Below are 115343 nucleotides of genomic sequence, written 5' to 3' on the forward strand. Positions count from 1 at the left end.
CGAAGATCACAAGCGGCAAACATCCAGGTCAGACACTTGATCGCTTGAAAAACAGCTTCTGAGCTTGGCGTTTAACGTCGCAGGTCACTCGACCTGCTGAGATCCCCGGGAACCGGCGGCACATGACGCGGCCGTTCTTCACGCTTCGAGATGTCGAGTAACGAAGCACGAGAGAACGGCCGCTGCGTATGAGTCTGCCCGTCGAGGCGCCCGCAGGCGAGGCATTGGGCGTGTTGTCCCGCTTTCGGGTCGAGTTCTACGACTGCCTCTACTCCCGCGCGGACGCACTCTTCGAGCTCACCGACGCGGTGCTGTGCGCGGACGGGCCGGTGAAAACCCTGGTCGAACTGTCGCTGGCGGTCGAGCACCGGCGCGGGCACGGTGCCCTGTACTCCGCCCTGGACCGGGGCTGGCTGGAGCCGACACGGTTGCGCCGCACGCTGGCCGGGCTGCCGCTGCCGAGGGCGGCCGACGGGCGCATCGTGCTCGCCGTGGACGTCAGCAACTGGCTGCGGCCCGACGCTCCCACCAGCGACGACCGACTCTTCTGCCACGTCTACGGACGCGGCGACCGCAGCTCGGACCAGCTGGTGCCCGGCTGGCCCTACTCCTTCGTCGCCGCCCTGGAGTCCGGCCGCACCTCCTGGGTCGCCCTGCTGGACGCCGTACGGCTCGGGCCGGCGGACGACGCGACCACTGTCACGGCCACCCAACTCCGCGATGTCATCGAGCGGTTGACGAGCGCAGGCCACTGGGCACCGGGCGATCCGGACATTGTGATCGTGATGGACTCCGGCTACGACGTCGCCTACCTGACCCACGCTCTCACCGACCTTCCCGTCGCGCTGGTCGGACGGCTGCGCTCGGACCGGGTCATGCTCCGTGACCCCGGCCCCGCCCGGTCGGGCCCCAGGGGCGGGCGTCCCCGACGGCATGGCGGCGTCCTCACGTTCAAGAAGCCCGACAGCTGGCACGAGCCGGATGTCACGACCGCCACGGACACCACCCGTTACGGCACGGCCACCGCGACGGCCTGGGACCGGATGCACCCCCGACTCACCCACCGCGGCCCCTGGCTGAACCATGCCAAGGAAGAACTCCCCATCCTGCACGGCACGTTGATCCGCCTTAAGGTCGAGCGCCTGCCCGGCGACCGCGACCCGAAACCGGTCTGGCTGTGGTGCTCGGCCACCGCCGCCGCACCGGCGGACGTGGACCGCTGGTGGCAGGTGTTCCTGCGCAGATTCGACCTGGAGCACACCTTCCGGCTGATGAAACAGACCCTCGGCTGGACCGCCCCGAAGGTCCGCCACGCGGACACCGCCGACCTGTGGACCTGGCTGATCATCGCCGCCCACACCCAGCTCCGTCTGGCCCGGCCGCTCGCCGAGGACCTGCGCCGCCCCTGGGAACGGCCTGCCGCACCGCGTCACCTCACCCCGGCCCGGGTGCGGCGGGGGTTTCGCAACGTCCGCGCGGCCACGGCCCGTCCGGCGGCCGCACCGAAACCGTCCCGGCCGGGGCCAGGACGGCCTGCAGGCTCGAAGAACAAACACCGGGCCAGGCACCACGACGTCGGCAAGACCGTCAAACGCGCCGAATCGATCAAGGAACACCAAGCCCAGCGACGTTAAACGCCAAGCTGAGATCTCGCCTCCGTTCGTGCGGCGCTGGCGTGCGGACAAGCTCGCCTCTGGTACCGGCCCGACGACGATCGCGAAGGCGTACGCCCTACTGCGGGCGATCCTGGGCACGGCCGTTGCCGACCAGATGATCCGGCGCAACCCTTGCACGATCAAGGGTGCCAGCACGGTGCACACTCCGGAGCGGCCCACTGCCACGGTGCAAGAGGTCTACGACTTGGCCGACGCGATCCAGCCGCGCTATCGGGCGCTCGTGCTCATGGCCGGGTTCCTCGGCCTGCGTTGGGGCGAGCTGATCGGGCTGCACCGCCGGGACATCGACCTGGAGGCCGGCGCTCTGCGGGTCCGCCGGGCGGTCACCGAACTGAACAACGGCGAGCGTGAGATCAAGGCACCCAAGAGCGCTGCGGGTAAGCGCACGGTGTCGATTCCGGCCGTCATCGTGCCGGACATCCGTGACCACCTGGAGCGCTACGCCGAACCTGGGGCGGACGGCCGGGTCTTCATCGGCGGCAAGGGGGCGACCCCGCGTCGGAACCACTTCAACCGGCTGTGGCACAAGGCGTGCGAAGCCGCGGGAATCAAGGGCCTGCACTTCCATGACCTTCGGCACACGGGCAACACCTTGGCCGCGTCCACGGGGGCCAGCACGCGGGAGCTGATGTCCCGGATGGGTCACAGCACTGCCCGCGCCGCGCTGATCTATCAGCACGCGAGCGCCGACCGCGACCGGCTGATCGCTGACGCGCTGAGCGGCCTGGTCGACAGAGGTCGGAAGCCGAAGGGGCACGCAGGGGACACGGCGGACTGAACACCGCTTCGGGAAACGATCAGGGCCAGGCTGAGGAATGATCCTCCGACCTGGCCCTGAGCCGTACAGAGCGGGCGACGGGAATCGAACCCGCGTAGCTAGTTTGGAAGACTAGGGCTCTACCATTGAGCTACGCCCGCACATCGCGTACCGCACGCTCTGGGGGCGCGGCACTGACAGGCATCGTAGCGGGTGGTGCGCCCTCGCCGCACACCGCGTGCCCGTTTCGGCCCCGGCGTCGCACCACGCCCGGTGGAATGCGGCGGCCCGACCGGGCGGCGGCATGTACCCTACGTGTCGCACCAGACGGGGTGTGGCGCAGCTTGGTAGCGCGTCCGCTTTGGGAGCGGAAGGCCGTGGGTTCAAATCCCGCCACCCCGACCAGTCATCCGATCACCGCCAGTGATCGACTTTGGGACGCTGTAGTCGCTGCCGTTACTATGCAAGCTGCACGCCCGTGTGTCTCATCGTCTGAAGTCTCCGGGCTGCGAAACGGCCGGACCGTTCTGGTCCCGGTGGAAATCCAGAAGTCAGCCACAAGGAGACCGAACCGTGAAGAGCGCCGTGGAGACCCTGAACCCGACTCGGGTTCGGCTCACTGTCGAGGTGCCCTTCGAGGAGCTCAAGGACAGCCTCGACGCGGCGTACAAGAAGATCAACCAGCAGGTCACGGTGAAGGGCTTCCGTAAGGGCAAGGTCCCGGCCCGGGTCATCGACCAGCGGTTCGGCCGCGGTGCGGTGCTGGAGGAGGCGGTCAACGACGCGCTCCCGAAGTTCTACACCGGCGCGGTCAACGAGGCCGAGCTGAACCCGCTGGGCCAGCCCGAGATCGACATCACGGAGCTGAAGGACGGCGAGACGCTGAACTTCACCGCCGAGGTCGACATCCGCCCGACCATCGAGATCCCGGACTACTCCGGCATCGAGGTCGAGGTCGACGCCGTCGAGGTCACCGAGGAGGACATCGACAAGGCCGTCGAGGAGCTGCGTGAGCGCTTCGCCTCCACCTCCCCGGTCGAGCGCGCCGCCGAGGACGGCGACGTCGTCACGATCGACCTCGAGGCCAAGGTCGACGGCGAGGTCCTCGAGGACGGCATCGCCAACGGCGTCTCCTACACCATCGGCTCCGGCGAGCTGCTGGACGGCGTCGACGCCGCGGTGACGGGCCTGTCGGCCGACCAGGAGGCCACCTTCGCCTCCGAGCTGAAGGGCGGCTCCGCAGTCGGCAAGGAGGCCGAGGTCACCGTCAAGGTCACCCAGGTCGCCAAGCGCGAGCTGCCCGAGCTGGACGACGAGTTCGCGCAGCTCGCCTCCGAGTTCGACACCCTCGAGGAGCTGCGCGCGGACAGCCGCAAGCGCCTGGAGAACATGAAGCAGTACGACCAGGCCACGCAGGCCCAGGAGCGCGTCCTGGACAAGCTGCTCGAGCTGGTCGAGGTTCCCGTCCCCGAGAAGCTGCTCGAGGACGAGATCAACACCCGTAAGCACAACCTCGAGCACCACCAGCTCGGCCAGATGGGCCTCGACCTCGAGAAGTACCTCGAGATCCAGGGCAAGACCGCCGAGGAGTTCGACACCGAGACCCGCGAGGCCGCGGTCAAGGGCATCAAGACCCAGTTCGTGCTCGACGAGCTGGTCAACCAGGAGAAGCTGAACGTCAACCAGGAGGAGCTCACCGAGCACCTCATGCGGCGCGCGGCCTCCTCCGGCATGTCCCCCGACCAGTTCGCGCAGGCGGTCGTCGAGGGCGGTCAGGTTCCGCTCCTGGTCGGCGAGGTCGCCCGCGGCAAGGCCCTGGCCGCCGTGGTCGAGAAGGCCGTGGTCAAGGACACCAACGGCGAGATCATCGACCTCGACGACGAGGACGAGGACGAGACCGCCGAGGCCCCCGCCGCGGACGCCGAAGAGGCCCCTGCCGAGGCCAAGGCCGCCGACGCCGACGCCAAGGCCGACGATGCCAAGGCCGAGGAGAAGACCGAGGGCTGACCCTCGCGTCGCCGCTGACGGACGTATGACGGGCCCCGGACCTTCACGCCGGGGCCCGTCTGCCGTACGGCAGGGCAGCACGCCCAGGGGGCGCGCGGGGCTGTACCGACGTGAGGCTCCGCCGCGTGGGCGCGACCAGCCACTCACGACCCGCAGACCCGCACCGGCGGATCCGCCCACGGCGCGAGGACCCGGCGCACCCGGCGGAGCAACCTGCGCTCACAGCGAACACCCCCCGCTGCGGGATTCCCTGAAGGGGCCCGCGCGTTAGGGTCCATGAATACGAGGGCAGGGGAGTCCGCGAGCACGGCCGGACGGCCCCACGCCCCGGCAGAACACGTGAGACGGCCCGGCGCCGTCGTAAGACGAGCAGGTGGATACGTGACGAATCTGATGCCTTCAGCCGCCGGCGAGCCTTCCATCGGTGGTGGCCTCGGCGACCAGGTCTACAACCGGCTGCTCAACGAGCGGATCATCTTCCTCGGCCAGCAGGTCGACGACGACATCGCCAACAAGATCACCGCACAGCTGCTGCTCCTTGCCGCCGATCCGGACAAGGACATCTACCTCTACATCAACAGCCCCGGCGGCTCGATCACCGCCGGCATGGCGATCTACGACACCATGCAGTTCATCAAGAACGACGTGGTGACCATCGCCATGGGCCTCGCGGCCTCGATGGGTCAGTTCCTGCTCAGCGCGGGCACGCCCGGCAAGCGCTTCGCGCTGCCGAACGCGGAGATCCTGATCCACCAGCCCTCCGCCGGCCTGGCCGGCTCGGCCTCGGACATCAAGATCCACGCCGAGCGACTGCTGCACACCAAGAGGCGCATGGCCGAGCTCACCTCGCAGCACACCGGCCAGTCGGTCGAGCAGGTCACCCGCGACTCGGACCGCGACCGCTGGTTCGACGCCTTCGAGGCCAAGGAGTACGGCCTCATCGACGACGTCATCCCCACGGCCGCGGGCATGCCGGGCGGCGGCGGCACCGGGGCGGCCTGAGCGGCCCACGGGAGCCACACGGCCCCGTAGGACCCCCCACCGGACCCCTCCAGGGTCCGGTGGCAGCCCCAGCAGCCCCGGCGACCGCCTCAGCCCCTTTCCAGGAGACACCGTGAACGACTTCCCCGGCAGCGGCCTGTACGACCGCACCCGTGCCGAGTACACCGGCCCCGCGGCCGAGTCCCGCTACGTCATCCCGCGCTTCGTCGAGCGCACCTCCCAGGGCATCCGCGAGTACGACCCGTACGCGAAGCTCTTCGAGGAGCGCGTGATCTTCCTCGGCGTCCAGATCGACGACGCCTCCGCCAACGACGTCATGGCGCAGCTGCTGTGCCTGGAGTCGATGGACCCCGACCGGGACATTTCCGTCTACATCAACAGCCCCGGCGGCTCCTTCACCGCCCTCACGGCGATCTACGACACCATGCAGTACGTGAAGCCCGACGTGCAGACGGTCTGCATGGGCCAGGCGGCCTCCGCCGCCGCCGTGCTGCTCGCCGCCGGTACGCCCGGCAAGCGCATGGCGCTGCCGAACGCGCGCGTGCTGATCCACCAGCCGTACAGCGAGACCGGCCGCGGCCAGGTCTCCGACCTGGAGATCGCCGCCAACGAGATCCTCCGCATGCGTGCGCAGCTCGAGGACATGCTGGCCAAGCACTCCACCACGCCGGTCGAGAAGATCCGCGAGGACATCGAGCGCGACAAGATCCTCACGGCCGAGGACGCGCTGAGCTACGGCCTGATCGACCAGATCATCACCACCCGGAAGATGGACAACTCCAGCCTGCGCTGACGCGTGGGGCCCGAGAGGCTGTATCGTCTGCCGCCCCTTGGCATGGTTCATGACGCTCCACGTCGAAGCGAACCGTGCCGAGGGGGGCCCGAACGGGGGGCCCGGCAAGGTACCGTCGGACATAAGGCAGCACCAGGAGTCGCTGGACGTTGACGTCCAGGCGGCTCCCAGGCGAAGGGGAAGCACACCGTGGCACGCATCGGTGACGGCGGCGATCTGCTCAAGTGCTCGTTCTGCGGCAAGAGCCAGAAGCAGGTCAAGAAGCTCATCGCAGGGCCCGGTGTGTACATCTGCGACGAGTGCATCGACCTCTGCAACGAGATCATCGAGGAAGAGCTCGCCGAGACCAGTGAGGTCCGCTGGGAGGAACTTCCCAAGCCCCGCGAGATCTACGAGTTCCTCGAGGGATACGTGGTCGGCCAGGAACCGGCCAAGAAAGCCCTCTCCGTCGCGGTGTACAACCACTACAAGCGAGTCCAGGCCGGGGAGAACGGCGGCGCCCAAGGCCGCGAGGACGCCATCGAGTTGGCGAAGTCCAACATCCTGCTGCTGGGCCCCACCGGCTCCGGCAAGACCCTTCTCGCCCAGACCCTCGCCCGCATGCTGAACGTCCCGTTCGCGATCGCGGACGCCACCGCCCTCACCGAGGCCGGGTACGTCGGCGAGGACGTCGAGAACATTCTGCTGAAGCTGATCCAGGCCGCCGACTACGACGTCAAGAAGGCCGAGACCGGCATCATCTACATCGACGAGATCGACAAGGTCGCGCGCAAGAGCGAGAACCCGTCGATCACGCGCGACGTGAGCGGCGAGGGCGTCCAGCAGGCCCTGCTGAAGATCCTCGAGGGCACCACCGCGTCCGTCCCGCCGCAGGGCGGCCGCAAGCACCCGCACCAGGAGTTCATCCAGATCGACACGACGAACGTCCTGTTCATCGTGGGCGGTGCCTTCGCGGGCCTGGAGAAGATCATCGAAGGCCGGGCCGGCGCCAAGGGCATCGGTTTCGGCGCGACGATCCGCTCCAAGCGGGAGATCGAGTCCAAGGACCAGTTCGAGCAGGTCATGCCGGAGGACCTGGTCAAGTTCGGCATGATCCCCGAGTTCATCGGCCGGCTCCCGGTCATCACCTCGGTCCACAACCTCGACCGCGAGGCCCTGCTCCAGATCCTGGTCGAGCCGCGCAACGCGCTCGTCAAGCAGTACCAGCGCCTCTTCGAACTCGACGGCGTGGAGCTGGACTTCGAGCGCGAGGCCCTCGAAGCCATCGCCGACCAGGCCATCCTCCGTCAGACCGGCGCCCGCGGCCTGCGCGCCATCATGGAGGAAGTCCTCCAAGGCGTCATGTACGAGGTCCCGTCCCGCAAGGACGTCGCCCGCGTGGTCATCACCGCGGACGTGGTCCTCTCCAACGTCAACCCGACCCTGATCCCGCGCGACGCCCGCGGCCGCGGACCGGGCGAGCAGAAGACGGCGTAGCGGCCGGCGGCAGCAGCCGTTCCCCGCACAGGTGAAGGGCCCCGGTCGAGTGACCGGGGCCCTTCACGCTTCACGTACCACGCCGGGACACGCGCGACGTACTACGCCGGGACGCGCACGTCGTTGCGGAGCTTCGTGGTGATGTCCGCGGCGGTGTCCTTCGTGATGTCCTTGGTGTTGTCACCGGGGGAGACGACGGCGACCGTGCTGTAGTCGGCCCAGATGCAGAACCAGTTGGTGGTCGGCTTCTTGGTGAGGTTGTTGTTGCCCTTGCCGGCCTGGCACTTCATGACCGCACCGTCGAGGTCGACCGCCTCGGGCTCGCCCACCAGCTCGGTCAGGAGCTCGTTGGACGAGTTCTCCTTGGTCTCCTTCTTGATGTTGGCGAAGAGCTTGTCCACGGCCGCCTCGGGGTCCTCGACCTTGCCGTAGGCGCCGATGAACGTCACGCCCCTCGCCGTGAGCAGCTCTTCCTTGCCGGGGATGTCGGCCGGGTCGGGGTCCGTGGGGTCGTACCTGCTGAAGTCGGCCGTCGAGTAGGAGGCACCCACCGACTTGCCGTTCTTCACACCGCCCTTGGCCAGGTCCTTCGTGGTGCTGGAGCTCGAGTCCTCGCCGCCTTCACCGACACGCGTGTACTCGCCCATCACCTTCTCCGGCGCCGAGAGCTTGTGCGGGCCGTCGTCCTCCAGGCCACCGCCGCCCCCGCCGATCACGAAGTACACGCCGACACCAATCGCCGCCACGACCGCCACCGTGCCGATGATCCAGCCGGCCTTCTTGGCGCTGCCGCCCGGCGGCGGGGGCTGGGGCGCGCCGTACGGGGCCTGGCCGTACGGGGGCTGCTGCGGCGGGACACCCTGGCCGGGCTGGGGCGGGTAGCCGTACCCGGGCTGGCCGGGCGGCGGGCCCTGCTGGGGGTAACCGTAGCCGGGCTGCGGAGCCTGCGGCTGCTGGCCGTAGGGACCCGGCTGACCGTACGGTCCGGGCTGCTGGGGCTGCCCGCCGTACGGGCCCGGCTGGTTGTAGCTCATCGTCTGGGTTCCCCTCCAGATGCTTATGTGTCGTTGACATCCTGTCTCAGCTGCGGCGTGATCAGGCCATCGGGGGGTGCACCGTTACAAAGGAATCGCGTTTCGGGACTGGGCCGTGACACCTCTAAACTGAGGCGCGTGACCGAGAACTCTCAGCAGCCGCAGCCGCCCACCTCCGAACTGCCGACCCAGTACGCGCCGGCCGATGTAGAGAGGCCGCTGTACGAGCGCTGGGTGGAGCGGGGCTATTTCGAGGCGGACGCGAAGAGCGAGAAGCCCCCGTACACCGTCGTCATCCCCCCGCCGAACGTCACGGGCAGCCTGCACCTCGGGCACGCCTTCGAGCACACCCTCATCGACGCCCTGACCCGTCGCAAGCGCATGCAGGGGTACGAGACGCTGTGGCAGCCCGGCATGGACCACGCCGGCATCGCCACGCAGAACGTCGTCGAGCGGGAACTCGGCAAGGAGGGCAAGTCCCGGCACGACCTGGGCCGGGAGGCATTCGTCGAGCGGGTCTGGCAGTGGAAGGGCGAGTCCGGCGGCCAGATCTCCGGGCAGATGCGCCGCCTCGGCGACGGCGTCGCCTGGTCCCGCGAGCGCTTCACCATGGACGAGGGGCTGTCCCAGGCCGTCCAGACCATCTTCAAGCGGCTCTACGACGACGAGCTGATCTACCGTGCCGAGCGCATCATCAACTGGTGCCCGCGCTGTCTGACCGCCATCTCGGACATCGAGGTCGCGTACCAGGACGACGACGGCGAACTCGTCTCCATGAAGTACGGCGACGGGGACGACACCATCGTCGTCGCCACCACCCGCGCCGAGACGATGCTCGGCGACACGGCCGTCGCCGTCCACCCCGAGGACGAGCGGTACCGGCACCTGATCGGCAAGCTCATCAAGCTGCCGCTGACCGACCGCTCCATCCCGGTCGTCGCCGATGAGCACGTCGACCCCGAGTTCGGCACCGGCGCCGTCAAGGTGACCCCGGCCCACGACCCGAACGACTTCGAGATCGGCCGCCGCCACGACCTGCCGGCCCTCACCGTGATGGACGAGCACGCCGTCATCACCGTCCACGGCCCCTTCCAGGGCCTGGACCGGCTCGAGGCCCGCTCCGCCATCGTCGCCGCGCTGCGCGCCGAGGGCCGGATCGTCGCCGAGAAGCGGCCGTACTCCCACAGCGTCGGCCACTGCTCGCGCTGCAAGACCACCGTCGAGCCGCGGCTGTCCCTGCAGTGGTGGGTCAAGGTCGGCCCGCTGGCGAAGGCCGCCGGTGACGCCGTCCGCGACGGCCGCGTCAAGATCCACCCGCAGGAGATGGAGAAGCGGTACTTCGACTGGGTCGACAACCTCCACGACTGGTGCATCTCCCGGCAGCTGTGGTGGGGCCACCGGATTCCCGTCTGGTACGGGCCGGACGGCGAGGTCGTCTGCGTCGGACCCGACGACGAGGCGCCCAGCGGCGAGGGCTGGCACCAGGACACCGATGTCCTCGACACCTGGTTCTCCTCCGGCCTGTGGCCCTTCTCGACGCTGGGCTGGCCCGAACAGACGGAATCGCTCGCGAAGTTCTACCCGAACTCCGTCCTGGTCACCGGCTACGACATCCTCTTCTTCTGGGTCGCCCGGATGATGATGTTCGGCCTGTACGCGATGGACGGCACCCCGCCGTTCCACACCATCGCCCTGCACGGCATGGTCCGCGACCAGTTCGGCAAGAAGATGTCGAAGTCCTTCGGCAACGCGGTCAACCCGCTGGACTGGATGGACAAGTACGGCAGCGACGCGCTGCGCTTCACCCTCGCGCGCGGCGCCAACCCCGGTGTCGACGTGCCGATCGGCGAGGACTGGGTCCAGGGCTCCCGCAACTTCGCCAACAAGATCTGGAACGCGACCCGCTTCGCCCTGATGAACGGCGCGACGGTGGACGGCCCGCTGCCGGACGCGTCGACGATGTCGTCCACCGACCGCTGGATCCTCTCCCGGCTGAACTCGGTCGTCGCCGAAGTCGACGCGTACTACGACGACTTCCAGTTCGCCAAGCTGTCCGACGCCTTGTTCCACTTCGCGTGGGACGAGGTCTTCGACTGGTACGTCGAGCTGTCCAAGACGACGTTCCAAGCGGGCGGCGAGCCGGCCGAGGTCAGCAAGCGGGTCCTCGGCGAGGTCCTGGACGTCACGCTGCGGCTGCTGCACCCGGTGGTCCCGTTCGTCACCGAGACGCTGTGGACGACGCTGACCGGCGGCGAGTCGGTCGTCATCGCCGACTGGCCCAAGGACAGCGCCTTCCGGGACGCCGGCGCGGAGCGGGAGATCGAGACCCTCCAGTCCGTCATCACCGAGGTCCGCCGCTTCCGCGCCGACCAGGGCCTGCAGCCCGGCCAGCGGGTCCCGGCCCGGCTGTCCCTCGACGGTTCGGCGCTCGCCCCGCACGAGGCGGCGATCCGGCAGCTGCTGCGCCTCCAGCCGGAGGGCGACGCGTTCACCGCGACGGCGACCCTGCCGGTGGCGGGCGTCGAGGTCGCCCTGGACCTGTCCGGAGTGATCGACTTCGAGGCGGAGCGCAAACGCCTCACCAAGGACCTCGAGGCCGCGCGGAAGGAGCGCCGGCAGGCGGAGGCCAAGCTGGGCAACGAGGCGTTCCTGGCCAAGGCGCCCGACCACGTGGTCGACAAGATCCGTACGCGGCTGGCCAAGGCGGACGAGGACATCGCCCGCATCGGGACCCAGCTGGAGCGGCTCCCGAAGGCGTAGCCCCCGGCCGTCCCACCTCCTCGAAAGCCCCCGGAGCCCGAGCGGTTCCGGGGGCTTTCGGCTGCCGTGAGGCGGATGCGGGCGGATACGTAGACTGGCCCCGTGAGCGACCTCCCCCCGAACGGCAACCACGACGACCACGACGATCACGACGACCGGCCGGATCCTCTCTACCCTCTCGACTCCTTCGAGGAGATGATCGAGGCGGAGACCCACCGGGACCCCGACCTCGCGGTGATCGAAGCAGGCAGCCGCACCCTGCGCACCCAGGGCGGCCCGCCCGAGTCCGACGTGCCCGCGCGGCCGGAGGACCCCGAGGTCGCCCAGGCGCTGCGGGAGGTCGAGGGGGAACTGGCGACCCGCTGGGGCGAGACCAAGCTGGAGCCGTCCCTGAGCCGGGTCGCCGCGCTGATGGACGTACTGGGCGAGCCGCAGCGCGCCTACCCGTCGATCCACATCACCGGCACCAACGGCAAGACGTCCACCGCCCGCATGATCGAGGCCCTCCTCGGCGCCTTCGAACTGCGCACCGGGCGCTACACCTCGCCGCACGTCCAGTCGGTCACCGAGCGGATCAGCCTCGACGGCGCGCCGGTCTCCGCCGAGCGGTTCGTGGAGACGTACCGGGACATCGCGCCGTACATCGAGATGGTCGACGCGCAGCAGGAGCACCGGCTGTCCTTCTTCGAGGTGCTCACCGGCATGGCGTACGCGGCCTTCGCCGACGCGCCGGTGGACGTCGCCGTGGTCGAGGTCGGCATGGGCGGCAGCTGGGACGCCACCAATGTGATCGACGGCAGCGTCGCCGTGGTGATGCCGATCGACCTCGACCACACCGACCGGCTCGGCACCACGCCCGCCGAGATCGCCACCGAGAAGGCCGGCATCATCAAGCCGGACGCGACGGTGATCATGGCCCAGCAGCCGGTCGACGCGGCCCAGGTGCTGCTGAGGAAGGCCGTCGAGGCCGACGCGACCGTGGCCCGGGAAGGGCTGGAGTTCGGCGTCGTCGCCCGGCAGGTAGCCGTCGGCGGCCAGCAGGTGACCCTGCGCGGCCTCGGCGGCGAGTACCCCGAGGTGTATCTGCCGCTGCACGGCGCCCACCAGGCGCACAACGCCGCCGTGGCGCTCGCCGCCGTGGAGGCGTTCTTCGGCGTCGGCGCCCAGCGCGCCGAGCCGCTGGACATCGACACCGTCCGCAAGGCCTTCGCCGCCGTCGCCTCACCGGGCCGGCTGGAGGTCGTACGCCGGTCGCCCACCGTCGTGCTGGACGCCGCCCACAACCCGGCGGGCGCGCGGGCCGCGGCCGGGGCGATCGGGGAGGCGTTCCAGTTCAGCCGGCTCATCGGCGTGGTCGGCGCGAGCGGCGACAAGAACGTGCGCGGGCTGCTGGAGGCCTTCGAGCCGGTCTTCGCCGAGGTCGTCGTCACGCAGAACTCCAGCCACCGCGCGATGGACGCCGACGAACTGGCGGGGATCGCCGTCGAGGTGTTCGGCGAGGACCGCGTCCAGGTCGAACCCCGGCTGCCCGACGCGCTGGAGGCGGCGATCACGCTCGCCGAGGAGGAGGGCGAGTTCACCGGCGCCGGTGTGCTCGTCACCGGTTCCGTCATCACCGTCGGCGAGGCCCGACTGCTTCTGGGGAAGGGCTGAGACACCGTGCGTACACTCTGCGCGTCGACCCTGATCGGCGAGTTCTTCGTCATCGGTTTCGCCGGACTGGTCGCGATGAAGGACCCGGACCTGGCGACGGGAACCGTGTGGACGGTCTGCGGCATCGCCATGTTCCTGTCCGTGGCCCTGTGCGGGGTGATCACCCGGCCCGGCGGCATCGCCCTCGGCTGGGCCCTGCAGATCGTCCTGATCGTCTCCGGCGTCGTCGTCCCGATGATGTTCATCCTGGGCGCGCTGTTCGCGGTGCTGTGGTGGGCCTCGGTGCACTACGGACGCAAGATCGACGAGGCGAAGGCCCGGTTCGCCGCCCGAGCCGAGCAGCCTGACGCTGCGTGACAGGCCCGGAGCCCTGCCCGGTAACCTTCACACCACCCCGCACCACCCTTGAAACATAAGGAGCTCCGCCGTGACCCAGCGCACCCTCGTCCTTCTCAAGCCCGACGCCGTCCGTCGAGGCCTGACCGGCGAGATCATCAGCCGCATCGAGCGCAAGGCCGGCTGGCAGCTCACCGCCCTGGAGCAGCGGACCCTGGACCGTGCCATTCTGGAGCAGCACTACGCGGAGCACATCGGCCGCCCGTTCTACGAGCCGCTGATGGAGTTCATGGCCTCCGGCCCGGTCGTGGTGATGATCGTCGAGGGCGAGCGGGTCATCGAGGGTGTGCGTCAACTGGCCGGTCCGACCGACCCGGTCGCCGCGGCCCCGGGGTCGATCCGCGGGGACTTCGGTGTCATCGTCCGGGAGAACCTGATCCACGCCTCCGACTCCGAGGAGTCCGCCGAGCGCGAGGTGAAGATCTTCTTCCCGGGCCGCGCCTGACGGTCGCGGGCAACACCGTTCGTATCGGCCGCGTGTGACGGCCACGCGGGTATCGGCCGTGCCTGTCGATCGCCGGCGTGCGTGACGGCCGTGCGTATCGATCGCCCGCGTAGGTCCATGTGGCGTAACCGCCGGGCATAACGAATGCGTACGACGGTTGTGTACGACACGCGTACAACACGTGGTGCGAAGGCCACGCGCAACGATCACCCGCCGGGGCCGTGCATAACAATCGCATAGCGGCCGTGGGCTGCGGTTTTGGCCGCCTGGCGACGGTCTGGGGGCTTTGCCCCCAGACCTTTTTGACATACGAGCGGCGTTCGGGGGAACGAGTGCCCCCGATGGCCCGTCTCCACAAGCAACGGCACCCGCCATCTGATGACAATGGCGAAGACCCTCGCGCCGTGTTCGCGAAGGCGCGTCTACGATGGAAGCCTTCGCGTCACCGCACCCACCTCGCCTACCTGAAAAGCCCTCAAAAGCCAGTGGGAAGGCCAGACGAATCCTCATGGGGAACTCTATGTCGTTCATCGGCCGTGACATGGCTGTCGACCTCGGGACCGCCAACACGCTGGTGTACGTCAGGGGTCGCGGAATCGTACTCAATGAGCCGTCCGTCGTCGCGATCAACACCAATACCGGTGGCATCCTCGCGGTCGGGTCCGAGGCGAAGAAGATGATCGGGCGCACCCCCGGCAACATCGTTGCCGTCCGTCCGCTGAAGGACGGCGTCATCGCCGACTTCGAGATCACCGAACGGATGCTCCGCTACTTCATTCTGAAGATCCACAAGCGGCGCCATCTGGCCCGCCCACGGGTCGTCGTCTGTGTCCCCTCCGGCATCACGGGTGTGGAGCGCCGTGCCGTCATCGAGGCCTCGTCCCAGGCCGGCGCCCGCCAGGTGCACATCATCGAGGAGCCCATGGCCGCGGCCATCGGCTCCGGCCTGCCGGTCCACGAGGCCACGGGCAACATGGTGGTGGACATCGGCGGCGGCACCACGGAGGTCGCGGTCATCTCCCTCGGCGGCATCGTCACCGCCCAGTCCATCCGGGTCGCGGGCGACGAACTGGACAACGCGATCATCCAGCACATCAAGAAGGAGTACTCCCTTCTGCTGGGTGAGCGCTCGGCCGAGCAGATCAAGATCACCATCGGTTCGGCGTACGACCTCGACTCCGACGAACACACCGAGATCCGCGGCCGGGACCTTGTCTCCGGGCTGCCCAAAACCGTGGTCATCTCCGCCGGCGAAGTCCGCAAGGCGATCGAGGATCCCGTCAACTCGATCGTGGACGCCGTCAAGACCACTCTCGACAAGTGCCCGCCGGAACTGTCCGGCGACATCATGGACCGGGGCATCGTGCTGACCGGCGGTGGCGCTCTGCTGCGCGGTCTGGACGAGCGGCTGCGCCGGGAGACGGGCATGCCCATCCACATCGCCGAGGACCCGCTGGACAGCGTGGCGCTCGGTTCCGGAAAGTGCGTCGAGGAGTTCGAGGCGCTCCAGAAGGTGCTGGACGCCCAGCCGCGCAGATGACACAGCTCTTCGATTCCGCCGTACGGGACGAACTCCTCTCGTACGGCGGATCGTTGATATAGAGACATGAGCTCCACTCATACTTTCCGACAGTTCCCCAAGACTCTCGAACATTCCTGACCACTCCTGCTCCTGACAACTTCTGACGACTCCCGTTCTCGCTACCCGTTTCGACGAGGAAGGCACGGCCGCCGCACGTGAGGGACACACGAGAGAGCCGGCTGCTCCTGGTGCTGCTGATCACCACCGCTTTCGCACTGATCACGGTGGACATCCGCGGCGGAGAGGATTCACCGGTCGACGGTGCCCGGCAGGCCGCGGCCACGGTCTTCGGCCCGATCGAGAACGGAGTGTCCGGCGCGGTCGACCCGATCGGCAACGCGGTCGCCGCGGTCCGTGACTCCGGTGACCGGCACGACCGGCTCGCCGCACTCGAGCGGGAGAACGCCGCGCTCAAGGCCGAACTCGGCAGTGACGACCGCAACCGCAGCAGAACCAAGCAGCTCGACGAGGTGCTGAAGGTCGCCGGCCAGGGCCAGTACGGCATCAAGGGCGCCCAGATCATCGCCATAGGAGCGGCCCAGGGCTTCTCCTGGACCATCACCATCGACGTCGGCGCCAACGACGGCATCGAGCGCGACATGACCGTCCTCAACGGCGACGGACTCGTCGGCCGGGTCACCACCGTCGGCCCGCACACCGCCACCGTGCTGCTCGCCAACGACCCCGACTTCACCGTGGGCACCCGCATGGAGGCCGGCGACGAACTCGGCTTCGCCTCCGGCCAGGGCGACCAACTCCTGCGCGTCGAACTCCTCAACGGCAAGGCCGAGATCAAGAAGGGCGACCGGCTGGTCACCTTCGGCTCCCAGGCCGACAAGCCGTTCGTGCCCGGCGTCCCCGTCGGCACCGTCTCCCGCGTCGACCCCTCCGGCGGTGATCTCACCCGCACCCTCTACGTCACGCCGTTCGTCAGCTTCACCAAGCTCGACATCGTCGGCGTCGTCGTCCAGGCCCCGAAGCAGGACCCGCGCGACACGGTGCTGCCCAAGAAGCCGAAGCCGACGCCCACGCCGACCGTCACGGTGACCGTCACACCGTCCGCCCCTGCCGGCGGCCAGGACCAGCAAGAGCAGTAGGAGCTGTCACCCCATGCGCGTCAACCGGATCCTGCTCTCCAGCTCGCTGATCGTCGTCGCCCTGGTGATCCAGGTGAGCGTCCTCGCCCGCCTCCACCTCCCGGGCGCCGTTCCCGACCTGCTCCTTCTCACCGTCCTCGGCCTCGCCCTGGTCTACGGTCATGTCGGCGGCTCCCTCATCGGCTTCGGCGCCGGGCTCCTCGCCGACCTCGCACCGCCCGCCGACCACGCCGTCGGCCGCTACGCCCTCGTGCTGTGTGTCATCGGCTACCTCGCCGGGCTGGTCAAGCCCGAGTCCGGCCAGGTGAGATCGGCGACCGGCCCCATGGCCGTGGTGGTCGCCGCCGCGGTCGGTTCCACCCTGCTCTACGCCGGCGTCGGTGCCCTCGTCGGTGACACCGCCGCCCGCCATGTCGGCCTCGGCGGACTGCTCTTCAGCGCAGCCCTGTACGACCTGCTGCTCGCCCCGTTCGTCGTCCCCGGTGTCATGGCCCTGGCCCGCCGCGCGGAGAACGATCCGCTCGCCGAGAGCAACTCCGCCAAGTCCGCAGACCTCGCCTCCGGCTGGAACTCCGGCGGCACCGGGCTGCGCATCGGCGCCCAGCGAGGCCTTCGCGCGAAGGCGGCGCGGGCACGGGTGGCCCGCGCGGGCCGCATCAAAGGGGTGAAGCGCCTGTGACCTCGCGGGACTTCAGCGAACAGGACTTCACCGGGGACTCCGGGGGCTCCGGGGGCTCCGGACCGGACTTCACCGGAAAGGGTGAACGGCGGCGGAACCCCGCCGGGCGGCCCCGCCGTTCATCACTCGTACACGTGGCACTCGCACGCACGGCAGTCGCACGCACAGCAGTCGCACGCACAGCAGTCGCACGCACAGCAGTCGCACGCACAGCAGTCGCACGCACAGCAGTCGCACGCACAGCAGTCGCACGCACAGCAGTCGTACACGCACCGTCGTACGCGCACGGAGAGGGGGAGGAAGCCGCGTGACCAACATTCCCGAGACCGGGCGCAGCACACGGGTCCAGATCCGGCTCGTCGTCATCCAGGTTCTCGTTCTCTCCCTCCTCGGCACCCTCGGCGGGCGCCTGTGGTACCTCCAGATCCGCGAGGGCGCCGAGTACGCCAAGAAGGCCTCCGGCAACCACGTCCAGCAGGTCGTCCGGCCCGCGGTCCGCGGCTCCATCCTGGACGCCCGCGGAGTGGCCCTCGCCGACAACGAGACCCGGCTGGTCGTCTCCGCCTCCCGCACCGAGCTCATGAAGATGCGGGACGACGGCAAGGCGGTTCTCACCAATCTCGCCGATGTCCTCGGCATGCCCGCCAAGGACGTCATCGAGAAGGTCCGGCTGTGCGACGCCGAGACCCCCCAGCCCTGCTGGAACGGCTCGCCGTACCAGCCCATCCCCATCACCGACGAGGCCACCGCCAAGCAGGCCCTGCAGATCCGCGAGCGCGCCGAGGACTTCCCCGGCATCACCGCGGAGCCCCAGGCCGTACGCCGGTACGCGGCCCCCGGGCAGGCCAACACCGCCCAGGTCCTCGGCTACCTCTCGCCCGTCACCGACGACGAACTCCAGAAGGCGCAGGACACCGACTCGCCGTACCTGCGCTCCGACCAGGTCGGCCGCTCCGGCCTGGAGCGCGAGTACGACAAGGAGCTGCGCGGCAAGGCCGGCGTCACCCGCTACGAGGTCGACAACCTCGGCCGGGTCATCGGCGAGGCCGAGGCCGACGCCGCCGAACCCGGCGCCAACCTCGTCACCAGCATCGACGCCCGTGTCCAGCGGGTCGCCGAGTACGAGCTGAACGAGGCGATGAAGCAGGCCCGCAAGGAGATGGACCGCAACACCAACCGCCTCTACGAGGCCGACTCCGGGGCCGTCGTCGTCATGGAGGCCAAGACCGGCCGGGTCGTCGCGATGGCCTCCAACCCGAGCTACGACCCCAACGCCTGGGTCGGCGGCATCTCCGGCAAGGACTACGCCAACCTCACCGGCAAGGACTCCAACTACCCGCTGCTGAACCGCGCCATCCAGGGCCAGTCGGCACCCGGCTCCATCTTCAAGGTCATCCCGACCGCCGCCGCGGTCAACGCCGGGTACTCCTTCGACGGGCCCTACGAGTGCTCCAGCTCGTACTCCATCGGCGGCCAGGTCTTCAAGAACTTCGAGTCCCAGAGCCACGGCGCCATCAGCCTCGGCCGTGCCCTCGAGGTCTCCTGCGACACCGTCTTCTACCGCCTCGCCCACGAGGAGTGGAAGCGCGACGGCGGCAACAAGCCGAAGAAGAACGCCAAGGACTGGTTCTACAAGACCTCCCACCAGTTCGGCCTCGGCGAGCTGACCGGCATCGACCTGCCCAACGAGGTCACCGGCCGGGTTCCCGACCGGCAGTGGAAGCTCGACTACTGGGAGGCCAACAAGGACGCCTGGTGCAAGTCCGGCAAGAAGGGCGGCAGTTACGTCGAGCAGATCGCCTACGAGAACTGCCTCGAAGGCAACCGCCTGCGCGCCGGTGACTCCGTCAACTACTCCATCGGCCAGGGCGACACCCTCGTCACCCCCATCCAGATGGCCTCCGTCTACGCGGCCCTCGCCAACGGCGGCACGCTTTACCAGCCCACCGTCGGCAAGGCCGTCATCAGCCCCGACGGCAAGCAGGTCACGGAGATCGAGCCCGAGGCGCAGAGCAAGCTGCCGGTGACCAAGAAGACCCTCGCGGAAATGGACGGAGCCCTCGAGGGCGTCGCCACCCGCGGTACGGCCGCCTGGCGGTTCGGCGGCTGGCCGCAGGACGAGATCCCGATGCACGCCAAGACCGGCACCGCGGAGGTCTACGGAAAGCAGACCACTTCCTGGTTCGCCACCTACACCAAGGACTACGCGGTCGTCATGACGATCTCCCAGGGTGGTACCGGCTCCGGCGCCTCGGGCCCCGCCGTGCGCAACATCTACAACGCGCTGTACGGCGTCTCCCCGGACGGCGCCATCGACAAGAAGAGGGCACTGCTGCCCACCCCGCAGAAGACGCTGCCCAAGGTCAGGACGGACGGCACCATCGTCTCCCCGAAGATCTCCAAGGACCCGGCCAAGGACCAGAGGGCCGCCGCGGAGAGCGAGCAGGCACCCGACGGCCAGGAGCAGGGCGCGACCACGACCACGCCCCCGCCCGTCAACCGCGACACCCGCCGCCGCGACGCACGGCGGGGCGGCGCACGGCGGGGCGGCGGCAGACAGGGTGACCGGCCGTCAGGCGACGGACGGACGGGCGACGGACCACAGGGCGACGGACATCGGCGCGGCGCCCTCCGGGCGCGCCGCGCGGCAGGCCGGAGGGCGGCGACATGACCGGCGGAGTCAACAGCTTCCACATCTCCGGATACGGACCCGAGCGAGCCGGCTGGACGCGGCTCTTCGCCCGCGACTCCCTGGCCCGGCGCCTCGACTGGCCGATACTGCTGGCCGCGATCGCCCTGTCGCTGCTCGGCTCCCTCCTGGTCTTCTCGGCGACCCGCAACCGCACCGAGATCAACCAGGGCGACCCGTACTACTTCCTGATCCGGCACTGGCTGAACACCGGCATCGGCCTGGCCCTGATGATCGCCATGCTCTGGCTCGGCCACCGCGCCCTGCGCACCGCCGTGCCGGTCCTCTACGGCTTCTCGATCCTGCTGATCCTGCTGGTGCTCACCCCGCTGGGCTCCACCATCAACGGCGCCCACTCCTGGATCAAGCTCGGCGGCGGCTTCTCGATCCAGCCCTCCGAGTTCGTGAAGCTCACGATCATCCTGGGCATGGCGATGCTGCTCGCCGCCCGTGTCGACGCGGGCGACAAGCCCCATCCCGACCACCGCACGGTCCTCCAGGCACTGGGACTGGCAGCCGTCCCCATGCTGGTCGTGATGCTGATGCCCGACCTCGGTTCGGTCATGGTCATGGTCGTCATCGTGCTCGGCATCCTGCTCGCCTCCGGCGCCTCCAACCGGTGGATCTTCGGCCTGATCGGCACCGGCGCGATCGGCGCGATCACCGTCTGGCAGCTCGGGGTGCTCGACGAGTACCAGATCAACCGCTTCGCCGCCTTCGCCAACCCCGAGCTCGACCCCGCCGGCGTCGGCTACAACACCAACCAGGCCCGCATCGCCATCGGCTCCGGCGGTCTCACCGGCTCCGGACTCTTCGAGGGCTCGCAGACCACCGGCCAGTTCGTGCCCGAGCAGCAGACCGACTTCGTCTTCACCGTCGCCGGAGAGGAACTCGGCTTCGTCGGCGGCGGGCTCATCATCGTCCTGCTCGGCATCATCCTGTGGCGCGCCTGCCGCATCGCCCGCGACACCACCGACCTGTACGGCACCATCGTCGCCGCCGGCATCGTCGCCTGGTTCGCCTTCCAGTCCTTCGAGAACATCGGCATGACCCTCGGCATCATGCCGGTCACCGGTCTGCCCCTGCCGTTCGTGTCCTACGGCGGCTCGTCGATGTTCGCGGTGTGGCTGGCCGTGGGCCTCCTGCAGTCGATCAGACTGCAACGCCCGCTGTCCGCTTAACCCGATCCGGCCGATCCGGCCCACAGGCCTCCTCGTCCCACCGATCGGTTTCCCCGGCACCGACCGGGGAAACCGATCGGTGGGACCACCGGCGACGAGTAGATTCGGGTCATGACGGACACAAAGCGAGAAGTCGAGCGAAAGTACGAGTCAGGCGACAGTGGACTTCCCGACCTGACCGGCGTTCCCGGTGTCGAGTCCATCATCGACCGGGGTGTGGCCCACCTCGACGCCACCTACTACGACACCGCCGACGAGCGCCTCGCCGCCGCCTCCCTCACCCTCCGCAGGCGCACCGGCGGCTCCGACGCCGGCTGGCACCTGAAGTTCCCCGTGGCCCCCGGCGTGCGCGACGAGATCCACGCCCCGCTCTCCGACACCCTCCCGGAGAGCCTCGCCCGGCTCGTCCGCTCCCGTGTCCGCGACACCGAACTGAGCCCCGTGGTCCGGCTGCGCTCCGACCGGGACCTGCGCCACCTCCTCGACGCCGCCGGCCGGCTCCTCGCCGAGATCAGCGTCGACGCCGTGCGCGCCGAACGTCTCACCGGCAACGGCGGCACCGCCCGGTGGACCGAGATCGAGGTCGAACTCGCCCACGACGGCGACCCCGCCTTCCTCGACAAGGTCGACAAACGGCTCCGCAAGGCGGGCATCCGCCCGTCGAAGGCGCCCTCCAAACTGGCGCGAGCCCTTGCCGAGACCGCACCGACCGGCCTTTCCGAGGAAGTCGCCCCCGTTCCCGCACCCGCCCCGGCCGCGGCACCGAAGCAGAAGCACCGCAGCCGCCCGGTCGGGAAACCCGTCACCGCCGGTGACCACGTCCTCGCCTACGTCCGCGCCCAGCGGGACGCGCTCGTCGAACTCGACCCCGCGGTACGCCAGGACGTACCCGACTCCGTGCACCGCATGAGGGTCGCCACCCGCCGCCTGCGCAGCACCTTCCGTTCCTTCCGGTCCGTCCTGGACCGGGAGACCACCGACCCGATCGGCGTCGACCTGAAGTGGCTGGCCGCCGAACTCGGCCTGGACCGCGACCAGGAAGTACTCGCCGAGCGCCTGCTGTCGGCCCTGGACGAACTGCCCGACGCCCTTGTCTCCGGCCCCGTCCGCGAGCGGCTGACCGCCTGGTCCGAGACCGGCCACAGAGGAGCCCACGGCAAGGTCACCGCCGTCCTCGACTCCCGCCGCTACCTCACCCTGCTCGACACCCTCGATGCCCTGCTGGCCGACCCGCCCCTGCGGAAGAAGGCCGCGGGCGACCCGGGCAAGGTCCTCGCCAAGGACGTGAGCAAGGACCTCGCCAAGGTGTCCGGCCTAGTCACCCAGGCCCTGGACCTCCCACCCGGCCACGACCGCGACGTCGCCGTCCACGAGGCCCGCAAGAAGACCAAGCGCACCCGTTACGCCGCCGAGGCAGCCGGCCCGGCCCTCAAGGCTCCCGCCAAGGACCTGGTCAAGAACATGAAGGCGCTCCAGGGCCTGCTCGGCGACCACCAGGACAGCGTCATGGCCCGCCGGACCCTGCGCGAACTGTCCGCCGTCGCCCACGCGGCGGGGGAGAGCGCCTTCACCCACGGCCTGCTCTACGGACACGAGGAACGCCGCGCGGAGATCGCCGAGGCGGCGCTCCCGGAAACCTGGACATCCATCAGGAACAGCACCGACTTCTGACGCCGTCCACCGCCTCCGGCCGGCGTGCGGGGGGACCTCCCCAACCGGGTTAGGCTGGGTGGTCACCCGCCCCCAGCCCCGGCCGGGGGAACCCCGGCCCGCACACAAAGGTTCCCGAGATGCCTGCCGAAGCCGCCGAGTCTGTGTTCCCACAGCTCGAAGCTCTGCTCCCGCATGTGCAGAAGCCGATCCAGTACGTCGGCGGAGAGCTCAACTCCACGGTCAAGCCTTGGGACAGCTGCGACGTCCGCTGGGCACTCATGTATCCCGACGCGTACGAGGTCGGACTGCCCAACCAGGGCGTCATGATCCTCTACGAGGTGCTCAACGAGCAGGACGGCGTCCTCGCCGAACGCACCTACAGCGTCTGGCCGGACCTGGAGGAGCTGATGCGCGAGCACCGCGTCCCCCAGTTCACGGTCGACGGCCACCGCCCGGTCAAGGCCTTCGACGTGTTCGGCCTGAGCTTCTCCACCGAACTCGGCTACACCAACATGCTCACCGCCCTGGACCTGTCCGGCATCCCGCTCGAGGCCAAGGACCGCGGCCTGGACGACCCGATCGTCATGGCCGGCGGCCACGCCGCGTTCAACCCCGAGCCGATCGCCGACTTCATCGACTGCGCCGTCCTCGGCGACGGCGAGCAGGCCGTCCTCGAGGTCACCCGGATCGTCCGGGCCTGGAAGGAGGAGGGCCGCCCCGGCGGCCGCGAGGAACTCCTCTTCCGCCTGGCCAGGACCGGCGGCGTGTACGTCCCCGGCTTCTACGACGTCGAGTACCTTCCCGACGGCCGCATCGCCCGCGTCGTACCGAACAGGTCGGGCGTCCCGTGGCGCGTCTCCAAGCACACGGTCATGGACCTCGACGAGTGGCCCTACCCCAAGCAGCCCCTCGTCCCGCTCGCCGAGACGGTCCACGAACGCATGTCGGTGGAGATCTTCCGCGGCTGCACCCGCGGCTGCCGCTTCTGCCAGGCCGGCATGATCACCCGCCCGGTGCGCGAGCGCTCCATCACGGGCATCGGCGACATGGTCGAAAAGGGCCTCAAGGCCACCGGCTTCGAGGAGGTCGGCCTCCTCTCCCTCTCCTCCGCCGACCACTCGGAGATCGGCGACATCGCCAAGGGCCTCGCCGACCGCTACGAAGAGGACAAGGTCGGCCTCTCGCTGCCCTCCACCCGTGTGGACGCCTTCAACGTGGACCTGGCCAACGAGCTGACCCGCAACGGCCGCCGTTCCGGCCTCACCTTCGCCCCCGAGGGCGGCTCGGAGCGCCTGCGCAAGGTCATCAACAAGATGGTCTCCGAGGACGACCTGATCAGGACCGTCGCCACGGCCTACGGCAACGGCTGGCGGCAGGTGAAGCTGTACTTCATGTGCGGCCTGCCCACCGAGACCGACGACGACGTCCTCCAGATCGCCGACATGGCGATGAACGTCATCCAGAAGGGCCGTGAGGTCTCCGGCTCGGGCGACATCCGCTGCACGGTCTCCATCGGCGGCTTCGTCCCCAAGCCGCACACCCCCTTCCAGTGGGCCCCGCAGCTCTCGGCCGAGGAGACGGACGCCCGCCTGACCAAGCTGCGCGACAAGATCCGCGGAGACAAGAAGTACGGCCGCTCCATCGGCTTCCGCTACCACGACGGCAAGCCCGGCATCATCGAGGGCCTGCTCTCCCGCGGCGACCGCCGCGTCGGCGCGGTCATCCGCGCGGTCTACGAGGACGGCGGCCGCTTCGACGGCTGGCGCGAGCACTTCTCCTACGACCGCTGGATGCGCTGCGCCGACAAGTCCCTGGCCCAGTTCGGCGTGGACCTCGACTGGTACACCACCCGCGAACGCGCCTACGAGGAGGTCCTCCCCTGGGACCACCTCGACTCCGGACTCGACAAGGACTGGCTCTGGGAGGACTGGCAGGACGCCCTCGACGAGACAGAGGTCGAGGACTGCCGCTGGACCCCGTGTTTTGACTGCGGCGTGTGCCCTCAGCTCGACACAAGTATTCAAATCGGACCGACGGGCAAGAAGTTGCTCCCGCTGACGGTGAAGAACGCGGCGCCCGCTCCCAGCGGTGCGACGTCCTGAGCCGTCGTCCTGAGACGTCCAGTGGGCCCACTCCGGAACATCGGAGTGGCCCCACTGGCGTTCGCGGCCCGCGACGGGGGCGCGGTGTTACGGACGTGCCGGGTCGGGTGCGAGGGCCGGCTCGGGTGGCTGGGTGGCGAGGCGGGGCGGGAGGACGGCTTCCAGATCGTCCAAGGCCCTTCTGGCGATGGCGATGCGGGTACGCAGGTCCACGGCAGGATCCGGGGCCGGGGCCGGGGCCGGGGCCGGAATCGGGGCCGGAATCGTGGTGCGGATCGGGGCAGGGGCCGATGGGGAGTCAGGGGCGGGGGACTGTTCGCGTTCCAGTTCGCGGGCCTCGTCCAGGGAGTTGATGACGACTCCGATGAGGACGTTGACCAGGACGAACGAGGCGATCAGTACGTAGGAGGCGTAGTAGACGATGCTCCAGCGGGAGACCTCCAGGCCCGCGTGGACGGCGTCCCCGAGGCCGTCCAGGGTCATCAGCAGGAAGAGGGTGAGGGCGGCGCGGCCGAGTGAGCCGTACTGGCCCGGGTTCGCCTCGCTGAAGAAGACCCAGCCGACCATGGCATAGACGTACAGCAGGAGCGTGCCCACCAGCAGGAAACTGACGGTGCCGGGCAGGCTGCGGGCCACCGCCACGATGACGATGCGCAGTTGGGGCAGGAAGCGGGCGGTGCGCAGGACGCGGGCGAGCCGCAGGAGCCGCAGGACGGTGGTGTTCTCGCGGACGAGGGGCAGGAACGCGCAGGCGATGACGGCCAGGTCGAAGAGGTTCCAGGGATCGCGGAAGAAGTCGCGGGGGCGGTCGGCGTGGGCGCAGGCGCGCACGGCTATCTCGACGGTGAAGGCGGCGAGGCAGAGGTGTTCGGCGAGAGGTAACCAGCGGTGCCAGTCGCGGGCGAGTCCGCTGTAGGTCTCGGCTCCGAGCAGGACCGCGTTGGCGATGATCAGGGTGAAGACGGACAGGGCGAACCAGCGGGCTTCGGTGAGGGCGCGGGCTCGCTGCGCCAGGACGTGACGCAGGGGCTGGGGCCGGGGCGTGGCGCCCGTGGGGGCAGGGTGGTCGTTCATCGTGCTGTATCTGCTCCTTTGTGCCGCGCGCCATGCCCATGGTGCGGACGGGCCGGCGGGTTCGCGCAGCGGTGACACTCCAGAGCCGAGTTCTACAGCATTGTAGATTTGTGAGTGCTCGGTGTGTGGGGGTGGTGCCGGTGCATCCGAATGGCGTGCCGGGGCGTCCTCACTTCCATGGACCTGAAGAAGCTGGACGCCGAGAGGCCGGCACCGCCCGTACACCGGCATCCGCCGCAGCAGCCGGCGGCGGCGGGCGAGGGATGTCTGGTCGTGGCGATCCGCCTGCCGGTGCGCGTCGTCGTGTTCCTCGTGGTCCTGCCGGTGCGGCTGGTGTGGGACGCGTGTGCCGGCGCCGCGCGGTGGCTGGGCCGCGCCGTGTTCCGCCCGCTCGGGCGGGCGCTGCTGTGGGCCGGGCGCGCGGTCTTCGTGTGGCCGCTGGTGGGGCTGTGGCGGTATGTCCTCGTGCCGCTCGGCAGAGCGCTCGCGTGGCTCGGGAACCTGGTGGTCGTCGTGCCTGCCGGGTGGCTGTACCGGTACGTGCTCGTGCCGGTCGGGCGCGCGCTGGTGTGGCTGTACGCGCGCGTGCTGACGCCCCTCGGGCACGGGGTGATGTGGGTGCTGCGCGGGATCGGGTCCGTGTCGGCCGTGATCGGACTCGGGGTGTTCGCGGCCCTCTCCTGGCTCACGCGGTACCTCGTCGTCGTGCCCGGTGTGTGGCTGTACACGTGGGTGCTCACGCCCGTCGGGCATGCCGTCGCCCGGTGCGCGAAGGGGCTGGCGTGGCTGGTGGTCATGCTTGTCACCGGCATCGGTACGGGGCTGTACTGGATCACCCGGATCCTGTTCGTGCTGCCCCTGCTCGCCGTGTGGCGCTGGGTTCTGGTGCCGGTCGGGCGGGTGCTCGCCGTCGTCGCGCGGGAGATCTGGAACGCCCTCGGGCATGCCTGGCGGGTCGCCGGGTACGTCTCGCTCGCGGTGGGGCGGTTCCTGAGAGCCCTCTTCCGGTGGGTCGTCGTGGAACCGGTGCGCTGGGTGTACACGCGTGTGCTGACGCCGGTGGGACATGTGGTGCGGGACATGGTGCTGCGGCCCGCCGCCACGGCGGCGCGTGCCGTGGGGCGGGCCGTACGGCAGTCCCTCGCCTCCGCGCGCCTGACACTGCGGCAGGCGCGCGCCGACCTCCGCCGGATGCTGGTCGGGGAATAGCGGCCGGCACGGGGCGAGGACCGACGGGAACCTATCGGCGGTGACACGCGTACTCTTGGTAGCAGTACGACCGCACTCACGAAGGACTGAACGACACTGGGCAAGCGACAGCCCGAAGGCCCGCCGCCCGCACCCGCGGTGCAGCGCATCCGACTGCGCTACACCAAGCGCGGCCGCCTCCGGTTCACCAGCCACCGTGACTTCCAGCGTGCCTTCGAGCGCGCGCTGCGCCGTGCCGAGGTGCCGATGGCGTACTCGGCGGGGTTCACGCCGCACCCGAAGGTGTCGTACGCCAATGCCGCACCCACCGGCACGGGCAGTGAGGCGGAGTACCTCGAGATCGCGCTCACTCAGGAGCGCGATCCGGAACTGCTCAGAACGCTCCTCGACGAGTCGCTGCCCACCGGCCTCGACATCGTGGAGGCGGCCGAGGCCCGCACCTCGGGGCTCGCCGACCGGCTCACGGCCTCGGTGTGGGAGCTGCGGCTGGACGGCGTCGACGCCGAGGAGGCCCGCCGAGCGGTGGACGCCTTCAAGGCGGCGGAGACCGTCGAGGTGCAGCGCCGGACGAAGAGCGGCGTCCGTACGTTCGACGCCCGTTCCGCGGTCGTGGAACTGGAGAGCGTGGAAACGCCCTCTTCACCGGCTGATAGGCCGACCGGCCGGCCCTGTGCGATACTGCGGCTGGTTGTTCGGCACGTGACGCCTGCCGTTCGACCCGACGACGTCCTGTCCGGCCTCCGCGCCGTGGCCGATCTGGCGCCGCCGGTCCCCGCAGCGGTGACCAGGCTGGCGCAGGGGCTGCTCGATGAAGAGACCGGCACGGTGACCGACCCGCTCGCGCCCGACCGCGAGGCAGCAGCGACCGAGCCACATCCGGCCGGTGCCACTGCCACCGCGACGGTGCCGGCGTAAGGAAGGTTCCGCGTAGGGACGGACGTCGTAGCGTCGCCCTCGTACCTCGGGAGCCACCTGGGTCGGGCAGCGCATCCACCACAAGACTTTCGCCAGGCCGTGCGCATTCGGTGTACGGAACCGGTGAGACAGGACACAGAGAGTTCCCGTGCGGCGCCCGCGCCCCGGACGGCGGTACACGCGCTTCGCGCGAACCGCGGACGTCACCGGCATCGCCGGACCAGGTGCGGCGCCCGGGAGCCTGACGGGAGAAACCCCCGCATGCTCGAACCGACCGAGCCCACAGAGGGCTCCGAACCGAACAGCCCCAGCGACACCCTGCCGCCGCGCCGCCGGCGCCGGGCCGCGTCCCGGCCGGCCGGCCCGCCCGCGGCGGGCACCGGCACGGAGGCCGAGACCGTCACGCCGGCCATACCGGCCGCCGAGTCGCTGGCCGAGATCGACGAGAACGACGAGCTCGCGGCCAAGGAAGGCGTCGAGGCCGAGGCCGCCGCGGAGCCGACGGCAGCCACCGAAGAGGCGCCGGCCGCCACGGATACCGCCGCTCCGCCCCGGCGTCGGCGTGTGGTGCGCCGCCCGGTCTCATCCGCCGGGGCACCGGCGTCGACGGAGGCCGCCGAGGCCGCCGAGACCGTCGTACCGACGACCGAGACCCCCGCCGCTCCGGCCGCCGGGGACGCGACGCCGTCGACGGATGCCGCCCCGCCGCGTGCGCGCCGTCGTGCGACGCGCCGCGTGACCTCGCCGACGGCCACCGCCACCGGGACCGCCGAACCGGCGGAGAGCGCCGTGACCGCGAGCACCGCAGACGCCGCGAGCACTGCAAGCGCCGCTGCCGACGCCACGAACGCCGCTGACACCACCGACACCGACACCGCCGAGGACGCGGCCCCCCGCCGCACCCGGCGTCGTGCCTCGCGTCGCGTCTCCGCGCCCGCGACCGCCGAGACGGCACAGGACGCTGCCGTCATCGACGCGGGTGAGTCCGCGCAGGCCGCCCCGACCGCTTCGCCCGCCGAGGCCGCGGCCTCCCCCGCCGAGGAGGCGAAGGCTCCCGTGACCGAGTCCACCGGAGAGACCGCAACCTCCGAGACGCCCGCCGCGGACGACGCCGCTCCGCGCCGCCGTCGCCGTGCGGTCCGCAAGGCCGCCGCCGGATTCGCCGAGCCCGCCCGGCCCGCCACCGGATCCGCCGCGACCGGGGCCGCCGAGGCCGAGACGTCGAAGCGTCCCGTGCGTCCCCCGGTCGCCGTCTTCCAGGCTCCCGTGTTCACCGAGCCCCAGTTCCAGACCCCGGAGCGGGCCGCCGCCGAAGCGGCCGCCGAGGCCGCCGGTACGCCGGAGCCCGACCAGCCGGAGGAGACCGAGGAGCTCCCGGAGGAGCAGCCCACCGCCTCGCGCCGCCGTCGTCGCCGCCGGGGCGCGGCGGACGAGACCGACGCGGCCCCGGCCGCCCCCGCCGCCCGTACCGAGCCCGCTCCCGACGCCCGCACCGAGGACGACGAGGACGAGGACGCGGAGACCGACGAGTCGGCCGAGGACCACACCGACGACGACCACGACGAGGGCGAAGGGGCCGGTTCCCGCCGTCGCCGCCGCCGGGGTGGCCGTCGCCGCAGGCGCGGCGAGTCCGCCGACGCCGAGGGCGGCGAGCCCGGGGACGACGCCGAGCAGGACACCGAGGACACCGACGACGGGTTCGCCGACGACGCGGAGGACACCGACGAGTCGGCCGAGGACCGTGACGACACGGGCGTCGCGGGCGGCTCCAGCAGCAGCCGGCGCCGTCGTCGCCGGCGCCGCCGGGCCGGGGACAGTGGTGGCGAGGCCGAGGCCTTCGGCGACGACCCCGAGCGCACCGTCGTCAAGGTCCGCGAGCCGCGCAAGGCCTCCGAGCCGTCGGACGAGGTGCAGTCCATCAAGGGCTCCACGCGTCTGGAGGCGAAGAAGCAGCGCCGCCGGGAAGGCCGTGAGCAGGGCCGCCGGCGCGTCCCGATCATCACCGAGGCAGAGTTCCTGGCCCGCCGCGAGGCCGTCGAGCGCGTCATGGTGGTCCGGCAGTACGGCGACCGTACGCAGATCGGCGTCCTGGAGGACGGCGTGCTCGTCGAGCACTACGTCAACAAGGAGCAGGCCACCTCGTACGTCGGCAACGTGTACCTCGGCAAGGTGCAGAACGTGCTGCCGTCGATGGAGGCCGCCTTCCTCGACATCGGCAAGGGCCGCAACGCCGTGCTCTACGCCGGTGAGGTCAACTTCGGGGCGCTGGGCATGGCCAACGGTCCGCGCCGGATCGAGGCCGCGCTCAAGTCCGGCCAGTCGGTCCTCGCCCAGGTGACCAAGGACCCGATCGGCCACAAGGGCGCCCGTCTGACCAGCCAGGTCTCCCTCCCGGGCCGCTACCTCGTGTACGTCCCCGAGGGCTCGATGACCGGCATCAGCCGCAAGCTGCCCGACACCGAGCGGGCCCGGCTGAAGACCATTCTCAAGAAGATCGTCCCCGAGGACGCGGGCGTCATCGTGCGCACCGCCGCGGAGGGCGCGAGCGAGGACGAGCTGCGCCGGGACGTCGAGCGGCTGCAGGCGCAGTGGGAGGAGATCCGCAAGAAGTCCAGGAGCGGAGGCAGCTCGAACGCGCCGACGCTGCTGTACGGCGAGCCGGACATGACCGTCCGGGTCGTGCGGGACATCTTCAACGAGGACTTCTCCAAGGTCATCGTCAGCGGTGACGAGGCGTGGGAGACCGTCCACGGGTACGTCGCGCATGTCGCGCCCGACCTGGCCGACCGGCTGCAGAGGTGGACCAGCGAGGTCGACGTCTTCGCCACGTACCGGATCGACGAGCAGCTCGCCAAGGCGCTCGACCGGAAGGTCTGGCTGCCCAGCGGAGGTTCGCTGGTGATCGACCGGACCGAGGCGATGGTCGTCATCGACGTCAACACCGGCAAGTTCACCGGTCAGGGCGGCAACCTCGAGGAGACGGTCACCAGGAACAACCTGGAGGCGGCCGAGGAGATCGTGCGTCAGCTGAGGCTGCGCGACCTCGGCGGCATCATCGTCATCGACTTCATCGACATGGTCCTCGAGTCCAACCGGGACCTCGTGCTGCGGCGTCTGCTGGAGTGCCTGGGCCGGGACCGTACGAAGCACCAGGTCGCCGAGGTGACTTCGCTGGGCCTGGTGCAGATGACCCGTAAGCGGGTCGGCCAGGGTCTGCTGGAGTCGTTCTCGGAGACCTGCGTCCACTGCAACGGGCGCGGTGTCATCGTCCACCTGGACCAGCCCACCTCCCTCGGGGGCGGCGGCAGGCGCAGGAAGCGGGCGCGGGCCGGTGCCGAGGAGCACGCCCACGAGTACGAGACCGATCTCGTCCCGACGGCGGAGCAGGAGGCGGACGCGGAGACGGAGGCCGAGGTCGCGGCCGAGGCCGCCGAACCGGTCGCGCTTCCGGCGCCTGAGTACACCCCCGACGAGGAGCTGTACAGCAGCGCCGCCGAGGCGGAGGCCGCGGCCACCCGCGGACGCACCCGCCGCCGGGCGAGCCGCAGGGTCTCGGCCCCGGCGGGCGCGCCGAGGCGCGAGGAGCGCCGTCGCGAGCCGGCCGCCGCCGAGAGCAGGGGCGGGTCCGCCGCGGAGGAGCCGACGGCTGAGGCGCCGACGGTTCAGGACACGACGGCCGTACAGGAAGCCGCGCGTCCGGTGCAGCCGGAGCCGGCCGCCGAGGCGTACGCCGTACCGGCCACCGCCGAGGCCCCGGTCGTCGAGGCCCCCGCCGAAGTCCCCGCCGAGGTGGCCGCTCCCCAGGGCCGTACGCGTCGCCGGGCCACCCGCAAGGTGTCCGCTCCGGCCGGTTCCCCGGCGAGTGCGGAGGCCACGGTGGTGACGGTCGCGGAGGCCGCGCCCACGGCCGCTCCGTCGACGCCCGAGCCGGTGGCCGAGCAGCCCTCGGCCGCCGCGCCCGAGGCGACTGCCGAGGCCGCCGCGCCGCCGCGCCCGCGCCGCCGCGCGGTGCGAAAGTCCACCGCGTCCACCGCGTCCGAGGAGGCGGCCGTCGTGGTCGTCCCGTCGGCCACCGCGGACGAGGCGCCGGTCACCGCCGAGGCGGCGCCCGCCGAGGAAGTCGCGGACGAGACGGCTCCGGCCAAGAAGACCGCCCGCACGGCGGCCAAGAAGGCCACGGCGAAGAAGGCCGCCACGAAGAAGGTGACGGCCAAGAAGACGGCGGTCAAGAAGACCGCCGCCAAGAAGACGACGGCCAAGAAGGCAGCCGCCAAGACCACCAAGGCGGTCGCCAAGAAGACGACGGCGAAGAAGACCGCGGCAGCGGCCCAGCAGCCGTCGCCCTCGGTCACGGCGTCGACGGAGGACTGATCAGGACCCGCCCGACAGGGCGGCACGTGGAGAGGCGCGGACACCGGTGACACCCGGTTTCCGCGCCTCTCCACGTTCCCCTCGGGCCGGACCTCGAACGCCGGCCCGCCCCGTAGGACACCGTGGCCGGGACGGGTGTCCCGGGCCCTGGCGCGCCGGCCGCCGCCTTCGGCCGCGCCCCGGCCCCGGCATCACGCCGTGCAGTTCGGACAGATGCCGCGGTACGTCAGCTCGACGTCGGAGACCGTGTATCCGAAGCGTTCCGGCTCCGGAAGGGCCGAGAGGGCGTTGCCCGTCGGGTGCACGTCGCGGATCGTTCCGCAGCGGTCGCAGAGCAGGTGGTGATGGGGACGGTGCGCGTTCGGGTCGTAGCGCGTGGCGCGGTGGTCGGTCGAGACCTCGAGGAGCTCGCCCAGGGACACCAGTTCGCCCAGGGTGTTGTAGACCGTAGCCCGGGAGATCTCGGGCAGCCGCTCCGTGGCCCGCGCGTGCACCTCGTCGGCGGTCAGGTGGATGTGGTCTCCGGCGAGGACCTCGGCGACGACACGCCGCTGTGCGGTCAGGCGCCAGCCACGTTCCCGAAGCCTCTTCAAGAGATCACTCATGCATGTCACCCTAACCAGCGATGGAACCCAGCTCAAGAACAGGTATGGTTCTGAAAGTCGCCTTGACTTAGACCTTGTCCAACGTAGGGTATGCGATGCGGGCCGCGGAGCGGCTTGCGCGGATACTCGGACGGCCAGGACCGCAGGCCTTCATTCCAAGCGAAGAACCACTCACCGAGGAGCGAGCTTTGACCGAGAACAACCAGAAGCCGTTGACGACGGCTGCCGGCGCGCCGGTTGCCGACAACCAGAACTCCCTGACGGCCGGTCCGCGCGGTCCGATGCTCCTGCAGGACGTGTGGTTCCTGGAGAAGCTCGCGCACTTCGACCGCGAGGTCATCCCGGAGCGCCGGATGCACGCCAAGGGCTCGGGCGCGTTCGGCACTCTCACGGTGACCCACGACATCACGCGCTACACGAGCGCGAAGATCTTCTCCGAGGTCGGCAAGAAGACCGAGATGTTCGCCCGGTTCTCCACCGTCGCGGGTGAGCGCGGCGCGGCCGACGCCGAGCGCGACATCCGCGGCTTCGCCCTGAAGTTCTACACGGACGAGGGCAACTGGGACCTGGTCGGAAACAACACCCCGGTCTTCTTCTTCCGCGACCCGCTGAAGTTCCCGGACCTCAACCGCGCGGTGAAGCGCGACCCGCGCACCAACCTCCGCGACGCCGAGAACAACTGGGACTTCTGGACCAACCTCCCCGAGGCCCTGCACCAGGTCACGATCGTGATGTCCGACCGCGGCATCCCCGCCTCGTACCGGCACATGCACGGCTTCGGCTCGCACACCTACAGCCTGGTCAACGCCGAGGGCGAGCGGTTCTGGGTCAAGTTCCACCACCGCACCCAGCAGGGCATCAAGAACCTCACCGACGCCGAGGCCGAGGCCCTCGTCGGCAAGGACCGCGAGTCCCACCAGCGCGACCTCTTCGACGCGATCGAGGACGGCGACTTCCCGAAGTGGAAGCTGTTCATCCAGGTCATGCCGGAGGCCGACGCGGAGAACTACCGTTTCCACCCCTTCGACCTCACCAAGGTCTGGTCGAAGAAGGACTACCCGCTGATCGAGGTCGGCGAGTGGGAGCTCAACCGCAACCCCGTGAACTACTTCGCGGACGTCGAGCAGGCCGCCTTCACCCCGGCGAACGTGGTTCCGGGCATCAGCTACTCGCCCGACAAGATGCTGCAGGGCCGGCTCTTCTCCTACGGCGACGCCCAGCGCTACCGCCTCGGCGTGAACCACCACCAGATCCCCGTCAACGCCGCGAAGAACCCGGTGAACACCTACCACCGCGACGGCGCCATGCGGGTCGACGGCAACCAGGGGGCCACCCCGGGCATCGAGCCCAACTCGTACGGCCGCTGGCAGGAGCAGCCGGCCTACCGCGAGCCGAGCCAGGCCGTGGGTGCCGTCGCCGACCGGTTCAACTTCCGTGAGGACGACGCCAACTACTTCGAGCAGCCCGGGAACCTGTTCCGCCTGATGAACCCCGAGCAGCAGCAGGTTCTCTTCGAGAACACGGCGCGCGCCATCAATGGCGCGTCGGAGCAGACCGTGGAACGGCACATCGGCAACTGCACCCAGGCCGACCCGGCCTACGGCGAAGGAGTCCGCAAGGCGATCGAGGCCCTGGCAGCCGGCAACCTCTGAGCCCGGTAGCTCAAGGGGACAGGCGGTACGCCCCGCACCGTGCCCGGCGTGGACCACACAGTGGCCCGCGCCGGGCACGGCGCAGTCACCGCCCGATGCCCTCATGGGCACGACCGGCACAACCGCTTGACCAGCACTACCGCTTGATCAGGAGAGATGCGCATGAGCAGGGATGGTCTGACACCTGAGCAGACGGAGCGCGTCGTGGCCCTCGCCATGGATCTGGCCCGCGAGGGCAGCACCGAGCAGGTGGTGGAGTTCGTGGAGCACGGGCTGCCGGTGGACGTGACCGATGCGGCCGGCAACACCCTGCTGATGCTCGCCGCCTATCACGGCCACGCCGACACCGTGCGGGCCCTGATCCGGCTCGGCGCCGACCCGGATCTGCGGAACGCCCGGGACCAGACCCCCATCGCCGGCGCCCTGTTCAAGGGCGCGGACGAAGTGGTCGAGGTACTGCGGGAGGCCGGTGCGGACCTGGACTCCGGCACGCCGACCGCACGGGTCGCGGCGACCATGTTCGGGCGCGCCCACCTGCTCGGCAACTGACCCGCCGGGCGGGGCCCCGTCCACCGGCGCCCGTCACCGTCATCGGTGGTCCGGGCCCGGTTTGACCCCTTGGGGCCACGCACCGTAACCTGGACCGTCGGCTTGTCCATCAGGACTGCCACATCCCCGTAAACCTTTTCCTCCCGGGTGCATGGACTGGCTCGGGAGAGGTTGCCCGTGTGTCTGTCGGGTGGCTGGCCTGCGGGGTGCCGTTCTTCGAGTGAGAGTGAGATCCGCGTGTACGCCATCGTGCGCAGCGGTGGTCGCCAGCACAAGGTTGCTGTCGGCGACATCGTTGAGGTTGACAAGATTTCCACCGCCAAGGTCGGCGACACGGTCGAGCTCTCGACCCTGCTCCTCGTCGATGGCGAGTCCGTGACCAGCGACCCGTGGGTGCTGGGTGGCATCAAGGTCCAGGCCGAGGTCGTGGACCACCACAAGGGCCAGAAGATCGACATTCTGCGCTACAAGAACAAGACCGGCTACCGCCGTCGTCAGGGCCACCGCCAGCAGTACACGGCGATCAAGGTCACTGAGATCCCCACGGCTGCGAAGTAAGGGACTGAGGAGAGATGGCACACAAGAAGGGCGCATCGTCCACCCGGAACGGTCGCGACTCGAATGCCCAGCGGCTCGGTGTGAAGCGCTTCGGCGGTCAGGTCGTCAACGCGGGTGAGATCCTCGTCCGCCAGCGTGGCACCCACTTCCACCCGGGCGCCGGCGTCGGCCGCGGTGGCGACGACACGCTGTTCGCGCTGGAGGCCGGTTCGGTGCAGTTCGGCACCCACCGTGGCCGCAAGGTCGTGAACATCGTTCCGGTCGCCTGATCGGAAGCTTTCGCGAGGCGGACCTCACTTCCCTGGCGGGAAGGTGGGTCCGCCTTTCGCGTGTTAACCAGGAAATACGTACGTACACCTCACTGTCTCTGGAGGCACCCCACATGACCACCTTCGTGGACCGCGTCGAGCTGCATGTCGCCGCGGGTAGCGGAGGTCACGGCTGTGCCTCCGTCCACCGTGAGAAGTTCAAGCCGCTGGGCGGACCGGACGGCGGGAACGGCGGGCGGGGCGGCGATGTGATCCTCGTCGTCGACCAGTCCGTGACCACCCTGCTCGACTACCACCACTCCCCGCACCGCAAGGCCACCAGCGGCAAGCCCGGCGAGGGCGGCAACCGCAGCGGCAAGGACGGCCAGGACCTGGTCCTGCCGGTGCCGGACGGGACCGTCGTCCAGGACAAGGCGGGCAATGTGCTCGCCGACCTGGTGGGGCACGGGACCTCGTACGTCGCCGCACAGGGCGGCCGGGGCGGGCTCGGGAACGCCGCCCTCGCCTCCGCGCGGCGCAAGGCACCCGGGTTCGCGCTGCTCGGTGAGCCGGGAGATCTGCGGGACATCGGCCTGGAGCTGAAGACCGTCGCCGACGTGGCGCTGGTCGGCTACCCGAGTGCGGGCAAGTCCTCGCTGATCTCCGTGCTCTCCGCCGCCAAGCCCAAGATCGCCGACTACCCGTTCACCACCCTGGTGCCCAACCTGGGGGTCGTCACCGCCGGCTCGACCGTCTACACCATCGCCGACGTGCCGGGGCTCATCCCGGGTGCCAGCCAGGGCAAGGGGCTCGGGCTCGAGTTCCTGCGGCACGTGGAGCGGTGCAGTGTGCTCGTGCACGTGCTGGACACGGCGACGCTGGAGTCCGACCGCGACCCCGTCTCCGACCTCGACATCATCGAGGAGGAGCTGCGGCAGTACGGCGGTCTCGACAACCGTCCCCGCGTCGTCGCCCTCAACAAGACCGACGTGCCGGACGGCAGGGACCTCGCCGAGATGGTGCGGCCGGACCTGGAGGCACGCGGCTACCGCGTCTTCGCGGTGTCCGCCGTCGCCCACCTCGGGCTGCGGGAACTGTCGTTCGCGCTGGCCCAGTTGGTGGCCGAGGCACGGGCCGCCCGTCCGAAGGCGGAGTCGACGCGCATCGTCATCCGGCCCAAGGCCGTGGACGACGCCGGGTTCACCGTCACCCTTGAGGACGAAGGACTGTTCCGGGTACGTGGCGAGAAGCCCGAACGCTGGGTCCGCCAGACCGACTTCAGCAACGACGAGGCCGTCGGCTACCTCGCCGACCGGCTCAACCGGCTCGGTGTGGAAGCGGCGCTGATGAAGGCCGGAGCCCGCACCGGCGACGGTGTCGCCATCGGCCCCGAGGACAACGCCGTCGTCTTCGACTGGGAGCCGACGGTGACCGCCGGTGCGGAGATGCTCGGCCGGCGCGGCGAGGACCACCGCTTCGAGGAGCCCCGACCGGCCGCCCAGCGCCGCCGCGACCGGCAGGCCGAACGGGACGAGGCCAAGCAGGAGTACGACGACTTCGATCCGTTCCACGACAAGTCGTAGGGCCTGCGGAGGACCCCGGACGGTTCCGGCGGCGGGATTCCTGCCCGTCGCCCGCCGCTCACCTTCAGGACCCGCCCAGGCAACGGGACGTTCCCGTGCCGGGGCGGGTTTCCTCTTGTCTGTTTTCTTGCCATGTACGCGTCCCTCTGGGTTCAGCGTGCGGACTTTCCGGACCGAGAGCTTCCCAGTGTCCAAGTCACATGCGAGGCAGGGGAGTTCACCCATGTCCGGAGCATTGTCGCCCGACCGCCGCCGCGTTCTGACCGTCGGTGCCGCCGCGCTCGGCGCAGCGGCCTCCGCTCAGCTGTGGCTGCCGGCCACCGCTCGCGCGGCGGAGCGGAAACCGTTGCCCGACGGGGTGTTCAGCCTGGGAGTCGCCTCCGGCGACCCCCTGTCGGACGGGATCGTGCTGTGGACCCGGCTCGCCCCCGACCCCCTGAACGGCGGGGGCATGCCGGACCGCACGGTACCTGTCGAGTGGCAGCTCGCCGAGGACTCCCGCTTCAGGCGGATCGTCCGCCGGGGCACCGCCTGGGCCCGGCCCGCCTACGGCCACAGCGTCCACGTCGACGTACGCGGGCTGCGCCCGGACAAGCGGTACTGGTACCGCTTCCGCGCCGACGGACAGCTCTCGCGGGTCGGCCGCACCCGCACCGCGCCCCCCGCGCGGAGCGCGGGCGGCCACCTGAGGGTCGCGCTCGCCTCCTGCCAGAACTGGCAGCACGGCTACTTCACGCCGTACGCCGACATGCTGCAACAGGACCCGGACGTCGTCGTGTTCGTCGGCGACTACATCTACGAGTCCAGCCCGTCGGCGACCGGCGTACGCCGTCACGAGGGCAGCGGGGAGCCCTACAGCCTGGCCCAGTACCGCAACCGGTACGCCCAGTACCGCTTGGACCCGGACCTCGCGGCGATGCACGCCGGCGCCCCCTTCGTGGTCACCTTCGACGACCACGAGATCGACAACGACTTCGCCGGCGAGATCCCGCAGGACCCCGGCAAGCAGCCGCACGACGCGTTCGTGGACCGGCTGACCGCGGGCTACCGGGCGTACTACGAGCACATGCCGGTCCGTGCGAGCGCCGTCCCCGACGGCCCGCACATCCGGATGCACCGCCGGCTGGAGTTCGGCCGGCTCGTCCGGCTCAACGTGCTGGACACCCGGCAGTACCGCAGCGACCAGGCGACCAGCCAGGAGGGCGCCCAGGACCCGTCGCTGACCATGCTCGGCGCCGCGCAGAAGCGGTGGCTGGTCGACGGACTGCGCCACTCGCCCGCCCGCTGGAACCTGATCGCCTCCCAGATCATGATGGCCGAGACCGACCTCCAGGTCGGTGAGGGAAAGCTCTGGTTCTACGACGCCTGGGACGGCTACCAGGCCGAACGTAACGCGCTGCTCCAGGAGTTCCGGCGGGTGAGCAACCCCGTCGTGCTCACCGGCGACCGCCATCTGACGATGATCAGCGACCTCAAGGAGGACTTCGCCGACCCGTCCTCCGCGGTCGTGGGCGCCGAGTTCGTCGGTACGTCCATCTCCAGCAACGGCGACCAGGACCAGGCCGCCTTCCGTGAGCAGTGGGACCCGCGGCGCGCGGACAACCCGCACTGGAAGCTGCTCGACGCCCACCGCGGCTACCACCTGTTCGACATCCGCCGGGGCGGCATCGACGCGCGGGTGCGGGTGGTGGACACCGTGGTGAAGTCGCAGGCCACGCCCCGCACGCTGGCGCGGCTGCGGGTGGAGGCGGGCCGCCCCGGCGTCCACGTGGTGTGACGGCCGACCGACGGCCGTCCGGCAGCCGTCGGGCCGCCACTCGACGAGAGCGGAGCCCGGGACCGACACGGCCCGGGCTCCGCTCCGTTTTCCTCACCGAGACCGAAAAGCCGCCGAATCTTTATAGTGAATTCCTCGGGAAAGGGCGGGCGGACAAGATGAATTTCCTATTGTCGGGCGCTTCACCCTTTGCCGCACCCCGAATATGAAGAAAAGGTGCAGCCCCGCCTTTCGGGGCGTGAAGATCCGTACCTTCCGGAAGGGATCCGGGCCGCTGGGGCGACCGTCGGCGTACGCGCGGTCGCGGGCTTCCCGCCTGTGCGGTTACTCACAGCGACGATCCCGGTGGCCCGGGAACCGCCGTCCGGCCACCAGGGGTCTAAGGTGAATGAAAGGTTGCGCGCACATATGCGAGGAAGGGCGCTCACCTTGCATTGCGGTAACCACAAGTGGGACCATTTTGCAGTTCCCTGATGCCCCAAGGTAGGTCACCTGTGTTCCAGCACATAGCCAAGCCCCGTACCACCGCAGTGATCCTGGCCGGTGGCACCGGTCAGCGGGTGGGTCTGTCGATCCCCAAGCAGCTGCTGAAGATCGCCGGCAAGGCAGTCATCGAGCACACCCTGACCACCTTCGAGAACACCGACTCGATCGACGACATCATCGTGCTGATGGCGCCGGGCTATGTGCCCGACGTGGAGAAGATCGTCGCCAAGGCCGGGTTCAAGAAGGTCACCCGGGTCATCGAGGGAGGTGCGACGCGGAACGAGACCACCGAGCGGGCCATCTCGGCGCTCGGCGAGGGCCTGGCCGAGGGCGAGGATCGCAACGTCCTCTTCCACGACGCCGTCCGCCCCCTGCTGTCACAGCGCGTCATCGACGACTGTGTGAGCGCCCTGGAGCGCTACCAGGCCGTCGACGTGGCCATCCCGTCCGCCGACACCATCATCGTCACGCGCACCCACGGCGAGGACGGCGAGTTCATCACCGAGATCCCGGACCGCTCCCGGCTGCGCCGCGGACAGACCCCGCAGGCGTTCAAGCTGTCCACGATCCGCCGTGCCTACGAGGTCGCCGCCGGCGACCCCAACTTCCAGGCCACCGACGACTGCTCGGTCGTGCTCAAGTACCTGCCCGACGTGCCGATCCACGTCGTCGCGGGCGACGAGTACAACATGAAGGTCACCCAGCCGGTCGACGTCTTCATCGCCGACAAGCTGTTCCAGCTCGCCTCCACGGCCACCCCCGAGCAGATGGGGGAGGCCGCCTACCGCGAGCTGCTCACCGGCAGGACCGTCGTCGTCTTCGGCGGTTCGTACGGCATCGGCAAGGACATCTGCGAACTCGCCGGGTCCTACGGCGCCACGGTGTACGCGCTCGGCCGCTCCACCACCGGCACCCACGTGGAGAACCCGGAGGAGGTCGACGACGCGCTGTCCAAGGCGTACGCCGAGACGGGCCGCATCGACTACGTCGTCAACACGGCCGGTGTGCTGCGCATCGGGAAGCTGGCCGAGACCGACAACGCCACCATCGAGGAGGCGCTGAAGGTCAACTACCTGGCCCCCGTGCAGATCGCCCGGTCGGCGTACAAATACCTCGCTGAGAGCAAGGGGCAGTTGCTGCTCTACACCTCCAGCAGCTACACCCGGGGGCGCGCCGAGTACAGCCTCTACTCCTCGACCAAGGCCGCGATGGTGAACCTCACCCAGGCACTGGCCGACGAGTGGGCCGGCGAGGGCATCCGCGTCAACTGCGTCAACCCGGAGCGCACCGCCACGCCGATGCGGACCAAGGCTTTCGGCCAGGAGCCGGCGGGCAGCCTGCTGTCCTCCGAGGCGGTGGCCCGTACGTCCCTGGACGTGCTGCTCTCCGAGCTCACCGGTCATGTCATCGACGTACGGCAGCAGGACCCGACGGCGGGCGCGGCCCGTGCCAGCGGCTTCGAGCAGGCACTGGCGTCGGTGCTGGACCGTCAGGACGGCGTGTAATAATTGACGGCAAATAGACTCCGGTAATTCAGGCCTCTGCGGCTTCCCGTGTGCGCAGTTCGTGCGCGGGTGTTCGCGGGGGCCTGAATCCGTCGTCAATGAATTACGTACAGGCGCAAACCGGCACTCACCCCCAAGAGCAGGTTTCTCCGTTGATATCCACTGCTATTCGCGTCGCCCGGGTGGGCAGCGCGGCCGAGCTGGCCGCGGCGGTCCTCATGGTGCTGGGCTTCCCCTGCCTCATGCTGGCCGCGCTCGTCCCGAGCGTCCCCGCCTTCACGGCAGCGGCTGCCGTGACGTACCTGGCGGACCACTATCTGCACCGCAGGGGCAGCTACCTGGTCAACCGCCTCAGCAAGGTGCGGGCGGGCCTGTCGATCCGCTTCCTGATCCGGCAGCTGCTGCTGGTCCTGCTGCTGGCCCGGCTGTCCCTCGCGGACAACCTGATCTACTACGGGGCGATCGCCTGCTTCATCGCCTTCTACGGTCTTCAGGCCCCGCACGGCGCGCTGACCACGCTGATCCGCAACCGCCGGCGCATGCCGGTGGCCACCCGCAACGTGGACCTGGCGTCCCGTGTCCGGATCCCGGACGCGCCGCCGCGCGCGCTGACGCACCGCGCCGCGGAGAAGATGCTCCACCTCGACCTGGTGGCGGTCGGCGGCATACTCCTCGCCGTGGCCCTCGACTCGGCCGTCGTCGGTTTCGTCGGCATCGGCATCACGGTGGCCCTGGGCCTCGCGTACGTGCTGGTCCTGGTGCCCTACGTACGCGGCCGGCGGATACCGCCGAAGGCCGAGCAGGTTCTGGTGGCGGTCGACGACTGGCTGCGCGAGTACCGGCCCGAGACGGTGCTGTACTTCTCCGGCTCCAAGGACTCCGCGTACCAGGTCAACATGTGGCTGGAGACCATGGAGCAGATGGACACCCGGCCGCTGGTCATCCTGCGCGAGCGGGTCATACTGGCCAACCTGGCCCCCACCACGGTCCCGGTCGTCTGCGTGCCCGGAGGGGTGCACCTGATGAACCTGGACCTGTCCACGGTGCGGGTCGCGCTGTACGCGGCGAACGTCGGCAAGAACATCCACCTGCTGCGCGTACCGACCATGAAGCACGTCTTCATCGGGCACGGCGACAGCGACAAGCTCGCCAGCGTCAACCCGTTCAGCAAGGCCTACGACGAGGTGTGGACGGCCGGCCGCGCGGGCCGCGACCGTTATGCCATCGCCGACGTCGGCGTCCGTGACGAAGACATCGTCGAGGTCGGCCGCCCACAGCTGGCCCCCATCGAGACCTGGCAGGCCACGGCCGCGGACCCCGCCGGGGGACACCGCCCGACGGTGCTGTACGCCCCCACCTGGGAGGGCTGGGACGACAACCCGGGCAACACCTCGATCCTGCTGGCCGGCGAGAACATCGTGAAGCGGCTGATCGCGGCCGACCCCGCGGTCCGCGTTCTCTACAAGCCGCACCCTTTCACCGGCACCCGCAGCGCGCAGGCCGATGCCGCCCACCAGCGGATCACCGCACTGATCGAGCAGGCCGCGGCCGAGCGCGCCGCCGACCCCCGTTTCACCGTGGACACGGCGGCGCAGGACCGGGCGCGGGCCGAACTGGTTCGTATGGAGGCCCGGCAGGCCGACCTGACCGGCGGCACCGGCAAGGGCGACGAGGCCGAGGCCAGCCGCGACGGCGTGATCGACGTGGCGCTGCACGAGGAGACCGCCCGGCTGCGCGTCGAGTGGAACACCGCGTACTGGAACTCCTTCCCCGACTGGGAGCACCGCGTCATCACGGGGGCCGAGCCGCGCCTGTACGACTGCTTCAACGTGTCCGACGCGATGGTCTCCGACATCTCCAGCGTCGTCTCCGACTTCATCGCCAGCGGCAAGCCGTACGCGGTCACCGACTCCGCCGAGCTGGGGGCGGAGGAGTTCAAGCGGCAGAACACGGCGGTGCGCGCCGCGGTGATCCTGTCCAACGACGCGGCCGGGCTGGCCGAGCTGCTCGAGGCGGTCCGCGACCCGCAGGCCGATCCGCTGGCCGGGGAGCGGGGCGAGCTCAAGCGCTACCTGCTGGGTCCGGACGAGCCGACGTCCATCGACCAGTTCAACGCGGCGGTCGCGCAGCTCGCGCGGAAGGCCGAGACGCGCAACCTCGGCCAGGAGTCCCGGACCGCGGTCGGCGGCCCGGACGTGGAGCCGGCGGACGCGCTGCCCGCGCAGGCGGCGTCGGCGACCGGAGAGACGGACGGCACCGGAGCGAACTGAGCGGCTCCGGCCCCCGGACACATCACAGGGCTCGGTCCCCGAGGAGCAACTCCTCGGGGACCGAGCCCTGTTGCGCCGGTGACATTGGCCGCCCCCAACACCCTTGTGTCCTAGGAAACTTGAGCGATGGCTCGGAGCAACCTTCCGCCTCGAACACCCGTCTAACGGGTAGCGAATGAGGCGATGTAAAGGGAAATGTCCTGTAACAAGGGGGAAACGTGACCATGGCGCAGCCTGACGTCACCGTGGTCATCGGGGCGTACGAAGCGATGCCGTACCTGGTCGAGTGCCTCGCCTCCGTGGAGGCGCAGATCATCGACCCGGAGCGCGTCGAGGTCGTCGCCGTCGACGACGGCTCGACGGACGGCACGGGGGAGTATCTGGAGGAGTTCGCAGGCCGTGCATCCCTGCGCGTCACCCTGCTCCCGCAGTTCGGCCCCGGGTATCCGAAGGACAGCGACCGGGTGCGGCGGCGCGAACTGGAGCCGGCGGAGCTGCTGATGGACGCCCACCGGAGCGAGGGCGTCGCCCGGCACCTGAAGGTCGAGGAACGGCTGCGGCTGCGGCTGTACCTGGTGGCCGAACAGGGGATCGAACTCCGCACCGACGCAGTGAAGTTCACGACGCCGAAGAGGCAGGCGCCGGCCCTGCTGGAGCGGCGGGGCCGACGCGTCTACCTCGTGTACCCGCACTTCCGTGACCGGGCGGCGGGAATTCCCGACTCCGTCTACCTCGCCTCACCCCACGAGGCCCGCGCCTTCCCCGGCTACCGCGAGGGCGGCACGACCACCGTCCTGCGCCGTGCCGCCCGCAGGGCCCGCCGCCTGCTGGCCCCCGCAGAGAAGGTCACACCGGAGGCACCGACCGCGACGGCGGCGTGACGGGTGCTCCCGCATCGGCCCCGACCTCGACTCCAGCTCCCGCACCGGCGTCGGACTCCCGGCGCGGACCGGGCAGCAGATCCTCCGCGAGACGCCGCGGCTGCACCTGCCGTTCCCGCTGCGGCTGTTCCTGCGGCTGCGTCTCCGGCTGCATCTGCGTCTGTGCCATGCGCGCCCCGTGGTTCAGGGCCGCCGTGGACAGGTCGCGCAGCGCCATGTTGCAGCGCTGCTGGGACGTCGGCTCGTCGGGTCCCAGCAGCCTCAGCTTCAACACCCCACGAGCCTCGACCAGTTCGTCCTTCTCCGGGTGCCGGACCGCCTCCAGCAGCGCCGGTACCCCGCTCGCGTCGGGGGTCAGTACGGTTGCCGCCGCCACCGTCGGGAACGCGGCGCGGAACGCCTCCTCGGGCAGCCCGCTGGTGTTCGCCACCGCGTACGGCTTGCCGCTGGCCAGGAAGTCGCTGATGACACTGGACACATCGCTGATCAGCAGGTCGGCGACGTTGAAGCAGGCGTACAGGGCGGGCCGTACGTCCGTGACGATCTGGTGCTCGGCCTGGGGCAGGGACGCCCAGTACGCCTCTTCCCAGGCCGCCGTGGCCTGCGCCACCGCCTCGGCCCGGCCGGGCGGCGGGGCGCCCTGTGCCAGCATCCGCTCCATCTGGTCGGCGTCCGCCCGGGACCCGGTGGCCGTGAGCCGGTCCAGCTCCGCCGTGAGCCGGTCCAGCTCCGAGGCGGCTCGTGCCCGTTCCGCCGGGGACGGGGACGGGGACGAGGGCGAGGGCGCGGAGTGCGACCGGGACCGCTCCTGGTTCGCCGCCCGGATCAGGTCCCGGATGCGGAGGTCGGCGGCGCCCGCCGCGGGCACCACCGAACCGGTCAGCGGGTGCGGCTTGTACAGCAGCCGTACGTCCGGGTCTGCGAGCAGCGCTTGGACGAGGTTCTCCCCGGCCGCGATCACCGAGGTGTTGCCCGGGTTGCCATCCCAGCCCTCCCAGGTCGGCGCGTACAGCACGGTGGTGCGGGCGTCGGCGGCCGGCGGGCCCGACCGGGGGTGAACGGCGCCCAGTTGGGGACGGCCGATCTCCACCACGTCCTTGTCCTCGATCCCGACCTCTGCCCGCGCGTACCGCTCGCGTGCCTCCGGACCGGCCACCCAGACCTCGTCGTAGGCCTTTGCGTACGGGTTGCAGGACGACAGCTTGTCGCTCTCGCCGTGGTTGACGAAGGCATGCTTGATCGTGGGGATGCGCAGCACCTGCGAGGTCTTGCCGGAGTTCGACGGGTGGATGAGAACCTGCAGCGTGGAGTGCTCGAGCCGCATCAGCGTGGACACCTTGGGCAGGCACACGACGGGGATGTCGGTCGGCGCGATCCTGGCCACCATGAACCGCTCGCGCAGGATGACGACCGGCCGTTCGCCGAGCCTGCTCATCGTCTCCAGCCACATGTTGGCCTGGTAGGCGGAGGACACCCCGCCGGAGAAGTACAGGCCGACCGTGGGCCGGTAGTCGGCCAGCCACGCGTCGAACCAGTCGAGCACCTCCTGCTCCCCCGCCGGGCGCCTGGAGGGCAGCAGCCGCATCAGCAGCGCGCCCAGGCCCGCCGCCGCGAGCACCAGCGACAACGCGATCCCGGCCGCCGCGGGCAAGGGCTCCCGGGACATCGCCGTCGCGGCCAGGCCGACGGTCGTGGGCAGGCCGAGGACCAGCAGCCGGTAGCCGGGGCGGCGCAGCAGCGCGGCCGGGGCGGGGGACAGGCGTAGCGCCGAGGCGTCGATGTTCCGGGTCAGCACCGGCAGCGTGCGGGTACGGCGGACCAGTATGGACACCGCCTGGATCGCGCAGTGCAGCGCGTAGAAGAGGAGCAGACCGGCGACGAGCGGAGTGTACTGAGCCTCCCGGCCCTGCTCGGCGAGCCGCAGCAGGCCCACCACCAGCAGCAGGTCCCGCAGCACATGGCGGACGGTGATGTCCGCGTGCGCCTTGGCGAACAGCGACAGCATGCCGGGCTGCCACCGGTACAGGATGCCCTCGACGGCCAGTGCGGCCACAGTGGCGGCGATGAGCAGCGGGGCGTTCGGGAGCAGGGCTGCCGTGGCCTGGGTGGCGAAGACGCCGGCGAGCACGGCGGTGATCAGTGCCTTGAGGGCAGTGCCGCCGGGGCGGGCGGCGCGCAGTGCGAAGGACAGGAGCGGCAGCCGGCGTGAGCGTTCCGAGGACGGCAGGTCCGGGAGGCGCGCTTCGGGAGACCGCTTGGGGTCGTTGACGGCCTGTCGGTGTGGGTTTCTCGCTGGAAAGTACCGACGGAACAAGGATTCTGGCACTGCGGTCACTCCATGATCGTCAGCAAGACTGGCAGTGAGCTTAACGTTCGGCTGCCATTGGGCGACACGCGGGTGTACCAGACGTGTGGACCGATCGCAGGCTTACCCGGCGTGTCGCCGTCATTGCGGGCGTGCTGCCCGACTCGCCGAGCGAGGGATGGGACTGGGCCGGCCGGTACGGCATCGCCCCGGTGGGGTCGGGGCCTCGGCCGACGTGCCTACGCCGCATGTCCTGCTCGCCAGTGCGCGGCGGCTTCACCATCGCGAAGTAGCATCGGAGATTGCCCGTTCGCCCGCGGACGCGGCGACCGGGGCGATTCCCGGCCCCTCGCGGGGCCCGCTGTGCGCACGGACTCCCGGCGTCCGGCCGTGCGGCGGGAGCGAGTGGTCAGCGTCTGTGCACCTGCCGGCCGGGTGTTGTCCGTCTCTGGTCGCGCCTGCCGTCGGTGGCGGACCATGAGAAGTGCGTCCGTACGCACGGGGCGGCACGTTTCCCCGGCCCGTGCCGGATGGAGGCCGGGGCCGGCACCTGATTGATTCCCGGCGGTGTTCGCGACCGTGAATTCGTGGCGTTGGACTGCGCGGGCCGGATGATGGAGGCCGATTTACGGCTTGCCGCATGCGGGGAGTGTGAGTGTAAGTGTCCACGCTCGTTTTGTGTCATCCGGGCCTACTGGGCGTCATGAAAATGAGCTTGACCGGGCGTGTACATGTCACTAATATGTGCTAGTGGTAACGGAAAATTCCACACGCACTCCGCGTGGGCTCACGATCTTATTGCTGCTCATCATGTCACTGGTGGGGCGGTGATATCGGCACCTTCTGCAAGGGCTTTGGACGGCACCTGTTCGGAATCCGGAAACTATGAGGTCTGTTTCACTTACGGGGCCGGTGTCGAGGACCGCTTGATAGTGGCGAAGATCAAGGCCAAGATCGATGCGACGGCGAGTGCGTCGGCTGCCGGCGAGGCGGGAAACTATATCCGCGTCGCGATCTACAACTGGGGTACCGACGGGGGCGGCACGGCCTGCTCCGGTGACTCCGGCGGCCCGCAGTTCAAGCTCGTCGACGACCTGCGCTACCAGGTCGGTGTGACCTCCGGCGTCACCTACCGGCTGAGCGACAACGTCTGTATCGGTCCCATGTGGTCCGCCACCGTCCCCACCAGCCTCGACTGGATCAAGGGCGTCGCCGGCCTCTGACCTCGCTGGTGCAGCGGAGTCCGTCGACTTGCCGGCGGACTCCTTCTGCTTGTCCGCAACGGGGATCCGTATCCGCGGACAATCTGAACGTGGGGGAGCTCACGGCTGCGTCCCGGTTCCGGACGAGCGGGTCGCAGCCGTTCGCGAGCCGCCGCCAGGGGGCCGCGTGTACTGCCGGGCAGGACTCACGGCGCCGTCTGGAGTGTGGACAGGTGACGCGCCGCACGACCCGCTTCGCGTAGATTGCCTGGCGAGGCGACGGCGGGTGTGAGGGGACGGGCGGCAAGGTGGCAGGGGCAAGGCAGGCCGTGAGCGAGGCTCGCAGGATCGTCGTCAAGGTCGGATCCTCGTCGCTGACGACCGCGGCGGGCGGCCTGGACGCCGACCGGGTCGACGCACTCGTCGACGTGCTCGCGAAGGTCCGCAGTGGGGGAGAGCGCGAACTCGTCCTCGTCTCCTCCGGGGCCATCGCCGCCGGACTCGCTCCCCTGGGCCTCGCCCGTCGACCGCGCGACCTCGCCCGCCAACAGGCCGCCGCCAGCGTCGGCCAGGGTCTGCTGATGGCCCGCTACACCGCCTCCTTCGCCCGCTACGGCGTCCGCGTCGGCCAAGTACTGCTCACCTCCGACGACATGAGCCGCCGCGCCCACCACCGCAACGCCTCCCGCACCCTCGACAAGCTGCTCGCGATGGGCGCCTTCCCGGTCGTCAACGAGAACGACACCGTCGCCACCGACGAGATCCGCTTCGGCGACAACGACCGCCTCGCCGCCCTCGTCGCCCACCTGGTCCACGCCGACCTACTGGTCCTGCTGTCCGACGTGGACGGCGTGTACGACGGCGACCCCGCCCGGCCCGGCACCTCGCGGATCTCGCAGGTGCGGGGCCCTCAGGACCTCGCCCACGTCGAGATCGGCAGCGCCGGGAAGACCGGCGTCGGCACCGGGGGCATGGTCACCAAGGTCGAGGCCGCCAGGATCGCCGCCGCCGCGGGCGTCCCGGTCGTGCTGACCAGCACCGTCCACGCGGGCGACGCCCTCGCCGGCGCGGACACCGGCACCTACTTCCACCCCACCGGCCGGCGCTCCGCCGACCGGCTGCTGTGGCTCCAGCACGCGTCCACCCCCCAGGGCTCGCTCACCCTCGACGACGGCGCGGTGCGCGCGGTCGTCGAGCGCCGCAAGTCGCTGCTGCCGGCCGGGATCGCGGGCGTCGAGGGCGAGTTCAGCGCGGGTGACCCGGTCGAGCTGCGGGACCGTGAGGGGCGGCCGGTGGCCCGCGGCCTGGTCAACTTCGACGCCAGGGAGATCCCCCGGCTGATCGGCCGCTCCACCCACGACCTCGCCCGCGATCTAGGCCCCGAGTACGAACGCGAGGTCGTACACAGGGACGATCTGGTGGTCCTGCATCCGTAAATGTGCCGGATCGCGCGCCCCCCGTGGTGGACGTTCCGCAAAACCGCCCCACGACGCCCGGCGGCCTGCTCAACTTTGTCCCAGGGAACACATCTGCCCGGCCCCAGGGCCGGCCTGTGCGTGAAGGAGGCCGTCGTGAGACGAGTGCGCCCTGGGACGACGACGTCCCGCGGTGGTGCCGGCTCCCGCACGGCAGGCGAGGAACGCGCCCTGACCAGCGTCGCGGCGGGCGACCGGTTCCAGAGCGGCGAGCCCCGGGACCTCCCGCGCCTGTGGCACGTCACCCTCAGCGTCTCCGGCAGCCGGGCCCCGATCGCCGAGGTCCGCCGCGCCCTGAAACAGCTCGCCCACGACCATCCCTTCCTGCTGACCAGCCGGTACGCCGACGACCACGCGGAGATCCGCTACTGGGAGGAGGCCCGCGACCTGCACGACGCCGCCGCCGTGGCGCTGCGGCTGTGGGGCGAGCACCGGCAGACCGCGGGACTGCCGCCCTGGGAGATCGTCGGCCTGGAGGTCATCGACCGGGCCACCTACCACCAGCGGATCGCCGCGGGCTACGGCCCTGCGCCGGCGACGCCGGTGGGGGTACATCCGTTCTGAGCCGAGAGGTCGGTTCGGTCCTCTGCGGGGGACCGAGGCCCCCGGTGTCTCGAGGTTCGGGATACCGGTGGTCAGGCCCACCGGCCGCACTACCCTTCCTCCATGACCACGCTTTCGCCGTATGACTCGATGTCCCCGGTCAACCAGGCCGCCTACCGGGCCAAGGGGGCCGCCGCCACCCTCGCGCCGCTGCCACGCGCGGCGAAGGACGACGCGCTGCTCGCCGTCGCGGACGCGCTGGAGGTCCGGGCGAGCGAGATCGTCGAGGCCAACGCCCAGGACGTCGCCAAGGCACGCGAGGCGGGCATCAGTGAGGGCATGATCGACCGGCTCACCCTCACCCCGGAGCGGGTGCGCGCGATCGCCTCCGACGTACGGGACGTGGCCGCGCTGCCCGACCCGGTCGGCGAGGTCGTCCGTGGCTCCACTTTGCCCAACGGCATCGACCTGCGGCAGGTCCGGGTGCCGCTCGGCGTCGTCGGGATCATCTACGAGGGCCGCCCCAACGTCACGGTCGACGCCGCCGCCCTGTGCCTGAAGTCGGGCAACGCGGTCCTGCTGCGCGGCTCGTCCTCCGCGTACCGGTCGAACACCGCGCTGGTCCGGGTGGTGCGCGATGCCGTGGGCGGCGCCGGGCTGCCCGCCGACGCCGTGCAGTTGGTGCCCGGCGAGGGCAGGGAGAGCGTGCGCGAATTGATGCGCGCCCGAGGCCTGGTCGACGTCCTCATCCCGCGCGGCGGTGCCTCCCTGATCAACACGGTCGTCCAGGAGTCGATCGTCCCGGTCATCGAGACCGGCACCGGCAACTGCCACGTCTACGTCGACGCCGACGCCGATCTCGACACCGCCGTGGAGATCCTGATCAACTCCAAGGCCCAGCGGGTCGGCGTGTGCAACGCCGCCGAGACCCTTCTGGTCCACCAGGACATCGCCCCGGCGTTCCTGCCGCGGGCCCTGGACGCCCTGGCCGGGGCCGGGGTCACCGTGCACGCCGACGAGCGGGTGATGGCGTACGCCAAGGACTCCGCGGCGACGGTCGTGGAGGCCACCACGGAGGACTGGGAGACCGAGTACCTCTCCCACGACATCGCCGCGGCCGTCGTCGACTCGCTAGACCGGGCCGTGGAGCACATCCGGCTGTGGACCTCCGGCCACACCGAGGCCATCGTCACCACCTCGCAGCAGGCGGCCCGCCGGTTCACCCAACTGGTGGACTCCACCACCGTCGCTGTCAACGCCTCCACCCGGTTCACCGACGGAGGCCAGTTCGGCTTCGGCGCGGAGATCGGCATCTCCACGCAGAAACTGCACGCCCGGGGGCCGATGGGCCTGCCGGAGCTGACCAGCACCAAGTACATCGTGACCGGCGACGGACACGTCCGCCGCTGATCCACGCCGCGGGGGCAGACGGACGAATTTCCGTACCGTCTGCCCAAATTGACCCCTCCGGTCTACTCTGGAGACGTGCCGGAGGACGTGGGGGGCACGCCGTTCCCTGACGGCGGGGAGCCCGACGACGACCACGACCGCGGAGTGTCGGACGAAGAGTTCGACCCCGTGGTTTTCGACGAGGCCTTCATCGGCGCGGCCGTGGTCCACGAGCCGAGCGCCGTCGAACGTCTCCTTGCCGCCGCCCAGGCCAGAGCCGAGGCTTCCGAGGCCGAGGCCCACCGCACCCGTCCGACGAACGATCGATACGACGACGGTTACGGACGGTACGACCGCCGTCGCCGGGGCGACGACGGCGACGGTGACGACTTCGCCGACGGGGACGACGATCCCGCCGCCCCGAAGGACGACTACGGTCACACGGGGCCGTACGGCAGGCAGGTCCGCTGGCACCGCCCGGTCGCCTGGATGCTCGCCCTGGTGATGGGCGTCGGCATGGTCGCGCTCGCCTTCTCGGCCGTCTACCGGGGGTCCTCCGCCAACAATCGGCAGGACCAGGTGCCGCCGCCCGCCTCGACCGGCCTGGAGCAGGGCGGCGGCGCGGCTCCCTCCGCCTCCGCCTCCGCCGACTACTCCCAGCCGGACGTCCCGGTGATCCCGAGCAGCCCCTGAGGCTCGTCGTGCGGGTCGGCAGCGGGGCCGCCGGCCCGGTCAGGCGAACGGGCCCGGGAGCAGGTCCGGCGGCAGGCCCGCCAGGGAGCCCCGGCCCGGGTGGGAAGGCCGTCACAACTTGGCGTGCGCCACGGCGTTTACACGGGCCCCCCGCGACCTACTCTGAAGATATGGCAGGGCCTGCGGACCCACCCGGAGGGGCACCCGAGGGCGCCCCCGGAGGTGGCGAGGACGAGTACCGGTCCGTCGTCTTCGACGAGACCTTCGTCCGGGCTGCCCGCCTCCAGGAGTTCTCCGCCCAGGAGCGCATCACCGACCACGCCCCCGCCGTACGCCGTCGGCCGCCCCGGCACCGGGGCCTGTCCCGGCAGGTGCTGGTCCTCGTGGTGCTGATCGCCGTGGCCTTCGGCACCGCGATCTACATGGGCGTACGTCATCCCTCCCGGGCGCCCGGCGCCGGGGAGGCCGCCGAGCCACTGCGCATGACCATGATCCCGCTCGCCCCCGAGGGCAAGGTGCCCGGCACCCCCGATTCCGAACGACTGTACGACCACAGTCCGGCGGCGCAGTTCCGTATCGGGGCCCAGGGGGTGACGCTCCCGGCGTCCCGGCGTACCGCGCACTTCTCGGACGGACAGGTCGTGACGGCACTGATCACCGCGAAGGACTACATCGTCCGGTCCGCCCTCGACCCCGAGGTGCTCACCGGCGGGGAGACCCGCTCCGTACGCGTCCTGCTCGGCGTCGACCAGCAGGACCAGTTCGACCGGAGCTTCACGCGGCCGGCCCCGGACGGGCGGCACGCGCCCACCGGATGGCTCGTCCGCTTCGACCCCTCCCGCGCGGAGCTGGCCGACCGCAGGATCCGCGTCCAGGGCACCCTGCAGGCGTCCGAGGCCGACTCCGGCACCCTCGAGGTCACCGCGGACCACACCTCGGTGTACGCGCTGCGGCCGGTTGGCGCGGACCCGGGAGCCCGGGTGTCGCTGTTCACCGTCCGGCGCGAGCTGCACTTCCGCTTCGACCGCGAGGACCTGCGCCTGCACCAGGCGCAGCTCGTCGTCTCCTCCGTCCAGGCCGGCCCGCTGTCCTGCGCCGAGGACTCCACGGGCTATCTGCGCCCCCTGCTGGCGGGCGACACGGCCAAGGAGGGCGGCCCCGCCGGCACCGACCCGTACGCCACGGGCGGCACCCCGGCCCTGTGCGGCTCGCTGGCGGCGGAGGCACAGCCCAGGGTGTGACGCCCGTGCCTCAGGTGCCGTCGCGCGGCGGTCGGTCGTCCCCGGTGTCCGGGTCCGACGACGTACCCGGCTCCTGAGGGTCCTTCGGCCCCTGGGGCCCGTCCGGTCCCTGCGCGGGCCTCGGCCCCGAGGACGTGAAGCCGCCGAAGCCGCGGCGGACCCGGTCGCCCAGGTCCCCGGCGCCGCCCGCGAGGTCGCTGACCAGCTTCATCAGCGGATCCTTGGAGCTCTTCACATCGCCGGCGTAACTGCTCGCCGAGTCGCGCCAGGAGTCCCGTACCGAGGCGTCCTTGTCCTCGTCGCGTCGCGGGTAGTGGCCGTCCACGATCCGCTGGTACTCGCGGGTCTCCGCCCACTTCTTCAGCTCGGCGGCCCGGACGGTGGTGAACGGGTGGGAGCGGGGCAGCACGTTGAGAATCTTCAGTACGGAGTCGCGCAGGTCGCCCCCGGCGTCGTACTCCTCGGCCTGCTCCAGGAACGCGTCGACGTTCATCTCGTGCAGGTGGTTGCCACCGGCGATCTTCATCAGGCCGCGCATCGAGGCCTGCAAGTCCTGGCCCACCAGCAGTCCCGCACGGTCCGCGGACAGCTCCGACTTGCGGAACCACTCGCGCAGCGCCGTCACGATCGCCATGATCGCGACGCTGCCCAGCGGAATCCAGGCCACCCGCACCGCGAGGGACGTCAGGAACAGCAGGATGGTCCGGTACACCGAGTGCCCGGACAGCGCGTGCCCGACCTCGTGCCCGACGACGGCCCGCATCTCCTCCTCGTCGAGCAGCTCGACCAGCCCCGTGGTGACCACGATGATCGGCGCGTCCAGGCCGATGCACATCGCGTTCGGCGTCGGGTCCTGGTTCACGTACATCGGCGGGACCTTGTCGAGGTCCAGGATGTAGCAGGCGTCCCGCAGCATGCTGTTGAGGTGCGCGAACTGCCGTTCCGAGACGCGCACCGAGTCGGACAGGAAGAGCAGCCGCAGACTGCGCTCGGGCAGCAGACCGCTCAGGGCCTTGAAGACCGTGTCGAAACCGGTCAGCTTGCGCAGCGCCACCAGGGCGGAGCGGTCGGCGGGGTGTTCGTACGCACGCGAGGAGATTCCGGGGAAACGCCTGCGTTGCCTGCTCGGCACCTTCTCGTGCCCGTTGTGCTGATGGCCGTCGGACATGTGTCCCCCATGTGCGTCTGTGTGACCTTCGCGGTCCGTTGTGACCTTCGCGGTTCCCGGTACCCGTCCCTTGGCGGTCCCCTGTCCGGCCCTTCGACCGCCCCGGGGCGAAGCCCAGCCTAGGTGGAGAAGGCGCGGACCGGCAGACCGGTGGAGCGGAAGAGCAACGCGGCCGGGAGCGCGCGCGGAGCACCGTTCCGAGCCGCCCGGCTCCCCGAGAAGGACGATCAGGACCGCGGGATGGTTGCGTGACCCGGCCGTCCCCACTCGCTCGGGAAGACCGGCGGGAAGACGACCGGGGAGGCACCGGAGAGGCACCGGAGAGGCGGCCGGGCCCGCAACGGCGGAGTCGGAGTGATCGGCGCGAAGGTGCCCGCATACGATGAGCCGACGTCTTTATCCCGCCCACACGCGATAGGTACTGCCGAAGATGAGCTTCCACAGCGCCGCTGCCCAGTTGGTCACCCTCGCCGCCGAGGGCGGAGAACACAGCGGCAACCATCAGAGCCTCAACCCCTACCTGGTCGGCGGCTGCGTCCTGGCCGGCCTGCTGCTCCTGTTGTGGATCACGACCCGCTTCAACCGCGACCGGTAGATCCCCGGAGCCTGTTCGGGCGTGGCCAAAGGGCGCACCTGGCGGCCGGAGCGTTCAGGGAGGGCCGGTAGGGTCTGCACGCATGGGAGAGCAGGACATGCCTACCGGTCCGGTGGAGGACACTGCCGGGGGACCGACCGGGGCCGAGGTCACGACCGGGGCAGGGGCCGAGGGCACGGCCGGGCAGCCGGCGAGCGGCGCCGAGCACCGTCCGGCGCCGCGCCGGGCCGGCGGCCCCGGCAGCGGCCCGCCGCAGTCGGGCAAGCGCCGCCTCGGCGTCATGGGCGGCACCTTCGACCCGATCCACCACGGACACTTGGTGGCGGCCAGCGAGGTCGCCGCGCGGTTCCACCTCGACGAGGTGGTCTTCGTCCCCACCGGGCAGCCGTGGCAGAAGAGTCACCGGGTGGTCTCCGCGGCCGAGGACCGCTACCTGATGACGGTCGTCGCGACCGTCGAGAACCCGCAGTTCTCGGTGAGCCGGATCGACATCGACCGCGGCGGGCCCACCTACACCGTGGACACCCTGCGCGACCTGCGGGCGCTCAACCCCGACACGGACCTGTTCTTCATCACCGGAGCCGACGCCCTCGCGCAGATCCTCACCTGGCGGGACAGCGAGGAACTGTTCTCCCTGGCGCACTTCGTGGGCGTCACCAGGCCCGGCCATCTTCTGACCGACGCGGGCCTGCCCGAGGGGGGCGTCTCGCTCGTCGAGGTCCCCGCCCTGGCCATTTCCTCGACGGACTGCCGTGCGAGAGTCGCCACGGGAGATCCCGTCTGGTACCTGGTGCCGGACGGGGTCGTGCGCTACATCGCCAAGCGTGAGCTGTACCGCGGCGAGTGAGCCGAGAGGGGCACCGGTGAACGACCGATACGACGCGGGATACGGCGACGGAGGGGACGACCCGTACGGGCTTGTGGGCTACGACGAGTACGGCCGGCCCGTCTACCGCCAGGCCGATACCCAGGCGCCGGACCAGCAGGCTCCGCAGCAGCCGTACGACCCGTACCGGCAGCAGGGGCAGCAGGACCCGTACGGGCAGGAGTACGGGCAGGGCTACGGCGGCGGCTACGACCCGTACGCCACTGGCGGCCCGCAGCAGCCCCCGCAGCCCTACGACCCCTACGGGACCGGGACGGGTACCGGGCAGCAGCCGCAGACGCCCCCCTACGACCCCTACGGAGCCCAGGGCGGCTACGGCACTCCCCAGGGCGGCGGGACGGCCACCCCGTACGACCCCTACGGCGATTCCTACGGCGATTCCTACGGGCAGACCGCGCAGGGCGGCACCGGGCAGCAGCCCCGGGTCGCCGAGCAGACCGCGCACATCCCGCAGCAGCCCGGCCCGGCCGACGGCAAAACCGGCCCCGACGGTCGTGACGGCCCCCCGGCCGCGGATTCCGAGGCGCCCGAACGGGAGTACCACACCGAGCAGTTCGCCTTCGTCGAGGAACCGGACGACGACTCCGAGGACGTCATCGACTGGCTGCAGTTCACCGAGAACCGCACCGAGCGCCGCGAGGAGGCCAAGCGCCGCGCACGCAGCCGGATCGTCGCCCTGGTCGTGGTCTTCGCCCTGGTCGTGGCCGGCGGCGTCGGCTACCTCTGGTACGCCGGGAAGCTCCCCGGCCTGTCCGACTCCGACGCCGGTACGGGCACCACGACGGCCACGGGCGCCCAGAAGCGGGACGTCATCGTCGTCCACCTGCACGACACCAAGGAGGGCGGCACCGCCACCGCGCTGCTCGTCGACAACACCACCACCAAGCAGGGCACCACCGTCCTGCTGCCCAACTCCCTGGCCCTCGCCGCCGAGGACGGCACCACCACCACGCTCGCCAAGTCGGTCGAGGACGACGGATCCGGCGGTACCCGGAGCGCCCTCGACACGGCCCTCGGCACCGACATCGAGGGCACCTGGCGGCTGGACACGCCCTATCTGCAGAACCTCGTCGACCTGGTCGGCAACATCGACATCGACACCGACGCCGACGTGCCCGACCCGGACGCGAAGAAGAAGGGCGAGGCCCCCCTGGTCAAGAAGGGGAAGAGCCAGACCCTCACCGGGAAGATGGCCGTCGCCTACGCCACCCACCGCGCCTCCGGCGAGGCGCAGAACGCCCAGCTGGAGCGGTTCGGGCAGGTCATGCAGGGGGTGCTGCGGAAGATGACCTCCGACGCGGGCGCCGCGACGACCACCATCCAGACCCTGGGGCAGATCATCGAGCCGCCCCTGACCGACAAGGACCTCGGCTCCTTCCTCGCCCGGCTCGCCGACCTGGCCAAGGGCGGCGAGCACAGCACCGCGCTGCTGCCGGTCCAGGACGACGGCACGCTCACCGCGGAGACGAGCGACAGCGTGGTCAAGGAGGTGCTCGGCGGTACCGCGAAGAGCCCTGACAAGGACGCCGCCGTCAGCGTCTTTGTGCGCAACGCCACCGGTGTCGCGGACAACACCGAGAAGGCCCGGGTCGTGCTCCTCAACGGCGGCTTCACCTTCCTGGAGGGCGGCACCGCCACCGCGGCGGCGGCCTCCGCGGTCGTCTACGCGAACGACGCCGACAAGGAGAACGCCTCCGAGGTCGCCAAGACCCTGGGGCTGCCCACCGAGTCCGTCACCAAGGGCAAGGTCTCCGGGAACGCCAGGGTCTCGGTGGTCCTGGGCCAGGACTACGAGCCGGGCACCTGACCGGACCGCGGTACGCCCGGCCGGGTGCCCCGCAGGGGGCGTCCCGGCCGGGCGTACCCCGAAACGCGTGGGGTGCGCCCGGCGGTCCGTGAGACCCTTGAAGGCAAACGACCGCCGAGCGAAAGCCTTGTAGTGACCGCAACCGACCGTTCCATCGAGCTCGTCTCCGCCGCTGCCCAGGCCGCGGCCGACAAGCTCGCGCACGACATCGTCGCCTACGACGTCAGTGACGTGCTGTCCATCACCGACGCCTTCCTGGTGGCTTCCGCGCCCAACGACCGTCAGGTCAAGTCGATCGTCGACGAGATCGAGGAGCGGCTCAGCAAGGAGCTCGACGCCAAGCCGGTCCGCCGCGAGGGCGACCGCGAGGCCCGCTGGGTACTGCTCGACTACGTCGACATCGTCGTCCACGTCCAGCACAGCGAGGAGCGCGTCTTCTACGCCCTGGAGCGGCTGTGGAAGGACTGCCCCGAGCTGGAGCTGCCCGAGGACGCCGTGGCCACCCGCGGCAAGGCCGCCGAGCACGCTCGGCAGAAAGAGGCAGAGGAGGCCGCGGAGCCGGGTGGTGAGTGGCGGTGAGCCCCGCCGGTGAGGCGTTCGGTTCCGGCGAAAGCCGGGGCCGTCGCGTCATCCTGTGGCGACACGGCCAGACCTCCTGGAACGTGGAGCGCCGCTTCCAGGGCAGTACGGACGTGGAGCTGACCGGGACCGGCGTCGCCCAGGCGCGCCGGGCCGCCCGCCTCCTCGCCGGTCTCAAGCCCGACGCGATCATCGCCTCCGACCTGAAGCGGGCCGCCGACACCGCCGCGGAACTCGCCGCCCTCACCGGCCTGCAGCCGGTCCACGACGAGGCCCTGCGGGAGACCTACGCGGGCGTCTGGCAGGGCCTGACGCACGACGAGATCATCGCCAGGTACGGCGACGAGTACATCGCCTGGAAGCGCGGCGAGCCGGTACGCAGAGGCGGCGGCGAACTGGAGACCGAGGTCGCCGACCGCGCCGCTCCGGTGGTGCTCCGGCACGCGGACAAGCTCCCGGACGACGGCACGCTCGTGGTGGTCAGCCACGGCGGCACGATCCGCACCACCATCGGCCGGCTGATCGGCCTCGACCCGCGCAGCTGGGAGAGCCTGGGCGGGCTCACCAACTGCTGCTGGTCCGTCCTCGGCGAGGGCGCCCTCGGCTGGCGGCTGCTCGAGCACAACGCCGGCACCCTGCCGGAACCGGTGCTCGGCGACGACGACTGATCCCCGGGTCCGGGTCCGGGTGCGGCCCGGGGGCCGGATTTCACTTTCCGGCAGGTCGCAGGCTAAAGTTCTTCTTGTTCGCCCGCCGAGCGGGAAGAACACCCGGGGCTATAGCTCAGTTGGTAGAGCGCCTGCATGGCATGCAGGAGGTCAGGAGTTCAATTCTCCTTAGCTCCACAGATCACATGACGAAGATCCCGTCCTCGGTTCGAGGGCGGGTTTTTTCGTTGTTCCTGGTTGAGCAGGAAGGTGCCGACAGGCGTATACCTCTGCGAGGCGCCCAGCCGTGTCCCGACCGGTACCCCGGCGTCGCTGACCGTATTGGTCCGGCCGTGGCAGAATCAAACGACCGGAAGGGGGCGCGGCCCGACGGGAGGGAGTTGTTGATGCCTGCGAGCATCCACGGGGAGGTCGACCACCTCTTCGACGGGGTGTTGACACGACGGACCTCGACCCGGCTCCTCCGCCCTTCCCGCGGTTCCGCGCACATCGCCCAAGTCCTCGGTGACAACGGCGGTGTCTTCTATGTGTGTACGGCCTGCGGCCACAGCTGGAGCTGAACGATGGGTGCACACAGGCGAAGGTGCGACTGGTGCGGCAGCGGGACGCCGATCGTCCGGGACATGGAGCCGGTCAATCCCGACTACCAGTACTGGTGCGAGGAGTGCGCGCAGGCGCTGATCATAAAAGGCGATCCGATCGAGACGTACCGTGAGCTCGAAGGCGAACCGATCTACGGCCGGCTTCTCGAGGAGCACTGCACGCTCAAGCGCTTCTATTCGTTCGTGACCGCGTGACCGAGCGTTGCGGTTCGGGTGACAATGCGGGCAGAACCGGGCGCAACGGAATCGATGTGGTGTCGGGCCCGGATGACCGTGTAAAGTTGGCGTCGCCGCCGGGGCAACCGGGCGGGATGTGACCTGGGGCTATAGCTCAGTTGGTAGAGCGCCTGCATGGCATGCAGGAGGTCAGGAGTTCAATTCTCCTTAGCTCCACAGCAGTAGAGGGCGGATCATCCGATCGGATGATCCGCCCTCTACGCGTTGTCGGATGTGCGGCCGTGCGGGCCGCCCCGGAGGGCGGCCCGCACGGACCCGTGTCAGCGGCCCAGCGCGCGCCGGCCGCGGCCCTGGGAGAGGACCGGCAGATTGCGCGAGGGAGCCTTGGCCTGCGCTCCTCCCTCCTCGACGCGCAGGGCCAGTGCCGGGCAGCGGCGCACCGCGCGCATCGCCTTGGCCTCCGCGTGGCGCGGCACCTGGGCCTGGGCGACGGTCGGGAAGCCGTCCGCGCCGAGTTGGAAGACCTCCGGGAGGAGGTCCGCGCACAGGCCGTGGCCCCGGCACAGCGTCCAGTCGACGAAGATTTTCTGGCGGCTGGGGCCGTTCTCCTCGCCGCCCCCGCCCGGGATGCCCGTAGGGGCCCTGCCCCCCTCGAAGAGCGGCAGCACGCCCTCCACGGGGCGCCCGCAGCCGTTGCCCAGGACATGGGCGGCGAGGTCGTCGGTGAACGCCTTGATGGTCGACTCCAGGAACATCGCGGAGCCGTCCGGATGCGAACACGCGCCGCGCCGCTTCACGCTCTTGGCGACCTGCTTGACCGCCTCCAGAGCAGCCGGGCCGCCGCCGTTGAGGATGTCCTCCAGGCCGCGCGCGGCGGCCGGCAGACCCAGGTAGCAGGGGCCGCACTGGCCGGCGCTCTCCTCGGCCAGCCATTTCGCCACCATCAGGGACTCGCCCAGAGGGCAGGTGTCCTGACTGATCGGCAGGATCGCGCCCGCGCCGAGCGCGCCGCCCACCGCGTCCAGGGAGTTGCGGGAGACGATCGCCTCGTTGACGGTCGCCGCGTCGATCCACTTGCCGTGGTAGCCGCCGGTGAGCACACCCTGCGGCATCGGCGGCGCGCCGGCGAGCTGGAGGACGTAACGCAGGGGTACGCCCGTCGGGACCTCGATCACCATGGGGCGGGCGACCGCCCCGGAGACCGTGAGCAGGACGGTGCCCGGCTCGTCGTACAGGCCGGTGTTGCAGTAGCGCTCCGGGCCGATGCGGGCGGCGATGGCGAGCTGCGCGAAGGTCTCGGCGTTGGAGAGCAGGGTGGGCGCGCCGCCCACGCCGTTCTTCGAGGCGCTGACCTTGCGGCCCGGCGGGACCGCCGGGCCACCGTCGATGGAGCGGATCAGCGAGGCCGCGGCGCCCGTGACCATGCGCACCGGGTTGAGCTGCACGCGGGCGCGCAGCGCGGACCGGCGCCCGTTGTTGAGGCCGCGTTCGGCGAGCGCGGCCTCCATGGAGCGCTTGGTGGACTCGCGGGTGACCCCCACCACGAGCGTGCGGGCGCCCATGGCCTCGGCGCACAGCAGCGCGCCGTCCAGGATGAGATGCGGGGCACGGTTGATCATCACCGTGTCCTTGCGACAGGCCGGTTCGTCCTCGCTGCCGTTGACGACGACGACCGGCCGGACGCCGCGTTTGATCGCCGTCTCGGCGACCGAACGCAGCTTCTTGTGGAAGGGGAAGCCGGCGCCGCCGCGCCCCCTGAGGTTGATGCGTTCAGCGAGCTGGGCGAGCTGTTCGCCGCCCAGGGGTTCGAGCGGCCCGTGCACCTTGAGGTGCATGGGGAGATCGAGCCGGTCGACAAGGTCGAAGCCCGACGTGAGCTGGGGAAGTCCGACGACGCGGACTTCGGGTACGTCGGGCAGAGCCTCGTTCACTTAAAGCCTCCGGAAGGCGTGTTCCAAGGTTCGCCCGATCCCGGTGCGTCGAAGTCGTACGACGCACCGGGAGATGGATCAGTGGCGGGACCGCTGTTGTACGTGTCACTCGGGTTGTACGCGTTGTAGAGACCGTTCGACTCACCGGTGTCGTACACATCACTCGAGCCGAAGCCGGAGGTGGCCGAATTGTCGTAGGTCGGGATGTTGTATCCGGTGTCCTGGAGCGGGTCGTAGGCCGACGGCGGGGCCTCGCCGACCGGCGGCGGGGACGGGATGGGCCAGTTGCCCGAGGTGCTGGAGGGGCCGTCCACGTGCGGTGCCTCCATGCGCTGGCCGCCCATCGCCTGGCCGCCCATGGTCTGGCCGCCCATGGTGGGAACGGCCTGAGTGGGCTGCATGTCCAGGGGCAGTTCCATGCGGGCGGTCTGGTCGGCGTAGAGGGGCTGCTGCGGCTGGGGCGGGGTGGAGACCGCGCGGTAGGCGGCCGCGAAGCCGTTCGCGGGGTCCGGGGCCGGCGGTGCGACACGTTCGGCGGTCTCGTACCGCGGCCGGGCGGCCGGTTCGGGGCGTTCGGAACGGGGCCGGGAGTCCCGTCTGCCGCCGCCCTCGTACCCGGGAAGCGACGCCTCGGCGGCGCGGGCACGGCTCTCGTCCAGCTTGTCGCGGCCCTGCTGCTCGGCGATGCCGAGCAGGGCCGCGACCCGGTCGGCGACCTTGCGCTTGACCCGCGCCGGGGAGGCGCGCAGGACGAGGGCCGCCATGACGCCGAGCAGGGACAGGCCATAGAGGATCAGGAAGATCGGCTTCGCCGATCGACCCGCGTAGAGCCCGTGGATCAGCGCGGCGCACCAGGCCGGGTAGGCCAGCATGTGCAGGGCGCGCCAGCGGGCCGCGACGGGGGCCGGAGAGGCGAAACGGTTGCGCAGGACGCCGGTGATGCCGACGAAGATCATCAGCATTCCGGCCAGGGTGCCCAGACCGATGAGGAAGGACCTGCCGGCCACCACCTCGTCGTCCGTGAGGAGCAACCCGAAGGGGATCACCGCGGCGATCCACGTCGTGTGGTCCAGGGCCAGCTTGATGCCGATGTGCACCAGCAGGAAGGCGATCGAGGCGACCGCGGTCGTCCGGTGCACCGCCTGCGCCAGGATGCGCTGGCGCGGACCGAGCAGAACCCGGTCCTGGGCGACCAGTCCCCAGATCACCGAGCAGCTCAGACAGACGAGCGACAGAACGCCCACGCCGAAGTTGAGGAACTCGGCGAACCAGTCGTCCGCCGTGCTGTCGTCCGGCCTCACGCCCTACCTCCCCACGTCACGACGGAAAGCACGACGAAATGCGGGCACGGCTGACCGGCAGCCGACCGGCCCTGAACGGGCGGTGGGCTGCTGTCTGGACAAGGGTTCATGGGGGAACTCCGAACGTTCGGGAGAAGCGGTCCCGGGCCGCACTCTAAACCTCGTCGTACCGGGGAGTGCGAGGTTTGAGTCGTTGTGCTGTCATCAAAAGACAATCGGGCTGTTGTGATGCCCCTTAAGGGTCGTTACGCGGAGTAATTTTTGACCGATATTCAGGGACGGAGGCCGGGCGGGAGTGCTTCCCCGCGGTCCCGTGGGCCCGGGGGAAGGGGTCGTGGGCCCCGGTGACGGGTCCCGGGTGGTCCCGCGGGCGGGGTGAAAGCGCGTCGCGGCGCGCTCCGGGCCTGCGGTACCCTGGCGCCATGCGTGCCGTACGCCTTCTGCTTAGCGAGCCGCGCTGATCAGTCCCGGCCATGGTCGAACCAGTTGGTCGGAATCGGCGCGGCGTCCCCTCCTGTGTGAGGGGATTTTTCATTTCCGAATGTCGCAGCAGCCGTGGGCGCAGACGATCGATGGAGCTTTGAGGATCATGAGCGAGACGAACCCCGCGGCCACCCCCGAAGTGGCCGCGCCGCACCGCTACACGGCCGCCCTGGCGGCCGAGATCGAGGCACGCTGGCAGGACTTCTGGGACGCCGAGGGTACGTACGCCGCCCCCAATCCGAGTGGCGACCTGGCGGGCGACCCGGAGACGGTGGCCCGGCCCAAGAAGTTCATCATGGACATGTTCCCCTACCCGTCGGGTGCGGGACTGCACGTCGGCCACCCCCTGGGCTACATCGCCACCGATGTCTCCGCCCGGTTCCAGCGCATGACCGGCCACAACGTCCTGCACACCCTGGGCTTCGACGCCTTCGGCCTGCCCGCCGAGCAGTACGCGGTACAGACCGGTACGCACCCGCGCGTGTCCACCGAGGCCAACATCGCGAACATGAAGGCCCAGCTGCGCCGGCTGGGCCTGGGCCACGACCGGCGCCGGTCGTTCGCCACGATCGACCCGGACTACTACAAGTGGACCCAGTGGATCTTCCTGCAGATCTTCAACTCCTGGTACGACGACGAGGCCGGCCGGGCCCGCCCCGTCACCGAGCTGATCGCCGGCTTCGAGTCCGGTGAGCGCCCCGTACCGGGCCACACGCGCGCGTGGAGCGAGCTGAGCGAGGCCGAGCGCGCCGACGTCCTGGGCGGCTTCCGGCTGGCCTATGCCTCCGAGGCGCCGGTCAACTGGTGCCCCGGGCTGGGCACCGTACTGGCCAACGAGGAGGTCACCGCCGACGGCCGCTCCGAGCGCGGCAACTTCCCGGTCTTCAAGGCGAGGCTGCGCCAGTGGAACATGCGCATCACCGCCTACGCCGACCGGCTGCTGTCGGACCTGGACGCCCTGGACTGGCCCGAGGCCATCAAGCTGCAGCAGCGCAACTGGATCGGCCGCTCCGAGGGCGCCCGCGTCGACTTCCCCGTGGACGGCGAGAACATCACCGTCTTCACCACCCGCCCCGACACCCTGTTCGGCGCGACCTACATGGTGCTGGCCCCCGAGCACCCGCTGGTCGAGAAGTTCACCCCGGCCGCCTGGCCCGAGGGCACCCACGACGTCTGGACCGGGGGCCACGCCACCCCGGCCGAGGCCGTCGCCGCCTACCGCGCGCAGGCCGTCTCCAAGTCCGACGTGGAGCGGCAGGCCGAGGCCAAGGACAAGACCGGTGTCTTCATCGGCTCCTACGCGACCAACCCGGTCAACGGCGAGCAGGTGCCCGTCTTCATCGCCGACTACGTCCTGATGGGCTACGGCACCGGCGCGATCATGGCCGTACCCGCGGGCGACCAGCGCGACTTCGAGTTCGCGCGTGCCTTCGAACTGCCGATCCGCTGCATCGTCGAGCCGACCGACGGCCGCGGCACCGACACCTCCACCTGGGAGGACGCCTTCTCCTCCTACGAGGCGAAGATCATCGACTCGTCCAACGACGAGGTGAGTCTGGACGGCCTGGGAGTCGCCGAGGCCAAGGCGCGCATCACCGAGTGGCTGGAGCGCCGGGGCATCGGCGAGGGCACCGTCAACTTCCGGCTGCGCGACTGGCTGTTCAGCCGGCAGCGCTACTGGGGCGAGCCCTTCCCGATCGTCTACGACGAGGACGGCACCGCCCACGCCCTGCCCGAGTCGATGCTGCCGCTGGAACTGCCCGAGGTCGACGACTACTCCCCGCGCACCTTCGACCCGGACGACGCCGACACCCGGCCCGAGACGCCGCTGTCGCGCAACGAGGACTGGGTCAACGTCACCCTGGACCTGGGCGACGGCCGCGGCCCGCGCGCGTACCGGCGCGAGACCAACACCATGCCCAACTGGGCCGGCTCCTGCTGGTACGAGCTGCGCTACCTGGACCCGCACAACAGCGAGAAGCTGGTCGACCCGGAGATCGAGCAGTACTGGATGGGCCCGCGCGAGGGCATGCCGCACGGCGGCGTCGACCTGTACGTCGGCGGCGCCGAGCACGCCGTCCTGCACCTGCTGTACGCGCGCTTCTGGTCCAAGGTGCTGTACGACCTGGGGCACGTGTCGTCGGCGGAGCCGTTCCACAAGCTGTTCAACCAGGGCATGATCCAGGCCTACGTCTACCGTGACAGCCGCGGCATCGCGGTGCCGGCCGCCGAGGTGGAGGAGCGCGAGGGCGCCTACCACTACCAGGGCGAGAAGGTCTCCCGGCTGCTGGGCAAGATGGGCAAGTCCCTGAAGAACGCGGTCACTCCGGACGAGATCTGCGCCGAGTACGGGGCCGACACGCTGCGCCTGTACGAGATGGCGATGGGCCCGCTGGACGTGTCACGGCCGTGGGACACCCGCGCGGTGGTCGGCCAGTTCCGGCTGCTGCAGCGGCTGTGGCGCAACATCGTCGACGAGAACACCGGCGAGGTGACGGTCGTCGACGCCGAGCCCGGCGAGGACACCCTGCGCGCCCTGCACAAGGCGATCGACGGGGTGCGCCAGGACCTGGAGGGGCTGCGCTTCAACACCGCGATCGCCAAGGTCACCGAGCTGAACAACCACCTGACCAAGCAGGGAGGCCCGGTACCGCGCCAGGTCGCCGAGGCCCTGGTGCTGCTGGTGGCGCCGCTGGCCCCGCACATCGCCGAGGAGCTGTGGCGCACGCTGGGTCACACCGACTCGGTCGTCCACCAGGACTTCCCGGTCGCCGACCCGGCGTACGTCGTGGACGAGACCGTCACCTGTGTGGTGCAGATCAAGGGCAAGGTGAAGGCCCGCCTGGAGGTCTCGCCGTCCATCTCCGAGGAGGAGCTGGAGAAGGCCGCGCTGGCCGACGAGAAGGTCGTCGCCGCGCTGGACGGGGCCGGGATCCGCAAGGTGATCGTGCGGGCGCCCAAGCTGGTGAACATCGTTCCGGCGTGACGGCGTAGGACCGGGGCCGGCCGGCTGTCGGTCTGCGGGGTGTCGGCCTGCGTGCTGTGGGCGCGGCTGCGGCTCGGGGTAGTCCCCTACGGGCAGGTTCGGGGTTCTTCCGGAACTCCGGACCTGCCCGTTGCGTTTACCTTTGAAGAACGGCGCGGTGCGTGTGGCGGGCGGCCCCAGGGCCCGGAGGAGGAGTCTCGTGGAAGCAGTGATCGCAGTGTTGGCCCTGCTCTTCGTGCTCTTCGTCACGCTGGGCGTGTACGCCACCGTGAAGGTCGTCGGCGCCGCCAAGCGCAGTGCGGACCGTCACCTCACCCAGGCCCGCCGCACGGTCGAGGACCACACCCTGAAGGTCAAGTCCTTCGCCCAGTCCGGCCCGGCCGGTGAGCTCGCCCAACTCAGGCTCAAGCTGCGGACGTCCATGCGCGCCACCCAGGACGCGCTGGAGGCCGGATCCTCGGAGGACCAGTCCCTCAAGGAGTCCCTCGGCCTTTTCGAGCGGCTCAGCGCGCACGGGCACGAACTGGACGCCGAACTGAGGCGCCTGGAGTCCGAACCGGACCGCGGCACCCTCGGCAAGCGGCTGCCCGAGCTGCGCGAGCGCACCCACCGCATCGCGCGGTCGGCGGACTCCCTGCGCTGGGCGGCCCGCGACCGCGCCCGCCACTTCGCGGACGACGACCTCGACTCGCTCAGCACCCAGATCGACGTCGAGACCGGCGCCCTGCGGCACTGGACGACCACCGACCAGCAGCCCGCACCCGCCTCAGGGCCCGCCCATGGTGCCCCGGCGGCCGCCCGGACCCGGCCGGACACCTCGCGGTCCGACGCCGCGCGGGAACCCGCGTCCGAGCCGGCACGGCCCGCCATCGCACCGGCCGCGCCGCGTCCCACCTACCCGTGGCAGAAGAAGCCCCGCCCGGAGAGCACCACTTGATCCGGGCGCACTGATCCGGACACGGCCCCCTCCGGCCCGCGGGGCCGGGCTGCCCGGGGGGCGGTACGCCAGGTAACCTCCAGCTCATGTCCCGCCATGTCGCTATCGTCACCGATTCAACGGCCTACCTTCCGGCCCGGACGATGGAGCGGCACGGCATCACGGCGGTCCCTCTGACCGTGGTCCTCGGCGACCGCGCGCTCGAGGAGGGCACCGAGATCTCCACCCGCTCCCTCGCCCAGGCGCTCCAGAAGCGGCGGCCGGTGACGACGTCCCGGCCCGGCCCCGAGGTCTTCGCCGAGACCTATCGCAGGGCCGCCGAGGCCGGTGCCACGGGCATCGTCTCCCTCCACCTTTCCGCCGAACTCTCCGGCACCTACGACGCGGCGGTCGTCGCGGCCCGCGAGGCGCCGGTACCGGTACGGGTGGTGGACACCGGCATGATCGCCATGGCGCTCGGATTCTGCGCGCTCGCGGCGGCGGAGGCCGCGGAGACGGGTGGCAGCGTGGACGAGGCCGTCACGGCCGCGGAGAAACGGGCGGTCGGCACCGCCGCCTACTTCTACGTCGACACCCTGGACTATCTGCGCCGGGGCGGCCGTATCGGGGCCGCGCAGGCCCTGCTGGGGTCGGCGCTCGCCATGAAGCCGCTGCTCCAGTTGACCGACGGCCGGATCGAACCCCTGGAGAAGGTGCGCACGGCGTCGAAGGCCATCGCCCGCCTGGAGGAGATCGCGGCCGAGCGGGCAGGCGCCGCCGACGTCGACATCGCCGTCCATCATCTCGCCGCCCCGGAGCGTGCTTCGGCCCTCGCGGACCGGCTGAAGGCGCGGGTGCCCGGACTGACGGAGCTGCACGTCAGCGAGGTCGGCGCGGTGATCGGGGCGCACACGGGGCCCGGCCTGCTGGGGGTCGTGGTCTCGGCCCGGTGAGGCCGCGGCGGGTCCGCGCCTGGTCCGTGCGGGTGATGGAGTTGTCCACAACCGGGCAGTAATCCACGGGAGTCAAGCAAGATCATCGCGCATGCGGTGGTGTGCCCGATCCTCCTGGCATGGCACTTCGATCACGTTCACGTTCAGCGACGGCGACCAGTGGCCCGGGGCGCGCACCCGCGTCCGACGGCCGCGCCCGACACCGCCGGCCGACCACTGCCGGGGCCGGAACCGGGAGCGGGAGCGCCATGGGGATCGGGCTGAGGCCCGGTGAGCGGGCCCGGCACGGGTATCGGCTCCGGGGCGGACGGGACCGTGATGCCTCGGCGGAGGAGCTTCGGCGCCGGACGGAGGTGCTGTTCGGGGAACCGGGCGGGCGCGGCGGCCGGGGCGTCGGAGGTGGCGGGCGTGCCCGGAGTGTGCCGAGCTGGGCCGTGGGTGGCGTGGACGAGCCGGTGACGCGATCCCCAAGGGGCACGGTCGCGACCGAGGGCGATGCGGACGCCGGGGATACGTGGACGTGGGAGGAAGGTCCCGAGCCGGTCGCCTCGGACCCGGTGGTGCCGGGGGAGCGGCGGCCGACCGGCCGGATGGGGCTCGCGTTGAGGGAACGGCTGCCGTTGTGGGTGCGGACGCGGTGCGGGCTGGAACGGCGGAGCGTGGTCGCGCTGTCGGTGGTACTGGTGGTGGCGGTGGGGTTCGCCGTGCAGCACTTCTGGGCGGGGCGGACGCAGCCCGTGCGGGCACCGGAGGTGGTCGGAGCGGCCGTGCCCCACGGCGGGAGCGGAACGGAAAGCCCGCCGGTGGGCTCCGCGGGGATCACCGAGGCCACCGGCACGGGTATGGCGGGCGCGGGCGCGGGTACCGCGCTGCCCGAGATCGTGGTCGACGTCGGCGGCAAGGTGCGTGACCCGGGGGTCCACCGTCTCCCGGCCGGCTCACGGGTCGCGGACGCGCTGCGGGCGGCGGGCGGAGTACGGCCCGGGACCAGGACCGACGGGCTCAACCGGGCCCGCTTCCTCGTGGACGGGGAACAGGTGATCGTCGGCGGCCCGGCACCGGCACCGGAGGCCGGTCCGGCACCGGCGGCGGGTGGTCCGGCCGGAACGGCGCCGGGCGTGGGGCCCGCGACACCGGTGTCCCTCAACACCGCGACGCTGGACCAGCTGGACAGCCTCCCGGGGGTCGGCCCCGTGCTGGCCCGGCACATCCTCGACTACCGCACCCGCAACGGCGGCTTCCGCTCGGTGGACGAACTGCGGGAAGTGAACGGCATCGGCGACCGCCGCTTCGCGGACCTGCGGAATCTCGTACGACCATGAGGAACGGGACACAGACACCACGGACGCGGCCCACTCCGAGGCGTCCCCCTGCGACGGACTCTCCTGCGGCGGACCCCGCCCCCGCGAACGCCGCCGGCACCGCCCGGCCGTCCGTGCACGCCGCCTCCGGCAGGCGGCTCGGGGACTCCCACCCTCGGCAGGAAGGGCCGGTCGATCTTCGGCTCGTACCCCCCGCGCTGGCGACCTGGGGTACGGCGGCCGTCATGTTGTACGCCCCGCCCACCCTGGTGACGGGCGTGGTGGTCGCCGCTCTGCTGCTGGCCGGAGTCCTCCTCGTACGGCGGAACCACCGTACGGAGCCACCACACGCGGGGCTCGGACCTGACGGACCGAGCCCTGGCGGTACGGGACCTGACGGGCCAGGATCTGCCGGGCCGAGCCCTGGTGGACCGAGCCCTGACGGTCCGGGATCTGTCGGGCCGGGACCCACGGGACGTGGCCGTGCGGGGCCGGGCGCCGCACCGGGGCAGGGCAGGTCGCGGGTCGCCGGGGTCGCGGTGCTGGTCTGTGTCGCCGCTGCCGCCGGTTCGGCAGGGCTGCACGGTGCCGATCTGCGGCGCGGCCCGGTGCCGGAGCTGGCGCGGGAGTACGCCTCGGTGACGGCCGAGGTCGAGCTCACCGCCGATCCCCGGCTCTCCCGGCCCCGGGCCGGCGGCGGCATGGTTCCGCCGTTCGTGCTCATCGAGGCCGATGTGCGGCGGGTGGAGCGCGCCGGGGGCGGAGCGGTGGTGGCGACCCGGGCCCCGGTGCTGATCATGGTCGACGCGCGTGCGGCCCGGTCGGGTACCCCGTGGGAGCGGGCAGGGGCGCGGGGCGCGGAGGGAAGCACGCGGTGGCTCGGGCTGCTGCCGTCCACCCGGCTGCGGGTCGAGGCCCGGCTCGCGCCCGCGACGGCGGGCGGTGACCGGTTCGCGGCCGTGCTGCGCGTCAGGGGCGCGGACGGGCCGGAGACGGTGGGGGAGCCGTCGGCGCCGCAGCGGCTGGCCGGGCGGCTGCGCGCCGGACTGCGGGCGGCGACCGACGGGCTGTCCGCGGACGCGCGCGCCCTGCTGCCGGGGCTGGTCGTGGGCGACACCTCACGCGTCACCCCGGAACTGGACGAGGCGTTCAGGGAGACCGACCTCACGCACACCCTGGCTGTTTCCGGGGCGAACTTCACGATCCTCCTCGCCCTGCTCCTCGGCCCTCCGGGGCTGGCGCAGTATGCCGAGCGCCGAGGGCTCGCGTCCCGCCTCGGCCTCTCGCTGCGTACGACCGCGCTGCTCGGCGGGGCACTCTCGCTCGCCTTCGTCGTCGTGTGCCGGCCGGACCCGAGCGTGCTGCGGGCCGCCGCCTGCGGATCCGTCGCGCTGCTCGCGCTCGCCACCGGCCGCCGCCGGTCCCTGATCCCGGCGCTGGCGACGGCCGTCCTGCTGCTGGTGCTCTACGACCCGTGGCTGGCCCGTAGTTACGGCTTCCTGCTCTCCGTGCTGGCCACCGGCGCCCTGCTCACCCTCGCGCCGCGCTGGAGCGCCGGGCTGCGAGGGCGCGGGGTGCCCCCACGGCTCGCGGAGGCGCTGGCCGCGGCGGGTGCCGCGCAGGCGGTGTGCGCGCCGGTGGTCGTCGTGCTGTCGGCACGGGTGAGCCTGGTGGCGGTGCCGTGCAACCTCCTCGCCGAGTTCGCGCTCGCCCCGGCCACCGTGCTGGGCTTCCTGGCCCTGGCCACCGCCCTGCCGGCGCTGCCGGTGGCGAAGACGCTCGCCTGGTGCGCGAGTTGGCCCGCGGAATGGATCGCGCAGATCGCCCGGACCGGGGCGGCGCTGCCCGGCGCCGGGGTCGACTGGCCGGGCGGCTGGGCCGGGGCGGCGCTGCTCGGGGCGCTCACCTTGGTCCTCCTGCCGATCGGCCGAAGACTGCTGCGCCACCCCTGGTGGTGCGGGGCCTGCGCCCTGCTCCTGGTGCTGCTGGTGGTGCAGCCGCCGCCGCTGACCCGTGCGGTCACGGGCTGGCCGCCAACGGGCTGGCGGCTGGTGATGTGCGACGTGGGGCAGGGCGACGCGATGGTGCTGGCGGCGGGCGAGGACACCGGCGTGGTCGTGGACGCCGGTCCGGACCCGGTCCCGGTGGACCGCTGTCTGCGCTCCCTCGGCGTCACCCGGGTCCCGCTGGTCGTGCTGACCCACTTCCACGCCGACCATGTGGCGGGCCTGCCTGGCGTCCTGCGCGGACGTTCGGTGGGCGGCATCGCGACGACGGGACTGGAAGAACCCGCCGACCAGGCCCGGTTCGTACGGAGACTCGCGGCGGACCGGCACCTGCCGGTGACGCGGGCCGTCGCGGGGGAGCGGCGGCGCACGGGGGACCTGTCCTGGGAGGTGGTGTGGCCACCGCCGAGCACCGGGCAGGCTCCCGGCACCTGGCCGGCCCCCGCACCCCCTTCCTCGGTGCCCCTGCCCCCGGAACCGGAGGGGCCGAACGACGCCAGCGTGGCCATGCTCGTTCGGACGGCGGGACTGCGCCTGCTGCTGCTCGGGGACATGGAACCGCCGGCCCAGCGGGCCCTGGCGAGGTCGCCCGCGGCGGATCGACTGGCGGACGTCGACGTCCTCAAGGTCGCCCATCACGGTTCGGCGTATCAGGATCCCGGCCTCGTAAGCCGGTTGGCGCCCCGGCTGGCGCTGATCTCCGCGGGGCGGGACAACTCCTACGGGCATCCGGCCCCGAGCACGGTCGCCGCGCTGCGGGACGCCGGCGCCGCGGTGCTGCGGACGGACCGGGACGGGTCGGTCGCGGTGCTCGGTGACGAGGACGGGAGAGGAGGGCTGCGGGTGGCGCGGCAGTGAGGGGCGGCGGTGAGGGGAGGGCTGCGGGTGGCGCGGCAGTGAGGGGCGGCAGTGAGGGGAGGGCTGCGGGTGGCGCGGCAGTGAGGGGCGGCAGTGAGGGGTGGCGGTGAGGGGTGGCGGTGAGGGGCGGGGCCGACAGTGACGACCCCGTCAGGGCTGTGAGAAATCCCAACCAGCGCGGCCCATCCGGATCACTGGGGTGTCTCGGGTGTTCTCTCAGCGCAATGGCGGTTTTCCAGTGATGTGGTGGCGTTTTGCGTCGAAAGCCTCATGAGTGATCGAATGGATGTCCGGAGAGTTGTCCGGGGGTAGTCCGGATGGGTCTGGACGGATACCCGGATGAGGGTCCGGATGAAAGTCCGGCAAGTCTGAGCTCTTGACGTCACGCAGAGGGTGTTGCACATGATCGGCCGCTGGCTCGAAAGCCGAACGAAGCGGGAGCAGCGGACGGGTCCTCTGGCAGCGGTGCAGACTCCACCGAGCGCGGGGGCGCTGAGCTGTCGGGTGCTCGACCCGGCCGGCCGGCCGCTGCCGCACGCGGAGTTCGCGGTCGACGACACCATGGGGCGCAGACTGGTCGGCGGCGGAACGGATCCCTTCGGATCGTTCGTGGCCACGGTGCCGGCGGGCGAGTACTGGCTTCTGGTGTCCGCCGAGGGATACCTGCCCTACCGGGCGACCGTCACGGTCGGGGAGGAATCGCTGGCCTCGCTCGGCGATGTGACCCTGCAGGCGGCGCAGCCCCCGGAGATGCCCGCGCCGGGCGACTGGGAGATCGACCCGACCCATTCCTCGATCGCCTTCACCGCGCGGCACATCGGACTGGCCCGGGTGCACGGCCGGTTCAACTCCTTCGCGGGGGTGGTGCGGATGGCCGACGACGTGACGCAGTCGGCGATGCACGTGGTGATCGACGCCGGATCCATCGACACCAATGTGACGATGCGCGACGACCATCTGCGGTCGGCGGACTTCCTGGACGTGGCGCGGTTCCCGACCCTCGAGTTCTACAGCGACCGGTTCCTTTACCAGGGCGGCAACCGGTGGGCCGTCGTCGGAGGCCTGTCGCTGCACGGGGTGACGCGTACGGTCACGCTCGACACGGAGTACCTGGGGCTCGGCAACGGACTGCAGGGCGAGGTCCGGGCTGCCTGTCGGGCCGCCACCGAACTGCACCGCGACGACTTCACCATCAGCTGGCAGACGATGCTGGCGCGGGGCATCGCCGTGGTCGGCCCCAGCATCCGGATCGCCCTCGACGTGCAGATCGTGCCCAAGGGCTGACACGGCTCACCGGCTCACCGGCTCACCGGCCGCCGATCCGCCGACTGAGCGGGCCCGCCACAATGGCTCTCGTGAGCGACGTGAGACATGTGCTGGTGCTGCCCGACCGGGAGGCCGCGGAAGCGGTGGCGGAGGAGATCGGCGAGCGCTTCGGCGTCGACGAGGAGCCGCGACTCGTCCGGGACTCCCTGGCCGGCGAGGACGACGCCGAGGACGCCCAGTGGCTCGTCGTCCTGCGCGACGAGCAGGAACGCCTGAACCCTGGCGACCTGGACGAGTTCGCGGCGGAGTGGGACGGCTGGCGCGAGGAACCCTGACCCGCGGGCGGAACCACGGACGCCATGGGCGCGCAGGACCGTTGGTCCGCCGTCGGTTTCGTTGTCAGTGGGGCGTGCGATGCTTGGCGCGATGGCCAGGAAGACAGCTCAAGACGACCCTCTCGCCCCCGTGACGCTCGCCGTGGGCCAGGAGGACCTCCTGCTCGACCGTGCGGTGCAGGAGGTGGTGGCGGCGGCGAAGGCCGCCGACGCCGACACGGACGTACGCGACCTCACTCCGGACCAGCTCCAGCCCGGCACCCTCGCCGAGCTGACCAGTCCCTCGCTCTTCGCCGAGCGCAAGGTCGTGGTCGTACGCAATGCGCAGGACCTGTCGGCCGACACCGTCAAGGACGTGAAGGCGTACCTCGGGGCGCCCGCCGAGGAGATCACGCTCGTCCTGCTGCACGCGGGCGGCGCCAAGGGCAAGGGCCTGCTCGACGCGGCGCGCAAGACGGGGGCGCGGGAGGTGGCCTGCCCGAAGATGACGAAGCCGGCGGACCGGCTGGCCTTCGTCCGGGGCGAGTTCCGGGCCGTGGGGAGGTCGGCCACACCGGAGGCGTGCCAGGCGCTGGTCGACTCCATCGGCAGCGATCTGCGGGAGCTGGCGGCGGCGGTGTCCCAGCTGGCGGCGGACATCGAGGGCACGATCGACGAGGCGGTCGTCGGCCGGTACTACACCGGGCGGGCCGAGGCGTCGAGCTTCACGGTCGCCGACCGCGCGGTCGAGGGACGGGCGGCGGAGGCGCTGGAGGCGCTGCGCTGGTCGCTGGCGACGGGGGTGGCGCCGGTGCTGATCACCAGCGCGCTCGCCCAGGGTGTACGGGCGATCGGGAAGCTGTCGTCGGCGCGCGGGGGCAGACCGGCCGATCTGGCACGGGAGCTGGGCATGCCGCCGTGGAAGATCGACCGGGTGCGGCAGCAGATGAAGGGCTGGACTCCCGACGGCGTGTCCGTGGCGTTGCGCGCGGTGGCCGAGGCGGACGCCGGAGTCAAGGGCGGCGGGGAGGACCCGGGATACACCCTGGAGAAGGCGGTCGTCACCATCGCACGCGCGGCCAGGTCGAAGGGCCGGGCGTAGGACGTCCTGGCCCGTGCCACTGCCCCGTGACAAAGCCGAGGACCCCGCTCCACCACCCGGGGAAGGGCGGACGGAGCGGGGTCCTCGGTGAAAGCTTGGAGCCCGTACCCGCGTGGCGAACGCAGGCCGCGTACAGGCTCGAGGTGCCGGTCGGGGGCGGAGAGAGAGGGCCCGCCCTGGGTCCTTCCAGCGGTCGGATCGAATCCGATCAGATCAGCGAGTGGTTCAGCCCTTGAGGGACACGACCTTGCGAGCCAGCGCCGACTTCTTGTTGGCGGCCTGGTTCTTGTGGATGACGCCCTTGGCGACGGCCTTGTCGAGCTGACGCGCGGCAGCGCGCTGGTACTCGGTGGCCTTCTCGGCGTCGCCCGCGGCGGAGGCCTCACGAGCCTTGCGGATCGCGGTCTTCAGAGAGGACTTGACGGCCTTGTTGCGCAGCCGGGCCTTCTCGTTGGTCTTGTTCCGCTTGATCTGGGACTTGATGTTCGCCACGAATGAGCCTCTACAGGTTCTGGTCCGGGGCCGCACGGGTCCCGGACCGGTGAATTTCTTGAGACGTGTCCCGCACCGAGAGGGCAAGAGACACAACCCCCCACGTTACCAGCGGCCCGACGAGCGGCCCAAACCCGACCCCGGCCGGGACCGGCACGGTCCCGGTCCGGCACGGCCCCGGCACAGGCCCGGTCCGGCACCGGCCGGGCTTCCGGTCTCCACCCGGGGTGCCACACTCCCCGCCCGTGGGACCATGGAAGCTACGTATAGATCCGATCCGACCCGAGACCGCAGACACTGCGAACGCCTCAAGAATCAGGACCCTGCGTGCCCGCGACCCCCATCCACGTGCCCGAGCCGAGCCGTACCGACCCGGCTCTGATCCGCAACTTCTGCATCATCGCGCACATCGACCACGGAAAGTCCACGCTCGCCGACCGGATGCTCCAGCTGACCGGCGTGGTCGAGCAGCGGCAGATGCGCGCCCAGTACCTCGACCGCATGGACATCGAGCGCGAACGCGGCATCACGATCAAGTCCCAGGCGGTGCGGTTGCCGTGGGCGCCCACTCACGACAAGGGCAGCACGCACATCCTCAACATGATCGACACGCCGGGGCACGTCGACTTCACCTACGAGGTGTCGCGGTCGCTGGCGGCCTGCGAGGGCACGGTCCTCCTGGTGGACGCCGCGCAGGGCATCGAGGCCCAGACCCTCGCCAACCTGTACCTGGCGATGGAGAACGACCTCACGATCATCCCGGTGCTCAACAAGATCGACCTGCCGGCCGCGCAGCCCCAGAAGTTCGCCGAGGAGCTCGCCAACCTGGTCGGCTGCGAGCCCGACGACGTGCTGAAGGTGTCCGCCAAGACCGGGCTCGGCGTCGAGGCGCTGCTGGACAAGGTGGTCGCCGAGGTCCCCGCCCCGGTCGGTGTCAAGGACGCCCCGGCCCGCGCGATGATCTTCGACTCGGTGTACGACTCGTACCGCGGTGTCGTGACGTACGTCCGGGTCATCGACGGCCAGCTCAACAAGCGTGAGCGCATCCGGATGATGTCCACGGGCGCGACGCACGAGCTGCTGGAGATCGGTACGAACTCGCCGGAGATGCTGTCCGCCGACGGTCTCGGCGTCGGCGAGGTGGGCTACCTCATCACCGGTGTGAAGGACGTCCGCCAGTCCAAGGTCGGTGACACCATCACCAGCCAGCACAAGGGGGCCGAGGAGGCGCTGGGCGGCTACAAGGAGCCCAAGCCCATGGTCTTCTCCGGCCTGTACCCGATGGACGGCTCCGACTACCCCATGCTGCGTGACGCGCTGGACAAGCTCCAGCTCAACGACGCGGCCCTGGTCTACGAGCCGGAGACGTCCGCGGCCCTCGGGTTCGGCTTCCGCGTGGGCTTCCTGGGCCTGCTGCACCTCGACGTGATCCGTGAGCGCCTCGAGCGCGAGTTCGGGCTCGACCTGATCGCCACCGCGCCCAACGTGGTGTACCGCGTGGTCATGGAGGACGGTGTCGAGCACATCGTCACCAACCCGAGCGAGTTCCCCGAGGGGAAGATCGACGAGGTCTTCGAGCCGGTGGTGCGGGCCACGATCCTCGCGCCCACCGAGTTCATCGGCGCGATCATGGAGCTGTGCCAGACCCGGCGCGGCACCCTGCTCGGCATGGACTACCTCTCCGAGGACCGGGTCGAGATCCGCTACACGCTGCCGCTCGCGGAGATCGTCTTCGACTTCTTCGACCAGCTGAAGTCCAAGACCCGCGGCTACGCCTCGCTGGACTACGAGCCCACGGGCGAGCAGTCCTCCAGCCTGGTCAAGGTCGACATCCTGCTGCACGGCGACAAGGTGGACGCCTTCTCGGTGATCACCCACAAGGACCAGGCGTACGCGTACGGCGTGCGGCTCGTCGCCAAGCTGCGGGAGCTGATCCCCCGGCAGGGCTTCGAGGTGCCCGTCCAGGCCGCCATCGGTTCCCGGGTGATCGCCCGCGAGACCGTCCGCGCCATCCGCAAGGACGTCCTCGCCAAGTGCTACGGCGGTGACATCTCGCGCAAGCGCAAGCTGCTGGAGAAGCAGAAGGAGGGCAAGAAGCGGATGAAGATGGTGGGTGCCGTGGAGGTCCCGCAGGAGGCCTTCATCGCCGTCCTCTCCAGTGACGAGAGCGCGGGATCGGGCAAGGGCAAGAAGTAACCGGGGGTTACCGGCGGTGGGCGGGGGAGCACCCGTCGATGCCCCGGGCGAAACGGGGCCCGTCGTGCGCACGCACGGCGGGCCTTGGCGCGTTCGCGGCAGGTCCGTCGGCGGTCCTGTGGCCGGTCTGGCGGCGGTCCTGTGGCCGGTCCGTCGTCAGTTCCGTTGTGGTCCGTCAGGGGGTTCTCTGTGCAAAGTGACAGGCCGTGGCCCCTTACGCAGCCGCCGGTGGACCTTTACTCTGGCTCGACGGTTACTCGCGAGTTAAACAAGGGTACGTGAACGTAACCGGTCGATTACCACCCGCATGTCAGTCGTACACCAGCCGCATCTGAGCCAGCCGCGCCGTCGCGGGCCCCGGAGGATGTCTTGAGCGACACACAGACTTTGATCGAGAACCGGCCGCCGAGCGTGGCGACCCTCTTCCTGGAGCGTGTCGCCGCCACACCGGACGCCGAGGCGTACCGCTATCCCGTCCCGTCCGTCACCGGCGAGGGCCCCGACGGCTGGAAGTCGCTCACCTGGGCCGAGGCCGCCGAGCGGGTCAACGCCATCGCGGCCGGCCTGATCGAGCTGGGCGTGAACCCGGAGGAGCGGGTGGCGCTCGCGTCCGCCACCCGGGTCGAATGGGTCCTCGCCGACCTCGGCATCATGTGCGCGGGCGCCGCCACCACCACGGTCTACCCGCAGACGAACCTCGAGGAGTCCGCCTACATCCTGTCGGACTCCGACAGCCGGGTACTGATCGCGGAGAACGCCGCGCAGGTCGCCAAGGCGGTGGCGAAGCGCGCCGAGCTGCCCCACATCGGCCATGTCGTGGTCATCGACGCGGCCGGCGTCGAGACGGACGACTGGGTGATCAGCCTCGCCGAGCTGGAGCGCCGCGGGGCGGCCCGGCTGGAGAAGGACGCCGGGCTGGTCAAGGAGCGGGTCGCCGCGATCACCAAGGACCAGCTGGCCACCCTCATCTACACCTCGGGCACCACCGGCCGCCCCAAGGGCGTACGGCTGCCGCACGACAACTGGTCGTACATGGCGAAGGCGATCGCGGCGACCGGGCTGGTCAGGCCGGACGACGTGCAGTACCTGTGGCTGCCGCTCGCGCACGTCTTCGGCAAGGTGCTCACCTCGGGCCACATCGAGGTCGGCCACATCACCGCGGTCGACGGCCGGGTCGACAAGATCATCGAGAACCTGCCGGTGGTGCAGCCGACCTACATGGCGGCCGTGCCCCGCATCTTCGAGAAGGTCTACAACGGGGTCGCCGCCAAGGCGCGGGCCGGCGGTGGCGCCAAGTACAAGATCTTCCAGTGGGCCGCCGGTGTCGCCCGCGAGTACGCCAAGGTCACCCAGGACAACTTCCGCCGCACCGGCACCGCCAGTGCCCCCTTCGGCCTCACCGCGAAGCACACCGTCGCCGACAAGCTGGTCTACGCCAAGATCCGTGAGGCGTTCGGCGGCAGCCTGCGCGCCTGCATCTCCGGCTCGGCGGCCCTCGCGCCCGACATCGGCTACTTCTTCGCCGGCGCCGGCATCCACATCCTGGAGGGCTACGGCCTCACCGAGTCCTCCGCGGCCTCCTTCGTCAACCCCGGCGAGGCCTACCGCACCGGCACCGTCGGCAAGCCGCTGCCCGGCACCGAGGTGCGCGTCGCCGAGGACGGCGAGATCCTGCTGCGCGGTCCCGGCATCATGGAGGGCTACCACGGGCTGCCCGAGAAGACCGCCGAGGTCCTGGAGTCCGACGGCTGGTTCCACACCGGCGACATCGGCGAGCTGTCGCCCGACGGCTACCTGCGCATCACCGACCGCAAGAAGGACCTCATCAAGACCTCCGGCGGCAAGTACATCGCGCCCGCCGAGGTCGAGGGACAGTTCAAGGCGGTGTGCCCGTACGTCTCCAACATCCTGGTGCACGGCGCCGACCGGAACTACTGCACCGCCCTCATCGCCCTCGACGAGGCGGCCCTGGCGGCCTGGGCGCAGGAGAACGGCCTGGGCGGCAAGCCGTACGCGGAGATCGTCGCCGCGCCGGCCACGGTCGAGATGATCGACGGCTACGTCAAGCAGCTCAACGAGGGCCTCCAGCGCTGGCAGACCATCAAGAAGTTCCGCCTCCTGCCCCGCGACCTCGACATCGAGCACGGCGAGATCACCCCGAGCCTGAAGCTGAAGCGCCCGGTGGTCGAGCGGGAGTACAAGCACCTGATCGACGAGATGTACGCGGGCGCCCGGGAGGCGTGAGCCGCACGGGAGCCCCGTAGGGCATGAACACCGGGGCGGGTTCCCGGACCGAACCGGTCCGGGAACCCGCCCCTTCCGCTTCCGGAGCTCGCGCTCCCGGAACCGCGAAGCCGGAAGCGAAGGCCCTACGGAAAAGCGTGAGCAGCCAGCAGCCAGCAGCCAGCAGCCAGCAGCCAGCAGCCACATGACACTTGAGCACTCGAACGAGCGGCGTGTGGGCAGGGACGGCCGAAGTGCTCACGCTTTCCCGGACATGCCTTGGAGGGCTCAGCGGTCCGTTGCGAAGTTCACGAACGCGGCCCAGCCGACCGTATGGACGGAGAGGTGTGGTCGGTACACGTCCTTGGAGTCGCGGACGTGGACGGTTCCCGGGGCGACGGCTATTTCGACACACTCGCCGCCTTCGTTGCCGCTGTAGCTGCTCTTGTGCCAGACAAGCCGTCGACGGCTCTCAGAGTGCGGTAAGTGATGTTTCCTGCCGTTTCACACCGATGTGATGACATGCCATAACGGGGTGATTCCGGCGGTCGAATGATCAACATCGCCGCCCTGGCCGAGCGCACGGCTCCGGCTCCCCGGTTTGGCTCGACAGCCGAGGTCAGGGGCCTGCTACCCACTGGGACGAAGTGGTGCGAAATTAGCTAGACCATCACTTACCGCACTCTCAGTGCTCATCTTCCGTCCGCATCCTCTCGATCAGGGTCAGAGACTCTCGCGGAGTGAGCGCCTGGGCCCTGATGCTGCCGTAGCGTGCGGCCAGGATACGGACCTCGTCCAGGTCTGTGGCCAGCCGTGCGGAGGTCTGCACTTCCGTATACGCCACCTGTGGCTTTCCCCTCGGCATCAGCAGGGTGAACGAGCCTCCCATGCCTGAGTGTTCGGTCCGGTGCGTGGGCATGACCTGCAACTCGACGGTACGCAGCCGTCCAAGTTCGAGCAGTCGGCCCAACTGTTCCTTGTGGACCTTGCGCCCTCCCAGCGGTCGACGAAGTACCACCTCTTCGATCACCACGGTCAGTATGGGAAGGGGACGTCGGGTCAGGATTTCCTGGCGGTCCATGCGTGAGGCCACGCGTTGTTCGATCATCTCTTCGTCGAGCAGGGGTTTGCGCATCTCGTACAAGGCGCGGGTGCGTCCCTCGGTCTGGAACAGTCCGGGGATGTCGTGGTTGTTGTAGAAGTTGATCTCGACCGCATCCGGCTCCAGCCGCGCATAGTCCCGGAACCACGCCGGGTGGCGGACCCGGGCGCGGGCCTTCGCCCGCGCCACGTCCTCCTTCGTCGCTTTCAGCAGCCCTCCGGCGTCGAGCAGGCCGTCCGCCGCGTCGAGGAATTCCGGCTGTGGTGTTCTGCGGCCCCGTTCCAGGGACGAGACGAGGTCCTCGCCGTACCCCAGCCGGTCACCCAGTTCCTTCTGGGTCATGCCGGCCCGTTCCCGAAGCAGCTTGACCTGTCTGCCCACAGCCCGGTTCAGGTCGACGAGACCGTCCGTGTCCTCCGAGGGCTCGGGGCGGCCTTCGGTATCGCTCTGACGGGGTCCTGATGCCATCACACATCCCCCAACCCGCCTGCCTGCCGCCCAGTTACTCCCATCAGCACGGACACACAACCGTCAACGGCGGTACAGGCGCGTGCCGTACCGATGGTTCCTCTGGTCAGCGCACGGCCATCCGGACACGCTCTGTCACATGAAATACGAAATCCGTGACCAGTCCCGGGTGTCCCCCCGCGCCCCATCTCCCGATCCCTTCAGGCAACGGTTCAGCTCGACACGACGTGGAGCACGTCTCGCGCGCCTGCTCGCAGCCCAGCAGTTGGCGGCCTGGGGGTGGGCCAAGGACAGCGGGTGCCTGGAGGCCGCCGAACTGGTGGTGGGTGAACTCGCCGCGAACGCGGCCACGCACGGTCACCTGCCCGGACGGGACTTCCTGCTCACGATGACCCTCATCGGTTGTCCGGAGGGGCGTTCCGGCATCCTCCGGATCGAGGTCGCCGACTGCCGGGGAGAGCGGCTGCCCGCCCCGGTCGCGAAGCCCCGCTCGCTCGGCGAGCAGGGGCGCGGACTGCTTCTCGTGAGTGCGCTCGCCTCCGGTTGGGGCGTCGCACCCCGGCCTCCCTCGGGCAAGACCGTCTGGGCCGAACTCCCCGGCCCTCCGCTGCAGCAGGTGCACCCCTGATCGTCCACCTGCCTGTCCCGGGAAATGAGGGGCTCTTGGTCCGGAAAGTCGTCTCGGACCGGTGCTTGTCCTCACAGGCCGACTCATCGGTGCAGGTGAGCCAGGCTTCCGTCCTGCGTGGGGTAGGGGTGCTCGTGGGGCAGGAGCCGCTGTGCGGCATCCAGGTCTCCGTCCCGTACATGCTCGTGGATCGTGTGGGCGAGTGGCGTGACGTCGGTGATGCGGACGGTCCACTCGTCGGCGTAGAGACGTGCGGCTTCGCCGGCGAGGCCGAGCTGGAGCGACCGGTGGGGAAGCGGCCGAAGGCGCAGGTCGCGTTCGGGGTCCCATTGCACCCGGGCCGGGGCCCGCTTCAACTGGCGCTTCCAGGCGGTGCGGTCGGTGTGGAGCCTGTGCTCGTAGTGGGACAGACAGGCGTGCGCCAGGGCCCACTCGAAGCCTTCACGGGTGATCTCGACGGCGAGGACGGTTTCCTGGCCTTCCTTGGTGCCCCATCCGCAGCGGTACATCATCCACAGGAAAGACGGCTTGATCCACGTCATCCGGTCCCGTTGCCACACCGGGGGGAAACGGCCTTCCCCGGCCGTCGGCAGGCCGATTTCCGGCGGGTACGCCTGGTAGACGGTGACCGTGGAGTCCGTGTGCAGGGCGCGGATCCGGTGCTTGGGTTCTGTCACGGGAACAGGGTGGGCACACTGTTGCGCGCGCGCCATCGAATTACCGTGGCGGGAGCCCGCCCCGCTGTCAGTGGGACGGGGCAGGATGTGGCCATGGAATCTGCAACCACTGTTCGGATGCTCTGGGACCGCATGCAGGACCGGGACTGGGCAGGCGTCGGCGCGCTACTGGCGGCCGATGTCGTCGTGGAGTGGCCGGTCAGCGGTGAACGCATCCTCGGCCGGGACAACTACGTGCGCGTCAACGCGGAGTACCCGGAGGGATGGTCGATCGACGTCCTCCGCATCGTGTCGTCCGGAGACGAAGTGGTCTCCGAGGTCGAGGTCCCGCATGCCACGATGGGTGTTCACCGGGTGGCGTCCTTCTGGACCGTTCGTGATGACCTGATCATCAGTGGTCGCGAATACTGGACGGAGCTCGGTGCGGACCCTTCGCCCGCGTGGCGGGCTCCCTACGTTCAGCACATCTGAGCACTCCGACGTGATTGCTCGAAAGTGATCGGTTTCCGGCCAGTTCTTGACCGGGTGGAGGGCAGTGTTCCCGCTCTCGGTGGTCCACTTCGGTAACTCGTTGCTTATGGGTAGGGTCGGTCTGTCACCCTGACGGCATTGATCGAGGTGTCTTCGTACGAACAGCCCGGGAGCTGCCCATGGGGGCCATTCCGACCCAACGGGAGACCTCGCGTGCCGCCTCGGAGGCGTCCGCGCGGGCGGACGCGACCCTGTCCGGCGGCCCCCTCGCCCCGGGGGCCGCGCGGGCTCTGGTGCGGGCGGCGCTCGCCGAGTGGACGGAACGCGCGCTGCCCGGTGCCGAGCGCCTCACCACCCGCGCCGGCGACGACGCCATGCTTGTCGCCAGCGAACTGGTCACCAACGCCGTCGTGCACGCGGGGACCGAGGTACGGCTGAGCTGCCGGCTCGAGGCGGAGACCGGCGCGCTCGTCATCGAGGTCGCCGACCGCCACCCCTCCCGTTCCCCGCGCGACAGCGAGCCGGACGCGCCGTCCGGCGAGAGCCCCGAGAGCACCGAGTACGGGCGCGGTCTGCGGCTCGTGGCCGCGCTCTCCGAGGCCTGGGGGATCACGTACCGGCCCGGCGCGCACACGAAGTCGGTCTGGGCCCGCATCCCCGCCCGGGGCCTCGCGGCGGACGGCACGGATGACGTGGGCGACTCGGACGGCATCGACGACCCGGCCGGTATGGACGACTGGATCGAGGCGTACGCGTACGAGGGGGAGCCGGAGCCGCCGCGCGGGGCCGGGGTGCCCGCTGCGCGGGGCGGTGGGGCCGGCGGGGAGGCGTGGCGTGCGTCCCGGCCGTATCGGCGGGACGGGGCCTGGCTGGGGCGCGGGGCGCTGTCGTTCCTGGCCGAGGCGTCCGACCTGCTCGCCGGGCAGCTCGACGAGGATCTCGTCGCCGCGCTCACCGGGCAGCTGATCGTGCCGCGGCTGGCCGACTGGTGCGCGGTGTGGCTGGAGGACGAGACCACCGGCCATGGCGACTGGAGCGACGGAGCACGGGCCGGCGGGCCCCGCCTCGCCCGGGTCTGGCACGCCGACGAGAGCCGCGTCGAGGAACTGAGCAGGGTGCTCGAGCAGAATCCGCCGCCTCTCTCCGACCCGTTGTGCCCCGGCCCGCTCGTCTACCCCTGGCCCGAGAAGGCCCTCGACCTGCCGCAGGCCGGCCTCGGGTACCTGCCGGAGGGTTTCGACCTGCCGCAGGCCCCTTTCGACATGCCGAAGGTGCCGGACGACGCCCCGCCGTACGACTACACCGTCCCCGGCCCCACCCTCCCCGGCTCCTTCACTGTCCCTGGCCCCGTCCCGGCCCCCGTGGCCACCCCCGGTACCGCCCTCGCCTACCGTCTCGTCGCCGGCGGGCGGCCGCTGGGGACGCTGGTGATCGGGCGGGCCGGGATCGGGCGGTTCCCGGACGAGGTCACCGGGCTGGTGGAGGACCTCGGCCGGCGTGTGGCGCTCGCCATCGGCGCCGCCCGGCAGTACGCCCGGCAGGCCACCATCTCCGCCGTGCTCCAGCGCGGGCTGCTGCCCAGCGCCGTCGCCGAGATCCCCGGCGTGCACTCCGCATTCGTCCACGAGCCCCTCGACGAGGGCGGACCGAGCGGCGACTTCTACGACCTGTTCCAGGCCGGCGAGGGCCGCTGGTGCTTCGCCATCGGCGACGTCCAGGGCAAGGGCCCCGAGGCGGCCGTCGTCATCGGGCTGGCCCGCCCCTGGCTGCGGCTGCTCGCCCGCGAGGGCTACCGCGTCGCCGACGTCCTCGACCGCGTCAACCAGCTGCTCCTGGACGACGCCACGGAAGCCGCCGACGCCGCCGCCCGCGCCCTCGTCGCCGCCGGCGCCCGTCCGACCGCCCCCGGGGACGGGCCCCAGACCCGTTTCCTGTCCCTCCTCTACGGCGAACTCACCCTCGTGGAAGACGACGGCGAGGGCGAAGACGGCGACAGTGGCGGTGTCCGTGCCCGCGTCACCCTCGGCTCCGCCGGGCACCCCCTGCCGCTGCTGCTCGCGCCCGACGGGACGGTCCGTACCGTCGCCCAGCCGCAGACCCTGCTCGGGGTCGTCGAGGACGCCACCTACACCAGCGAGACCTTCGAGTTGCGCTCCGGCGACACCCTGCTCTGTGTCACCGACGGCGTCACCGAGCGGCGCTCCGGCTCCCGCCAGTTCGACGACGGGGACGGGCTCGCCACGGCGCTGGCCGGCTGTGTGGGACTGGACGCCGGCCTGACAGCGGAACGCATCAACCGGCTCGTCCACGAGTTCGGCGCGCGGCCGCCGGCCGACGATCTCGCCCTGCTCGTGCTCCAAGCGGACTGACCCCGCGACGCGGAAAGGAGACGCGGGAAAGGACCGGGACACGTGCGGGACAATGGAGCACATGCCTTCCGCACTCCCCGACGGCGAGCCCGTCCCCGCCGACGGCGCGCTCCCCGCGTTCGCGCTCGCCGGGGCCGCCGACCGCCCCCTCGGGTTCTATCTGCACGTGCCGTACTGCGCGACCCGCTGCGGCTACTGCGACTTCAACACCTACACCGCCACCGAGCTGCGCGGCAGCGGGGGAGTACTGGCGTCCCGCGACAACTACGCCGACACGCTGACCGACGAGGTCCGCCTGGCCCGCAAGGTGCTCGGCGACGACCCGCGCGAGGTCCGCACGGTCTTCGTCGGCGGCGGCACGCCCACCCTGCTGGCCGCCGACGACCTCGTACGGATGCTGGCCGCGATCCGTGACGAGTTCGGGCTCGCGGCGGACGCCGAGGTCACCACGGAGGCGAACCCGGAGTCGGTCGACCCCGCCTATCTGGCCACCCTGCGCGAGGGCGGCTTCAACCGGATCTCCTTCGGCATGCAGAGCGCCCGGCAGCACGTACTGAAGATTCTCGACCGCACGCACACCCCCGGCCGCCCGGAAGCGTGTGTCGCCGAGGCGCGCGCGGCGGGCTTCGAGCACGTCAACCTCGACCTGATCTACGGCACCCCCGGCGAGTCCGACGACGACTGGCGGGCCTCGCTGAGCGCGGCCCTCGGCGCGGGCCCCGACCACATCTCGGCCTACGCCCTGATCGTCGAGGAGGGCACCCAGCTCGCCCGCCGCATCCGGCGCGGCGAGGTCCCGATGACCGACGACGACGTCCACGCCGACCGGTACCTGATCGCCGAGGAGACCCTGTCGGCGGCCGGATTCGACTGGTACGAGGTGTCGAACTGGGCCACCTCGGACGCGGGCCGCTGCCTGCACAACGAGCTGTACTGGCGCGGCGCCGACTGGTGGGGCGCGGGGCCCGGGGCGCACTCGCACGTGGGCGGGGTGCGCTGGTGGAACGTGAAGCACCCGGGCGCGTACGCGGCGGCCCTGGCCGAGGGCCGCTCGCCGGGTGCCGGGCGCGAGATCCTCTCCGAGGAGGACCGCCGGGTGGAGCGCGTCCTGCTGGAACTGCGCCTCAAGGAGGGCGTCCCGCTGTCGCTGCTCCGCGCGGAGGGCCTGCGGGCCGCCGGCAGGGCCCTGACCGACGGCCGGCTCCAGCCGGGCCCGTACGAGGAGGGGCGAGCCGTGCTGACGCTGCGGGGGCGGTTGCTGGCGGACGCGGTGGTCCGGGACCTGGTGGACTGAACGGGGCCCCGGGGAGTGTTTCCCGCCCCCGCCCTGCCCCCGCCGCCCCTTCCCGTCCCCCGGGGGCTGCGCCCTCAGACCCCCGCTGTCGGCCCGAAGGGCCTCGTCCTCATGCCGGACGGGCTGAGACATCCTGGGGCCGACGGTGTCAGGCCGGCGCCGTCACGAAATCGATCAGCTCCTCCACCCGCCCCAGGAGCTCCGGTTCCAGGTCCCTGTAGGAGCGCACCGAGCCGAGGATGTGCTGCCACGCCTCGCCGGTGTTCGCCACGTGCCAGCCCAGGGCCCGGCACACCCCCGTCTTCCAGTCCTGGCCGCGTGGGACGTGCGGCCATGCCTCGATGCCCAGGGACGACGGCTTCACCGCCTCCCAGACGTCGATGTAGGGGTGGCCGACGACCAGGGCGTGTTCACTGGTGACCGCCTCGGCGATGCGCGATTCCTTCGAACCCGGCACCAAGTGGTCCACCAGGACCCCCAGCCGTGCGTCCGGGCCCGGACCGAACTCCTCGACGATCGCCGGGAGGTCGTCGACGCCCTCCAGGTACTCCACGACCACGCCCTCGACGCGCAGGTCGTCGCCCCACACCTTCTCGACCAGTTCGGCGTCGTGCCGCCCCTCGACGTAGATGCGCCCGGCACGCGCCACACGAGCGCGTGCGCCCGGGACGGCCACCGAACCGGACGCCGTACGGGTCGGCCGGGACGGGCCGGCGGCCGGCCGCACCAGCGTCACCGCACGCCCCTCCCACAGGAAGCCGCGCGGTTCCAGCGGGAACACCCGGTGCTTGCCGAAGCGGTCCTCCAGGGTCACCGTGCCCGCCTCGCAGCGGATCACCGCGCCGCAGAATCCGCTGCCGGGCTCCTCCACGACCAGACCGGGCTCGGCCGGCACCTCGGGGACGGGACGGGACTTCTTCCACCCAGGGGTCAGGTCAGGAGAGTACGGGCGCATTCTGATGACGATAGGAGAAGCCGGCCCCCGTTCGGCCGAAGATTCAGCCCGACACGCCGAAGCGAGCCGCGAGGGCGTCGCGCTGGGCCCGTACGAACGCCGCGTCCACCGCCGCGCCGTGGCCGGGAACGTACACCGCGTCCTCGCCGCCCAGGGCCAGCAGCCGGTCCAGGGCGCCCGGCCACTGCGACGGCACGGCGTCGGGGCCCGCCTGCGGCTCGCCGGACTCCTCCACCAGGTCGCCGCAGAACACCACCGCCGGGTCGCCGGGCACCAGCACCGCGAGATCGTGCGCCGTGTGCCCCGGCCCCACGTTCGCGAGGAGTGCCTGCCGTCCGCCGCCCAGGTCGAGCGTCCACTCGCCGGCCACCGTGTGCCGGGGACGGACCAGCGCGTCCACCGCCTCCCCGGCCGCCCGCGCGTCCAGACCGTGGCGCTCCGCGTCCGCGCGCAGCTCCTCGCGGCCCCGCGCCAGCACCGTGTCCAGGCCCACCGCGCCGAACACCTCCGCGCCCGCGAACACCGCCGCTCCCAGCACATGGTCGAAGTGGGGGTGGGTGAGCGCGAGATGCGTCACACGCCGCCCGGCGAGCGCCTGCGCCTCGGCCCGCAACCGCGCGCCCTCGCGCAGGGACGAACCGGCGTCCACGAGCAGCACCGCGTCCGCGCCGACCACGAGCCCCACCGTGCAGTCCCACACCGGAAGCCGGCACCGCCCCACTCCCGGCGCCGGCCGTTCCCATCCCGACTCTTCCCAAGCCACCGTCATACCGCGACGCTAACGGTCCACGGCTTTCGTCGCGCGACGGTGCGGGACCGGCCTTGCCCAGGGAGTACCCCCCGGTCGTACACTGGGCGGGGAGTCTGGCACTCGCGTGCGAAGAGTGCCAGGGAAGGTACCGGGCGGACGGTTTGAGGAGGTATGCGTGATGTTCAGTGAACGCAGGCTCCAGGTGCTGCGCGCCATCGTCCAGGACTACGTCGGTACCGAGGAGCCCGTCGGCTCCAAGGCCCTCACCGAGCGGCACAACCTCGGCGTCTCCCCGGCCACCGTGCGCAACGACATGGCGGCCCTGGAGGACGAGGGCTTCATCGCCCAGCCGCACACCAGCGCCGGGCGCATCCCCACGGACAAGGGCTACCGGCTCTTCGTGGACAAGCTCGCCGGCGTCAAGCCGATGACCGCGCCCGAGCGGCGCGCCATCCAGAACTTCCTCGAGGGCTCCGTCGACCTGGACGACGTCGTCGCCCGCACGGTGCGGCTGCTCGCGCAGCTCACCCGGCAGGTCGCCGTCGTGCAGTACCCGTCGCTGACCCGCTCGACCGTGCGGCACGTGGAGTTGCTCCCGATGGCGCCCGCGCGCGCCATGCTGGTGCTGATCACGGACACCGGGCGGGTCGAGCAGCGCATGGTCGACTGCCCGGCGCCGGTCGGCGAGGCGACCCTGGCGGATCTGCGGGCGCGGCTCAACAGCCGTGTCGCGGGCCGCCGTTTCACCGACGTACCATCCCTCGTCGAGGACCTCCCCGAGGGATTCGACCCCGAGGAACGCGGTACGGTCTCGACCGTGCTCTCCACTCTCCTGGAGACACTGGTCGAGGAGAACGAGGAGCGGTTGATGATCGGCGGCACCGCCAATCTGACCCGCTTCGGACATGACTTCCCCTTGGTGATCCGGCCTGTTCTGGAGGCGCTCGAGGAGCAGGTCGTGCTCCTCAAGCTGCTCGGAGAGGCGAAGGATCCGGGCGTGACCGTCCGTATCGGTCATGAGAACGCCCACGAGGGACTCAACTCCACGTCCGTCGTGTCGGTGGGCTACGGTTCGGGCGGCGAGGCTGTTGCCAAGCTCGGCGTGGTCGGACCGACACGCATGGATTACCCGGGAACGATGGGAGCGGTACGCGCAGTGGCACGGTACGTCGGACAGATCCTGGCGGAGTCGTAAGTGGCCACCGACTATTACGCCGTACTCGGCGTACGCCGGGACGCGCCGCAGGAAGAGATCAAGAAGGCCTTCCGGCGACTCGCCCGCGAGCTGCATCCGGACGTCAACCCGGACCCGAAGACGCAGGAGCGGTTCAAGGAGATCAACGCCGCCTACGAGGTGTTGTCGGACCCGCAGAAGAAGCAGGTCTACGACCTCGGCGGCGACCCGCTCCAGCAGGCCGGCGGCGGTGGCGCGGGCGGCTTCGGCGCGGGCGGCTTCGGAAACTTCTCCGACATCATGGACGCGTTCTTCGGCACGGCGTCGCAGCGCGGACCGCGCTCGCGCACCCGCCGCGGCCAGGACGCGATGATCCGCCTCGAAGTCGAGCTGGACGAGGCCGCGTTCGGCACGACCAAGGACATCCAGGTCGACACGGCGGTCGTCTGCACCACCTGCAGCGGTGAGGGCGCCGCCCCCGGCACCACCGCGCAGACCTGTGACATGTGCCGCGGCCGGGGCGAGGTCTCGCAGGTCACGCGGTCCTTCCTGGGCCAGGTCATGACCTCGCGCCCCTGCCCGCAGTGCCAGGGCTTCGGCACCGTCGTCCCGAACCCGTGCCCGGAGTGCGCGGGCGACGGACGGATCCGCTCCCGCCGCACCCTGACGGTGAAGATCCCGGCCGGTGTGGACAACGGCACGCGGATCCAACTGGCCGGCGAGGGCGAGGTCGGCCCCGGCGGCGGTCCCGCCGGCGACCTGTACGTCGAGATCCACGAGCTGCCGCACAGCACCTTCCAGCGGCGCGGTGACGACCTGCACTGCACGGTCACCATCCCGATGACGGCGGCCGCCCTCGGCACGAAAGTGCCGCTGGAGACGCTGGACGGCATGGAGGAGGTCGACATCCGGCCCAGCACCCAGTCCGGCCAGTCGATCCCGCTGCACGGCCGGGGCGTCACGCATCTGCGCGGCGGCGGCCGGGGCGACCTCATCGTGCACGTCGAGGTGCAGACCCCGGGCAAGCTCGACGTCGAACAGGAACGCCTGCTGCGCGAATTCGCCAAGCTCCGCGGCGAGGAGCGCCCACTGGGCCAGTTCCAGCCGGGCCAGCAGGGCCTGTTCTCCCGGCTGAAGGACGCCTTCAACGGGCGCTGAGGCGCTGACCGGGCGTCTACGGGCCTGTGGGCCCCTGACGGTGCTGACGGGTGCTTTCCGCGAGGGCCGGACGAGGTCCTTGCGGGGCGCCCCGGGTGCGCTTCGGCGCAGTGGCCGCGCGGGCCTCGGGAACGGTCTGCGCCAAGGGGCACGGCCGGCACGGTCGGCTCCGGAACCCGTCCGGAGCCGCTCGGGAGCCCCTCGGGAGCCCTTCTAGAGCCCCCTTCGGAACCGCTCCGGACCTGTCTCCGACGGGGTTTCCGTTCGTTTCGGATGCGTCTCCGATCCGTTTCCGGCCCGTCTTCGATCTGGGTCCGATCTGGGTCCGATCCGCGTCCGTTCTGCCTTCGATCCGATTCGGAGATGTCCGAAGGACGTGGCAACATGCCGTCATGTCCTTGGCGCTCACCGACCTCCTCCGGCACCCCGTGGTGCAGGCCCCGATGGCGGGCGGAGTCGCCGTGCCGCAGCTTGCCGCGGCCGTGTCCGAGGCGGGCGGGCTCGGTTTCCTGGCCGCCGGGTACAAGACCGCGGACGGGATGTACCAGGAGATCAAGCAGCTGCGCGGACTGACCGGCCTTGCTTTCGGCGTCAACGTCTTCATGCCGCAGCCCGAGACCCCCGACCCCGCCGCCGTCGGCGTCTACGCCCACCAGCTGGCCGGTGAGGCCCCCTGGTACGCCACCGAGCTCGGCGACCCCGACTGCGGCCGCGACGACGGCTACGACGCCAAACTCGCCGTCCTGCTCGACAACCCGGTGCCGGTGGTGTCGTTCCACTTCGGCGTGCCCTCCCGCGACGTCCTGGACGCCCTGCGCCGCGCCGGCACGTTCACACTGGCCACCGCCACCACCCCCGACGAGGCGCGGGCCGTTCAGGAGGCGGGTGCCGACGCGGTGATCGCGCAGGGCGTCGAGGCCGGTGGCCATCAGGGCACCCACCGGGACGATCCGGAGACGGACGGCTCCGGCATCGGACTGCTGTCCCTGATCAGCCAGGTGCGGGAGGCCGTGGACATCCCGGTCGTCGCGGCCGGCGGCATCATGCACGGCAGCCAGATCGCCGCCGTCCTCGCGGCCGGCGCCTCGGCGGCCCAGCTCGGCACGGCGTTCCTCGCCACCCACGAGTCCGGCGCGCACGTCCTGCACAAGCAGGCGCTGACCAACCCCCTGTACGCCCGCACCGAACTGACCCGCGCCTTCTCCGGACGCCCGGCCCGCGCCCTGGTCAACCGCTTCCTGCGCGAGCACGGCCCGTACGCGCCCGCCGCCTACCCGGACGTCCACCATCTGACCGCCCCGCTGCGCAAGGCCGCGGCCGCCGCCGGGGACCCGCAGGGCATGGCGCTGTGGGCGGGACAGGGCCACCGGATGGCCCGCGAGCTGCCCGCCGGGCAGCTGGTGGAGGTGCTGGCCGCCGAACTCACCGCCACCCGGACCGCGTTGTCGGCGGGAGGTGCCCGATGACCGCCCCGGTCTTCGTCGTGGACGACTTCGGCACGGACGGCTTGGGCCACCACGTGCTCGACGGCCCCGAGGGGCGGCACGCCGTCTCGGTGAAGCGGCTGCGGGCCGGGGAGACCGTCGTCCTCACCGACGGCGCCGGCCGCCGGGCCGAGGGCGAGGTGACCGGCACCGAAGGCAAGGACCGGCTGATCGTGCGCCTCGGCGACGTCGTCGAGGAACCCGTGGAGTCGCCCCGGCTCACCGTCGTCCAGGCCCTGCCCAAGGGGGACCGGGGCGAGCTGGCCGTGGAGACGATGACCGAGGTCGGCGTCGACGCGGTCGTGCCGTGGTCGGCGTCGCGCTGCGTCACCCAGTGGCGGGGCGAGCGCGGGCTGAAGTCCCTCGGCAAATGGCGGGCGACGGCCCGCGAAGCCGGCAAGCAGTCCCGCCGGACGCGCTTCCCGGAGGTCGCGGACGCAGCCACGACCCGACAGGTTGCGTCACTTCTCGCCGAAGCCGACTTCGCCGCCGTCCTCCACGAGAGCGGCACCGAACCCCTCGCGACCGCCGAACTCCCCGCCGCCGGCACCATCGTGCTGGTCGTCGGCCCCGAAGGCGGCGTCTCGCCGGAGGAGCTGGAGCTCTTCGCGCAGGCCGGTGCCAAGCCCTACCGCCTGGGCCGCAGTGTCCTGCGCACCTCCACCGCCGGCACCGCGGCGACGGCCGTACTCCTGGCCCGCACGGGCCGCTGGTCCTGACGGCCCCGGTCAGCCGTCCACCGCGCGGCCGGCGGCGACCGCCGGGAACAGTTCCGGGCCGTCGAGGTCCGCGGACCCGGTGAGCAGCCCGTGCCGGGCCGCCTCGTCGACGAAGGCCCGTACGACACCGGGCTCGTGCAGGTTCAGCGTTCCCAGCCCCCTGACGGCCACGCACCCCGAGTGCAGGAAGCCGTCGGGGGCGAGACGTCCCTCGCCGCCCCGGAACCCGAGGCGTGCCGTCCTCCCGTCCCCGTGCAGGGCGAGCGCCTCCCGAGCGGGCCCCTCGGTCCTGTGCCGATGGCGCACCGACCACAGGTGGACGGTCGTTCCGCTCGCGCCGGAACCGTCCACGACGAGCCCCCTGAGCCGGCGTTCGCCGCGCATTCCCACGGTAGTGCGCGGTGGCCGTATGCGCCCTACCGTCACGCCTGTGACGGTGGCAGGCTGCCGTCCATGGCGTCCAAGAGGGCACTGACAAGGAGTTGGCCGAGGGCCTGGTCGAGGTCTTGGTCAAGGGCTCGGCGCGGGACACGGTGTCGGCGGCCGATGCTCGCTGTGGGGTTCGCCGTGGTCGCCGTGGGCGGGGCCGTGGCGTGCGAGCCGGGCTCGGTCGGCTCGACCGCGGTGGCACTCACGACCGACAAGACGGTCACGCAGGAGCTCAACCGCCAGAAGGACGGGGTGCGGTGGCTCAGCTGCACCGCCTCCTACGGCGACGACGCGAGCGCGCCGTCCCGGTCCGCGAGCGCGAGCGAGAACACCGTGGCCACCGTGGACTGCGACGGGGAGACCGAGGACGGCAAGGAGATCACCGTCACCGGGAAGATCACCCACGCCGTCAACGGCGCCTGTGTGCGCGGGGACATCACCGCGAAGGTGGACGGCAAGCAGGTGTTCCGGGTCGACGGCCTGGGCGACTGCGACGCCACCAGCCCGCCGGTGGTGGGCGAGCCCACGAACCGCGGCCCGCAGCCCACCGTCACGGTCACGGTCACGACGACCGTGTGGTGCGACCAGTACCCCTCCTGCCGCCCTGTCGAGGGCAAGTGATCCAAACCTCTGTCCACGCCGACCGCGCTTGCATAGGGTGATCGGGTGACACAGCCTGCATTGATTGCCTCCGCCGCCTATTTCCGGTTCCCGCATCTGCACGGCGAGTTGATCGCCTTCACCGCCGAGGACGACGTGTGGCTCGCCCCGCTCGACGGCGGCCGCGCCTGGCGGGCCAGCGCAGACAACGTGCCGGTGACGATGCCCCGCATCTCGCCCGACGGCACCACCGTCGCCTGGACCTCCACCCGTGACGGCGCCCCCGAGGTGCACATCGCGCCCGTCGAGGGCGGCCCCGGCAGACGCCTGACGTACTGGGGGAGCGGGAAGACCCAGGTGCGCGGCTGGACCCCGGACGGGAGGGTCCTGGCGCTCAGCACCCACGGCCAGGCCAGCCTGCGCCGCACCTGGGCCCGCGCGATCCCCCTCGACGGCGGACCCGCCACCACGCTGCCCTACGGCCCCGTGGGCGACGTCGCCCACGGGCCGCGCACCGTACTGCTGTCCGCGACGATGGGCCGCGAGGCCGCCGCCTGGAAGCGCTACCGGGGCGGCACGGCGGGCAAGCTGTGGATCGAGCAGGAGACGGGAAACACCGAGGCCACCGAAACTTCCGAAGCCACCGCGCCCTCCGGCGAGTTCGTACGCCTGCACGCCGACCTCGACGGGAACATCGAGTACCCGGTCTGGGTGGGGACGAGGCTTGCCTTCCTCTCCGACCACGAGGGCACCGGCGCGCTGTACTCCTCCCTCGCCGACGGGTCCGACCTGCGCCGGCACACCCCCCTTGGGGGCACCTCCCGCTCGAGCGAAGCCGAGAGTGGGGGAGGGTTCTACGCCCGGCACGCCGCCACCGACGGCACCCGCGTCGTCTACTCCAGCGCCGGCCGGCTGTGGCTCCTCGACGACCTGGACGGCGCCGAGCCCCGCCCGCTCGACATCCGGCTCGGCGGCCAGCGCGTCGACCTCCAGCCGTTCCCGGTGAACGCCGCCCGCTGGTTCGGCTCCGCATCCCCCGACCACACCGCACGCGGCAGCGCCGTCTGCGTGCGCGGCACCGTCCACTGGGTCACCCACCGCTCGGGACCCGCCCGCGCCCTCGCCGCCACCCCCGGCGTCCGCGCCCGGCGCCCGCGGACCTTCCGCGCGGACGGTGAGGAGTGGGTGGTGTGGGTGACGGACGCCGACGGCGACGACGCCCTGGAGTTCGCCCCGGCCACCGGCCTCGCCCCCGGCGCGACCCCGCGCCGGATCGCCGCCGGACAGCTCGGCCGGGTCCTGGGGCTCGCGATGTCGCCCGACGGCAGCCGCGCCGCCGTCGCCTCGCACGACGGCCGCGTCCTGCTCGTCGAGCGCGGGACCGGCGAGGTCCATGAGGTCGACCGCAGCGAGGACGGCGACGTGTCCGGGCTGACCTTCTCGCCCGACTCCGCCTGGCTCGCCTGGTCCCACCCCGGCCCCCGCCCGCTCAGCCAGCTGAGGATCGCCAGCACCACCGACCTCCAGGTCACCGAGGCGACCCCGCTGCGCTTCCAGGACTACGCGCCCGCCTTCACCCTCGACGGCAAGCACCTCGCCTTCCTGTCGACCCGCTCCTTCGACCCGGTCTACGACGAGTACGTCTTCGACCTGGCCTTCGTCGAGGGCGCCCGGCCGCACCTGATCACCCTCGCCGCGACGACGCCGTCGCCGTTCGGCCCGCAGCGGCACGGCCGCCCCTTCGAGACGCCGGACCGGGACGAGACCCCCGACAGCGAGGGAACCCCGACCACGCGTATCGACCTGGAGGGGCTCGCCGACCGGATCGTGCCGTTCCCGGTCGAGGCCGCCCGCTACTCCAACCTGCGCGCCGCGAAGGATGGGGTGCTGTGGCTGCGGCACCCCGTACGCGGTGTGCTCGGCGCCTCCAGGGCCACCCCCGACGACCCCGACCCGAAGACCGAGCTGGAACGCTACGACCTCGCCCAGCAGCGCATCGAGCATCTGGCCTCGGACGCCGACCACTTCGAGGTCAGCGGCGACGGCAAGCGGGTGCTGCTGTGGACCGACAGCCGGCTCAAGGTCGTCCCCAGCGACCGGCGCGCGTCGGGCGACGACGACAGCGACAGCAACATCACCGTCGACCTCGACCGGGTCCGCCAGTTCATCGACCCGGCCGCCGAGTGGCGGCAGATGTTCGACGAGGCCGGCCGCATCATGCGGGACAACTACTGGCGGCCGGACATGAACGGCGTCGACTGGGACGCCGTCCTCGACCGCTACCGGCCCGTCCTGGACCGGCTCGCCACCCACGACGACCTGGTCGACCTCCTCTGGGAGGTGCAGGGCGAACTCGGCACCTCGCACGCCTACGTCATGCCGCGCGGCGGCTTCGGCGGCGGCGCACGGCAGGGCCTGCTCGGCGCGGACCTCTCCCGCCACGAGGACGGCAGCTGGCGCGTCGACCGCATCCTGCCCGCGGAGACCTCCGACCCGGAGGGCCGCTCCCCGCTGGCCGCGCCCGGCGTCGCGATCCGCACCGGTGACGCGATCGTCGCCGTGGCCGGACAGCCGGTCGACCCGGTGGCCGGACCGGCCCCGCTGCTGGTCGGCACCGCGGGCAAGCCCGTGGAGCTGACCGTCTCCCCGGCCGGCGGCGGCGAGGCGCGGCACGCGGTCGTCGTCCCCGTCGCGGACGAGGAACCGCTGCGCTACCACGCCTGGGTCGCCGACCGGCGGGCCCACGTCCACGAGCTGTCCGGCGGCCGGCTCGGCTACATCCACGTCCCCGACATGCAGGCTCCCGGCTGGGCACAGATCCACCGGGACCTGCGGGTCGAGGTGATCCGCGAGGGCCTGATCGTGGACGTCCGGGAGAACCGCGGCGGCCACACCTCCCAGCTCGTCGTGGAGAAGCTGGCCCGGCGGATCGTCGGCTGGGACCTGCCGCGCGGCATGCGCCCGGAGAGCTACCCGCAGGACGCGCCCCGCGGCCCGGTCGTCGCCGTCGCCAACGAGTTCTCCGGCTCCGACGGCGACATCGTCAACGCGGCGATCAAGGCGCTCGGCATCGGCCCGGTCGTCGGCACCCGCACCTGGGGCGGCGTGGTCGGCATCGACAGCCGCTACCGGCTGGTCGACCACACCCTCGTCACCCAGCCCAAGTACGCCTTCTGGCTGGAGGGCTACGGCTGGGGTGTGGAGAACCACGGCGTGGACCCGGACGTGGAGGTCGTCCAGCGCCCGCAGGACCACGCGGCGGGCCGGGACGTCCAGCTGGACGAGGCGGTACGGCTGGCGCTGGCCGCGCTCGGGGAGACACCGGCGAAGACGCCGCCGGCCCTGTAGCGACCGGCACCGCGGTGAGCGGTCGGTGCCGAGGCGAAGCCGGGTGGGCGGGCGCGTTCCCGCGCCCGCCCGGGCCGCTCCCATGGCACGACCGCCCGCCGCCGTCCGGGCGACTACGATGCCCTGGTACGTGCGATCACCACGGAGCGAGGAGTGCCCATGGCAGGGGAACCGCAGGACGACTGCCTGTTCTGCAAGATCGTCGCAGGGCAGATCCCGGCGACGATCGTCCGGGAGACGGACACCACCGTCGCCTTCCGCGACATCAACCCGCAGGCGCCCACGCACGTCCTGGTGATCCCGAAGGCGCACTACAAGGACGCGGCGGCCCTCGCCGCGGGCGCCCCCGAGATCGCGGCGGACATCCTGCGTGAGGCCCAGGCCGTCGCGGACCAGGAGCAACTGGAGAGCCACCGCACCGTCTTCAACACCGGCGGCGGCGCCGGCCAGACCGTCTGGCACGCGCACGCCCACGTCCTGGGCGGCCGCGGTCTCCACTGGCCGCCCGGATAGGCAGCTTCCTTTGTCCGTACGCGAACTGGTGGTGCTCGGCACCGCCAGCCAGGTCCCCACCCGCCACCGCAACCACAACGGCTATCTGCTGCGCTGGGACGGCGAGGGCATCCTGTTCGACCCCGGCGAGGGCACCCAGCGCCAGATGCTGCGCGCCGGGGCCGCCGCGCACGACCTGAACCGGATCTGCGTCACCCACTTCCACGGCGACCACTCGCTCGGCCTCGCCGGAGTGATCCAGCGCATCAACCTCGACCGGGTCCCGCACCCCGTCACCGCCCACTACCCGGGCTCCGGGCAGCGCTTCTTCGACCGGCTGCGGTACGCCACCGCCTACCGGGAGACGGTCGGCATCACCGAGGAACCCGTCGCCGCCGACGGCCCGCTCGCCCGCACCCCCGGGTACACACTGGAAGCGCGGAAGCTGTCGCACCCCGTCGAGTCGTACGGCTACCGGCTGGTCGAACCCGACGGCCGGCGGATGCTGCCCGACCGGCTCGCCGCGCACGGCATCAAGGGCCCGGACGTCGGCCGCATCCAGCGCGAGGGCACGCTCGACGGGATCGCGTTGGAGGACGTCAGCGAGGTGCGGCGCGGCCAGCGGTTCGCGTTCGTCATGGACACCCGGCTCTGCGAGGGGGTGCAGGCGCTCGCCGAGGGCTGCGACCTGCTCGTCATCGAGTCCACGTTCCTCGACGAGGACGAGGAACTCGCCGTCGAGTACGGCCATCTGACGGCTGGTCAAGCCGCCCGGGTGGCGCGGGACGCGGACGTACGGCATCTGGTGCTCACCCACTTCAGCCAGCGCTACAGCGACCCGGAGGAGTTCGAGCGGCAGGCACGGGCCGCCGGGTACGAGGGCGAGCTGACCGTGGCCCGCGATCTGCTGCGCGTGCCGCTTCCGAAACGTCGGTGACAGCACCGTACGATATTTCGATGCCCGTACCGAAAGCCGAACTGCACCTTCACATCGAAGGCACCCTCGAACCCGAGCTCGCCTTCGCCCTCGCCGCGCGCAACGGTGTCGACCTGCCCTACGCCGACACCGACGCCCTGCGCGAGGCGTACCGGTTCCAGGACCTCCAGTCGTTCCTGAACCTGTACTACGAGCTCATGGCCGTCCTGCGCACCGAGCGGGACTTCGAGGACCTCGCCGACGCCTACCTGGCCCGCGCCGCGGCGCAGGGTGTGCGGCACGCGGAGATCTTCTTCGATCCGCAGGCGCACATGGCGCGCGGTGTCGGCATGGGCACGGTGGTCGAGGGCCTGTGGCGGGCCCTGGCGCGGGGTGAGGAGACGCACGGCGTCTCGACCCGGCTGATCATGTGCTTCCTGCGGGACGAGTCCGCCGAGTCGGCCCTGGCGACCCTGGACGCGGCGAAGCCCTACCTGGACCGGATCACCGGTGTGGGCCTGGACTCGGCCGAGGTCGGTCACCCGCCGGTGAAGTTCCGTGAGGTGTACGAGGCGGCTGCCGCGCTCGGGCTGCGGCGCGTGGCGCACGCCGGTGAGGAGGGGCCGCCGGAGTACATCACCGAGGCGCTGGACGTCCTCGGCGTCGAACGGGTCGATCACGGGCTGCGCTGCGTGGAGGACCCGGCGCTGGTGGCGCGGCTGGTGCGGGACCGGATCCCGCTGACCCTGTGCCCGCTGTCGAACGTCCGGCTGCGCGCCGTGGACACCCTCGCCGACCACCCGCTGCCCGCGATGCTCGACGCCGGCCTGCTGTGCACGGTGAACTCCGACGACCCGGCCTACTTCGGCGGCTACGCCGGCGACAACTTCGACGCGGTGCGCGACACCCTCGGCCTCGGCCCGGAGCGGCTGCGCGAGCTGGCCCGCAACTCCTTCCTCGCCGCCTTCCTGGACGACGACGAGGACCGGCGGGGCCGGTACCTCGCCGAGGTGGAGGCGTACGTCTTCCCGTAGCCCCCGTAGTTCCCGTAGTTCCCGCAGACCTCTCCGTGGTCCCCGCAGACCTCGCAGCAGAACCGCAGAGCCTTGGAGCACCCCAGCCGTCCGGTCGTTCAGCCGGGCGGCTGTCCGTTGTGCCGTGTTCCCGCCGTCCGGTGTATCCAGCGCGCGAACCGATGGTGGTGCCAACACCCCTGTGGACATGGGCCGCAGGCCCATCGATCGCCGCAACGGTCGTCCATAGCCTTTGTGTTGTCGCCGAACGGGGCGACACGAGCGGAGCCGGCCGACAGGCCGCTCGACATCCCACCCCTGAGATGCCGGCTTCCGTCGTGCCTTGTGCATCACGCTTTATGCCGCTGAATCATTCCGCTGGAGGACACCATGGCTCGCAACAACACCAGGACGCTCGCCGCGCTCGCGCTGTGCACCGTGGCCGGTGCGGGGCTCGTCGGCTGCGAGGGCGAGGTGCCGGGCCTGGACCCGAGCCCGGCCGCCGACGCTTCCGCCCGGGAGACCGGCGAGGACCTGTTCACCGGGACCAGGAAGATCACCGTCAAGGACCGGTCGGTGAACGTGTCCTGCTCCGGCAAACCGGCCGAGGGCCGGCCGACCGTCGTCCTGCTGCACGGAGGTGGCGACGACCTGACCAAGATGGCCGGCCTGCAGAAGACGCTGAGCGCCGACGGCCGGGTCTGCTCCTACGACCGGCTCGGCGCGGGTGCCAGTGACCGGCCGGCCGGCCCCCAGGACTACGACGCCGTCGGAAAGACCCTGACCGGGGTGATCGAAAAGGTCGCCGGGGACGGTCCGGTCGTCCTGGCCGGGCACTCGATGGGCGGGCTGATCGCTGCCAGGTACGCCCCCGACCACCAGGACAAGGTCAAGGGCCTGGTCCTGCTGGACGCCACCTCGCCCACCGCGGGCGCCGACCTCAAGAACAGGATCCCGGAGTCCGCCACCGGCCCGGCCGGTGAGCTGCGCGCCCAGAGCCTCGCGGTGTTCGAGGGGCAGAACCCGGAGCAGCTCGTCTTCGCCGACGGGGAGGTCCGTTCAGCCGGCGACATCCCGGTGCGGGTGATCCAGCACGGGCAGCAGTACCTCGGAGCGGTGCCCGAGTACGGGCCGGGCCTCGAGGAGGACTGGACCAAGGGCCAGAAGGCGTGGCTGGCGCTCTCCGGCAACAGCGAGCTGAGCACCGCCAAGAACAGCGGGCACTACATCCACGCCGATGAGCCGAAGGTCGCCGTCGAGGCGATCGAGGGCGTCACCGAGCAGGCCGCCGGCTGACCGGCACGGGCCGCCGCTCGGGCCGTCGGTGTGACGGTCCAGGGGGCGAGGCTTCCGGGCCATTGACGACCCAGGTTCGCCTATCTAACCTCAGTTCTCATACATGGGTGGCATTCAGGGGGAGGGATGCGGGTGCGTCCTGCTGCCGCAGGAGCGGGCACCGGCGCGGACCCGGACTGCGGGACGGGCGGCGGGAACGCCGGGGGAGCCGCGGTGGACGGAGCGGCCCCGGCGCGGATGCCGCGGGACGCGACGGCGGGCGGGGTGCCGCCGTCCCCTGCGAGCGCCCTCCACGACGACGGCACCCTTGCGCCGGCGGACAGTGCGTTCACCGCCTCGCCCGCCTCGCCCGCCGGCCCGCCTCCGCCCCCGGCGCGGCCTCCCCGCTCGCCGCCCTTCACCCCCGGCCCTCACCGACCTCTCCAACTCCCGCCCACCACCGGCCTGGACCCCGTAGGAGTCGCCCTGTGACCGCGCAGCCCGTACCCACCGTGCCGACCGCCCGCGACCTGACCATCACCGAGGTGCGGCTCACGCCGATCCTGGTCGCCGACCCGCCACTGCTGAACACGCAGGGCGTCCACCAGCCGTACACGCCCCGGCTGATCGTCGAGATCGTCACGGCGGACGGGACCACCGGCGTGGGGGAGACCTACGGCGACACCAAGTACCTGGAACTGGCCCGACCCTTCGCCGAGCAGCTCAAGGGTCGCAAGGTCACGGATGTGAACGGGTTGTTCGCGCTTCTGGACGAGGTGGCCGTCGCGGCTGCCCGGGTCGACAACGCCGTCGACGTCGGCGGGCTGCGCGGCGTGCAGACCGCCGACAAGCTGCGGCTGTCCATCGCCTCCGCCTTCGAGGTCGCCTGCCTCGACGCCCTCGGGAAGAGCCTCGGCCTGCCCGTGCACGCACTGCTCGGCGGCAAGATCCGCGACACCGTGGAGTACAGCGCGTACCTCTTCTACAAGTGGGCCGACCACCCCGAGGGCGTCCCGGCCGAGAAGGACGACTGGGGTGCCGCCCTGGACCCGGCCGGCGTCGTCGCGCAGGCCCGCGCCTTCAAGGAGCGGTACGGCTTCGGCTCCTTCAAGCTCAAGGGCGGCGTCTTCCCGCCCGAGGAGGAGATCGCCGCCGTCCGTGCCCTCGCCGAGGCATTCCCCGGCCACCCGCTGCGGCTCGACCCCAACGGCGCCTGGTCCGTCGAGACCTCGGTCGAGGTGGCCGAGGCGGTCGGCGGCATCCTGGAATACCTGGAGGACCCGGCGCTCGGTACCCCCGCCATGGCCGAGGTCGCCGCGCGCACCGGTGTGCCGCTCGCGACCAACATGTGCGTGACGACCTTCGCCGAGATCAAGGAGGCGTTCACCACGAACGCCGTCCAGGTCGTCCTCTCCGACCACCACTACTGGGGCGGACTGCGCAACACCCTGCACCTCGCCGCCGTCTGCCGCACCTTCGGCGTGGGCATCTCCATGCACTCCAACACCCACCTCGGGATCAGCCTCGCCGCGATGACCCATGTCGCGTCCACCGTCCCGGGCCTGCACCACGCCTGCGACTCCCACTACCCGTGGCAGTCCGAGGACGTCCTCACCGAACGCCTCACCTTCGAGGACGGCGCCGTGCGGGTGTCCGACGCACCCGGCCTCGGCGTCACCCTCGACCACGACCGGCTCGCCGCGCTGCACCGGCGGTGGCTGGAGGACGACGGTGCGCTCCGCGACCGCGACGACGCGGCGGCCATGCGGATCGCCGCCCCCGACTGGCTCCCCCCGGCGGTGCCCCGCTGGTGAGAGGCCCGGCGGCACGCCGGATCCAGGAGCGGGGAGCGGCTCCGGCGTGACGGGCGGCGCGTTGTCGGTGGCGTGGTGCACACTGGCCAGAACCCACCAGGTCAGGGAGCGCAACGTGAGGGCGTCCACCGCGTCGGCCGTAACGGTTGAGCCGGCCGCATCGGCTGCGCCGGCCGCGTCAGCCGGAGAGGCAGTCACCGAGGCAGTCACCGAGGGAATCGCCGAGGGTGTCATCGAGAGAACCGTCGAGGGTGTCATCGAGCGTGTCACCGGGGGCATCCCGGAGAGCGTCACCCGGGACGCCGTCCCGGCGGAGTCGTCCCGCGCGCCCCAGGTCGACCCGCTCGCCGCGCTGCGCACATCCGACGACCCGCCCTGGGACGTCTATCTCACCGGCACGGTCTTCCTCGACATCATCTTCACCGGGCTCGACTCCGCCCCGGTGCGCGGGACCGAGTCCTGGGCGCGCGGCATGGGGTCGAGCCCCGGCGGCGTCGCCAACATGGCCACCGCCCTGGCCCGCCTCGGCCTGCGCACCTCCCTCGCGGCCGCCTTCGGCGACGACCACTACGGGGAGTACTGCTGGGACGCCCTGGAGCAGGGGGAGGCCATCGACCTCTCCCCGTCGCGCACCGTGCCCGGCTGGCACTCCCCGGTCACCGTCTCGATGGCGTACGAGGGGGAGCGCACGATGATCTCCCACGGCCACGAACCGCCCCCGGAACAGCCCTCCCGTGTCTCGGACCCCACCGCCCGCAAGCGGCTCCCGCCCGGCGCGGACCTGCCGCCCTGCCCGCCCCGCGCGCGGGCCGCCGTCGCCTCCCTCACCCCGGGCCGCAGCGACTCCTGGATCGCCCGCGCCGCGGCGAAGGGCACCCGCGTCTTCGGCGACGTCGGCTGGGACGACACCGGAGCCTGGGACCTGGCCGCGCTGCCCGACCTGCGGTACTGCGAGGCCTTCCTGCCCAACGCCGAGGAGGCCATGCGCTACACCGGCACCAACAGCCCCCGCGCCGCCGCGCACGCCCTCACCGAGCATGTGCCGGTCGCCGTCGTCACCCTCGGCGCGGACGGGGCGTACGCCGTGGACCGGCGTACCGGTGAGAGCGCCGAGGTGCCGGCCATCGCCGTCGAGACGCTCGACCCGACCGGCGCCGGGGACGTCTTCGTCGCGGGCTTCGTCACCGGCAGCCTGGCCGGCTGGCCGCTCGCCGACCGCCTCTCCTTCGCCGGCCTGACCGCAGCCCTCTCCGTACAGGAGTTCGGCGGCTCCCTGTCGGCCCCAGGCTGGTCGGAGATCGCCGCCTGGTGGCGCGAGGTCCAGTCCGTACGGGGCCAGGACCCGGCCGCCCTGAGACGGTACGCGTTCCTGGCGGGCCTGGTCCCCGACGACCTGATCCGCCCCTGGCCCCTGCGCCGAGCGGTCCCGACGATCGGCTTCGGCCGCTCGGCCTGACCGGGCGACGGCTCTTCCGCAGCCGGTCTCCCGCAGCCGCCCCCCGCCCGCAACCACCCCGCTGTGAAAAGGCCTACTGGGTTGTCACCCCCGCGTCGTACCCTGGGAGTCGCGAGGCCGCCCTCAGTTGCGCGGCCCTGACGAGGAGGAACCGCAGGCCTTCAGCGCCGGCCCATGACTCAGACACCCACAGCTCACACCCCCGCGCAGGAGCAGGCGAGAGTGCAGCTCACCGTCCCGGCCCAGCACCCCATGGTGACCGTGCTGGGTTCCGGCGATTCCCTCCTACGCGTGATCGAGAAGGCCTTCCCGGGGGCCGACATCCACGTCCGGGGCAATGAGATCAGCGCGGTCGGCGATGCCACGGAAGTAGCCCTCGTCTCGCGCCTGTTCGACGAGATGATGCTGGTGCTCCGCACCGGGCAGCCGATGACGGAGGACGGGGTGGAACGCTCGATCGCGATGCTGAAGGCGAGCCCGGACGGGGAGAGCGACGGCCAGGAGACCCCGGCCCAGGTGCTCACGCAGAACATCCTGTCCTCGCGCGGCCGCACGATCCGCCCCAAGACGCTCAACCAGAAGCGCTATGTGGACGCGATCGACAAGCACACCATCGTCTTCGGCATCGGCCCCGCCGGTACCGGCAAGACCTACCTCGCCATGGCCAAGGCGGTGCAGGCCCTGCAGTCCAAGCAGGTCAACCGCATCATCCTGACCCGCCCCGCGGTCGAGGCCGGAGAGCGCCTGGGCTTCCTGCCCGGCACCCTCTACGAGAAGATCGACCCGTACCTGCGCCCGCTCTACGACGCGCTGCACGACATGCTCGACCCCGACTCCATCCCCCGCCTGATGGCGGCCGGGACCATCGAGGTCGCGCCACTGGCGTACATGCGGGGCCGCACCCTGAATGATGCTTTCATCATCCTGGACGAGGCGCAGAACACCAGCGCCGAGCAGATGAAGATGTTCCTCACCCGGCTCGGGTTCGACTCGAAGATCGTCGTCACGGGTGACGTCACCCAGGTCGACCTGCCGAGCGGCACCAAGTCCGGGCTGCGGCAGGTGCAGGACATCCTGGAGGGCCTCGAGGACGTCCACTTCTCCCGGCTGTCGTCGCAGGACGTCGTACGCCACCGACTGGTGGGCCGTATCGTCGACGCGTACGAGCAGTACGACAGCGAGCACGGCACCGAGAACGGCACGCACCAGAGCGGCCGGGGCAGGTCCGGGCGCAAGGGGAAGTAGACCGAACAGCAGATGTCGATCGACGTCAACAACGAGTCCGGAACCGAGGTCGACGAGCAGGCGGTCCTCGACATCGCCCGCTACGCGCTCGCGCGGATGCGCATCCACCCGCTCTCCGAGCTCTCGGTGATCGTGGTGGACGCCGCCGCCATGGAAGAGCTCCACATCCAGTGGATGGACCTGCCAGGACCGACGGACGTCATGTCGTTCCCGATGGACGAGCTGCGGCCGCCCGCGAAGGACGAGGCCGAGCCCCCGCAGGGGCTGCTCGGCGACATCGTGCTGTGCCCCGAGGTCGCCGCCCGGCAGGGCGCCGAGGCGCCGACGCAGCACACCATGGACGAGGAGCTCCAGCTGCTCACCGTCCACGGTGTGCTGCACCTGCTGGGCTTCGACCACGAGGAGCCCGACGAGAAGGCCGAGATGTTCGGCCTCCAGGCCGCCATCGTCGACGGCTGGCGCGCGGAGAAGGGCATCACCGGCCCGTCCCCCGCCCCGACCGTGTCATGAGTCCGCACCTCGTCCTCGGCGCGATCGCCCTGGTCGTCGTCGCCTGGCTGTTCGCCTGCGCGGAGGCGGGCATCGCCCGGATCTCCACCTTCCGGGCCGAGGAGGCCGTGCGCTCCGGCCGCCGGGGCAGCGCGGGGCTGGCCCGGATCGCCGCCGACCCCACCCGCTACCTCAACGTGGCGCTGCTGGTCCGCGTCGGCTGCGAGATGGCCGCCGCCGCGCTGGTCACCTACGCCTGCCTGCGCGCGTTCGACGGCACCGCCAAGGCCCTGCTGATCGCCATCGCGGTCATGGTCCTCGTCTCCTACGTCGCCGTCGGTGTCTCACCGCGCACCATCGGCCGCCAGCACCCCATGAACACGGCCACGGCCGCGGCGTACGTCCTGCTGCCGCTCGCCCGGATCATGGGCCCGATCCCGAGTCTGCTGATCCTCATCGGCAACGCGCTCACCCCCGGCAAGGGCTTTCGGCGCGGCCCCTTCGCCTCGGAGGCGGAACTGCGCGCGCTGGTCGACCTCGCCGAGCAGGAGTCCCTGATCGAGGACGAGGAGCGCCGCATGGTGCACTCCGTCTTCGAACTGGGCGACACCCTGGTCCGTGAGGTCATGGTCCCGCGTACGGACCTGGTGGTGATCGAGCGCTACAAGACCATCCGGCAGACCCTCACCCTCGCCCTGCGCTCCGGTTTCTCCCGGATGCCGGTGACCGGCGAGAACGAGGACGACATCGTCGGCATCGTGTACCTGAAGGACCTGGCCCGCAAGACGCACATCAGCCGGGACGCGGAGAGCGAGCTGGTGTCCACGGCGATGCGGCCCGCGTACTTCGTGCCCGACACCAAGAACGCCGGTGACCTGCTGCGCGAGATGCAGAAGGAACGCAACCACGTCGCCGTCGTCATCGACGAGTACGGCGGCACCGCCGGCATCGTCACCATCGAGGACATCCTCGAGGAGATCGTCGGCGAGATCACCGACGAGTACGACCGTGAGATCGCGCCGGTGGAGAAACTGGACGAGGAGCGCTACCGGGTCACCGCCCGCCTCGACATCACCGACCTCGGCGAGCTGTACGGCCTGGAGGAGTACGACGACGAGGACGTGGAGACCGTCGGCGGACTGCTCGCCAAGCGGCTCGGCCGGGTGCCGATCGCGGGCGCGTCCGCGGTGGTCGACCTCCCCGACGAGCGCCGGCTGCGGCTGACGGCGGAGGCGGCGGCCGGCCGCCGGAACAAGATCGTCACCGTGCTGGTGGAGCCGGTCGGCCCCGGAGACCCGGGGGAGTCGACCGACCCGTCCCGGGACGAGGCGGAAGAAGAAGAGAGGGAGCGGCCGGCATGACTCCGGCGGAACTGCGCGCCCTGTGCCTCTCCTTCAACGCGGCCGTGGAGGACTTCCCCTTCAACCCGGAGACCTCGGTCTTCAAGGTCGGGGGCAAGCTCTTCGCCCTGACGAACCTGGACGCGCGGCCCCTGAAGGCCAACCTCAAGTGCGATCCGGAGGAAGCGGTCCGGCTCCGTGCCGGGCACCCCGGGCTGATCGTCCCCGGCTGGCACATGAACAAGCGGCACTGGAACACGGTGACCGTCGACGGCGGCCTCCCGGACCGGCTGGTCCGCGAGCTGACCGAGGACTCCTACGACCTGGTCGTCGCCGGCCTGCCGCGCGCCGAACGCCTCCGCCTCGACCGTCCGTGAGACGCCGAGGCCGCTGAGGTGCGGTTTCGTGGCGCGGCGCCGCGAGCGGCCCTGGGGCAGGTCCCCGAGGCCGCGCTCCGTATGCTCGGGGCCATGACCGACAGCAGCGCGCTCGACCCCGAGGACCTCAAGATCGTCACCCTGGCCCGTTCCGCTCGGGCCCGCAACGGTGTGCCCGAGGGGGCCGCCGTACGGGACGAGAACGGCCGGACCTATGTCGCCGGGACCGTGGCCCTGGACTCCCTGAAGCTGACCGCCCTGCAGACGGCGGTGGCGATGGCGGTGGCGTCCGGGGCGAAGTCGCTGGAGGCGGCGGCCGTGGTGACCGAAGCCGGTTCGGTACCGGAGGCGGACCGGGCGGCGGTACGGGACCTCGGCGGCCCCGGCACCCCGGTGCTCCTGGCCGCACCGGACGGGACGGTCCGGGAGACGTCGACCGCGGGATGACCCCGAGCCCCCTGAGGTGTCCGCCCCGCGGCGGCCGGACGCGCGGGGCGGCCCGGGGCCGGTCCTCGGCGCCCGTCGCGGGCGGGTGGTACGGCGGCGCTCCGGGGATCAGGGAGAATGGACGGCATGAGTGTTCGTACCCCGTCATCCGAGCAGCCCGCCGAAGCTGGGGGCACCTCCCACGCCGTCAAGGCAGTGGGGGACCACCGGGCCGGCTTCGCCTGCTTCGTGGGCCGCCCCAATGCGGGCAAGTCCACCCTCACGAACGCTCTGGTCGGGCAGAAGGTGGCGATCACCTCCAACCGGCCGCAGACGACCCGGCACACCGTGCGCGGCATCGTCCACCGCCCCGAGGCGCAGCTGATCCTCGTCGACACCCCCGGCCTGCACAAGCCGCGCACGCTGCTCGGCGAGCGGCTGAACGACGTGGTCCGCACCACCTGGGCCGAGGTCGACGCGATCGGCTTCTGCATTCCCGCGGACCAGAAGCTCGGCCCCGGCGACCGCTTCATCGCCAAGGAGCTGGCGGGGATCAAGAAGACCCCGAAGGTCGCCATCGTCACCAAGACCGACCTGGTGGACGGCAAGGCGCTCGCCGAGCAGCTGATCGCCGTCGACCTGCTGGGCAAGGAGCTCGGGATCACCTGGGCGGAGATCGTCCCGGTGTCGGCGACCGCGAACCAGCAGGTCGACCTGCTGGCCGACCTCCTCGTCCCGCTGATGCCGGAAGGCCCCGCCCTCTACCCCGAGGGCGACCTGACCGACGAACCCGAGATGGTCATGGTGGCCGAGCTGATCCGCGAGGCCGCTCTGGAAGGCGTCCGCGACGAACTGCCGCACTCCATCGCCGTGGTCGTGGAGGAGATGCTGCCCCGCGAGGACCGCCCCGCCGACAGGCCCCTTCTCGACATCCACGCCAACCTCTACATCGAGCGCACCAGCCAGAAGGGCATCGTCATCGGCCCCAAGGGCAAGCGCCTGAAGGACGTCGGCATCAAGTCGCGCCAGCAGATCGAGGCACTGCTCGGCACCCCCGTCTTCCTCGACCTGCACGTCAAGGTGGCCAAGGACTGGCAGCGGGATCCGAAGCAGTTGCGGAAGCTGGGGTTCTGACGCCGGGGCCGGGGCGGGATCAGGTGTCGGACGGGCTCCGGCGCCGGTGCTGCTCGCGCAGCATCTCCCGCAGCCAGCCGTAGGACGACTTCGGTGTGCGCCGCTGGGTCTCGAAGTCCACGTGGACCAGGCCGAAGCGGCGGGCGTAGCCCTCCGCCCACTCGAAGTTGTCCATCAGGGACCACACGAAGTAGCCGCGTACGTCCACGCCCGCCTCCAGCGCCCGGTGCAGGGCACGGATGTGGCCGTCGAGGTAGGTGATGCGGGCCTGGTCGTCGACGCCCTCGTAGGAGCAGCCGTTCTCGGTGATGACGACCGGGGGGAGCCGGTCGCCGTAGCGGGCGTGGAAGGCGGTGAGGAGTTCGGTCAGGGCCTCGGGGACCACCGGCCAGCCGAAGTCCGTCACCGGGTACCCCTCGATCACCCTTACGGAGAAGGGAAGTTCGGCCGGCATCCGGACACCGCCGAAGTCGATCTCCGTCCCCTGAGGGGCGCCCACCCGGGTCGGCGCGTAGTAGTTGACGCCGTACCAGTCGACCGGCTCCGCGATGATCCTCAGGTCCGCCTCGACGTCGCCCGGCATCAGGTCGCCGAGGCCGTCCGGGTAGCGGCCGAGCAGCACGGGGTCGGCGAACAGGCGGTTCAGGAGCGTGTCGTAGAAGTCCGCCGCCGCCACGTCCGCCGGGTCGGGGGAGGCCGGCCAGGTCGGGCCGTGGGAGTTGGCGATCCCGATGTCACCAGCGCCTGCCGCGCGCAGGGCGCGTACCGCCAGCCCGTGCGCGAGGAGCTGGTGGTGCGCCACCGGCAACGCGTCGAAGAGCAGCCTTCGGCCAGGGGCGTGGACGCCCAGCGCATGGCCGAGCAGGGTGTGTTCGGCGGGTTCGTTGAGGGTGATCCAGCGCTCCACGCGGTCGCCGAGCCGGCCGGCGACCTCGCCGACGTACTCCGCGAACCGCTCCGCGGTGCCGCGTTCCAGCCAGTCCAGACCGGCCGGCAGATCCCAGTGGAACAGCGTCGGCACCGGCCGTACGCCCGCCGCGCACAGGTCGTCGACCAAGCGGTCGTAGAAGTCCAGGCCGCCCCGCGCACGCACCCGGGGCCAGGAGACGGAGAAGCGGTACGCGTCCACGCCCAGGCCGGCCAGGAGTGCCACGTCCTCACGGTGCCGGTGCACGTGGTCGCAGGCCACCGCCGCCGTCGAACCGTCCCGCACCCGGCCCGGCTCGGCCGTGAACACGTCCCACACGGACGGTTCGCGTGCGTCCACCGCGCCCTCGATCTGGTGCGCCGAGGTCGACACGCCCCACAGGAAGCCTTCCGGGAAGCGGGGGGTCGGGTTCGTCGTCGCCATGGGGTGGATCATCCGCACCGGCGGCGAGGGAAGTCAACGCCCCTGCGGGGAACGGGACCGCCGGTGCCCGTGCGGGCGCTGACGGCCAACAGCCTTACGGAAAAGGGTGGTTAAGCACCCTCCTTGAGCACTCTGCTGATCAGCGCGCGCTGTTCCTCGGTCAGCCGGGGGTCGGCGCAGTACACCGACCTCCCGTCCACCGTGATCCGGTAGCTGAAGCCGTCCGGGACCCCGGCCGGTGGTGTGCCCCGGCCGGCGGTGACGGCCCGTTCGGCCAGGGCGTGCCACTCGCCGGCGTCGGTCCGGCCCGAGGTGTCCACCTCGGCCTGCCGCTCGATCCCCGCGAAGCCACCCGTACGCAGCACCTGAATTCGCATGGTCCCTGTCTAGTACGAGAACGGGCGTGCCGCCCACCCCGGCGGTACTCCGGGCGCTCCCGGCGGCACTCCGGGCCACCCCGGCGTCACAGCGTCGGCACTCCCACCCGCTCCCACGCCTTCGACACCGCCAGCAGCTCCTCGCCCTCCCCGAACCGCTCCCGCGCCGCCTTCACCGTCAGCGTCGCGAAGTCCGTGAACTGTGCGTCCTCGGCCAGCTCGCCGCCGGTCAGCACGTCGTACCAGACCTGCCCCGCCCGCTCCCAGGCGTGCCCGCCGAGGGTGGTGGCCGCCAGGTAGAAGGCGTGGTTGGGGATGCCGGAGTTGATGTGGACGCCGCCGTTGTCCCGGCCGGTGTGGACGTAGTCGTCCATCGTGGCCGGCTGCGGGTCCTTGCCGAGGACGTCGTCGTCGTACGCCGTGCCCGGCTCCTTCATCGAGCGCAGCGCCACCCCCGTCACCCGCGGGGCGAGCAGCCCGGCGCCGATCAGCCAGTCGGCGTCGGCGGCGGTCTGGCCCAGGGTGTACTGCTTGATGAGGGAGCCGAAGACGTCCGACACCGACTCGTTGAGCGCGCCGGACTGGCCGAAGTAGGCCAGGTTGGCGGTGTACTGCGTGACGCCGTGCGCGAGTTCGTGGCCGATGACGTCGATGGGGAGGGTGAAGTCGAGGAAGATCTCGCCGTCTCCGTCGCCGAACACCATCTGCTCGCCGTTCCAGAAGGCGTTGTTGTAGTCGCGGTCGTAGTGCACGGTCGCGACCAGCGGCAGGCCCGAGCCGTCGATCGAGTCGCGGGAGAAGGCCTTGAGGAAGAGCTCGAAGGTGGCGCCGAGGCCCGCGTAGGCGCGGTTGACGGTGGCGTCCTTGCCGGGCTTTTCGCCCTCCCCGCGGACCTTCGCCCCCGGCAGCACGGTGCGGTGCCGGGCGTCGTGGAGCGTCCGGTGCGGCTTGCCCGGCTCGGCCCCGGCGAGGGGCGCGACGGCCGCGGCACCGACCACCGTGGTCAGGCGGCGCTGGGTGCGCTCGTAGGCGTCGCGCTGGAGGGTGCGGCGGGCGGGGCCGGCGAGCGCGGGGTCCTCGGCCTGCGCGAGCCGGTCCAGGACGTGCGGCGGGACGATGGTGCAGAAGACGGGCTGGAAGCCCCCGTTGGTCGTCATGCCCCGCACCCTTGCACTGCGTCACGCAAATGTCACTATCGGCAACCATATCCTCAGTCGCGATGGGTGAAATGTGCTGTCAATCCCTGCATTGAGACACCTCTGAGTGGTATGCGGCACTTTTTGCCCCGTTCCTCCCTCTGGTCCCGCATACTGATACGGACCCCCGCACGGGAGCGCGTCTCGGTTAAGCTGCGAAACATCATGCGTTTCGGGCTGCTTCTCCTTAGCTGCCGCGGCGAGGGCCTGTAGTCGAGGCCGACTCCCTCCCCGCGGAGTTCGGTGCTGCGCCGTCGGCCGCCCCTTCCGGATCCCACCGGATGGATCCCCACCGGATGACCGCGGACCATCGAGGAGCCCACGCACCATGGCCAACCGCCAGCAGCCCAGTTCCATGCCGATCCACAAGTACGGCCGCTACGAGCAGGTCGACATCCCCGACCGCACCTGGCCCCAAAAGCGGATCACCACCGCCCCCCGCTGGCTCTCCACCGACCTGCGCGACGGCAACCAGTCCCTGATCGACCCCATGTCGCCCGCCCGCAAGCGCGCGATGTTCGACCTGCTGGTCACGATGGGCTACAAGGAGATCGAGGTCGGTTTCCCGGCCTCCGGCCAGACCGACTTCGACTTCGTGCGCTCGATCATCGAGGAAGAGGGCGCGATCCCCGAGGACGTCACGATCTCCGTACTGACCCAGGCCCGCGAGGACCTGATCGAGCGGACGGTCGAGTCCCTGAAGGGCGCCCACCGCGCCACCGTTCACCTGTACAACGCGACCGCGCCGGTCTTCCGCCGGGTCGTCTTCCGCGGTTCCAAGGACGAGATCAAGCAGATCGCCGTCGACGGCACCCGCCTGGTCGTGGAGTACGCGGAGAAGCTGCTGGGCCCCGAGACGCACTTCGGCTACCAGTACAGCCCCGAGATCTTCACCGACACCGAGCTGGACTTCGCGCTGGAGGTCTGCGAGGCGGTGATGGACGTCTACCAGCCGGGTCCGGGCCGCGAGATCATCCTGAACCTGCCGGCCACGGTGGAGCGATCCACGCCGTCCACGCACGCCGACCGCTTCGAGTGGATGGGCCGCAACCTGTCCCGCCGCGAGCACGTCTGCCTGTCCATCCACCCGCACAACGACCGCGGTACGGCCGTGGCCGCCGCCGAGCTGTCCCTGATGGCCGGCGCCGACCGCGTCGAGGGCTGTCTGTTCGGGCAGGGCGAGCGCACCGGCAACGTCGACCTGGTCACCCTGGGCATGAACCTGTTCTCCCAGGGCGTCGACCCGCAGATCGACTTCTCCGACATCGACGAGATCCGTCGTACGTGGGAGTACTGCAACCAGATGGACGTCCACCCGCGCCACCCGTACGTGGGGGACCTGGTCTACACGTCCTTCTCCGGCTCCCACCAGGACGCCATCAAGAAGGGCTTCGACGCCATGGAGGCCGACGCGAAGGCCAAGGGCGTCACCGTCGACGACCTCGAGTGGGCGGTGCCGTACCTGCCCATCGACCCCAAGGACGTCGGCCGCTCCTACGAGGCCGTCATCCGCGTCAACTCGCAGTCCGGCAAGGGCGGTATCGCCTACGTCCTGAAGAACGACCACAAGCTGGACCTGCCCCGCCGGATGCAGATCGAGTTCTCGAAGATCATCCAGGCCAAGACGGACGCTGAGGGCGGCGAGGTCACCCCGGCCGACATCTGGTCGGTGTTCCAGGACGAGTACCTGCCCAATCCGGACAACCCCTGGGGCCGTATCCAGGTCAAGAAGGGCCAGTCCACCACCGACCGGGACGACATCGACACACTCACCGTCGAGGCCGCCGTCGACGGCGTCGACACCGTGCTGACCGGCAGCGGCAACGGACCGATCTCCGCGTTCTTCGACGCCCTGCAGTCCATCGGCATCGACGTGCGCCTGCTCGACTACCAGGAGCACACGATGAGCGAGGGCGCCTCCGCGCAGGCCGCCTCGTACATCGAGTGCGCCGTCGGCGACAAGGTTCTGTGGGGCATCGGAATCGACGCGAACACCACCCGCGCCTCGCTGCAGGCGGTCGTCTCGGCCGTCAACCGGGCGGCCCGCTGAACAGCCGCTTCGAGGGGTTCGACGGCCCCGCCCGCCACTTTTGGCGGGCGGGGTTCCGTCATTTACCGGCCACATCCGGTGGAGGTCACGGAAAGGTCTCGTCCGAAGTGCTGACTCAGCCTCACCGATGTGGCTAACATCACGGGGCACGGCGATGAAGCCGGGCGATGCGGAGGTGCGACGTGCTGCCAGGACGGGGACCCGACGGCCGTGCCGCTGTCGCCAGACTTTCGTGCCTGCTGGGCACCCGGACCGCGTGGACGGCCGTCGGCGACGGTGAGTTCTTCTGCCCCGGCTGCGGCGGCGACCGCAACTACCAGCGGCTGACCGGACGGCGCCGCTTCGCCCTCCTCGGCGTGCCCCTGCTGCCCCGCGGTACGACCGGCCCGGTCGTCGAATGCGCCGCCTGCCGCCACCACTTCGGCACCGACGTCCTGGACCA

The 115343-nt window shown here is 71.0% G+C and carries 91 protein-coding genes, 4 tRNA genes and 2 pseudogenes (1 of these 97 running past the window's edge); 79 read left to right on the plus strand and 18 right to left on the minus strand.

Annotated elements, in window-relative coordinates:
* Positions 1–188 precede the first annotated feature (188 nt).
* Entirely contained in the window at positions 189–1634 is a 1446-nt protein-coding gene (locus ACFPZI_RS35340; RefSeq protein WP_381371255.1) for an NF041680 family putative transposase, read from the plus strand.
* Between the two features lie 28 nt (positions 1635–1662).
* Positions 1663–2454 (plus strand): tyrosine-type recombinase/integrase, encoded by a 792-nt coding sequence (locus ACFPZI_RS35345; protein ID WP_381371256.1) that lies wholly within the window; start codon positions 1663–1665, stop codon positions 2452–2454.
* Between the two features lie 69 nt (positions 2455–2523).
* Here the strand turns inward: ACFPZI_RS35345 and ACFPZI_RS35350 are convergent.
* Positions 2524–2594, minus strand: a tRNA-Gly gene (locus ACFPZI_RS35350).
* 167 nt (positions 2595–2761) lie between these two features.
* On the opposite strand from ACFPZI_RS35350, the gene ACFPZI_RS35355 reads away from it, so the two are divergent.
* From ACFPZI_RS35355 to clpX, 5 genes are all read left to right on the plus strand, one after another.
* Positions 2762–2838 (plus strand) — tRNA-Pro (locus ACFPZI_RS35355).
* A 168-nt stretch (positions 2839–3006) separates the two neighbouring features.
* Complete coding sequence (gene tig / locus ACFPZI_RS35360) at positions 3007–4440, plus strand: trigger factor (RefSeq protein ID WP_381371257.1); 1434 nt, start codon at positions 3007–3009, stop codon at positions 4438–4440.
* Between the two features lie 393 nt (positions 4441–4833).
* On the plus strand, positions 4834–5442 hold the full coding sequence (locus ACFPZI_RS35365; protein WP_381371396.1) for an ATP-dependent Clp protease proteolytic subunit: 609 nt from the start codon (positions 4834–4836) through the stop codon (positions 5440–5442).
* 112 nt (positions 5443–5554) lie between these two features.
* Entirely contained in the window at positions 5555–6235 is a 681-nt protein-coding gene (locus ACFPZI_RS35370; RefSeq protein WP_055593250.1) for an ATP-dependent Clp protease proteolytic subunit, read from the plus strand.
* A gap of 189 nt (positions 6236–6424) precedes the next feature.
* Positions 6425–7711: an ATP-dependent Clp protease ATP-binding subunit ClpX gene (clpX, locus tag ACFPZI_RS35375; protein ID WP_381371258.1), complete on the plus strand. Its 1287-nt coding sequence runs from the start codon at positions 6425–6427 to the stop codon at positions 7709–7711.
* A 101-nt stretch (positions 7712–7812) separates the two neighbouring features.
* Here clpX and ACFPZI_RS35380 read toward each other — a convergent pair whose 3' ends face one another.
* Positions 7813–8745 carry a hypothetical protein gene (locus ACFPZI_RS35380; RefSeq protein WP_381371259.1) on the minus strand — a complete coding sequence of 311 codons (933 nt, stop codon included), beginning with the start codon at positions 8743–8745 and terminating at the stop codon, positions 7813–7815.
* Positions 8746–8883: 138 nt separating this feature from the next.
* Here ACFPZI_RS35380 and ACFPZI_RS35385 point away from each other — a divergent pair, with 138 nt between their 5' ends.
* The 11 genes from ACFPZI_RS35385 to ACFPZI_RS35435 all read left to right on the plus strand — a co-directional run bounded on the left by ACFPZI_RS35385 (position 8884) and on the right by ACFPZI_RS35435 (position 24982).
* Positions 8884–11505, plus strand: coding sequence for a valine--tRNA ligase (locus tag ACFPZI_RS35385; RefSeq protein ID WP_381371260.1), 2622 nt, complete (start codon positions 8884–8886; stop codon positions 11503–11505).
* A 195-nt stretch (positions 11506–11700) separates the two neighbouring features.
* Positions 11701–13158: a bifunctional tetrahydrofolate synthase/dihydrofolate synthase gene (folC, locus tag ACFPZI_RS35390; protein ID WP_381371397.1), complete on the plus strand. Its 1458-nt coding sequence runs from the start codon at positions 11701–11703 to the stop codon at positions 13156–13158.
* Between the two features lie 6 nt (positions 13159–13164).
* Complete coding sequence (locus ACFPZI_RS35395; protein WP_381371261.1) at positions 13165–13515, plus strand: DUF4233 domain-containing protein; 351 nt, start codon at positions 13165–13167, stop codon at positions 13513–13515.
* Between the two features lie 70 nt (positions 13516–13585).
* Positions 13586–13999 (plus strand): nucleoside-diphosphate kinase, encoded by a 414-nt coding sequence (ndk, locus tag ACFPZI_RS35400; RefSeq protein ID WP_381371262.1) that lies wholly within the window; start codon positions 13586–13588, stop codon positions 13997–13999.
* 520 nt (positions 14000–14519) lie between these two features.
* Positions 14520–15539 carry a rod shape-determining protein gene (locus ACFPZI_RS35405; RefSeq protein WP_381371263.1) on the plus strand — a complete coding sequence of 340 codons (1020 nt, stop codon included), beginning with the start codon at positions 14520–14522 and terminating at the stop codon, positions 15537–15539.
* A 197-nt stretch (positions 15540–15736) separates the two neighbouring features.
* Positions 15737–16678 (plus strand): rod shape-determining protein MreC, encoded by a 942-nt coding sequence (gene mreC, locus ACFPZI_RS35410; RefSeq protein WP_381371264.1) that lies wholly within the window; start codon positions 15737–15739, stop codon positions 16676–16678.
* A gap of 13 nt (positions 16679–16691) precedes the next feature.
* Positions 16692–17357 (plus strand): rod shape-determining protein MreD, encoded by a 666-nt coding sequence (gene mreD / locus ACFPZI_RS35415; RefSeq protein ID WP_381371265.1) that lies wholly within the window; start codon positions 16692–16694, stop codon positions 17355–17357.
* A 307-nt stretch (positions 17358–17664) separates the two neighbouring features.
* Positions 17665–20028: a penicillin-binding protein 2 gene (mrdA, locus tag ACFPZI_RS35420; RefSeq protein WP_381371266.1), complete on the plus strand. Its 2364-nt coding sequence runs from the start codon at positions 17665–17667 to the stop codon at positions 20026–20028.
* Positions 20025–21227, plus strand: coding sequence for a rod shape-determining protein RodA (rodA, locus tag ACFPZI_RS35425; protein WP_381371267.1), 1203 nt, complete (start codon positions 20025–20027; stop codon positions 21225–21227). The genes mrdA and rodA overlap by 4 nt, the downstream gene beginning before the upstream one ends.
* A gap of 111 nt (positions 21228–21338) precedes the next feature.
* A complete protein-coding gene (locus ACFPZI_RS35430; protein ID WP_381371268.1) occupies positions 21339–22898 on the plus strand; it encodes a CYTH and CHAD domain-containing protein in 1560 nt (519 codons plus the stop codon).
* Positions 22899–23017: 119 nt separating this feature from the next.
* Entirely contained in the window at positions 23018–24982 is a 1965-nt protein-coding gene (locus ACFPZI_RS35435) for a TIGR03960 family B12-binding radical SAM protein (protein WP_381371269.1), read from the plus strand.
* Between the two features lie 87 nt (positions 24983–25069).
* Here ACFPZI_RS35435 and ACFPZI_RS35440 read toward each other — a convergent pair whose 3' ends face one another.
* On the minus strand, positions 25070–26056 hold the full coding sequence (locus ACFPZI_RS35440; RefSeq protein WP_381371270.1) for an ion transporter: 987 nt from the start codon (positions 26054–26056) through the stop codon (positions 25070–25072).
* 177 nt (positions 26057–26233) lie between these two features.
* Here ACFPZI_RS35440 and ACFPZI_RS35445 point away from each other — a divergent pair.
* The 3 genes and pseudogenes from ACFPZI_RS35445 to ACFPZI_RS35455 all read left to right on the plus strand — a co-directional run bounded on the left by ACFPZI_RS35445 (position 26234) and on the right by ACFPZI_RS35455 (position 32551).
* Positions 26234–27355 (plus strand): annotated as a pseudogene (locus ACFPZI_RS35445) (hypothetical protein).
* Positions 27356–27403: 48 nt separating this feature from the next.
* Positions 27404–28180 carry a TIGR03936 family radical SAM-associated protein gene (locus ACFPZI_RS35450; RefSeq protein WP_381371271.1) on the plus strand — a complete coding sequence of 259 codons (777 nt, stop codon included), beginning with the start codon at positions 27404–27406 and terminating at the stop codon, positions 28178–28180.
* Between the two features lie 261 nt (positions 28181–28441).
* Positions 28442–32551 (plus strand): Rne/Rng family ribonuclease, encoded by a 4110-nt coding sequence (locus ACFPZI_RS35455; RefSeq protein ID WP_381371272.1) that lies wholly within the window; start codon positions 28442–28444, stop codon positions 32549–32551.
* 191 nt (positions 32552–32742) lie between these two features.
* Here ACFPZI_RS35455 and ACFPZI_RS35460 read toward each other — a convergent pair whose 3' ends face one another.
* Complete coding sequence (locus ACFPZI_RS35460; RefSeq protein WP_381371273.1) at positions 32743–33156, minus strand: Fur family transcriptional regulator; 414 nt, start codon at positions 33154–33156, stop codon at positions 32743–32745.
* A gap of 188 nt (positions 33157–33344) precedes the next feature.
* On the opposite strand from ACFPZI_RS35460, the gene ACFPZI_RS35465 reads away from it, so the two are divergent.
* From ACFPZI_RS35465 to ACFPZI_RS35505, 9 genes are all read left to right on the plus strand, one after another.
* Positions 33345–34808 carry a catalase gene (locus tag ACFPZI_RS35465; RefSeq protein WP_381371274.1) on the plus strand — a complete coding sequence of 488 codons (1464 nt, stop codon included), beginning with the start codon at positions 33345–33347 and terminating at the stop codon, positions 34806–34808.
* 162 nt (positions 34809–34970) lie between these two features.
* Positions 34971–35357 carry an ankyrin repeat domain-containing protein gene (locus ACFPZI_RS35470; protein WP_381371275.1) on the plus strand — a complete coding sequence of 129 codons (387 nt, stop codon included), beginning with the start codon at positions 34971–34973 and terminating at the stop codon, positions 35355–35357.
* 237 nt (positions 35358–35594) lie between these two features.
* Positions 35595–35915 carry a 50S ribosomal protein L21 gene (gene rplU, locus ACFPZI_RS35475; RefSeq protein ID WP_381371276.1) on the plus strand — a complete coding sequence of 107 codons (321 nt, stop codon included), beginning with the start codon at positions 35595–35597 and terminating at the stop codon, positions 35913–35915.
* 14 nt (positions 35916–35929) lie between these two features.
* Positions 35930–36184 carry a 50S ribosomal protein L27 gene (gene rpmA, locus ACFPZI_RS35480; RefSeq protein WP_003990207.1) on the plus strand — a complete coding sequence of 85 codons (255 nt, stop codon included), beginning with the start codon at positions 35930–35932 and terminating at the stop codon, positions 36182–36184.
* A gap of 113 nt (positions 36185–36297) precedes the next feature.
* Positions 36298–37746, plus strand: a complete 1449-nt coding sequence (gene obgE / locus ACFPZI_RS35485; RefSeq protein ID WP_381371277.1) for a GTPase ObgE — start codon at positions 36298–36300, stop codon at positions 37744–37746.
* 223 nt (positions 37747–37969) lie between these two features.
* Positions 37970–39523: an alkaline phosphatase D family protein gene (locus ACFPZI_RS35490; protein ID WP_381371278.1), complete on the plus strand. Its 1554-nt coding sequence runs from the start codon at positions 37970–37972 to the stop codon at positions 39521–39523.
* A 494-nt stretch (positions 39524–40017) separates the two neighbouring features.
* Positions 40018–41514 (plus strand): D-ribitol-5-phosphate cytidylyltransferase, encoded by a 1497-nt coding sequence (locus tag ACFPZI_RS35495; protein ID WP_381371279.1) that lies wholly within the window; start codon positions 40018–40020, stop codon positions 41512–41514.
* A 182-nt stretch (positions 41515–41696) separates the two neighbouring features.
* Positions 41697–43784 carry a hypothetical protein gene (locus tag ACFPZI_RS35500; protein ID WP_381371398.1) on the plus strand — a complete coding sequence of 696 codons (2088 nt, stop codon included), beginning with the start codon at positions 41697–41699 and terminating at the stop codon, positions 43782–43784.
* A gap of 218 nt (positions 43785–44002) precedes the next feature.
* Positions 44003–44665: a glycosyltransferase family 2 protein gene (locus tag ACFPZI_RS35505; RefSeq protein WP_381371280.1), complete on the plus strand. Its 663-nt coding sequence runs from the start codon at positions 44003–44005 to the stop codon at positions 44663–44665.
* Here the strand turns inward: ACFPZI_RS35505 and ACFPZI_RS35510 are convergent.
* A complete protein-coding gene (locus ACFPZI_RS35510; protein ID WP_381371399.1) occupies positions 44631–46844 on the minus strand; it encodes a hypothetical protein in 2214 nt (737 codons plus the stop codon). The two genes, ACFPZI_RS35505 and ACFPZI_RS35510, sit on opposite strands and share 35 nt — an antisense overlap.
* A gap of 1058 nt (positions 46845–47902) precedes the next feature.
* On the opposite strand from ACFPZI_RS35510, the gene ACFPZI_RS35515 reads away from it, so the two are divergent.
* The 6 genes from ACFPZI_RS35515 to ACFPZI_RS35540 all read left to right on the plus strand — a co-directional run bounded on the left by ACFPZI_RS35515 (position 47903) and on the right by ACFPZI_RS35540 (position 53513).
* The gene (locus ACFPZI_RS35515) at positions 47903–48193 is read left to right on the plus strand and encodes a trypsin-like serine protease (RefSeq protein ID WP_381371281.1); all 291 of its coding nucleotides are present in this window, start codon (positions 47903–47905) and stop codon (positions 48191–48193) included.
* Between the two features lie 308 nt (positions 48194–48501).
* On the plus strand, positions 48502–49608 hold the full coding sequence (proB, locus tag ACFPZI_RS35520; protein ID WP_381371282.1) for a glutamate 5-kinase: 1107 nt from the start codon (positions 48502–48504) through the stop codon (positions 49606–49608).
* Positions 49609–49752: 144 nt separating this feature from the next.
* Positions 49753–50211, plus strand: coding sequence for a hypothetical protein (locus ACFPZI_RS35525; RefSeq protein WP_381371400.1), 459 nt, complete (start codon positions 49753–49755; stop codon positions 50209–50211).
* Between the two features lie 102 nt (positions 50212–50313).
* Complete coding sequence (locus tag ACFPZI_RS35530; RefSeq protein ID WP_381371283.1) at positions 50314–51600, plus strand: glutamate-5-semialdehyde dehydrogenase; 1287 nt, start codon at positions 50314–50316, stop codon at positions 51598–51600.
* A 75-nt stretch (positions 51601–51675) separates the two neighbouring features.
* A complete protein-coding gene (locus ACFPZI_RS35535; protein ID WP_461112943.1) occupies positions 51676–52272 on the plus strand; it encodes an SCO2584 family spore wall biosynthesis protein in 597 nt (198 codons plus the stop codon).
* 170 nt (positions 52273–52442) lie between these two features.
* A complete protein-coding gene (locus tag ACFPZI_RS35540) occupies positions 52443–53513 on the plus strand; it encodes an SCO2583 family membrane protein (protein WP_381371285.1) in 1071 nt (356 codons plus the stop codon).
* Between the two features lie 10 nt (positions 53514–53523).
* On the opposite strand, the gene ACFPZI_RS35545 is transcribed toward ACFPZI_RS35540, so the two are convergent.
* Entirely contained in the window at positions 53524–54681 is a 1158-nt protein-coding gene (locus tag ACFPZI_RS35545; RefSeq protein WP_381371286.1) for a M48 family metallopeptidase, read from the minus strand.
* Positions 54682–55111: 430 nt separating this feature from the next.
* Between ACFPZI_RS35545 and ACFPZI_RS35550 the strand changes: the two genes are divergently transcribed.
* The 9 genes from ACFPZI_RS35550 (at position 55112) to ACFPZI_RS35590 (ending at position 60211) form a co-directional block, all read left to right on the plus strand.
* A complete protein-coding gene (locus tag ACFPZI_RS35550) occupies positions 55112–55276 on the plus strand; it encodes a hypothetical protein (RefSeq protein ID WP_095534281.1) in 165 nt (54 codons plus the stop codon).
* A gap of 82 nt (positions 55277–55358) precedes the next feature.
* Positions 55359–56123 (plus strand): nicotinate-nucleotide adenylyltransferase, encoded by a 765-nt coding sequence (nadD, locus tag ACFPZI_RS35555; protein WP_381371287.1) that lies wholly within the window; start codon positions 55359–55361, stop codon positions 56121–56123.
* A gap of 16 nt (positions 56124–56139) precedes the next feature.
* Positions 56140–57969, plus strand: coding sequence for an LCP family protein (locus ACFPZI_RS35560; RefSeq protein ID WP_381371288.1), 1830 nt, complete (start codon positions 56140–56142; stop codon positions 57967–57969).
* 132 nt (positions 57970–58101) lie between these two features.
* Positions 58102–58548, plus strand: coding sequence for a ribosome silencing factor (rsfS, locus tag ACFPZI_RS35565; protein ID WP_381371289.1), 447 nt, complete (start codon positions 58102–58104; stop codon positions 58546–58548).
* Complete coding sequence (locus ACFPZI_RS35570) at positions 58539–59216, plus strand: histidine phosphatase family protein (protein ID WP_381371290.1); 678 nt, start codon at positions 58539–58541, stop codon at positions 59214–59216. The genes rsfS and ACFPZI_RS35570 overlap by 10 nt, the downstream gene beginning before the upstream one ends.
* A 104-nt stretch (positions 59217–59320) precedes the next feature.
* A tRNA-Ala gene (locus ACFPZI_RS35575) sits at positions 59321–59393 on the plus strand.
* Between the two features lie 209 nt (positions 59394–59602).
* Positions 59603–59776, plus strand: a complete 174-nt coding sequence (locus ACFPZI_RS35580) for a zinc ribbon domain-containing protein (protein ID WP_381371291.1) — start codon at positions 59603–59605, stop codon at positions 59774–59776.
* A gap of 3 nt (positions 59777–59779) precedes the next feature.
* Positions 59780–60013, plus strand: coding sequence for a hypothetical protein (locus tag ACFPZI_RS35585; RefSeq protein ID WP_381205359.1), 234 nt, complete (start codon positions 59780–59782; stop codon positions 60011–60013).
* Positions 60014–60138: 125 nt separating this feature from the next.
* Positions 60139–60211: transfer RNA gene (locus tag ACFPZI_RS35590), tRNA-Ala, on the plus strand.
* Between the two features lie 104 nt (positions 60212–60315).
* Here the strand turns inward: ACFPZI_RS35590 and ACFPZI_RS35595 are convergent.
* Entirely contained in the window at positions 60316–61926 is a 1611-nt protein-coding gene (locus ACFPZI_RS35595) for an NADH-ubiquinone oxidoreductase-F iron-sulfur binding region domain-containing protein (RefSeq protein ID WP_381371292.1), read from the minus strand.
* Entirely contained in the window at positions 61923–63227 is a 1305-nt protein-coding gene (locus ACFPZI_RS35600) for a ferric reductase-like transmembrane domain-containing protein (RefSeq protein ID WP_381371293.1), read from the minus strand. The genes ACFPZI_RS35595 and ACFPZI_RS35600 overlap by 4 nt, the downstream gene beginning before the upstream one ends.
* 589 nt (positions 63228–63816) lie before the next feature.
* On the opposite strand from ACFPZI_RS35600, the gene leuS reads away from it, so the two are divergent.
* The 8 genes from leuS (at position 63817) to holA (ending at position 75412) form a co-directional block, all read left to right on the plus strand.
* Positions 63817–66696 (plus strand): leucine--tRNA ligase, encoded by a 2880-nt coding sequence (gene leuS / locus ACFPZI_RS35605; protein WP_381371294.1) that lies wholly within the window; start codon positions 63817–63819, stop codon positions 66694–66696.
* Positions 66697–66895: 199 nt separating this feature from the next.
* Entirely contained in the window at positions 66896–67633 is a 738-nt protein-coding gene (locus tag ACFPZI_RS35610) for a hypothetical protein (protein ID WP_381371295.1), read from the plus strand.
* 86 nt (positions 67634–67719) lie between these two features.
* Positions 67720–68565: a DegV family protein gene (locus ACFPZI_RS35615; RefSeq protein WP_381371296.1), complete on the plus strand. Its 846-nt coding sequence runs from the start codon at positions 67720–67722 to the stop codon at positions 68563–68565.
* Between the two features lie 455 nt (positions 68566–69020).
* Complete coding sequence (locus tag ACFPZI_RS35620; RefSeq protein ID WP_381371297.1) at positions 69021–69887, plus strand: ComEA family DNA-binding protein; 867 nt, start codon at positions 69021–69023, stop codon at positions 69885–69887.
* Between the two features lie 113 nt (positions 69888–70000).
* Complete coding sequence (locus ACFPZI_RS35625) at positions 70001–72730, plus strand: ComEC/Rec2 family competence protein (RefSeq protein ID WP_381371298.1); 2730 nt, start codon at positions 70001–70003, stop codon at positions 72728–72730.
* A gap of 402 nt (positions 72731–73132) precedes the next feature.
* Positions 73133–74014 carry a YceI family protein gene (locus ACFPZI_RS35630; RefSeq protein ID WP_381371299.1) on the plus strand — a complete coding sequence of 294 codons (882 nt, stop codon included), beginning with the start codon at positions 73133–73135 and terminating at the stop codon, positions 74012–74014.
* A gap of 71 nt (positions 74015–74085) precedes the next feature.
* The gene (locus ACFPZI_RS35635) at positions 74086–74331 is read left to right on the plus strand and encodes a hypothetical protein (RefSeq protein WP_381371300.1); all 246 of its coding nucleotides are present in this window, start codon (positions 74086–74088) and stop codon (positions 74329–74331) included.
* 91 nt (positions 74332–74422) lie between these two features.
* A complete protein-coding gene (gene holA / locus ACFPZI_RS35640; protein WP_381371301.1) occupies positions 74423–75412 on the plus strand; it encodes a DNA polymerase III subunit delta in 990 nt (329 codons plus the stop codon).
* Between the two features lie 225 nt (positions 75413–75637).
* Here holA and rpsT read toward each other — a convergent pair whose 3' ends face one another.
* On the minus strand, positions 75638–75904 hold the full coding sequence (gene rpsT / locus ACFPZI_RS35645) for a 30S ribosomal protein S20 (RefSeq protein WP_381371302.1): 267 nt from the start codon (positions 75902–75904) through the stop codon (positions 75638–75640).
* Between the two features lie 327 nt (positions 75905–76231).
* Between rpsT and lepA the strand changes: the two genes are divergently transcribed.
* Complete coding sequence (lepA, locus tag ACFPZI_RS35650) at positions 76232–78100, plus strand: translation elongation factor 4 (protein WP_381371303.1); 1869 nt, start codon at positions 76232–76234, stop codon at positions 78098–78100.
* Between the two features lie 369 nt (positions 78101–78469).
* Positions 78470–80344, plus strand: coding sequence for an AMP-dependent synthetase/ligase (locus ACFPZI_RS35655; RefSeq protein ID WP_381371304.1), 1875 nt, complete (start codon positions 78470–78472; stop codon positions 80342–80344).
* Between the two features lie 267 nt (positions 80345–80611).
* Here the strand turns inward: ACFPZI_RS35655 and ACFPZI_RS35660 are convergent.
* Positions 80612–80770 (minus strand): annotated as a pseudogene (locus ACFPZI_RS35660) (DUF397 domain-containing protein); the annotation flags it as partial.
* Positions 80771–81008: 238 nt separating this feature from the next.
* The gene (locus tag ACFPZI_RS35665) at positions 81009–81893 is read right to left on the minus strand and encodes a helix-turn-helix domain-containing protein (RefSeq protein WP_381371305.1); all 885 of its coding nucleotides are present in this window, start codon (positions 81891–81893) and stop codon (positions 81009–81011) included.
* A gap of 139 nt (positions 81894–82032) precedes the next feature.
* On the opposite strand from ACFPZI_RS35665, the gene ACFPZI_RS35670 reads away from it, so the two are divergent.
* Positions 82033–82521: an ATP-binding protein gene (locus ACFPZI_RS35670; RefSeq protein ID WP_381371306.1), complete on the plus strand. Its 489-nt coding sequence runs from the start codon at positions 82033–82035 to the stop codon at positions 82519–82521.
* A gap of 83 nt (positions 82522–82604) precedes the next feature.
* Here ACFPZI_RS35670 and ACFPZI_RS35675 read toward each other — a convergent pair whose 3' ends face one another.
* On the minus strand, positions 82605–83234 hold the full coding sequence (locus ACFPZI_RS35675) for a DUF4291 domain-containing protein (protein WP_381371307.1): 630 nt from the start codon (positions 83232–83234) through the stop codon (positions 82605–82607).
* 57 nt (positions 83235–83291) lie between these two features.
* Here ACFPZI_RS35675 and ACFPZI_RS35680 point away from each other — a divergent pair, with 57 nt between their 5' ends.
* The 3 genes from ACFPZI_RS35680 to hemW all read left to right on the plus strand — a co-directional run bounded on the left by ACFPZI_RS35680 (position 83292) and on the right by hemW (position 87332).
* Positions 83292–83669, plus strand: a complete 378-nt coding sequence (locus tag ACFPZI_RS35680) for a nuclear transport factor 2 family protein (RefSeq protein ID WP_381371308.1) — start codon at positions 83292–83294, stop codon at positions 83667–83669.
* A gap of 179 nt (positions 83670–83848) precedes the next feature.
* Positions 83849–86038 (plus strand): SpoIIE family protein phosphatase, encoded by a 2190-nt coding sequence (locus ACFPZI_RS35685; protein WP_381371309.1) that lies wholly within the window; start codon positions 83849–83851, stop codon positions 86036–86038.
* 61 nt (positions 86039–86099) lie between these two features.
* Positions 86100–87332, plus strand: coding sequence for a radical SAM family heme chaperone HemW (gene hemW / locus ACFPZI_RS35690; RefSeq protein ID WP_381371310.1), 1233 nt, complete (start codon positions 86100–86102; stop codon positions 87330–87332).
* 148 nt (positions 87333–87480) lie between these two features.
* On the opposite strand, the gene ACFPZI_RS35695 is transcribed toward hemW, so the two are convergent.
* Positions 87481–88287 (minus strand): DUF3097 domain-containing protein, encoded by an 807-nt coding sequence (locus ACFPZI_RS35695; RefSeq protein WP_381371311.1) that lies wholly within the window; start codon positions 88285–88287, stop codon positions 87481–87483.
* Positions 88288–88330: 43 nt separating this feature from the next.
* The gene (locus tag ACFPZI_RS35700; RefSeq protein ID WP_381371312.1) at positions 88331–89056 is read right to left on the minus strand and encodes an MBL fold metallo-hydrolase; all 726 of its coding nucleotides are present in this window, start codon (positions 89054–89056) and stop codon (positions 88331–88333) included.
* Positions 89057–89216: 160 nt separating this feature from the next.
* On the opposite strand from ACFPZI_RS35700, the gene hrcA reads away from it, so the two are divergent.
* From hrcA to ACFPZI_RS35720, 4 genes are all read left to right on the plus strand, one after another.
* Positions 89217–90233: a heat-inducible transcriptional repressor HrcA gene (hrcA, locus tag ACFPZI_RS35705; protein WP_381371401.1), complete on the plus strand. Its 1017-nt coding sequence runs from the start codon at positions 89217–89219 to the stop codon at positions 90231–90233.
* A complete protein-coding gene (gene dnaJ, locus ACFPZI_RS35710) occupies positions 90234–91370 on the plus strand; it encodes a molecular chaperone DnaJ (protein WP_381371313.1) in 1137 nt (378 codons plus the stop codon).
* Positions 91371–91762: 392 nt separating this feature from the next.
* On the plus strand, positions 91763–92836 hold the full coding sequence (locus ACFPZI_RS35715) for a nitronate monooxygenase (protein WP_381371314.1): 1074 nt from the start codon (positions 91763–91765) through the stop codon (positions 92834–92836).
* Complete coding sequence (locus ACFPZI_RS35720) at positions 92833–93573, plus strand: 16S rRNA (uracil(1498)-N(3))-methyltransferase (RefSeq protein WP_381371315.1); 741 nt, start codon at positions 92833–92835, stop codon at positions 93571–93573. Before ACFPZI_RS35715 ends, ACFPZI_RS35720 begins: the two co-directional genes overlap by 4 nt.
* Before the next feature lie 9 nt (positions 93574–93582).
* Here ACFPZI_RS35720 and ACFPZI_RS35725 read toward each other — a convergent pair whose 3' ends face one another.
* Positions 93583–93957 carry a hypothetical protein gene (locus tag ACFPZI_RS35725; RefSeq protein ID WP_381371316.1) on the minus strand — a complete coding sequence of 125 codons (375 nt, stop codon included), beginning with the start codon at positions 93955–93957 and terminating at the stop codon, positions 93583–93585.
* 162 nt (positions 93958–94119) lie between these two features.
* On the opposite strand from ACFPZI_RS35725, the gene ACFPZI_RS35730 reads away from it, so the two are divergent.
* From ACFPZI_RS35730 to era, 14 genes are all read left to right on the plus strand, one after another.
* On the plus strand, positions 94120–94623 hold the full coding sequence (locus ACFPZI_RS35730) for a hypothetical protein (RefSeq protein ID WP_381371317.1): 504 nt from the start codon (positions 94120–94122) through the stop codon (positions 94621–94623).
* A gap of 45 nt (positions 94624–94668) precedes the next feature.
* Positions 94669–97950, plus strand: a complete 3282-nt coding sequence (locus ACFPZI_RS35735) for a S41 family peptidase (RefSeq protein ID WP_381371318.1) — start codon at positions 94669–94671, stop codon at positions 97948–97950.
* Between the two features lie 159 nt (positions 97951–98109).
* On the plus strand, positions 98110–98463 hold the full coding sequence (locus ACFPZI_RS35740) for a histidine triad nucleotide-binding protein (RefSeq protein ID WP_381371319.1): 354 nt from the start codon (positions 98110–98112) through the stop codon (positions 98461–98463).
* A 10-nt stretch (positions 98464–98473) separates the two neighbouring features.
* Positions 98474–99379 carry a ribonuclease Z gene (locus ACFPZI_RS35745; RefSeq protein WP_381371320.1) on the plus strand — a complete coding sequence of 302 codons (906 nt, stop codon included), beginning with the start codon at positions 98474–98476 and terminating at the stop codon, positions 99377–99379.
* A gap of 20 nt (positions 99380–99399) precedes the next feature.
* Positions 99400–100392, plus strand: a complete 993-nt coding sequence (locus ACFPZI_RS35750; RefSeq protein WP_381371321.1) for an adenosine deaminase — start codon at positions 99400–99402, stop codon at positions 100390–100392.
* 369 nt (positions 100393–100761) lie between these two features.
* Positions 100762–101667, plus strand: a complete 906-nt coding sequence (locus ACFPZI_RS35755) for an alpha/beta fold hydrolase (protein ID WP_381371322.1) — start codon at positions 100762–100764, stop codon at positions 101665–101667.
* 491 nt (positions 101668–102158) lie between these two features.
* The gene (locus ACFPZI_RS35760; RefSeq protein ID WP_381371402.1) at positions 102159–103460 is read left to right on the plus strand and encodes a glucarate dehydratase family protein; all 1302 of its coding nucleotides are present in this window, start codon (positions 102159–102161) and stop codon (positions 103458–103460) included.
* A 277-nt stretch (positions 103461–103737) separates the two neighbouring features.
* A complete protein-coding gene (locus ACFPZI_RS35765) occupies positions 103738–104916 on the plus strand; it encodes a carbohydrate kinase family protein (protein ID WP_381371403.1) in 1179 nt (392 codons plus the stop codon).
* 174 nt (positions 104917–105090) lie between these two features.
* On the plus strand, positions 105091–106161 hold the full coding sequence (locus tag ACFPZI_RS35770) for a PhoH family protein (RefSeq protein WP_381371323.1): 1071 nt from the start codon (positions 105091–105093) through the stop codon (positions 106159–106161).
* Positions 106162–106173: 12 nt separating this feature from the next.
* Positions 106174–106671 (plus strand): rRNA maturation RNase YbeY, encoded by a 498-nt coding sequence (ybeY, locus tag ACFPZI_RS35775; RefSeq protein WP_381371324.1) that lies wholly within the window; start codon positions 106174–106176, stop codon positions 106669–106671.
* Positions 106668–108011 carry a hemolysin family protein gene (locus tag ACFPZI_RS35780; protein ID WP_381371325.1) on the plus strand — a complete coding sequence of 448 codons (1344 nt, stop codon included), beginning with the start codon at positions 106668–106670 and terminating at the stop codon, positions 108009–108011. The genes ybeY and ACFPZI_RS35780 overlap by 4 nt, the downstream gene beginning before the upstream one ends.
* Positions 108008–108367 (plus strand): MmcQ/YjbR family DNA-binding protein, encoded by a 360-nt coding sequence (locus ACFPZI_RS35785; protein WP_381371326.1) that lies wholly within the window; start codon positions 108008–108010, stop codon positions 108365–108367. The genes ACFPZI_RS35780 and ACFPZI_RS35785 overlap by 4 nt, the downstream gene beginning before the upstream one ends.
* Positions 108368–108460: 93 nt before the next feature.
* The gene (locus ACFPZI_RS35790) at positions 108461–108814 is read left to right on the plus strand and encodes a cytidine deaminase (RefSeq protein ID WP_381371327.1); all 354 of its coding nucleotides are present in this window, start codon (positions 108461–108463) and stop codon (positions 108812–108814) included.
* Between the two features lie 126 nt (positions 108815–108940).
* Positions 108941–109927, plus strand: a complete 987-nt coding sequence (gene era / locus ACFPZI_RS35795) for a GTPase Era (protein WP_381371328.1) — start codon at positions 108941–108943, stop codon at positions 109925–109927.
* 19 nt (positions 109928–109946) lie between these two features.
* Here era and ACFPZI_RS35800 read toward each other — a convergent pair whose 3' ends face one another.
* The 3 genes from ACFPZI_RS35800 to ACFPZI_RS35810 form a co-directional block, all read right to left on the minus strand.
* A complete protein-coding gene (locus ACFPZI_RS35800; RefSeq protein ID WP_381371329.1) occupies positions 109947–111278 on the minus strand; it encodes a GH1 family beta-glucosidase in 1332 nt (443 codons plus the stop codon).
* 110 nt (positions 111279–111388) lie between these two features.
* Positions 111389–111655 (minus strand): protealysin inhibitor emfourin, encoded by a 267-nt coding sequence (locus ACFPZI_RS35805; protein WP_381371330.1) that lies wholly within the window; start codon positions 111653–111655, stop codon positions 111389–111391.
* 86 nt (positions 111656–111741) lie between these two features.
* Positions 111742–112812 carry a M4 family metallopeptidase gene (locus ACFPZI_RS35810; RefSeq protein ID WP_381371331.1) on the minus strand — a complete coding sequence of 357 codons (1071 nt, stop codon included), beginning with the start codon at positions 112810–112812 and terminating at the stop codon, positions 111742–111744.
* A gap of 367 nt (positions 112813–113179) precedes the next feature.
* Here ACFPZI_RS35810 and leuA point away from each other — a divergent pair, with 367 nt between their 5' ends.
* On the plus strand, positions 113180–114901 hold the full coding sequence (leuA, locus tag ACFPZI_RS35815; RefSeq protein ID WP_381371332.1) for a 2-isopropylmalate synthase: 1722 nt from the start codon (positions 113180–113182) through the stop codon (positions 114899–114901).
* 182 nt (positions 114902–115083) lie between these two features.
* A protein-coding gene (locus ACFPZI_RS35820; RefSeq protein ID WP_381371333.1) for a TerB family tellurite resistance protein crosses the window boundary here: on the plus strand, positions 115084–115343 show its 5' end (the start). The gene runs 442 nt beyond the window's last position; only the first 260 of its 702 coding nucleotides appear in the window; the start codon lies at positions 115084–115086; the stop codon falls past the right edge of the window.

Source organism: Streptomyces chlorus, assembly GCF_042655885.1.
In the GTDB taxonomy this organism is placed as follows: Bacteria; Actinomycetota; Actinomycetes; order Streptomycetales; family Streptomycetaceae; genus Streptomyces; species Streptomyces chlorus.

Coding starts and splice junctions, on each gene's coding strand:
- ACFPZI_RS35340 (WP_381371255.1), top strand. CDS start 189: ATGAGTCTGCCCGTCGAGGCGCCCGCAGGCGAGGCATTGGGCGTGTTG.
- ACFPZI_RS35365 (WP_381371396.1), top strand. CDS start 4,834: ATGCCTTCAGCCGCCGGCGAGCCTTCCATCGGTGGTGGCCTCGGCGAC.
- ACFPZI_RS35380 (WP_381371259.1), bottom strand. CDS start 8,745: ATGAGCTACAACCAGCCGGGCCCGTACGGCGGGCAGCCCCAGCAGCCC.
- folC (WP_381371397.1), top strand. CDS start 11,701: ATGATCGAGGCGGAGACCCACCGGGACCCCGACCTCGCGGTGATCGAA.
- ACFPZI_RS35405 (WP_381371263.1), top strand. CDS start 14,520: ATGTCGTTCATCGGCCGTGACATGGCTGTCGACCTCGGGACCGCCAAC.
- mreD (WP_381371265.1), top strand. CDS start 16,692: ATGCGCGTCAACCGGATCCTGCTCTCCAGCTCGCTGATCGTCGTCGCC.
- rodA (WP_381371267.1), top strand. CDS start 20,025: ATGACCGGCGGAGTCAACAGCTTCCACATCTCCGGATACGGACCCGAG.
- ACFPZI_RS35430 (WP_381371268.1), top strand. CDS start 21,339: ATGACGGACACAAAGCGAGAAGTCGAGCGAAAGTACGAGTCAGGCGAC.
- ACFPZI_RS35435 (WP_381371269.1), top strand. CDS start 23,018: ATGCCTGCCGAAGCCGCCGAGTCTGTGTTCCCACAGCTCGAAGCTCTG.
- ACFPZI_RS35440 (WP_381371270.1), bottom strand. CDS start 26,056: ATGAACGACCACCCTGCCCCCACGGGCGCCACGCCCCGGCCCCAGCCC.
- ACFPZI_RS35455 (WP_381371272.1), top strand. CDS start 28,442: ATGCTCGAACCGACCGAGCCCACAGAGGGCTCCGAACCGAACAGCCCC.
- ACFPZI_RS35460 (WP_381371273.1), bottom strand. CDS start 33,156: ATGAGTGATCTCTTGAAGAGGCTTCGGGAACGTGGCTGGCGCCTGACC.
- ACFPZI_RS35470 (WP_381371275.1), top strand. CDS start 34,971: ATGAGCAGGGATGGTCTGACACCTGAGCAGACGGAGCGCGTCGTGGCC.
- rpmA (WP_003990207.1), top strand. CDS start 35,930: ATGGCACACAAGAAGGGCGCATCGTCCACCCGGAACGGTCGCGACTCG.
- obgE (WP_381371277.1), top strand. CDS start 36,298: ATGACCACCTTCGTGGACCGCGTCGAGCTGCATGTCGCCGCGGGTAGC.
- ACFPZI_RS35490 (WP_381371278.1), top strand. CDS start 37,970: ATGTCCGGAGCATTGTCGCCCGACCGCCGCCGCGTTCTGACCGTCGGT.
- ACFPZI_RS35530 (WP_381371283.1), top strand. CDS start 50,314: ATGACCACGCTTTCGCCGTATGACTCGATGTCCCCGGTCAACCAGGCC.
- ACFPZI_RS35540 (WP_381371285.1), top strand. CDS start 52,443: ATGGCAGGGCCTGCGGACCCACCCGGAGGGGCACCCGAGGGCGCCCCC.
- ACFPZI_RS35545 (WP_381371286.1), bottom strand. CDS start 54,681: ATGTCCGACGGCCATCAGCACAACGGGCACGAGAAGGTGCCGAGCAGG.
- ACFPZI_RS35550 (WP_095534281.1), top strand. CDS start 55,112: ATGAGCTTCCACAGCGCCGCTGCCCAGTTGGTCACCCTCGCCGCCGAG.
- nadD (WP_381371287.1), top strand. CDS start 55,359: ATGGGAGAGCAGGACATGCCTACCGGTCCGGTGGAGGACACTGCCGGG.
- ACFPZI_RS35580 (WP_381371291.1), top strand. CDS start 59,603: ATGCCTGCGAGCATCCACGGGGAGGTCGACCACCTCTTCGACGGGGTG.
- ACFPZI_RS35585 (WP_381205359.1), top strand. CDS start 59,780: ATGGGTGCACACAGGCGAAGGTGCGACTGGTGCGGCAGCGGGACGCCG.
- leuS (WP_381371294.1), top strand. CDS start 63,817: ATGAGCGAGACGAACCCCGCGGCCACCCCCGAAGTGGCCGCGCCGCAC.
- ACFPZI_RS35615 (WP_381371296.1), top strand. CDS start 67,720: ATGTCCCGCCATGTCGCTATCGTCACCGATTCAACGGCCTACCTTCCG.
- ACFPZI_RS35630 (WP_381371299.1), top strand. CDS start 73,133: ATGATCGGCCGCTGGCTCGAAAGCCGAACGAAGCGGGAGCAGCGGACG.
- holA (WP_381371301.1), top strand. CDS start 74,423: ATGGCCAGGAAGACAGCTCAAGACGACCCTCTCGCCCCCGTGACGCTC.
- ACFPZI_RS35665 (WP_381371305.1), bottom strand. CDS start 81,893: ATGGCATCAGGACCCCGTCAGAGCGATACCGAAGGCCGCCCCGAGCCC.
- ACFPZI_RS35670 (WP_381371306.1), top strand. CDS start 82,033: ATGAAATACGAAATCCGTGACCAGTCCCGGGTGTCCCCCCGCGCCCCA.
- ACFPZI_RS35675 (WP_381371307.1), bottom strand. CDS start 83,234: ATGGCGCGCGCGCAACAGTGTGCCCACCCTGTTCCCGTGACAGAACCC.
- ACFPZI_RS35680 (WP_381371308.1), top strand. CDS start 83,292: ATGGAATCTGCAACCACTGTTCGGATGCTCTGGGACCGCATGCAGGAC.
- ACFPZI_RS35685 (WP_381371309.1), top strand. CDS start 83,849: ATGGGGGCCATTCCGACCCAACGGGAGACCTCGCGTGCCGCCTCGGAG.
- hemW (WP_381371310.1), top strand. CDS start 86,100: ATGCCTTCCGCACTCCCCGACGGCGAGCCCGTCCCCGCCGACGGCGCG.
- ACFPZI_RS35695 (WP_381371311.1), bottom strand. CDS start 88,287: ATGCGCCCGTACTCTCCTGACCTGACCCCTGGGTGGAAGAAGTCCCGT.
- ACFPZI_RS35700 (WP_381371312.1), bottom strand. CDS start 89,056: ATGACGGTGGCTTGGGAAGAGTCGGGATGGGAACGGCCGGCGCCGGGA.
- hrcA (WP_381371401.1), top strand. CDS start 89,217: ATGTTCAGTGAACGCAGGCTCCAGGTGCTGCGCGCCATCGTCCAGGAC.
- ACFPZI_RS35715 (WP_381371314.1), top strand. CDS start 91,763: ATGTCCTTGGCGCTCACCGACCTCCTCCGGCACCCCGTGGTGCAGGCC.
- ACFPZI_RS35720 (WP_381371315.1), top strand. CDS start 92,833: ATGACCGCCCCGGTCTTCGTCGTGGACGACTTCGGCACGGACGGCTTG.
- ACFPZI_RS35725 (WP_381371316.1), bottom strand. CDS start 93,957: ATGCGCGGCGAACGCCGGCTCAGGGGGCTCGTCGTGGACGGTTCCGGC.
- ACFPZI_RS35730 (WP_381371317.1), top strand. CDS start 94,120: ATGCTCGCTGTGGGGTTCGCCGTGGTCGCCGTGGGCGGGGCCGTGGCG.
- ACFPZI_RS35740 (WP_381371319.1), top strand. CDS start 98,110: ATGGCAGGGGAACCGCAGGACGACTGCCTGTTCTGCAAGATCGTCGCA.
- ACFPZI_RS35750 (WP_381371321.1), top strand. CDS start 99,400: ATGCCCGTACCGAAAGCCGAACTGCACCTTCACATCGAAGGCACCCTC.
- ACFPZI_RS35755 (WP_381371322.1), top strand. CDS start 100,762: ATGGCTCGCAACAACACCAGGACGCTCGCCGCGCTCGCGCTGTGCACC.
- ACFPZI_RS35770 (WP_381371323.1), top strand. CDS start 105,091: ATGACTCAGACACCCACAGCTCACACCCCCGCGCAGGAGCAGGCGAGA.
- ybeY (WP_381371324.1), top strand. CDS start 106,174: ATGTCGATCGACGTCAACAACGAGTCCGGAACCGAGGTCGACGAGCAG.
- ACFPZI_RS35780 (WP_381371325.1), top strand. CDS start 106,668: ATGAGTCCGCACCTCGTCCTCGGCGCGATCGCCCTGGTCGTCGTCGCC.
- ACFPZI_RS35785 (WP_381371326.1), top strand. CDS start 108,008: ATGACTCCGGCGGAACTGCGCGCCCTGTGCCTCTCCTTCAACGCGGCC.
- ACFPZI_RS35790 (WP_381371327.1), top strand. CDS start 108,461: ATGACCGACAGCAGCGCGCTCGACCCCGAGGACCTCAAGATCGTCACC.
- era (WP_381371328.1), top strand. CDS start 108,941: ATGAGTGTTCGTACCCCGTCATCCGAGCAGCCCGCCGAAGCTGGGGGC.
- ACFPZI_RS35800 (WP_381371329.1), bottom strand. CDS start 111,278: ATGGCGACGACGAACCCGACCCCCCGCTTCCCGGAAGGCTTCCTGTGG.
- ACFPZI_RS35805 (WP_381371330.1), bottom strand. CDS start 111,655: ATGCGAATTCAGGTGCTGCGTACGGGTGGCTTCGCGGGGATCGAGCGG.
- ACFPZI_RS35810 (WP_381371331.1), bottom strand. CDS start 112,812: ATGACGACCAACGGGGGCTTCCAGCCCGTCTTCTGCACCATCGTCCCG.
- leuA (WP_381371332.1), top strand. CDS start 113,180: ATGGCCAACCGCCAGCAGCCCAGTTCCATGCCGATCCACAAGTACGGC.